This window comes from Vreelandella hamiltonii (genome assembly GCF_014651775.1).
GTDB classification, from domain to species: Bacteria; Pseudomonadota; Gammaproteobacteria; order Pseudomonadales; family Halomonadaceae; genus Vreelandella; species Vreelandella hamiltonii.
The window spans coordinates 1-114,721 of sequence record NZ_BMXN01000002.1 but is presented as its reverse complement, the minus strand read 5'-3'; the positions used below and the strand labels follow the sequence as shown (position 1 = coordinate 114,721).

At 62.1% G+C, this 114,721-nt stretch carries 109 protein-coding genes (1 of these 109 cut by a window edge); 49 read left to right on the top strand and 60 right to left on the bottom strand.

Annotated features, from left to right (window positions below):
- The 6 genes from IE091_RS02370 to IE091_RS02345 all read right to left on the bottom strand — a co-directional run.
- Positions 1-61 carry the 5' portion of an SIR2 family NAD-dependent protein deacylase gene (locus tag IE091_RS02370; protein WP_189462709.1) on the bottom strand. It extends 653 nt beyond the left edge of the window, so the window shows 61 of its 714 coding nt (coding positions 1-61); the start codon lies at positions 59-61; its stop codon lies beyond the left edge, outside the window.
- A 2-nt stretch (positions 62-63) separates the two neighbouring features.
- The gene (aceK, locus tag IE091_RS02365) at positions 64-1,830 is read right to left on the bottom strand and encodes a bifunctional isocitrate dehydrogenase kinase/phosphatase (protein ID WP_189462708.1); all 1,767 of its coding nucleotides are present in this window, start codon (positions 1,828-1,830) and stop codon (positions 64-66) included.
- 127 nt (positions 1,831-1,957) lie between these two features.
- Positions 1,958-2,470: a CIA30 family protein gene (locus IE091_RS02360; RefSeq protein WP_189462707.1), complete on the bottom strand. Its 513-nt coding sequence runs from the start codon at positions 2,468-2,470 to the stop codon at positions 1,958-1,960.
- A 96-nt stretch (positions 2,471-2,566) separates the two neighbouring features.
- Positions 2,567-4,000: an ethanolamine permease gene (gene eat, locus IE091_RS02355; RefSeq protein WP_189462706.1), complete on the bottom strand. Its 1,434-nt coding sequence runs from the start codon at positions 3,998-4,000 to the stop codon at positions 2,567-2,569.
- A gap of 152 nt (positions 4,001-4,152) precedes the next feature.
- Positions 4,153-4,992, bottom strand: coding sequence for an ethanolamine ammonia-lyase subunit EutC (eutC, locus tag IE091_RS02350; protein ID WP_189462705.1), 840 nt, complete (start codon positions 4,990-4,992; stop codon positions 4,153-4,155).
- 1 nt (position 4,993) lies between these two features.
- A complete protein-coding gene (locus tag IE091_RS02345; protein ID WP_189462704.1) occupies positions 4,994-6,397 on the bottom strand; it encodes an ethanolamine ammonia-lyase subunit EutB in 1,404 nt (467 codons plus the stop codon).
- Positions 6,398-6,609: 212 nt separating this feature from the next.
- Between IE091_RS02345 and IE091_RS02340 the strand changes: the two genes are divergently transcribed.
- Positions 6,610-7,557 (top strand): helix-turn-helix domain-containing protein, encoded by a 948-nt coding sequence (locus tag IE091_RS02340; RefSeq protein WP_189462703.1) that lies wholly within the window; start codon positions 6,610-6,612, stop codon positions 7,555-7,557.
- 274 nt (positions 7,558-7,831) lie between these two features.
- Positions 7,832-9,502: a methyl-accepting chemotaxis protein gene (locus IE091_RS02335; RefSeq protein WP_189462702.1), complete on the top strand. Its 1,671-nt coding sequence runs from the start codon at positions 7,832-7,834 to the stop codon at positions 9,500-9,502.
- 77 nt (positions 9,503-9,579) lie between these two features.
- Here IE091_RS02335 and IE091_RS02330 read toward each other — a convergent pair whose 3' ends face one another.
- Positions 9,580-12,393: a putative bifunctional diguanylate cyclase/phosphodiesterase gene (locus IE091_RS02330; RefSeq protein ID WP_229800698.1), complete on the bottom strand. Its 2,814-nt coding sequence runs from the start codon at positions 12,391-12,393 to the stop codon at positions 9,580-9,582.
- A 476-nt stretch (positions 12,394-12,869) separates the two neighbouring features.
- On the opposite strand from IE091_RS02330, the gene IE091_RS02325 reads away from it, so the two are divergent.
- The 4 genes from IE091_RS02325 to zigA all read left to right on the top strand — a co-directional run bounded on the left by IE091_RS02325 (position 12,870) and on the right by zigA (position 15,702).
- Positions 12,870-13,232 carry a helix-turn-helix domain-containing protein gene (locus IE091_RS02325; RefSeq protein ID WP_026001833.1) on the top strand — a complete coding sequence of 121 codons (363 nt, stop codon included), beginning with the start codon at positions 12,870-12,872 and terminating at the stop codon, positions 13,230-13,232.
- A 181-nt stretch (positions 13,233-13,413) separates the two neighbouring features.
- Entirely contained in the window at positions 13,414-14,061 is a 648-nt protein-coding gene (locus tag IE091_RS02320; protein WP_039180414.1) for a class I SAM-dependent methyltransferase, read from the top strand.
- A gap of 41 nt (positions 14,062-14,102) precedes the next feature.
- The gene (locus tag IE091_RS02315) at positions 14,103-14,378 is read left to right on the top strand and encodes a TIGR03643 family protein (RefSeq protein WP_016914964.1); all 276 of its coding nucleotides are present in this window, start codon (positions 14,103-14,105) and stop codon (positions 14,376-14,378) included.
- A 97-nt stretch (positions 14,379-14,475) separates the two neighbouring features.
- On the top strand, positions 14,476-15,702 hold the full coding sequence (zigA, locus tag IE091_RS02310; RefSeq protein WP_189462701.1) for a zinc metallochaperone GTPase ZigA: 1,227 nt from the start codon (positions 14,476-14,478) through the stop codon (positions 15,700-15,702).
- Positions 15,703-16,681: 979 nt separating this feature from the next.
- On the opposite strand, the gene IE091_RS02305 is transcribed toward zigA, so the two are convergent.
- Genes IE091_RS02305 through IE091_RS02295 form a run of 3 tightly spaced genes read right to left on the bottom strand, consistent with a single transcriptional unit; the run spans position 16,682 to position 18,527 of the window.
- Positions 16,682-16,900, bottom strand: a complete 219-nt coding sequence (locus tag IE091_RS02305) for a DUF1653 domain-containing protein (protein ID WP_189462700.1) — start codon at positions 16,898-16,900, stop codon at positions 16,682-16,684.
- On the bottom strand, positions 16,897-17,745 hold the full coding sequence (tcdA, locus tag IE091_RS02300; RefSeq protein ID WP_189462699.1) for a tRNA cyclic N6-threonylcarbamoyladenosine(37) synthase TcdA: 849 nt from the start codon (positions 17,743-17,745) through the stop codon (positions 16,897-16,899). The genes IE091_RS02305 and tcdA overlap by 4 nt, the downstream gene beginning before the upstream one ends.
- Positions 17,746-17,753: 8 nt before the next feature.
- On the bottom strand, positions 17,754-18,527 hold the full coding sequence (locus IE091_RS02295) for a pseudouridine synthase (protein WP_016914986.1): 774 nt from the start codon (positions 18,525-18,527) through the stop codon (positions 17,754-17,756).
- 167 nt (positions 18,528-18,694) lie between these two features.
- Here IE091_RS02295 and IE091_RS02290 point away from each other — a divergent pair, with 167 nt between their 5' ends.
- The 6 genes from IE091_RS02290 to IE091_RS02265 all read left to right on the top strand — a co-directional run bounded on the left by IE091_RS02290 (position 18,695) and on the right by IE091_RS02265 (position 25,678).
- On the top strand, positions 18,695-20,230 hold the full coding sequence (locus tag IE091_RS02290; protein WP_189462698.1) for an ABC transporter substrate-binding protein: 1,536 nt from the start codon (positions 18,695-18,697) through the stop codon (positions 20,228-20,230).
- Between the two features lie 20 nt (positions 20,231-20,250).
- Positions 20,251-21,186: an ABC transporter permease gene (locus IE091_RS02285; protein WP_096922117.1), complete on the top strand. Its 936-nt coding sequence runs from the start codon at positions 20,251-20,253 to the stop codon at positions 21,184-21,186.
- Complete coding sequence (locus IE091_RS02280) at positions 21,183-22,025, top strand: ABC transporter permease (RefSeq protein ID WP_016914990.1); 843 nt, start codon at positions 21,183-21,185, stop codon at positions 22,023-22,025. The genes IE091_RS02285 and IE091_RS02280 overlap by 4 nt, the downstream gene beginning before the upstream one ends.
- Positions 22,022-23,443 carry an ABC transporter ATP-binding protein gene (locus IE091_RS02275; protein ID WP_189462697.1) on the top strand — a complete coding sequence of 474 codons (1,422 nt, stop codon included), beginning with the start codon at positions 22,022-22,024 and terminating at the stop codon, positions 23,441-23,443. Before IE091_RS02280 ends, IE091_RS02275 begins: the two co-directional genes overlap by 4 nt.
- 84 nt (positions 23,444-23,527) lie before the next feature.
- Positions 23,528-24,061, top strand: coding sequence for a superoxide dismutase family protein (gene sodC, locus IE091_RS02270; protein WP_189462696.1), 534 nt, complete (start codon positions 23,528-23,530; stop codon positions 24,059-24,061).
- A gap of 144 nt (positions 24,062-24,205) precedes the next feature.
- The gene (locus IE091_RS02265; RefSeq protein WP_189462695.1) at positions 24,206-25,678 is read left to right on the top strand and encodes a carbon starvation CstA family protein; all 1,473 of its coding nucleotides are present in this window, start codon (positions 24,206-24,208) and stop codon (positions 25,676-25,678) included.
- 97 nt (positions 25,679-25,775) lie between these two features.
- Here IE091_RS02265 and bfr read toward each other — a convergent pair whose 3' ends face one another.
- The 5 genes from bfr to lptF form a co-directional block, all read right to left on the bottom strand.
- Complete coding sequence (gene bfr, locus IE091_RS02260) at positions 25,776-26,261, bottom strand: bacterioferritin (RefSeq protein WP_016914994.1); 486 nt, start codon at positions 26,259-26,261, stop codon at positions 25,776-25,778.
- 170 nt (positions 26,262-26,431) lie between these two features.
- A complete protein-coding gene (locus IE091_RS02255; protein WP_096922113.1) occupies positions 26,432-26,638 on the bottom strand; it encodes a (2Fe-2S)-binding protein in 207 nt (68 codons plus the stop codon).
- A 178-nt stretch (positions 26,639-26,816) separates the two neighbouring features.
- Positions 26,817-27,302, bottom strand: coding sequence for an RDD family protein (locus IE091_RS02250; protein ID WP_039180489.1), 486 nt, complete (start codon positions 27,300-27,302; stop codon positions 26,817-26,819).
- 25 nt (positions 27,303-27,327) lie between these two features.
- A complete protein-coding gene (gene lptG, locus IE091_RS02245; protein WP_373294983.1) occupies positions 27,328-28,407 on the bottom strand; it encodes an LPS export ABC transporter permease LptG in 1,080 nt (359 codons plus the stop codon).
- Positions 28,407-29,486 carry an LPS export ABC transporter permease LptF gene (gene lptF, locus IE091_RS02240; protein ID WP_189462694.1) on the bottom strand — a complete coding sequence of 360 codons (1,080 nt, stop codon included), beginning with the start codon at positions 29,484-29,486 and terminating at the stop codon, positions 28,407-28,409. Before lptF ends, lptG begins: the two co-directional genes overlap by 1 nt.
- A gap of 148 nt (positions 29,487-29,634) precedes the next feature.
- Between lptF and IE091_RS02235 the strand changes: the two genes are divergently transcribed.
- From IE091_RS02235 to IE091_RS02160, 16 genes are all read left to right on the top strand, one after another.
- Positions 29,635-31,155: a leucyl aminopeptidase gene (locus IE091_RS02235; RefSeq protein WP_039175283.1), complete on the top strand. Its 1,521-nt coding sequence runs from the start codon at positions 29,635-29,637 to the stop codon at positions 31,153-31,155.
- A 151-nt stretch (positions 31,156-31,306) separates the two neighbouring features.
- Complete coding sequence (locus tag IE091_RS02230) at positions 31,307-32,428, top strand: branched-chain amino acid aminotransferase (RefSeq protein ID WP_096922110.1); 1,122 nt, start codon at positions 31,307-31,309, stop codon at positions 32,426-32,428.
- 70 nt (positions 32,429-32,498) lie between these two features.
- Entirely contained in the window at positions 32,499-32,930 is a 432-nt protein-coding gene (locus tag IE091_RS02225; protein ID WP_039175280.1) for a DNA polymerase III subunit chi, read from the top strand.
- 82 nt (positions 32,931-33,012) lie between these two features.
- Positions 33,013-34,188, top strand: coding sequence for an MFS transporter (locus tag IE091_RS02220; RefSeq protein WP_039175279.1), 1,176 nt, complete (start codon positions 33,013-33,015; stop codon positions 34,186-34,188).
- A 53-nt stretch (positions 34,189-34,241) separates the two neighbouring features.
- The gene (locus IE091_RS02215) at positions 34,242-35,033 is read left to right on the top strand and encodes a SapC family protein (protein WP_096922109.1); all 792 of its coding nucleotides are present in this window, start codon (positions 34,242-34,244) and stop codon (positions 35,031-35,033) included.
- A 31-nt stretch (positions 35,034-35,064) separates the two neighbouring features.
- Positions 35,065-36,516, top strand: a complete 1,452-nt coding sequence (locus tag IE091_RS02210) for a TolC family protein (protein WP_039175276.1) — start codon at positions 35,065-35,067, stop codon at positions 36,514-36,516.
- The gene (locus tag IE091_RS02205; protein WP_096922108.1) at positions 36,503-38,641 is read left to right on the top strand and encodes a type I secretion system permease/ATPase; all 2,139 of its coding nucleotides are present in this window, start codon (positions 36,503-36,505) and stop codon (positions 38,639-38,641) included. Before IE091_RS02210 ends, IE091_RS02205 begins: the two co-directional genes overlap by 14 nt.
- Positions 38,638-39,954, top strand: a complete 1,317-nt coding sequence (locus tag IE091_RS02200; protein ID WP_189462693.1) for an HlyD family type I secretion periplasmic adaptor subunit — start codon at positions 38,638-38,640, stop codon at positions 39,952-39,954. The genes IE091_RS02205 and IE091_RS02200 overlap by 4 nt, the downstream gene beginning before the upstream one ends.
- Positions 39,955-40,084: 130 nt before the next feature.
- Positions 40,085-42,979, top strand: coding sequence for a valine--tRNA ligase (locus tag IE091_RS02195; RefSeq protein WP_189462692.1), 2,895 nt, complete (start codon positions 40,085-40,087; stop codon positions 42,977-42,979).
- A gap of 200 nt (positions 42,980-43,179) precedes the next feature.
- Positions 43,180-44,229, top strand: coding sequence for a phosphotransferase family protein (locus tag IE091_RS02190; protein WP_189462691.1), 1,050 nt, complete (start codon positions 43,180-43,182; stop codon positions 44,227-44,229).
- Positions 44,230-44,251: 22 nt separating this feature from the next.
- Positions 44,252-45,475 carry an ABC transporter substrate-binding protein gene (locus IE091_RS02185; RefSeq protein WP_189462690.1) on the top strand — a complete coding sequence of 408 codons (1,224 nt, stop codon included), beginning with the start codon at positions 44,252-44,254 and terminating at the stop codon, positions 45,473-45,475.
- 16 nt (positions 45,476-45,491) lie between these two features.
- Positions 45,492-47,180, top strand: a complete 1,689-nt coding sequence (locus IE091_RS02180) for an ABC transporter permease (RefSeq protein WP_189462689.1) — start codon at positions 45,492-45,494, stop codon at positions 47,178-47,180.
- Positions 47,180-47,815 carry an ATP-binding cassette domain-containing protein gene (locus IE091_RS02175; protein WP_189462688.1) on the top strand — a complete coding sequence of 212 codons (636 nt, stop codon included), beginning with the start codon at positions 47,180-47,182 and terminating at the stop codon, positions 47,813-47,815. Before IE091_RS02180 ends, IE091_RS02175 begins: the two co-directional genes overlap by 1 nt.
- A complete protein-coding gene (locus IE091_RS02170; RefSeq protein WP_268246845.1) occupies positions 47,802-48,521 on the top strand; it encodes a TIGR04283 family arsenosugar biosynthesis glycosyltransferase in 720 nt (239 codons plus the stop codon). Before IE091_RS02175 ends, IE091_RS02170 begins: the two co-directional genes overlap by 14 nt.
- Positions 48,511-49,137, top strand: coding sequence for a TIGR04282 family arsenosugar biosynthesis glycosyltransferase (locus tag IE091_RS02165; protein ID WP_189462687.1), 627 nt, complete (start codon positions 48,511-48,513; stop codon positions 49,135-49,137). Before IE091_RS02170 ends, IE091_RS02165 begins: the two co-directional genes overlap by 11 nt.
- A gap of 54 nt (positions 49,138-49,191) precedes the next feature.
- Positions 49,192-51,330 (top strand): FAD-dependent oxidoreductase, encoded by a 2,139-nt coding sequence (locus IE091_RS02160; RefSeq protein ID WP_189462686.1) that lies wholly within the window; start codon positions 49,192-49,194, stop codon positions 51,328-51,330.
- A gap of 33 nt (positions 51,331-51,363) precedes the next feature.
- Here the strand turns inward: IE091_RS02160 and IE091_RS02155 are convergent, their stop codons facing one another.
- On the bottom strand, positions 51,364-51,744 hold the full coding sequence (locus IE091_RS02155; RefSeq protein ID WP_229800689.1) for a transcriptional regulator: 381 nt from the start codon (positions 51,742-51,744) through the stop codon (positions 51,364-51,366).
- A 173-nt stretch (positions 51,745-51,917) separates the two neighbouring features.
- Here IE091_RS02155 and IE091_RS02150 point away from each other — a divergent pair, with 173 nt between their 5' ends.
- On the top strand, positions 51,918-53,309 hold the full coding sequence (locus tag IE091_RS02150) for a GGDEF domain-containing protein (RefSeq protein ID WP_039175259.1): 1,392 nt from the start codon (positions 51,918-51,920) through the stop codon (positions 53,307-53,309).
- 96 nt (positions 53,310-53,405) lie between these two features.
- Positions 53,406-54,566: an FAD-dependent oxidoreductase gene (locus tag IE091_RS02145; protein ID WP_189462685.1), complete on the top strand. Its 1,161-nt coding sequence runs from the start codon at positions 53,406-53,408 to the stop codon at positions 54,564-54,566.
- A 17-nt stretch (positions 54,567-54,583) separates the two neighbouring features.
- Here IE091_RS02145 and IE091_RS02140 read toward each other — a convergent pair whose 3' ends face one another.
- Positions 54,584-55,036 carry an META domain-containing protein gene (locus IE091_RS02140; protein ID WP_039175255.1) on the bottom strand — a complete coding sequence of 151 codons (453 nt, stop codon included), beginning with the start codon at positions 55,034-55,036 and terminating at the stop codon, positions 54,584-54,586.
- A gap of 154 nt (positions 55,037-55,190) precedes the next feature.
- On the opposite strand from IE091_RS02140, the gene IE091_RS02135 reads away from it, so the two are divergent.
- Both IE091_RS02135 and IE091_RS02130 read left to right on the top strand, forming a co-directional pair.
- A complete protein-coding gene (locus IE091_RS02135) occupies positions 55,191-55,904 on the top strand; it encodes a hypothetical protein (RefSeq protein ID WP_039175254.1) in 714 nt (237 codons plus the stop codon).
- Positions 55,905-55,951: 47 nt separating this feature from the next.
- On the top strand, positions 55,952-56,728 hold the full coding sequence (locus IE091_RS02130; RefSeq protein ID WP_096922096.1) for a hypothetical protein: 777 nt from the start codon (positions 55,952-55,954) through the stop codon (positions 56,726-56,728).
- On the opposite strand, the gene IE091_RS02125 is transcribed toward IE091_RS02130, so the two are convergent.
- Genes IE091_RS02125 through IE091_RS02115 form a run of 3 tightly spaced genes read right to left on the bottom strand, consistent with a single transcriptional unit; the run spans position 56,725 to position 59,072 of the window.
- Positions 56,725-58,089 (bottom strand): ATP-binding protein, encoded by a 1,365-nt coding sequence (locus IE091_RS02125; RefSeq protein WP_189462684.1) that lies wholly within the window; start codon positions 58,087-58,089, stop codon positions 56,725-56,727. The genes IE091_RS02130 and IE091_RS02125 overlap by 4 nt on opposite strands.
- Positions 58,074-58,736, bottom strand: coding sequence for a response regulator transcription factor (locus IE091_RS02120; protein WP_189462683.1), 663 nt, complete (start codon positions 58,734-58,736; stop codon positions 58,074-58,076). Before IE091_RS02120 ends, IE091_RS02125 begins: the two co-directional genes overlap by 16 nt.
- Positions 58,737-58,739: 3 nt before the next feature.
- On the bottom strand, positions 58,740-59,072 hold the full coding sequence (locus IE091_RS02115) for a PepSY domain-containing protein (protein WP_052196303.1): 333 nt from the start codon (positions 59,070-59,072) through the stop codon (positions 58,740-58,742).
- Positions 59,073-59,228: 156 nt separating this feature from the next.
- Between IE091_RS02115 and IE091_RS02110 the strand changes: the two genes are divergently transcribed.
- Complete coding sequence (locus IE091_RS02110; protein WP_189462682.1) at positions 59,229-59,852, top strand: hypothetical protein; 624 nt, start codon at positions 59,229-59,231, stop codon at positions 59,850-59,852.
- A 1-nt stretch (position 59,853) separates the two neighbouring features.
- Here the strand turns inward: IE091_RS02110 and gloA are convergent, their stop codons facing one another.
- Positions 59,854-60,294, bottom strand: a complete 441-nt coding sequence (gene gloA / locus IE091_RS02105; protein ID WP_016915020.1) for a lactoylglutathione lyase — start codon at positions 60,292-60,294, stop codon at positions 59,854-59,856.
- A gap of 55 nt (positions 60,295-60,349) precedes the next feature.
- A complete protein-coding gene (locus IE091_RS02100; RefSeq protein WP_026001843.1) occupies positions 60,350-60,805 on the bottom strand; it encodes a DUF411 domain-containing protein in 456 nt (151 codons plus the stop codon).
- 75 nt (positions 60,806-60,880) lie between these two features.
- Here IE091_RS02100 and IE091_RS02095 point away from each other — a divergent pair, with 75 nt between their 5' ends.
- The gene (locus IE091_RS02095) at positions 60,881-61,960 is read left to right on the top strand and encodes a metal-dependent hydrolase (protein ID WP_039175251.1); all 1,080 of its coding nucleotides are present in this window, start codon (positions 60,881-60,883) and stop codon (positions 61,958-61,960) included.
- Positions 61,961-61,990: 30 nt separating this feature from the next.
- On the opposite strand, the gene IE091_RS02090 is transcribed toward IE091_RS02095, so the two are convergent.
- From IE091_RS02090 to rho, 8 genes are all read right to left on the bottom strand, one after another.
- The gene (locus IE091_RS02090; RefSeq protein ID WP_189462681.1) at positions 61,991-62,719 is read right to left on the bottom strand and encodes an MliC family protein; all 729 of its coding nucleotides are present in this window, start codon (positions 62,717-62,719) and stop codon (positions 61,991-61,993) included.
- A gap of 14 nt (positions 62,720-62,733) precedes the next feature.
- Positions 62,734-63,246: a DUF3087 family protein gene (locus IE091_RS02085; RefSeq protein ID WP_189462680.1), complete on the bottom strand. Its 513-nt coding sequence runs from the start codon at positions 63,244-63,246 to the stop codon at positions 62,734-62,736.
- Between the two features lie 63 nt (positions 63,247-63,309).
- Positions 63,310-64,374, bottom strand: coding sequence for a 3-deoxy-7-phosphoheptulonate synthase (locus IE091_RS02080; protein WP_189462679.1), 1,065 nt, complete (start codon positions 64,372-64,374; stop codon positions 63,310-63,312).
- A 340-nt stretch (positions 64,375-64,714) separates the two neighbouring features.
- Positions 64,715-64,867, bottom strand: coding sequence for a hypothetical protein (locus IE091_RS02075; RefSeq protein WP_161792501.1), 153 nt, complete (start codon positions 64,865-64,867; stop codon positions 64,715-64,717).
- Between the two features lie 143 nt (positions 64,868-65,010).
- Entirely contained in the window at positions 65,011-65,139 is a 129-nt protein-coding gene (locus IE091_RS18560) for a hypothetical protein (RefSeq protein WP_016915027.1), read from the bottom strand.
- Between the two features lie 66 nt (positions 65,140-65,205).
- Positions 65,206-65,985, bottom strand: coding sequence for an FAD-binding oxidoreductase (locus tag IE091_RS02070; RefSeq protein ID WP_189462678.1), 780 nt, complete (start codon positions 65,983-65,985; stop codon positions 65,206-65,208).
- 41 nt (positions 65,986-66,026) lie between these two features.
- A complete protein-coding gene (gene ubiD, locus IE091_RS02065; RefSeq protein ID WP_016915029.1) occupies positions 66,027-67,520 on the bottom strand; it encodes a 4-hydroxy-3-polyprenylbenzoate decarboxylase in 1,494 nt (497 codons plus the stop codon).
- 61 nt (positions 67,521-67,581) lie between these two features.
- Positions 67,582-68,841 carry a transcription termination factor Rho gene (rho, locus tag IE091_RS02060; RefSeq protein WP_016915030.1) on the bottom strand — a complete coding sequence of 420 codons (1,260 nt, stop codon included), beginning with the start codon at positions 68,839-68,841 and terminating at the stop codon, positions 67,582-67,584.
- 415 nt (positions 68,842-69,256) lie between these two features.
- Between rho and ppx the strand changes: the two genes are divergently transcribed.
- Positions 69,257-70,801: an exopolyphosphatase gene (gene ppx / locus IE091_RS02055; RefSeq protein WP_189462677.1), complete on the top strand. Its 1,545-nt coding sequence runs from the start codon at positions 69,257-69,259 to the stop codon at positions 70,799-70,801.
- Here ppx and tilS read toward each other — a convergent pair.
- The 18 genes from tilS to rpsB form a co-directional block, all read right to left on the bottom strand.
- Complete coding sequence (gene tilS, locus IE091_RS02050) at positions 70,798-72,093, bottom strand: tRNA lysidine(34) synthetase TilS (protein ID WP_144980464.1); 1,296 nt, start codon at positions 72,091-72,093, stop codon at positions 70,798-70,800. The two genes, ppx and tilS, sit on opposite strands and share 4 nt — an antisense overlap.
- On the bottom strand, positions 72,074-73,030 hold the full coding sequence (gene accA, locus IE091_RS02045; RefSeq protein WP_039175245.1) for an acetyl-CoA carboxylase carboxyl transferase subunit alpha: 957 nt from the start codon (positions 73,028-73,030) through the stop codon (positions 72,074-72,076). Before accA ends, tilS begins: the two co-directional genes overlap by 20 nt.
- Positions 73,031-73,125: 95 nt before the next feature.
- Positions 73,126-76,629 carry a DNA polymerase III subunit alpha gene (gene dnaE, locus IE091_RS02040; RefSeq protein WP_189462676.1) on the bottom strand — a complete coding sequence of 1,168 codons (3,504 nt, stop codon included), beginning with the start codon at positions 76,627-76,629 and terminating at the stop codon, positions 73,126-73,128.
- A 39-nt stretch (positions 76,630-76,668) separates the two neighbouring features.
- On the bottom strand, positions 76,669-77,286 hold the full coding sequence (gene rnhB / locus IE091_RS02035) for a ribonuclease HII (RefSeq protein ID WP_189462675.1): 618 nt from the start codon (positions 77,284-77,286) through the stop codon (positions 76,669-76,671).
- On the bottom strand, positions 77,276-78,451 hold the full coding sequence (gene lpxB / locus IE091_RS02030; RefSeq protein WP_189462674.1) for a lipid-A-disaccharide synthase: 1,176 nt from the start codon (positions 78,449-78,451) through the stop codon (positions 77,276-77,278). Before lpxB ends, rnhB begins: the two co-directional genes overlap by 11 nt.
- 27 nt (positions 78,452-78,478) lie before the next feature.
- A complete protein-coding gene (gene lpxA / locus IE091_RS02025; protein ID WP_096922082.1) occupies positions 78,479-79,246 on the bottom strand; it encodes an acyl-ACP--UDP-N-acetylglucosamine O-acyltransferase in 768 nt (255 codons plus the stop codon).
- A complete protein-coding gene (gene fabZ / locus IE091_RS02020; RefSeq protein WP_026001844.1) occupies positions 79,243-79,686 on the bottom strand; it encodes a 3-hydroxyacyl-ACP dehydratase FabZ in 444 nt (147 codons plus the stop codon). Before fabZ ends, lpxA begins: the two co-directional genes overlap by 4 nt.
- Positions 79,687-79,822: 136 nt before the next feature.
- Positions 79,823-80,860, bottom strand: a complete 1,038-nt coding sequence (lpxD, locus tag IE091_RS02015; protein WP_039175343.1) for a UDP-3-O-(3-hydroxymyristoyl)glucosamine N-acyltransferase — start codon at positions 80,858-80,860, stop codon at positions 79,823-79,825.
- Positions 80,861-80,915: 55 nt separating this feature from the next.
- On the bottom strand, positions 80,916-81,416 hold the full coding sequence (locus tag IE091_RS02010; protein WP_039175240.1) for an OmpH/Skp family outer membrane protein: 501 nt from the start codon (positions 81,414-81,416) through the stop codon (positions 80,916-80,918).
- Between the two features lie 19 nt (positions 81,417-81,435).
- Positions 81,436-83,787 (bottom strand): outer membrane protein assembly factor BamA, encoded by a 2,352-nt coding sequence (gene bamA / locus IE091_RS02005; RefSeq protein ID WP_373294982.1) that lies wholly within the window; start codon positions 83,785-83,787, stop codon positions 81,436-81,438.
- A 98-nt stretch (positions 83,788-83,885) separates the two neighbouring features.
- A complete protein-coding gene (gene rseP / locus IE091_RS02000) occupies positions 83,886-85,244 on the bottom strand; it encodes an RIP metalloprotease RseP (protein ID WP_039175238.1) in 1,359 nt (452 codons plus the stop codon).
- Positions 85,245-85,270: 26 nt separating this feature from the next.
- Entirely contained in the window at positions 85,271-86,482 is a 1,212-nt protein-coding gene (gene ispC, locus IE091_RS01995; protein WP_189462673.1) for a 1-deoxy-D-xylulose-5-phosphate reductoisomerase, read from the bottom strand.
- A complete protein-coding gene (locus tag IE091_RS01990; RefSeq protein ID WP_189462672.1) occupies positions 86,479-87,300 on the bottom strand; it encodes a phosphatidate cytidylyltransferase in 822 nt (273 codons plus the stop codon). The genes ispC and IE091_RS01990 overlap by 4 nt, the downstream gene beginning before the upstream one ends.
- Positions 87,293-88,078: a polyprenyl diphosphate synthase gene (uppS, locus tag IE091_RS01985; RefSeq protein WP_039175235.1), complete on the bottom strand. Its 786-nt coding sequence runs from the start codon at positions 88,076-88,078 to the stop codon at positions 87,293-87,295. The genes IE091_RS01990 and uppS overlap by 8 nt, the downstream gene beginning before the upstream one ends.
- Positions 88,079-88,183: 105 nt before the next feature.
- Positions 88,184-88,741: a ribosome recycling factor gene (frr, locus tag IE091_RS01980; RefSeq protein WP_039175234.1), complete on the bottom strand. Its 558-nt coding sequence runs from the start codon at positions 88,739-88,741 to the stop codon at positions 88,184-88,186.
- A gap of 4 nt (positions 88,742-88,745) precedes the next feature.
- Positions 88,746-89,513, bottom strand: coding sequence for a UMP kinase (pyrH, locus tag IE091_RS01975; RefSeq protein WP_039175233.1), 768 nt, complete (start codon positions 89,511-89,513; stop codon positions 88,746-88,748).
- A gap of 122 nt (positions 89,514-89,635) precedes the next feature.
- Positions 89,636-90,505, bottom strand: coding sequence for a translation elongation factor Ts (gene tsf / locus IE091_RS01970; RefSeq protein WP_189462671.1), 870 nt, complete (start codon positions 90,503-90,505; stop codon positions 89,636-89,638).
- 216 nt (positions 90,506-90,721) lie between these two features.
- On the bottom strand, positions 90,722-91,471 hold the full coding sequence (gene rpsB / locus IE091_RS01965) for a 30S ribosomal protein S2 (RefSeq protein WP_039175231.1): 750 nt from the start codon (positions 91,469-91,471) through the stop codon (positions 90,722-90,724).
- Positions 91,472-91,793: 322 nt separating this feature from the next.
- Here rpsB and map point away from each other — a divergent pair, with 322 nt between their 5' ends.
- The 7 genes from map to IE091_RS01930 all read left to right on the top strand — a co-directional run bounded on the left by map (position 91,794) and on the right by IE091_RS01930 (position 99,547).
- The gene (map, locus tag IE091_RS01960; protein ID WP_039175230.1) at positions 91,794-92,585 is read left to right on the top strand and encodes a type I methionyl aminopeptidase; all 792 of its coding nucleotides are present in this window, start codon (positions 91,794-91,796) and stop codon (positions 92,583-92,585) included.
- The gene (locus tag IE091_RS01955) at positions 92,585-95,260 is read left to right on the top strand and encodes a [protein-PII] uridylyltransferase (protein ID WP_039175229.1); all 2,676 of its coding nucleotides are present in this window, start codon (positions 92,585-92,587) and stop codon (positions 95,258-95,260) included. Before map ends, IE091_RS01955 begins: the two co-directional genes overlap by 1 nt.
- A 96-nt stretch (positions 95,261-95,356) precedes the next feature.
- Positions 95,357-96,553, top strand: a complete 1,197-nt coding sequence (gene dapC, locus IE091_RS01950; RefSeq protein ID WP_189462670.1) for a succinyldiaminopimelate transaminase — start codon at positions 95,357-95,359, stop codon at positions 96,551-96,553.
- A 33-nt stretch (positions 96,554-96,586) separates the two neighbouring features.
- Positions 96,587-96,934 (top strand): Spx/MgsR family RNA polymerase-binding regulatory protein, encoded by a 348-nt coding sequence (locus tag IE091_RS01945; protein WP_189462669.1) that lies wholly within the window; start codon positions 96,587-96,589, stop codon positions 96,932-96,934.
- 42 nt (positions 96,935-96,976) lie between these two features.
- Positions 96,977-98,002, top strand: coding sequence for a 2,3,4,5-tetrahydropyridine-2,6-dicarboxylate N-succinyltransferase (dapD, locus tag IE091_RS01940; protein ID WP_189462668.1), 1,026 nt, complete (start codon positions 96,977-96,979; stop codon positions 98,000-98,002).
- The gene (gene dapE / locus IE091_RS01935) at positions 97,989-99,161 is read left to right on the top strand and encodes a succinyl-diaminopimelate desuccinylase (protein ID WP_096922077.1); all 1,173 of its coding nucleotides are present in this window, start codon (positions 97,989-97,991) and stop codon (positions 99,159-99,161) included. Before dapD ends, dapE begins: the two co-directional genes overlap by 14 nt.
- Complete coding sequence (locus IE091_RS01930) at positions 99,158-99,547, top strand: hypothetical protein (RefSeq protein WP_039175225.1); 390 nt, start codon at positions 99,158-99,160, stop codon at positions 99,545-99,547. Before dapE ends, IE091_RS01930 begins: the two co-directional genes overlap by 4 nt.
- A 57-nt stretch (positions 99,548-99,604) precedes the next feature.
- Here IE091_RS01930 and IE091_RS18600 read toward each other — a convergent pair whose 3' ends face one another.
- The gene (locus IE091_RS18600; RefSeq protein WP_039175224.1) at positions 99,605-100,132 is read right to left on the bottom strand and encodes a cold-shock protein; all 528 of its coding nucleotides are present in this window, start codon (positions 100,130-100,132) and stop codon (positions 99,605-99,607) included.
- A 110-nt stretch (positions 100,133-100,242) separates the two neighbouring features.
- On the opposite strand from IE091_RS18600, the gene IE091_RS01920 reads away from it, so the two are divergent.
- Positions 100,243-100,491 carry a SlyX family protein gene (locus IE091_RS01920; protein WP_039175223.1) on the top strand — a complete coding sequence of 83 codons (249 nt, stop codon included), beginning with the start codon at positions 100,243-100,245 and terminating at the stop codon, positions 100,489-100,491.
- 24 nt (positions 100,492-100,515) lie between these two features.
- On the opposite strand, the gene ald is transcribed toward IE091_RS01920, so the two are convergent.
- The 7 genes from ald to radC all read right to left on the bottom strand — a co-directional run bounded on the left by ald (position 100,516) and on the right by radC (position 105,892).
- Entirely contained in the window at positions 100,516-101,631 is a 1,116-nt protein-coding gene (ald, locus tag IE091_RS01915) for an alanine dehydrogenase (RefSeq protein WP_189462667.1), read from the bottom strand.
- 179 nt (positions 101,632-101,810) lie between these two features.
- Entirely contained in the window at positions 101,811-102,254 is a 444-nt protein-coding gene (locus IE091_RS01910; RefSeq protein ID WP_096922075.1) for an acyl-CoA thioesterase, read from the bottom strand.
- A 48-nt stretch (positions 102,255-102,302) separates the two neighbouring features.
- On the bottom strand, positions 102,303-103,493 hold the full coding sequence (locus tag IE091_RS01905) for a class I SAM-dependent rRNA methyltransferase (protein WP_189462666.1): 1,191 nt from the start codon (positions 103,491-103,493) through the stop codon (positions 102,303-102,305).
- Between the two features lie 45 nt (positions 103,494-103,538).
- Entirely contained in the window at positions 103,539-104,366 is an 828-nt protein-coding gene (gene mutM, locus IE091_RS01900; protein ID WP_189462665.1) for a bifunctional DNA-formamidopyrimidine glycosylase/DNA-(apurinic or apyrimidinic site) lyase, read from the bottom strand.
- Positions 104,367-104,506: 140 nt separating this feature from the next.
- Positions 104,507-104,662 carry a 50S ribosomal protein L33 gene (gene rpmG, locus IE091_RS01895; protein ID WP_009098622.1) on the bottom strand — a complete coding sequence of 52 codons (156 nt, stop codon included), beginning with the start codon at positions 104,660-104,662 and terminating at the stop codon, positions 104,507-104,509.
- Positions 104,663-104,700: 38 nt separating this feature from the next.
- The gene (rpmB, locus tag IE091_RS01890; RefSeq protein WP_016915065.1) at positions 104,701-104,937 is read right to left on the bottom strand and encodes a 50S ribosomal protein L28; all 237 of its coding nucleotides are present in this window, start codon (positions 104,935-104,937) and stop codon (positions 104,701-104,703) included.
- Between the two features lie 280 nt (positions 104,938-105,217).
- Entirely contained in the window at positions 105,218-105,892 is a 675-nt protein-coding gene (gene radC, locus IE091_RS01885) for a RadC family protein (protein WP_189462664.1), read from the bottom strand.
- A 159-nt stretch (positions 105,893-106,051) separates the two neighbouring features.
- Here radC and coaBC point away from each other — a divergent pair, with 159 nt between their 5' ends.
- From coaBC to argB, 4 genes are all read left to right on the top strand, one after another.
- Positions 106,052-107,374 carry a bifunctional phosphopantothenoylcysteine decarboxylase/phosphopantothenate--cysteine ligase CoaBC gene (gene coaBC, locus IE091_RS01880; RefSeq protein ID WP_229800687.1) on the top strand — a complete coding sequence of 441 codons (1,323 nt, stop codon included), beginning with the start codon at positions 106,052-106,054 and terminating at the stop codon, positions 107,372-107,374.
- A complete protein-coding gene (dut, locus tag IE091_RS01875; RefSeq protein WP_081136753.1) occupies positions 107,371-107,826 on the top strand; it encodes a dUTP diphosphatase in 456 nt (151 codons plus the stop codon). The genes coaBC and dut overlap by 4 nt, the downstream gene beginning before the upstream one ends.
- Positions 107,827-107,859: 33 nt before the next feature.
- Positions 107,860-109,248: a phosphomannomutase/phosphoglucomutase gene (locus IE091_RS01870; protein ID WP_081136755.1), complete on the top strand. Its 1,389-nt coding sequence runs from the start codon at positions 107,860-107,862 to the stop codon at positions 109,246-109,248.
- An 82-nt stretch (positions 109,249-109,330) separates the two neighbouring features.
- Positions 109,331-110,230, top strand: a complete 900-nt coding sequence (gene argB, locus IE091_RS01865) for an acetylglutamate kinase (protein ID WP_016915070.1) — start codon at positions 109,331-109,333, stop codon at positions 110,228-110,230.
- A 59-nt stretch (positions 110,231-110,289) separates the two neighbouring features.
- Here the strand turns inward: argB and IE091_RS01860 are convergent, their stop codons facing one another.
- Positions 110,290-111,435 carry an RNA-guided endonuclease InsQ/TnpB family protein gene (locus IE091_RS01860; RefSeq protein ID WP_189462663.1) on the bottom strand — a complete coding sequence of 382 codons (1,146 nt, stop codon included), beginning with the start codon at positions 111,433-111,435 and terminating at the stop codon, positions 110,290-110,292.
- Between the two features lie 133 nt (positions 111,436-111,568).
- Between IE091_RS01860 and slmA the strand changes: the two genes are divergently transcribed.
- Entirely contained in the window at positions 111,569-112,177 is a 609-nt protein-coding gene (gene slmA, locus IE091_RS01855; RefSeq protein WP_189462662.1) for a nucleoid occlusion factor SlmA, read from the top strand.
- A 4-nt stretch (positions 112,178-112,181) separates the two neighbouring features.
- A complete protein-coding gene (locus tag IE091_RS01850; protein WP_308428113.1) occupies positions 112,182-112,862 on the top strand; it encodes an Rpn family recombination-promoting nuclease/putative transposase in 681 nt (226 codons plus the stop codon).
- 128 nt (positions 112,863-112,990) lie between these two features.
- Here the strand turns inward: IE091_RS01850 and IE091_RS01845 are convergent, their stop codons facing one another.
- The 3 genes from IE091_RS01845 to IE091_RS01835 all read right to left on the bottom strand — a co-directional run bounded on the left by IE091_RS01845 (position 112,991) and on the right by IE091_RS01835 (position 114,295).
- On the bottom strand, positions 112,991-113,584 hold the full coding sequence (locus IE091_RS01845) for a hypothetical protein (protein WP_189462661.1): 594 nt from the start codon (positions 113,582-113,584) through the stop codon (positions 112,991-112,993).
- A gap of 105 nt (positions 113,585-113,689) precedes the next feature.
- On the bottom strand, positions 113,690-113,938 hold the full coding sequence (locus IE091_RS01840) for a hypothetical protein (RefSeq protein WP_229800681.1): 249 nt from the start codon (positions 113,936-113,938) through the stop codon (positions 113,690-113,692).
- Between the two features lie 3 nt (positions 113,939-113,941).
- On the bottom strand, positions 113,942-114,295 hold the full coding sequence (locus tag IE091_RS01835) for a hypothetical protein (protein ID WP_189462660.1): 354 nt from the start codon (positions 114,293-114,295) through the stop codon (positions 113,942-113,944).
- Positions 114,296-114,721: the final 426 nt, after the last annotated feature.

Here is a 114,721-nt window from a genome sequence, read left to right as displayed (position 1 = left end):
TGCCGCTTTCGGCGCTAATACCCGATCCGGTCAATACCACCAGGTGAGGGGGTTGAGTCATGACTAATGTACCAGTTGGCCGATGGTTCCGGAGAACCGTTGCTTGTTGCGGTAAGGGTAGACATCGATCACCCGCCCATTGCGAATGGCCTGCTGCAACCCTAACCAATAGTCCGGGTCGAACAGCTCCGGGTGCTGCTCCATGAACAGCGCGCGAAGTTCGGGGTTGGCAAACATGAACGGGCCGAACTCCTCGGGGAAGATATCGTGGGGGCCGATGGAGAGGCTAGCGCCGCCATCCATGTAGCTATCGCCCTGCTGAGCTTTGGGCATGTGGCGAAAGCGACACTCCGTAAGGTAGCTCACTTCGTCGTAGTCGTAAAAAATCACCCGTCCGTGACGGGTAACGCCAAAATTCTTCAGCAACATATCGCCCGGAAAGATATTGGCGGCCGCCATCTGTTTGATGGCATTGCCGTAATCCTTTAGCACCGTCACCCGCTCATCGTCGCTGCACTGCTCCAGATAGAGGTTCAACGGCGTCATCATCCGCTCGGTGTAACAGTGCTTGATGATCACCTTGTCGCCTTTCAGCGATACCGTGGAGGGGGCAACTTCCAGCAAATGGGCCAGACACTCCGGCGCGAAGTGATCCTGGCGCACGATGAAGTTGGAAAACTCCTGGGTATCGGCCATACGTCCTACCCGGTCGTGACGCTTCACCAGCCGATACTTCTCTCGCACGATGGCTGGCGTGACCTCCTTGGCCGGGTCGAACTTGTCCTTGATGATCTTGAACACGGTGCGAAAGCTGGGCAGCACGAACACCGCCATCACCATGCCCCGCACGCCTGGGGCGATGATGAAGCGCTCTTCGCGCTTGGCCACCTGCTGGTTCAGGGCGCGAAAAAACTCGGTTTTGCCGTGTTTGAAAAAGCCGATGGCGGCGTACAGCTCGCCTTCCGGCTTGTGGGGCATGAGCTGTTTCAGGTAGCCCACGAACTCCCCGGGAACCGGCACATCGACCTGAAAGTAAGCACGGGTGAACGAGAAGATGATCGACACTTCATCGGTTTCGGTGAGCACGGTATCCAGATGCAGGCGGGGGTCACCGCCCTGCTGCTCGCCGTACCCTTCGCCATGCAGAATCGGCAGCACCAGCGGCACCTGCTCGCCGCCGCCGAGTATACGGCCCACCAGGTAGGCCCCTTTGTTGCGGTAGAAGACGCTGTTGAGCAGCTCCACCCGCGCATCCGCCGCCTGCCAGAGGCGGGCGGGCAGCTGGGCTTCCAGCAAGCCCGCCCCCAACTGGCTATCGCGTTCCAGATGGGCAAAGGGCGTTTCCAGCGGTGCCTCTTGCAGCGCCCAGGCCAGCGCTCCAGCCCAGTCGCCGTTGACCGCATGACGGCGGCACAGCTCGATGCCCGAACGGTGCGCGGCATCTTCACGGGAGCTGTAGACGAACATCCAGTCGTTGCGGATATGACGATGCTCGAACACCGAACAGAACAGCGAGTTGAAAAAGGTCTCTGCCAGCTCGTAATCCAACCGCTGGCCGATCAGGTTGGCGTAGTGTCGGCGGGCTTCGCGCCAGGTCTCGCAGTGGACCAGCACGTCTTGGGGAAACGTACGCTGCAGGCGCCCCAGCGTGTCCTGGACTTTTTCGCCGTAGAGATTGATCCGCGCCGCCGAGGCTTGCTGCGCCTCGCGCCACGCCGCATCGCGAAAGCGGCGGCTGGCGTCCTGAGTAATCTGCTGGAAGCGTGCACGGTACTCATCGAACCCATGCAGTACCGTCGCCGCCAGGCGGTAGGCCGGAGAGTGTTTCATCAGACTGGCTCACGTCGATAGAAGGCTTCCCAGACTCTTCGAACGGCAAACTACATACGAGACGACCTTAGTCCTGTGAAAAGTCGTCCTGTGAAGATAAGCCCTGTGAAGAGTCGTCCTGTGAAAATTAGTCCTGCGAATACGTCGAGATGAAGGCAATTTCCAGCTGAAACGGTCCGGCGGTGCGGTCGGCAATCAGAAAGCCCAACTGGTGAACGGTGCCGGGCTCGAGCGACGGTGCGTTGGACAACAGCGACCCCCGGCGCACGGCGTCGAACTGCGCCCAGCTGAAATGCAGCGTTTCCCACTGCTGGGCGCTGGGCGTGAACGCCACGCGGTAGGCACTTGCATCGTCCAGCGCGTGACTTTTGAGGCGCAGTTGATAGCGACGGCCATCGCCGCGCACCCGCAGCGTGATGCCCTTGGCCTGGGCCAGGCTTGGCTCAAACGCTCCGGGCTCACGGCGCACCGAGGCAAAGCCGCCGCCATTTTCCAGCGAGACCTCTCCATAGAAGCAGCCATGCCCCTCTTCCACACGAAAGCCGCTGTGGGACACGCCGCCCATCACGCCATCGTCCACGGCGTACCAGCGCGCCTGTTCGGCATCGCCCAGTGCTGGGTCGGTAAAGTCGAGCATCATCACGGTTTCCCTCTGTCGCTTGGCCAATGAGCCCGCCTTGGCACCAGGGCCAGAGGCGGGCTTCCGAGCTTCAGACTAGGTGATTCGCCGCGCTGATTAAAGCTTGGCGGCGGCGACGCCCGCAGCAGGGGGCTCAATCTCTTCTGGCGCCGCAGTGACCAGCGCGAACTCCTCCTCGGCCGTTTTCGCCACCAGATGATTTTTACTGTACAGGAAGTAGTAAGCCGCCCCCGCCACAAACAGCAGGAGGGTGTAGTTGAATGCGCGGGGGTCGAAGGCGTATACACCGGTCATGGCCACCAGCGACAGTACCAGGGCCACCGACGAGGTGACGATACCACCCGGCGTTCTGTAGGGGCGCGGCAGCTCAGGCTGTTTGAGGCGCAGCCAGATATGGCTGAAAGCCATCAGCGCATAGGAAATGGTCGCCCCCACGACGGCCATGCCCAGCATCAGGTCACCCTCCCCGCTCAGCGAGGCCAGGAAGCCAAACACCCCCGGCACGATGAGCGCCAGGTAAGGCACTTTACGTTCGCTGGTCAGAGACAGCCGTTTAGGCAGATAGCCCGCCCGGGAGAGCGCAAACACCAGGCGGCTGTAGCCATAAATGATCGAGAAGAACGAGGCAATCAAGCCCGCCAGGCCCAGCACATTGACCAGGGTCGCCAGCGTCGGGTTGCCTGCCGCATTCAAGGCATCCACCAGCGGCACGCCGCTTTGGCCGATCATCTCGGCGCTGGTGGCTCCCGCCAGCAGCACGACCACCAGCAGTGCCGTGAACAGCAAAAACAGCATGGCACCGATGATGCCCTTGGGCATGTCACGGGCGGGGTCTTTGGCTTCTTCCGCCGCCAACGGCACGCCTTCTACCGCCAGGAACAGCCACATGCCAAAGGGCAGTGCCGCCCAGATACCGTACCAGCCAAAGGGCATGAAGGTACTCGCCCCCGCCGCCTCGGTGGGGGCAATATCGAACAGGTTGGCCGCATCGAAGTCACCGATCAGCGCCACGGCGGTGGCCAGAATCGCAAAGACCGCCAAGCCGCTGATCACCATCATCACCTTCAGCGCTTCGCCCACCCCGGCGAGGTGAATGCCGATGAACACCGCATAAAACAGCAGATACACCAGCGGGCCGTTGACACCCAACAAGGCCTCGACCGCCGCACCGATGAAGATCACGATGGCTGCAGGCGCCAGCGCGTATTCGATCAATACCGCCAGCCCCGTCAAGTAGCCTCCCGCCGGCCCCATGGCTTGGCGGGCAAAGCTGTAGCCCCCGCCTGCCGCCGGGATCGCTGCGGACATTTCGGCCAGGGAGAGCACCAGAGCCAGGTACATCACGGCCATCAGACAGGCGGCGATGGCAAAGCCCCCCCAGCCCGCTTCGGCAATGCCAAAGTTCCAGCCCGCAAAATCCCCCGAAATAACGTAGGAAACCCCAAGTCCCGCCAGCAGCATCCAGCCTGCTGTACCCTTACGCAGCTGGCGCTTCGCCAGATACGTCTGATCAACCGTTGATTGTGTCATGGTCTCGCCCTTTTTCAGTGTGGAACGCAATGGGTGTCAGCGGCGTGCTGCGTTGTTTGCGTTGTGATTGGCGATGTTCTTGTTGTGTGGAAATGGCCGTTCAGAGCGCGAGCGGAGAAGTCATCTTGCGTCTTGAGCCGTCGCCTGTTTTTTCAATCGGCCACGAGGAAATTCCGGGTCGAGTGGCTGCCCTCCAGCACGTTGTCTTCGCTGCGGTCCTTGAGCTTCACGCCAGAGAGCTTGCGCTCCCGCGCTTCGCGCAACAGCAGCAGTAGTCGCCTTGCCGCCTCTGCATAGGCCAGCCCAGCGGGGCGCACGTTGGAGATGCAGTTGCGTCGGTCATCCTTCAAGCCCACTTCAGGGGCCCAGGTCATGTAGAGTCCCAGGCTATCCGGTGAGCTGAGGCCGGGGCGCTCACCAATCATCACCAGCACGGCGTCGGCATTGAGCAGCGCGCCCACTTCATCGCCAATGGCCACGCGCCCCTGCTCGACGAGGGTCAGCGGCGCCAGCTTCCAGTCGTGGTGGTCGCGCTGCAGTGCGTCGTACAGGGCGGCCAGAAACGGCGCGCTGTTCTGCTGCACCGCCAGGGCCGAGAGGCCATCCACGATGACCACCGCCAGGTCATAGCGCTGGCCGCTCTCCGCCGCTTGCTGCAGTGCCTGCCGGGATGGTTCGTCGAGCCGTCGGCCGTAGTCGGGGCGCTGCAGGTACATTGCCCGGTGTTCGGCGCGGCTGTGTACCACCAGCGGCGCGCTGCCCAACGCCAGTTGCCGGGTGAGCTCAGCGGCCAGTGCCTCGCACGCGAGCGGGCAGTGCACTGCGTCCTGGGCTTGGGCATGGGCCAGTTGAAATGCAAGCAGTTGATGGGTGGGCAGGCTCACCCCGGCACGCCCCAGCCCGATGCGCGCATCGGTAAAAGCGCGCAGGCGCTCCCAGGGGTTTTCGATGACGATGGGCGCCTTGGTGTCCTGCGGGAGTTGCTTCGGCATCTTAGTCGTTCCCTTTCGGCAAGTGACGCAGGCTGTTGGCAAAGGCAGCGGGAAGCTGGTCGTTCAGGCGATGGGTGCTCACATCCTGGAAGATCTGCATTCTGGCCAGCCACTGTTCGAACTCCGGCGCGGCTTTCAGCCCCAGCACCCGGCGGGCATAGAGCGCGTCGTGAAACGAGGTGGTTTGATAGTTGAGCATGATGTCGTCGGAGCCGGGGATACCCATCACGAAATTGCAGCCCGCCACGCCCAGCAGCGTCAGCAGGTTATCCATATCGTTCTGATCGGCGTTGGCGTGGTTGGTGTAGCACACGTCACACCCCATCGGCACGCCCAACAGCTTGCCGCAGAAGTGATCCTCGAGTCCCGCGCGGGTGATCTCCTTTCCGTCGTACAGATATTCAGGGCCGATGAACCCGACCACCGTATTGACCAGCAGCGGGTTGAACTTGCGCGCCACGGCGTAGGCGCGGGCTTCGCAGGTTTGCTGGTCCAGCCCGTGGTGGGCGTCGGCCGAGAGCGAGCTTCCCTGGCCGGTTTCGAAATACATCACGTTGCGACCTACGCTACCTCTGTTCAGCGTTTGTGCGGCGGCTTCGGCTTCCGCCAGGGTGCTCAAATCGAACCCGAAGCTGCGGTTGGTGGCTTCGGTGCCACCGATGGATTGAAACACCAGGTCCACCGGCGCGCCCTGCTCGATGGCTTCCAGGGTATTGGTGACGTGAGTGAGCACGCAGGATTGGGTGGGAATCTCGTATTTCTGAATCACCTCATCCATCAGGCGCATCAGCTTGATGCTTTGGGCGACGTTATCGGTGGCGGGGTTGATGCCGATCACCGCATCGCCACTGCCATACAGCAGGCCATCGAGAATGCTGGCCGCGATACCGGTCACGTCATCGGTGGGGTGATTGGGCTGCAGGCGAGTGGAAAGCCGTCCCGGCAGGCCGATGGTGTTGCGAAACGCCGTGGTCACCTGACACTTCTTCGCCACCAGCATCAGGTCCTGGTTGCGCATCAGCTTGCTCACTGCTGCGGCCATTTCCGGCGTGATGCCGGGGCGGGCAGCGGCCAGGGCCTCGCTGGTGGCGTGATCAGAGAGCAGCCAGTTGCGGAAGTCGCCCACGGTGAGATGCTGCAGCGGTGCAAAGGCCTGGGCATCGTGGTCATCGATGATCAGGCGAGTGATTTCATCCTGCTCGTAGGGAATCAGCGCTTCGTTCAAGAAGGTCGTGAGCGGCAGCTCCGCCAGTACCATCTGGGCTACCACCCGCTCTTCGGCAGTCTCTGCCATGACGCCGGCCAGTCGATCTCCCGAACGCGGCGGCGTAGCTTTGGCCATCAGTTCGGTCAGCCCCTTGAATCGATAATGGCGGCTGCCCACCGTCGAGTGATAGTGCGCCATAGGCCTCTCCTGCCCTGCCTCGTATTGGGCTGTGCTGTTTCGTGCTTGTAAACGGAACAAAACTTGCTTGTTGTCACAATAGCGCTATCACTTAACGGGGAGTATCGAGTTTTGGCAAACCACCTGACAGGCTCGAAAAACAAACGAAAACAAAGCTTTGCCCGAAATCCCATCGCAGGGCAGCCACATGGCGACACCTTCAGGAGCAGGTCATGGCGATGACGTTGTCGAATAACGCACCACAAAAGTGCACATGGGAAGCCTGCGATGCCGATGAGCACGCCCAGAACCTGACCCGCTGGCAGCAGCAGTACGACCAGCTCAGCCCAGGCCGCTTTTACGGGCGGCTGGATGAAATCGCGCTGCCCGCCGTCCAGCTCTTCAAGGAGCACACCGAACAGGCGCTGCGCCAGGATTGCCAGGTGTGGGAGGATTCGCTGTGGCTGGGGATTCCCGTTCGCCCCCACGGCTCACGCATCAATGGGCAACCCTTGGCAAGCAACCAGATCATGTGCCGCCCGGGTGGCCAGGCTTTCGAGCTGGTGACCCCAGGCCACTTCGATATCTACGGGCTGGTCGTGCGACTGCCTGCACTCTACGCTGCCGCTCAGCAGCAGGGTATTGCTTTGGATGAACGCTGGAGGCGGGAACCAAGACGCATGGTTCACCCATCGACACGGCACGCCTTGATGTTCGTTCTGGAGCGGCTATTGGGAGAACAAGGAGCCCCCGTTGCCGAACGGCTGCACCAGGACATCGTCATGATGGGCCTTCTGGAGCTGTTGGGGACCTGGCAACCCAATGAGGAGCTGCCCCCCAGCCATGCACACCGCAAGGCAGTGGTGGACAGCGTCAAACGCTACGTCGAAGAGCATCACGAAGGGCCCATGACCATGGAAGCGCTATGCGATCTGACCCATGTCAGCCGACGCACGCTGCAATACAGCTTTACCTCCATTCTGGGGATCAGCCCACTTCAGTTTTTACGCCTATCGCGGCTGAACCATGTGCGACGCGCCCTGCGCGCCGCCGTGCCGCCCCAGACGGTCACCGAGATTGCCACGTACTGGGGGTTTTGCCATTTGGGGCAGTTTGCCCACGACTATCGGCGTCAATTTGGCGAGTGCCCATCACATACGCTGCATATAAAAAGCAAATGATTATCATTATTAAAATTAAAATGTTAAGAATCTTCCCCAATTGTAAAACCTTGTATAAGAAACAGCATTTTAAATTTCGTCCTTTGGTAGGCAGCAAAAAGCAGTACAAGGCCCATACAGCTTAAGCATAACCGTACAAAAAAAATTGCGGGCATTTATAAGGCGCACTAAATTCCACATGACGAACAAAATGCCGAAGGCGGTTTGCCTCCCTCATTTATGCCGTTGACAACTTACTCCCACTTGCTTGACTCACTCCTCGACGGTACACCCCATGAAGAACATTAGAATTCAGCATAGCCTGACCGCCTCTATGGTGCTTCTCACCATACTCATACTGCTGGTAGGTGCATTTGCCATTACCGCAGCACGCAAAAATGTCAGGAACATGAGTGAACTGAATGAATTGACGGCGAAACAGGTCAATGCGTCGAACCGTATGGACGTCAATTTGATGGAACTGCGACTGCGCATGGCGCGCTACACGGACCTGGCCCGAGACAATCATCCCGACATGAGCCAGGCACAGTCGCTGATGCGTGAAAGCCTGGAGCGTACCACCCAACGCTTCGAAGAGCTCAACGGCTATAACGTCACAGAGCAGCAACAGCGCTACCCCTATTACATGGAGGTCATTCAGCGTTACAACGAGATGATCACTCCAACGCTTCGTCAAGCAGTAGCTGCTGGCAATGTCTCCCTCATCGAGAGTGAATCGAGACGGATGGACAGCGCAGCGACTGCCTTTACGCTAGCCACCCGTGAGTTTTCACGCTTTGCCAACACGATTGCCGACGAGATGCAGAGCGAGGCCAAAGCAACGAACCAGCACATCGTGTGGATCGTGGCGGGGGTCTTGTTCGCCTCCTTGATACTGTTGGTGACGCTGCAGGTCGTTCTGAGAAGGTACATCGTGTCACCTCTTGGACAAGCCGTGGAAATTTGCGACCACATTGCCCAAGGTGATTTGACCCGCCCTATCAACGATCAGGGAAGCAATGAAATCGGCAAGCTCTACCAGGCGATGGCGGCGATGCAAACCCGGCTTACGGAGATGATGCTGACACTCTCTCAGACCAGCCAGATGGTGGCGCAAAATGCTCGTGATATTGCCAGCGGCAGCGAAGACCTGGCGTCGCGCACCGAAGAGCAGGCCAGCGCCTTGCAAGAAACCGCCGCCAGCATGGAGCAGATGTCATCGACAGTGAGCCAAAATAATCAGACCTCCAGTACGGCCAGTGAATTGACGGTCACTGCCTCTGCCAAAGCCAGCGCTGCTCGGCAAGAAGTCGAACAAACCACAGCGTTGATGAAAGATATGGAGCGTCATTCGCAGCGAGTGCAAGACATCATTCAAGTGATCGAAGGAATCGCGTTTCAAACCAGTATTCTGGCGCTCAATGCATCGGTAGAAGCCGCACGGGCAGGCGCTCACGGACGGGGCTTCGCCGTCGTGGCAGGCGAGGTTCGCAAGCTGGCGACCAAGACCTCCGAATCTTCTGGACAGATTCGCACGATCATCGATGATATTGCTGCGCGCATCAAGGAAGGGGCCCGTCAATCCGAGCGCAGTGCCGAAGGGATGGCCAGTACGGTCACGGCAGTCAAGCAGGTCAATGAACTGATGCAGGAGATTGCGCTGGCAGTCAATGAGCAGGAGAGTGGCATCAGCCAAGTGAGCACGGCCATTACTCAGATGGACTCGGCCACTCAGCAAAACGTCTCGCTCGTCTCTGAAACCAGCACCGCCGCCGCTTCTTTGCAGGACGAAGCGAACCGGCTGGCCGAGCTGATTGCGACCTTCAAGATCAATGGCCAGCAGAAAAGCGCCAGCTTCACTGCCAAGCCCGCCACCGTCTTGAACACTCTGCCTGCCAAGCTTCAAGCGGGCCTTCGCAACGCCACCGCTCGGCAACCTCTGGAACCTGAGTGGAGCGAGTTCTAGACGTTACCGATGATCAACGCGCCAAGATGATCGTTGGTCAATGCATGGCGGCACATCGTTGCCGCCATGCCTTCGTCTCAGCCAGGTAGCAGCCAGCGTTGGGCAAACTGCTGCGGGTCGAGCGGTGCGTCGTAAAAATAGCCCTGCGCCTGATAACAGCCCATTTCCAGCAGCGCTTCTGCCTGGGCCTGACACTCGATGCCCTCGGCGATGGTTTGCAGCCCCAATGTGTCGGCCATGGCGATGATCGTGGCCACGATGGTGCGGTCGCTATCACTGACCAGCATGTCACGGATGAACGAAATATCGATCTTGATCCGGTCGGCGGCAAAACGCTTCAGGTAGGCCAACGACGAATAGCCCGTGCCGAAATCGTCGATGGATAAGCCCAGGCCATGACCCTTCAAGATCTCGGTGGTTGCAATGGCGTCCTCAGGGTGAGTCATGATGCCACTTTCCGTGATCTCGACGCTCAGCTGGTCGGGGTCGATACTATGCTGTCGGCAGCTATTCAGTAAGGTGGCCACCAGTTCGCTATCTTCAAACTGGTCTGCGGCAATATTGATGGAGAGCTGGCCGCTCAATTGACACCCTTGACGCTGCCAGGCAGCCAACTGCTGGCACGCCTGTTCGATGACACAATTGCCCAGTGCCACGATCATCCCTCGATCTTCCGCAATAGGCACGAACTGACTGGGCGGGACTTCGCCAAGCTCATCGTCCCGCCAGCGACACAGCGCCTCGGCACCGATCAGTTCGCCGGTACGCATGTCGACCTGAGGTTGAAAGTGGAGATAAAGGGAGTGGTTGGACAGCGCCACTGCCAGGCGCTTGGCAATGCGTAGTTGATCGGCCACGGCGCGGCCCATCCAGTGTTCGAACGTACGAGCAGACAGCTTGTGACGTTTCGCTTGGTACATGGCGATATCCGCATGCTTTAATAACGCCTGCGCTGTTTGCCCGTGTACCGGATAGAGCGAAATGCCCACGCTGACCGATAATTCGCAAGAGTGCTGCTCTATAACAATAGGATTCTCTAAACTGTTGCATAGCCGCTCGGCGGTTATCAAGGCACGGCCTTTATCGTTGGCGTTGTCACACACCACGACAAATTCATCTCCTCCCAGCCTTGCCAGGTACTCCCCGGCAGGCAATGCATGACGAAAGCGCTGGGCGACTTTTTTCAACACCAGATCGCCAATGTCATGTCCCGCGGTATCATTGATCTCCTTGAAGTGATTGAGATCCAGGAGCAGCAATGCAAAGCGCGAACTCGTCTTGCGAATCACTCGCTCTTCGAGGTGTTGAATGAAATCTGCCCGATTGGGGAGTTGGGTATCGGCATCGCAGAATGCCAGCTGTCGAATGCGCGCTTCATCTTTTTGACGTCCCAACTCCGAGGCAGCCCGCGCCGCGAAGATTTGCAGCACGGTGCAGACGATATGGGCATCCTCCAAAGGTGCCTTGAACATGACCCCGATGATGCCCACGGGCCGTCCTTCGACATCGTCCAGCCGACGCCCCACATAAGCATTGACCCATTCCAATGCGCCGTTGGCTTCCTTGGGCAAGCGGATACCTGCTCCTTCAAGAACGACGCACTCCTGCTCGATGAGCACATCCTGACACGGCACCCCGGCCAGATGGTAGCTGAAAGGTGCCTGTGGCTGACCGTTCACGAACAGCGACAAGACGTTGGCGAGATTGGGGTCACGCTCATCTAGTGTGGCAATGAAGCCTACTTCGGCCGCCAACGCATTGGCCATGTGATCCGTCAGTTGGGTCAGAAAGGCCTGCCCATGCTGAGCCGAAACGGCTGTCGCCACCTGCGCCACTGCGTGCTGGATACGCGCTTCGGATCGCCGATGCAAGAGGTTGTCGACCCCGAAGGCAACATCGTCAGCCAGCTCACTCAATAGCCGCAGCTCTCTTGTGGTTATCGTCGCGTCTTCTGCCTGGTAAAGGCACATGACACCCTGCCGTTGCCCTCGGTAGATCAGCGGCAGTGCAACGAAGGCATTGACACCAAGCTCTCGTAGCATGAAGGCCTGTTCAGAATATTCACCCGCCAGCGACGGGGCCCAGACCACGGCTTCTTGGGTTTCCAGCGCCGTCAGCGCCAGAGCACGGCTGCCCCCTTCGATCAACAACTGCCTGGGGCTCAACCACGCCAGGTCGCCACTTTCTTCATCAACGCTGGCCGTGACCGGCCCCAGCTCACATTGGGCAAACGACGGCGGGCGCTCGTGCACCCAGGCAGCACTGTAGCCACCGACTTCGACCATGGCTCGGCAGGCTGCCTGGAGCAACCCCTGCTCGTCCGTGGCGTGAAAACGTGCTTCGTTGACGCGATTCAACAGCCTCAGGGCACGCTGCTTGCTGGCGATTTGTTCATCGGCTCTCGCGCCAACCTGACGTCGAGACAACTCGAACCCTGCCAGGGAAGCCACGATACGCAGCACTTCAGTGGCATAGTCGGGCAATTCGAGAGGGGCCGAGTGCATCATGGCAATGATGCCCTGACACTGCCCAGATGCGTCCGACATGGGCACACCAAGATATCCTTCGGCATCATACACCGCCAGCTTGGGGTCATGAGGAAAGCGAGCAGCTACCTGGGATGGCATGTGGAAACAGGTGTCTGACGACACTTGGGCACACGGGGTATGCTTCAAATCGTAACTCGGCGCATCGACAAAGCCGCTGCACGACCATGTGGCCAGTGGCAGCGCTCTTTTCTTGCGAGGCTCGATACGCGCAATCATGACATGGTCGATATCGAGCAGAGCAGCAAGGGACTCAGCAACGTGACAAAAAAAATCACCCTGGCTGACACGCGTCAAGCTGGCGGCGAGTTGCTGAAAAATTTCTGGAGCCGTCGTGGAAGCCATGATATTTAGCGCCTTCGGGTTCTATAGGTCAGCCACGATGGCAAGCCAAATGCTTTTTAATAAGCCTTATTGACCGCTGTGTGATCATCCCTGAGCCATACAGTGATGGTATGAGTAGTCAACCCTTTAGCGGGCTCACTGACTTGATTCGAGTTTAGGTACTGCTCACCTGTACTCGCTCTCTTGCTGTTTTAACGCACTCAACAAGACTCTTTTTTCGTCATCTTAAAAACGATTCATGACTGGGTTTCAAAACCTAATGAAACTCACTTCACTTTCTCCCCACCAGCATCAACATTTAATCAAATGACTAATTTAAAAAAAGTTAATCCGTTTAACGCTGCGCGTGCGCGCTGGCGTGAAAAAAAAGCTTGGGACCTCATCACCACTCAACCCATCAGGATGATATTCAACCTAAACAGTCCTTCATGTCAATAGGCCGTTCCCCAACCATTCAGGGCTATATGGAGGAAAGTGTGAACAAAATTGAACAGAAACGGCTAGCTGGAAATATCGGACGAGCCATTGCCAAGCAGCGAATACGCTGCCAACTCACTCAAGAAGAGGTTGCCGAGCGGTTGGGGGTAGGCAACGAAGCGGTATCACGTATTGAGAGAGGGCGGGTCATACCCAATATTGTGCGCTTACTTGAATTAGCCGAGATTTTCAATTGTGAGGCCGCGGAATTACTCGGAGAAGCCAGTGTACATATCGATGACCAGACGCAAAGAATCAAACTCTTATTAGCGCCATTAAAGCAACAAGATCGACAACTGATACTGGACATTACCGAAAGTCTTGCCCACCGCTTACAGCAACAGGCCTCTTTGGGTGAGTAATCTCCCCCTCCGCACCACGTCAAACCACCACAAAATGTATCCATAAGTAACAAAATGGATTCAAAGTGTATCCAAGGATAAATCGTACGGCTTGGTAGCCTTTCGATATTCATGCTATAGATGTTCATGCCTTCCGCGCCAACACGCCCGACTGCCCAATGCGCATCACAAGGTAACGCTCATGCTGAATACCACCGCCTGGAATCGTCTGCGCTATAGCCTGTATGCACCTGTTTATGACGTTCTGATCTCACGAGCACTGCGTAAACCGCGCCAGGTGGCGCTGAGCCACGTGGATTGGGAGCCAGGCATGCGCGTATTGGTGGTAGGAGCCGGTACGGGGCTGGACCTTCACTTTCTCCCCCGCGAGCTGGAAGTGCACTTGACCGATGTGACGCCCGCCATGTTGAAGCGCGCCGATGCCCGGGCCAACCGCCACCAGCGCGACGTGCTGTGCAAGATCATGGATGCTGCAGCACTGGATTATGCCGATGGGCATTTCGATGTGGTGGTCATGCATCTGATCCTGGCGGTCATGCCCCAACCCGAAAAAGGGCTGGCAGAAGCGTTTCGCGTCTTGAAGCCCGGCGGGCAGCTGTGCGTCCTGGACAAGTTTCAGCCTGACACCCACGCAGCGGGAAGGGGGCGACGGGCGTTGAATCTGCTGACCTCTTTTATCGCTACCGACATCACTCGCCAAGCAACCCCGCTGCTGACGCAGGCAGGTTTTCGGATTCGTCATGATCGGCCAGTGCTGATGAACGGGCTTTTTCGAGCCCTGCTGGCAGCCAAAGACAAACCAGACAGTACCAATACAAGTTGCTCATAGCGTACAATGAACGTACCACTCTTTGCGCCATTGACCCCGCCATGCCCCATGCTGCTGTAAAACGCTTTCATCGTTTGCCACTCGACGAGCAGTCTCGCATCATCGAGATGGCTTGGGAGGATCGTACTCCTTTCGAGGCAATTGCATCACTGTTCGGGCTAGGCGAGCCTGAGGTGATCGCCATCATGCGTCACCAGCTCAAACCGACCTCTTTTCGCCTATGGCGCCAACGGGTATCAGGTAGAACCACCAAGCATGCTGCACTGCGCTCCCCAGAGGTTCTGCGCGGTTACTGCCCAACCCAATACAAGCGGTAAGCTCACGTCCTGATCAGCCAGTATTCAAGGTATCGTTTTCATCGGCAAATAAATGTTATATTATCACATAACATAAACCCGTTTAGAGGTACTGGCAATGTCTGCGTTCGCTCCTTTACCCGTGACCGTGCTTTCCGGCTTTCTGGGCGCGGGGAAAACCACCGTGCTCAATCATATTCTCGCCAATCGCGAGGGTCGTCGCGTGGCGGTGATCGTCAACGACATGAGCGAGGTCAATATCGATGGTGCACTGGTACGCGGCGGCCCCGGCGAGCCGATGCTGGACAGTGACGTCGCACTGAATCGTTCGGAAGAGCGGCTGGTCGAAATGAGCAACGGCTGCATCTGCTGCACGCTACGCGAAGATCTGCTGGTAGAGGTGAGCCAACTGGCTCGCGAGGGCAAATTCGATTACCTGGTCATCGAGTCCACCGGCATCTCCGAGCCGCTGCCCGTGGCAGAAACCTTTACCTTCGAAGACGAAAGCGGCCAGAGCCTTTCCCAGGTCGCAAGACTGGACACGCTGGTCACCGTGGTCGATGGCGCCAACTTCCTGGCTCAGTACCAAGAAGCGCAGAGCCTGGCCGAGGCGGGAGAAAGCCTGGGCGAGGACGATGAGCGCAACGTCGCCGACCTGCTGGTGGACCAGATCGAGTTTTGCGATGTGCTGCTGATCAGCAAGACGGACTTGATCAGTGAGACCGAACTGGCGTCACTGAAAGCGATCCTGCGCTCGCTCAACCCGGAGGCCGAGCTGGTGCCCATCACCCAAGGCGGCGTCCCGCTGGACAAGGTGCTGGATACCGGCAAGTTCGATTTCGAGCGCGCCCAGCAGGCGCCCGGCTGGCTCAAGGAGATGCGCGGAGAGCACGTGCCGGAAACCGAAGAGTACGGCATTGGCAGCTTCGCCTACCACGCCCGCCGCCCCTTTCACCCGCAAAAATTTCACGACCTGCTGAATGCCGAGTGGTTCGGCAAGGGCCTGCTGCGCTCCAAAGGCTTTTTCTGGCTGGCCACTCGCCCCCGCTACGCGGGCCAGTGGAGCCAGGCAGGCGGCATAGCCCATCATGGCCCCGCCGGGGTGTTCTGGAAAGCCATTCCGGAAGCCAACTGGCCGGAAGACCCGGAATACCGCCAGTTCATCCTGGAGAAATGGCAAGAGCCGTTTGGCGATATGCGCCAGGAGCTGGTGTTCATTGGCCAGAACATGGATCAATCCCGCATGCGTGCTGCGCTGGATGAGTGCCTGCTGAGCGAAGCAGAGTTGCTCGAAGGCATGGAAGCGTGGAAGCAGCTCCCGGACCCCTTCCCTGCCTGGGAGTAACGCCCCTAAACACAAGGTTCATCGCATTCTGGCGTGAATCAATTGGCCACCCACAGGTGGGCTGGGCAATGACCTGGTGGGAGGGGGCTTCAGCCCGCGATGATGGCGGCACCTGTGCTTGCTCAGGCAGTCGCCCAATGAATTGGCCTCCCACAGGTGAGCTGGGCAATGACCTGGTGGGAGGGGGCTTTAGCCCGCGATGATGGCGACACCTGTGCTTGCCCAGGTAGTCGCCCAATGCATTGGCTTCCCACAGGTGAGCTGGGACATGACCTGGTGGGAGGGGGCTTTAGCCCGCGATGATGGCGACACCTGTGCTTGCCCAGGTAGTCGCCCAATGCATTGGCTTCCCACAGGTGAGCTGGGACATGACCTGGTGGGAGGGGGCTTTAGCCCGCGATGATGGCAGCACCTGTGCTTGCTCAGGCAGTCGCCCAATGAATTGGCCTCCCACAGGTGAGCTGGGCAATGACCTGGTGGGAGGGGGCTTCAGCCCGCGATGATGGCGGCACCTGTGCTTGCCCAGGTAGTCGCCCAATGCATTGGCTTCCCACAGGTGAGCTGGGACATGACCTGGTGGGAGGGGGCTTTAGCCCGCGATGATGGCAGCACCTGTGCCTGCCCAAGCAATCGCCCAATGAATTGGCCTCCCACAGGTGAGCTGGGCAATGACCTCGTGAGAGGGGGCTTTAGCCCGCGATGATGGCAGCACCTGTGCCTGCCCAAGCAATCGCCCAATGAATTGGCCTCCCACAAGCAGGCTGGGGTGGCTACTCAGGCAGTCGCCCAATGAATTGGCCTCCCACAGGTGAGCTGGGCAATGACCTGGTGGGAGGGGGCTTCAGCCCGCGATGATGGCGGCACCTGTGCTTGCCCAGGTAGTCGCCCAATGCATTGGCTTCCCACAGATTAGCGCAAACACACTTTTATGTCGCAATGACCGGATGCGTCAGCGCTTGCGACACCAGCATCAGTAGGGCTAGAACGCCTTCTCCAATGCAAAGCGCGGCTGGGTGTTGCCCTCTTTCGTCACGCTCTCCGTGAACATCGCCAGCGGGCGCACCCAAAGGCCGTAGTCGCCGTAGAGGGCGCGGTAGACCACCAGCGGTTCTTCGCTTTCGCTGTGCTGGGCGGTGCCCATCACTTCGTAAAGGTTGCCTTTGTAGTGGCGGTAAATGCCAGGGGTGGGGGTGGTCATTCGCTTTCCTCTTCGGTTGTGTGTGTGGCGGCGGGCTGCTGCGCTTTTTTGGCCAGCCGCTCCAGCACTTTGGAGGCCGCCACGAAGCCAAAGGTGCCGGTGAGAAAGGTCGCCGCGCCAAAGCCGGAAGCGCAGTCCAGCCGTGTGGCATCGCCGCTGCCGGGCTTTTGCAGGCACACTTCGCCGTCGGCGCCGGGGTAGATCAGCTGCTCGTCGGAGTAGACGCACTCCACCGAGAAACGCCGCTTGGGGTTACGGGAGAAGCCGTAGTCGCGGCGCAGCCGCGAGCGCACTTTGGAAAGCAGCGGGTCGTGCTCGGTGCGGGTCAAATCCGCCACTTGAATGCGCGTGGGGTCGGTTTGCCCGCCTGCCGCACCGGTGACGGTAATCGGGATCTTGCGCCGCTTGCACCAGGCAATCAGCGCGGCCTTGGCGATGACGCTGTCGATGGCATCCACCACGTGGTCGGCATCGTCGGGAATGCGTTCGGCCAGATTGGTGGGCGTGACGAAGGCGGTATCCGCAATGATTTCGATCTCGGGGGCAATCAGGCGGCAGCGCTGGGCCAGCACGTCTACTTTGGGCTGGCCAATCGTGCCATCCAGCGCGTGGAGCTGGCGGTTGACGTTGGAGACGCACACGTCGTCCAGATCGATCAGCGTGAGCTTGCCGATGCCTGAGCGGGCTAGCGCCTCGACCGTCCAGCTACCTACACCACCGACACCGACCACCACCACGTGGGCACGGCGAAATGCCTGCGCCGCACGCTGGCCGTAAAGGCGCCGAATACCGCCAAAGCGGAAGTCATAATCGCTGGAAGAGGTCGTGGATTCATTCAATGACATGGGCTGACTCACAGGGCTTGGAGGACAGAAGGCTTGGCAATGGGCGGCGTTCGCACGCTATCCAGGGGTAAATGCCCCTGCCAGCCAAACTGCTCGAACAGGTGCTTCATGGTGTCGTCCACGGCACAGCCAAGCTGAATGCGCTTATCCAGCAGCGGGTGATCGAAGGCCAGGTAAGTCGCTGCCAGCAGCAGGCGTGGCGCTGCCAGCTGTTCGGCAAAAAAGCGGTTGTGGACACTCTTGCCGTGCTTGGCGTCGCCGATGATCGGGTAGCCGCGCCGGGACAAGTGGCGGCGTATCTGGTGGCGTCGCCCGGTCAGGGGGCGCGCCTCCACCAGCGAGTAACGCGCCACCGGGTAGCGGTCTACCTGCACGGGTAGCTCGACGCTGTCCAGACGGCGAATGTCGGTCATCGCGGGCATGGCGGGCATTTCCGCCTTGGGTCGGGTGCCGTCCTCCTCCCTGAGCGGGTAGTCCAGCCGCTCCTGCTCAGGCGCCTTGCCGCGCACCACGGCCAGGTAACGCTTCTCCACCTGGCGTTCGCTGAACGCTTCGGCCAGCAGCGCCGCCGCTTCCGACGAGAGCCCCAGCACCATGACCCCGGAGGTGGGCCGGTCCAGCCGATGCACGGGATATACCCGCTTGCCCAGCTGGTCGCGCAGACGCTGGAGCAGAAATTCGGTTTCCCCCCGTGCCAGGGCGGAGCGGTGCACCAGCAGCCCGGAAGGCTTATGCACGGCAACGAGGTGCTCATCCTGATAGAGGATGTTGAGTGGCGGCATGGAACTCCCTACTAGCGGCATGAAACGACGACCCGGATGGCGATATGCCCGACGGGCTATTGTCGCGGCTACAGAGGTGAATGTCATCCGTTGCACAGACGAGAATGACTTTCATATCCAGCCTGATATGTTATAAGATAACTCTTTTAATCTATCAGGAGTTTCTTATGAAGCGCGCCTTTGCTGCGGGAGTCACCCTCCTACTGGCTTTACCCGTAACGCCTGCTGCATGGGCGAACGAACAGCGCCTGGATATCGTCGCCCCGTGGGAAATCAAGGGGCCAGACCCGGCCATCTCGGGCTATGTATTTGGCCGCATGCGCGTGGCCGAAACCCTGGTGGACACCGACTCGAACGGACAGCTTGCCCCAGGACTCGCCAGCGCCTGGGAGGTCTCCGAAGACGGCCTGACATGGCGTTTCACGCTGCGGGAGGGGGCCACCTTTCATGACGGCAGCGCCGTGACCGCCGAGGCAGCGCTCCACAGCCTGGAAGTCGCCCGCGCCAAACCGGGCATACTCGACAGCGCCCCGATTCAGCAGATGCGGGCCGACCAGGGTGCCGTGATCATCGAGCTGGAAAGCCCCTTCTCGCCCCTGCCGGCCCTGTTGGCACACTCCACCACGCTGATTCTTGCCGATGCGGCGTTTGCCGATAATGGCGACGTCGTGGCGATGATCGGTAGCGGCCCTTATCAGGTGGAGGCGCTCTCGCCCCCGCAGCGCATGACCGTTACGCGGTTCGAGAATTACTGGGGAGAGCCCGCCAACATTGCCAGCGCCAGCTACCTGGCCGTTAGCCGAGGCGAAACCCGCGCCCTGATGGCCGAAAGCGGTGACGCCGATATCGTGTATACCCTGGACCCCGCCAGCCAGGCACGCCTGGCGCGTCACGCACGGCTAGCGCTGCACGCCGAGCCGCTGCCACGCACCATCATGCTGAAACTGAATGCAGGCCATGCGCTGCTGGAAGATGCGCGCGCTCGTCAGGCGCTGAGCATGGCCATCGACCGGCAGGGCATTGCGGCGGGCCTGCTGCGCACCCCGGAAGCCGCGGCCGCAGAACTCTTCCCGGATAGCCTTGGCCCCTGGCACCTGGGGCTTGACCCTGCGGATGCCCAGGATATCGAAGCCGCCAAAGCGCTGCTGGCCGAACTGGGCTGGGAAGCAGGGCGTGATGGCATGCTGGAGCGCGATGGCCAGCCGTTTGCCTTGACCCTGCGCACCTATTCGGATCGCCCCGAGCTTCCGGTCGTGGCCACTGCCTTGCAGGATCAGTGGCGCGATATTGGTGTCGCGCTGGAAGTCGCCGTGGGTAACGCCAGCGAGATCCCTTCCGGCCACCACGACAACAGCCTGGAAGTCGGCCTGGTTGGCCGCAACTACGGTCTGGTGCCCAACCCGCTGGGCTCGCTGATGGACGATATCGGCAGTGACGCCAACTCGATGGGCGGCGACTGGGGCACCATGAACTGGCGTGACGAAGAGGTGGCTCAGTGGCTGGACGCGCTGCGTCAAGCCACCGACGAGCAGACCCTCGATGACCTGGCACCGCTGGTCGCAGAGCGCCTTCACCAGCAGATGCCGCTGATTCCCGTGGCCTGGTATCAGCAAACCGCAGCGGTCAACAGCGCCCTGGAAGGGTTCTCCATCGATCCGCTGGAGCGCAGTTACCGCATCGACCAAATGGGGTGGGCAGAGTGATATCACGCTGGAACCATGGATTGGGCCGACTACTGTGGTCGCGGCTGTTGCAGGCAGGGCTGGTGGCCTGGCTGGTGGGCACGCTGACGTTCATCATTACCCGCACCCTGCCAGGCGATATGGCCTACCGCATTGCCGCCGGTCGCTATGGGCATGACATGGTGGATGGCGCCGCCGCCGAGGCCGTGCGGGCCGAGCTGGCGCTGGACCAGTCGGGCCTGGGCGCCTACCTGGGCTGGCTATGGGATCTCGTCCAGTTCGACCTGGGCCGCTCGCTGGTGAGCGGGCGGCCCGTGCTGGAAGAGCTTTCCCACCAGTTGGGCCACTCCTTGAGCCTGGCCGTGGTGGCGGTGTTGCTCTCGCTGCTGATTGGGCCCCCGCTGGGGCTGGCGGCCGGGCGCCGCCCCGGCGGCCTGCTGGATCGCACCAGCGAAGTCGCCGCCAGCGTGTTGCGCGCGCTGCCCGCCTTTGCCGTCGGGCTACTGCTGATCATGCTGTTTGCCGTCACCCTGGGCTGGCTGCCGGTGGCAGGCCACGGTGGGCCGATGCATACCGTGCTACCGGCCCTGACGCTGGCGCTGGGCCTGGCGGCGGTCTCCAGCCGCGTGGCTCGCAACGCCATGGCCGAGGTTTCCCAGTCGGCCTACTACGCCTTTTCTCATACCAAGGGCCTTGGGCCACGGCGCAGCTTCCTGCGCCACGGTCTGCGCAACGCATCGGTGCCCGTGGTGGCCTATCTGGGCGTCCAGTTCGTCTACCTGATCGAAGGTGTCGTGGTGGTCGAAACCCTGTTCGCCTGGCCCGGCATCGGCCACGCCCTGGTGCACGCCATCGTGGCCCGAGACGTGCCGATGATTCAGGGCACGGCGCTGGTCATGGGCCTGCTGTTCGTGCTGCTGAATACGGCGGTGGATATCGCCTGCCACCTACTCGACCCAAGGAGACGCCAAGCATGATGGGCACTACCTCGTCACGGCTACCTGCCTCCCGCCCCCTGCATGGCCATACGACACTGCTATCGGCGCGCCAATGGTGGGGCGCGGGCCTGCTGGCCCTGCTGCTCGCGTTTGCCTGGCTGGTGCCCTGGCTGGTCGACGCCGACCCCGCCCGCCAGCAGCTCAGCCGCATCCTGCAGGCACCCTCGCTGGCCGAGCCCTTCGGTACCGACCACCTTGGCCGCAGCATGCTGGCGCGTATGGCGGCCGCCATTCGGCTCTCATTGGGCATGGCACTGCTCAGCGTAGCCACCGCCGCCATTCCCGGCGTACTGCTGGGCGTCGTGGCGGGCTGGCGGGGCGGCTGGACCGACCGCCTGCTGGGTAGCGTTGCCGATGCCTGCCTGGCGCTGCCGGGCCTGTTGCTGGTGCTGCTGCTGGCCGCCATCGCCCCCGGCAACTTCTGGACCCTCTACGTGGGGATCTCGCTGGTGCTGTGGATCGAGTATTTCCGGGTAGTACGAGCGCGCACCCAAGCGCTGGTCACTTCGCCACAGATCGAAGCCAGCCGACTGCTGGGCTTTGGCCCGGTGATGCTGTTTCGTCGCCACTTATGGCCGGAGCTGGCGCCCCAGGTGTTCACGCTGGCCGCCTTCGGTGCCGCCAGCGCGATTCTCGCCATGGCCGCGCTGGGCTTTGTCAGCGTTGGCCTGCGGCCGCCCACGGCGGAACTGGGCTTGATGATGATCGAGCTGTTGCCCTACTACCACGAAGCTCCCTGGGCCATGGCGCAGCCGATTTTCGTGCTGTTCGTGGTGGTCTTGAGCTTGAACCTGCTGGCAGGGAAGGACCCACGATGACCTCCATGACGCTCACCACTCAACTGCTGGATGTCAGTGATCTGGAGATCACTGGCGACGGCGTCACCATCGCCCCGATCAGCTTTCGTCTGGCCGCTGGCCAGCGTCTGACCCTGCTGGGGGAAACCGGTTCGGGCAAGAGCCTGATTGCCCAGGCCATCATGGGCACGCTGCCGCCGGGGCTGGCGGCGCAAGGTTCGCTGGAAATTGCCGGTGTGACTTACCCTGCCAACGCCCCGCAAAGCCGGCAGGCGCTGTGGGGCCGCACTCTGGCGCTGCTGCCCCAGGAGCCCTGGAACGCGCTGGACCCCACCATGCGCGCCCTGCCACAAGTGGCAGAAACCCATCGTTTCGTCGCTGGCAAGACAGCAGCAGACGCCCAAGCCGCCGCCAAGGCCGAGCTGAGCCGCCTGGGCCTTGCCCATGCGCTGCATAAACTGCCGGGGGAGCTTTCCGGCGGCATGGCCCAGCGGGTGGCCTTCGCGGCCGCCAGCGCTGCGGGGGCTGCCATGGTGATTGCCGATGAGCCCACCAAAGGGCTGGATGCCCCGCGCCGGGATGAAGTGGTCGAATTACTGGCCAGCACCCCCGAGCGTGGCGGCGCCCTGCTAACCATCACGCACGATATCGAAGTCGCCCGGCGACTGGGGGGCGAAGTGATCATTCTGCGCAAGGGGCAGGTGGTCGAACGCGGCCCTGCCGAGGTGCTGCTGAACCACCCGAATACCGAGTATGCCCAACGCCTGCTGGCCGCCGAACCCAGCCGCTGGCCCGATCCCCCCGTGTTTCGTGGCCACGCCGAGGCCCCCGTGGTCAGCGCCCAGGGGCTTGCCATGACGCGCGGCGGTCGAGCGCTGTTCTCCCAGCTGGAGGTCAGCCTGCGCCCCGGCGAGATCATCGGCGTGGTGGGCCCTTCCGGCTGCGGAAAGAGCACGCTGGGCGATATTCTGCTGGGCGTCACGCGGCCCAATCAGGGGCGCGTCGACTACCATCAAAGTATTCCCGTACTGGGCCGCCAGAAGCTCTACCAAGACCCTCCGGCCGCCTTTTCGCCCCACTGGACACTGGCGCAGCTGCTGGCCGACCTGCAGCGCCGTCACCGCTTCGACCCGGCACGGGTAGCACCGCTGCTGCAGCGCCTGGGGCTCGACGACCACCTGCTGGCCCGCCGGCCGGGGGAGATTTCCGGCGGTGAACTGCAGCGCTTCGCGATGCTGCGCGTGCTGCTGCTCGAGCCACGCTTCCTGTTCGCCGACGAACCCACGTCCAGGCTCGACCCCGTCACTCAGCAGCACACCCTCAGCCTGCTCATCGAGCTGGCCCGGGAGCAGGGCTGCGCGGTGATGCTGGTCAGCCATGACCCGGCCTTGATCGAGAAAGTGTGTGACCGGCAGATGGCCCTGACGTTGGCGGGTTAGCCCTTCGCCAACTACCTTGATAAGGTACCCCTTGGCACGCCACGCTGTGCCAGGGCTTCCATGGACAAGGAAAGGAGCCATCACATGCGCTATTCATTACCGCTGACCGGTATCGCTGCGGCCCTGCTGTTGGCAGGCGCGGCACAGGCCAATGAAGCATTGGACGTCGAGATACACAAGGTGAGCGCTGAAGGTATCGAAGAGTCGATTGGTACCATCGCCATCGAGCATACCGATCACGGCGTGCTCTTCACGCCCTCCTTGAGTGATCTGGAGCCAGGCGTGTACGGCTTTCACATGCATGAAAATGCCAGCTGCGACCCGGCTGAAAACGAAGATGGCGAGATGACCGCAGCGCAAGCGGCTGGTGGCCACTACGACCCCGAAGAGACCGACACCCACCAGGGCCCCTATGGCGATGGCCACCTGGGTGATTTGCCGGTGCTGACCGTCAATGAGGACGGAGAAGCCACCCTGCCGGTGCTGGCACCGCGCCTGAGCATGGAAGACGTGCTGGGCCGCAGCCTGATCATTCATGAAGGCGGCGACACCTACGATGACGAACCTCACCTGGGCGGCGGCGGTGCTCGCATGGCGTGTGGCGTGATCAGCTCGTAATTCCACTAAAGTCGTAAGCCACTAAAGTCGTCAACCACTAAAGTTGTAAGGCATGACCTGACAGGTCTCTGTACATTCCTTCCGGCTAAATAAGCGTGGCCCATCAAGGGCCACGCACTCCCCCAGACCTGTTGAGTGCTTTACATGATTACCTTCATTCTCTCGATACTGCTGCTGATCGTGGGTTACTTTACCTACGGAAAGTTCGTCGAGCGCGTGTTTGTCGCTGATCGTAAGCGCCAGACTCCCGCTTTCAGCATGCGCGACGACATCGACTACGTGCCGATGAATACGACGCGCAACTCCTTGATCCAGCTGCTTAACATTGCAGGCGTAGGCCCTATTTTCGGCCCGATCCTGGGGGCGCTGTACGGCCCGGTGGCGTTCGTCTGGATCGTCATTGGCTGTATTTTCGCCGGTGCCGTTCACGACTACCTGACCGGCATGATCTCGATTCGCAATCACGGCGCGCACTTGCCCCAACTGGCTGGCAAGTTTCTGGGCAAAGCCATGAAGCACGTGGTCAACGGCTTTGCCATTTTGCTGCTGTTGCTGGTGGGTACGGTGTTCGTGACGTCGCCCGCTGCCCTGCTGGCCAACATGACCTCTTTCTCGGTCACGCTGATCATCCTGGCCATCTTTGCCTATTACCTGGTGGCCACGCTGCTGCCCATCGACAAGGTGATTGGCCGTATCTACCCCTACTTTGGAGCGCTGCTGCTGTTCAGTGCCGCCGGTATCGGCATCGGCCTCGTGGTCACTGGGGCGCCCATTCCCGAACTCTCTTTCCAGAACATGCACCCGGACAATGCGCCCATTTTCCCGCTGCTGTTTCTGACCATTTCCTGTGGTGCGCTTTCCGGCTTTCATGCCACCCAGACACCGATCATCTCGCGAACCACTGAAAACGAAACCAACGGCCGCAAGATCTTCTACGGCATGATGATTGCCGAAGGCGTGATTGCCATGATCTGGGCCGCCGCCGCCATGAGCCTGTTCTACGGCGACCAGACCCTGTCCGACGTGCTGGCGTCCGGTGGCCCGGCCGCCGTGGTCAGCGAAGTCTCTACCACCATGCTGGGCGCCGTCGGTGGCACGCTGGCGGTACTGGGTGTCATCGTGCTGCCCATCACGTCCGGTGACACCGCTTTCCGCAGTGCGCGCATGATCATTGCCGACTATCTGAAAGTGGGCCAGAAACCGATCGCCAAGCGCATCATGATCGCGCTGCCGCTGTTCGTGGCCTCTTATGCGCTCACCCACATGGACTTCACGCTGCTGTGGCGCTACTTCTCCTGGGCCAACCAGACCACCGCCGTCATCGCCCTGTGGACCGCGACGATGTACCTGGTACTCTCCCGCAAGCCCTACTTGATCACCTCCATCCCGGCGGTCTTCATGACCATGGCAACGTTCACCTACCTCGCCTACGCCCCCATTGGCTTCAACCTGCCGCTGCAGGTCAGCTACGTGGTTGCCGCGTGCGGTACGCTGGTGTGCATCGCGCTGTTCATGAAGCGGGTACGTCGCCTGAGCCGGACGACCTTCAGCGTCGATGAACCCGTTCTCGAGGCCCCAGCGAATCCGGCGGGCCAACTGGCGCCTCAGGGCCACTGACACGCCATCCATCCCGAAGCGCATAAAAAACGGGCAGCCCCAAGGGGCTGCCCGTTTTGGTTGGCGGGGCGATGCAGTGCACGCCCGGCTTGACGCGTTACTCTTCGTCGGTCGCCAGCGCCATGTGCTTTTGCAGGTAGTTCTGAATACCGACCTGCTCGATCAGCTTCAGCTGCGTTTCGATGTGGTCGATATGACCCTCTTCATCGGCCAGCAGATCGCGCAGCAGGTCGCGGGTCACGTAATCCTTGACGCTTTCGCAGTAGGTGATGGCTTCGATGTAGTCGTTGCGGCCGTCGTGCTCGATCTTGAGATCGGCTTCCAGCATTTCCTTGACGTTCTCGCCGATGTGCAGCTTGCCGAGGTCTTGCAGGTTGGGGATGCCTTCCAGGAACAGAATGCGCTCGATCAGCTTGTCAGCGTGCTGCATCTCTTCGATGGACTCGTCGTACTCCCACTTGGCCAGGGTTTTCAGACCCCAATCCTTGTACATCTTGGCGTGCAGGAAGTACTGGTTGATGGCGACCAGTTCGTTGCCGAGTGCGATGTTGAGATGCTGAATGACCTTCGGATCACCTTTCATGCCGTCACCTTCTTTTAGCGTACAGTGCTGTTGATTACAGCTGCGTCAAACAAGGAGTATAGGCCATAAAAAGGCTTACTCCCAACGTTGTCGGGAGTATAGGCGGGTACACAAAAAATTCAAGCAAATCAGCTATTTGCTAAATATAAAACCAACAAGAGTGATTCGCGTCATACGGCGTAAGCGAGACTCATGTCGGCTTCGGCGCGGGCCGCCTGAACCGCTTCTCGGGTCAGCGACTTGGCATAGCAGGCGCATTTGCCACATTGCGTGCCGCAGCCGGTGGCTTCACGCACTTCTCGCCAGCTGCGCGCTCCGTCGCTCACTTGCTGGCGAATCTGATGGTCGGTTACTCCTTTGCACACGCATACGTACATGGCGGCACCTCATAAAGGACATGAGGTGAATGTAAATGATTCGCATACATCTTTTCAAGTAGAAAACACTACTCTTTAGTAGCGATTCTTCTTGAGGCTCTGCTAATGGATAGCTAACCGATTGACGAAAAGCTATTTTTCATCCTTTTCGTCGCTCGAATTTTTTCATTATTTTTTATCACTTCTTGGGCAACACCACGGTTTCCGTGCGCGATACGATGTCGGGCCAGCTTCTGCGCTGCCGGTCGAACAGCACCCACCAATAGCCCAGCCCCAAGGCTGCCAGCGACACCCAGGCCACCGCACAGCGAATCAGGCCCTGCTGCAAGGAGATGGCGTGCCCGTCCAGCGTTTGCACGCGAAGCCGCCAGGCCTGCATCCCCAGCGTCATGCCGCCACGTCGCCAGGCATAGACGAAAAACAGCGTCACGAAGAACACCAGCATCAGCCGTAAGCTCCAGATGTCCAGCGCCGTCGTGCCGATTTCATCCGCCGTCTGGCCCAGCACGAAACGAAAGAACGCCAGATGGGCAACGGTGGCCGCAATCCAGATGGCCAGCACCAGAAAACCGTCGTAAATCATGGCGCCCAGACGGCGTCCTAGCCCCGCAGGCCATACGCTGTCTAACTGGGTGAAGCGTCTTGTGTGGGTCACTCTTTCCATCCTCTTTTCAATGCGTATGCCCCGCTCAACCGTTGCGGCGCAGGAAGTAGATGCCCACCGCCGCACAGGCCAGGGTGGGCACCAGAACAGCCCAGACCGGCGAAAACCCGAACAGCGTGGAGGCCGGGGCCAGCAGGTCCTGTACGTACTTGAACAGCAGGCCGGTGACCACGCCATAGAAGACCCGCGTCCCTGCCGCCACGGTACGCAGCGGGCCAAACACGAAGGACGCCGCAATCAGTACCAGCGAGCCCATGGTGAGCGGCAGCAGCACCTTCTGCCAGAAGTAGAGCAGCGGCTGGTCGGCCTGAAGCCCCTGGCTCTTGAGGAATTGGGCATAGGCCCAGAGTTCGCTGGGTGCCTGGCTCTGGATATCGCGCAGCAAGCGTTCCAGCTGCGTCGGCGTCAGGTTCGTGTCCCAGGCAGTCGTTGGCTGGTAATCCGATTCGGTCCGCGCATCGTATATCCGGGTCGTGGTGACCTCTTCCAGCACCCAAGCGCCCTCTTCCCAGTGCGCGCGCTGCGCATGGGTCGCCTCCACCAGCCGCCGCTCGTCGAAGCGGTAACGGGTCAAATCCAGCACCACGTTGTCGGCACGGATGGCGCCAAAACGGTAGACGCTGTCACCTTCGAACTGCCAGCCGCTGCGACTGGTCAGCATCGCGCCTTCGCCCTGGCGTTGCTCCAGCCGCCAGGCTTCGGCGTACTGTTCGGTGCGCGGGGTCACGAACTCGGCCACCAGCAGCACCACGACGACGACCAGCAGCACCGGCTTCATGACGCCCCATACGATACGCGCCAGCGAGCGGCCCGCCGCCCGCATCACGGTCAGCTCGTTACTGGAGGCCATACTCCCCAGGCCAATCAGCGCGCCAATCAGCACCGCTACCGGCGCATACTGATAGAGCCGCCAAGGCAGGCGCATGATCAGGTATAACAGCACATCCAGAGCAGTGTAGTCGCCCTGGGTGTCGCTCAAGTCACCGATGTAGGCAATCGTGATATCCAGCCCCAGCAAAACACACTGCACGACGATAATGGCCGCCAGCACGTTGCGGGCGATATAGCGATCCAGTCGGTCAGCCCCCATCAACCCATTCAGCATTAGCGCATTCCTTTCCGTTGCGAGTGCCACAGCAGCAAACAGCCCAAGGCCAGGAACAGGCCATGCACCGGCCACACGCCGATAGCCGCAGGCAGCGAGCCGCCGCCAATGGCATCCACCGCTGCCAGCAACAGGCTAAGATACGCGACATACAGAAACACTGCAGGCAGCAGCTTGGCAAAGCGCCCCTGGCGCGGGTTCACCCGAGAAAGCGGCTGTGCCAGCAGGGCCAGCACGAAGACCATCAGCGGCAGGCCTACCCGCCACTGAAACTGCGCCTGGGCGCGGGGGCTTGCGTCGTTCCACAGCTCAAGGGTACTGGCATACTCCAGAGAGTCCAGCTCCTGACGGCCTCGGCTCAACCCCAGCCGCAGGGTATAGCGCTCGAAGGTCAGACGTTCGGCATTCAGAAGACCTGGGGTGACGCCGTAGCGTTCACCGTTTTCCAGCACCAGGAAGCGACTGCCGGTCTCGACGCTGGTTTCCTGGTAGCCCGACCCGGCCCGGGTCACGTAGCTGTGCGGCTGTTCGGCCCCCTGCCGCGCCTGTTCGTGCACCAGCACTTCCTGCATCTGTCGGCCATCGCTGCTGAAATCGGTGATGTACGCGGTACGCCCGCCGCCAAAATCCTGAAAACGTCCGGGGGCCAGTACCGAGACGTCCAGGCGGCTGCGCTGCTCTTCCAGCGTGGTTGCGGTTTGCAAAGCCCCGGTAGGCGTCAGCCACAGGCTACACAGCCCCACCAGCACGGCCACCACGGAGGCGGGCAGCAGCGTCACCCGCAGCAGCCGGGTCGGGCTCATGCCACAGGCCACCATGACGGTGATTTCACTGTTCATATAGAGCTGGCCATACGCCAGCAGAATGCCGAGGAAAAACGACAGCGGCAGAATCAGCTCCATAAACCCGGGCAAATGGAACACCATCAGGCTGCCCAGAATCGTCACGGGAAAATCGCCCTCGGCCGCATCCGAGAAATAGCGGATGAACCGGCTACCCATGATCACCAGCAGCAGAATGCCTGCCACCGCCGACATGGTCAGTAATACTTCACGAGTTAAGTACCGAAATAATATCAACGTACTCTCCGGCTAGCGGTACAGGTTGCCATGCAATGCGCCCGTGGCTTGGGTACACTATTCATCGAATTGGATACACTGATCACACTGGTCGTAAATGACGGGGCATTATCCCGAATCACTCGTTGCTTGTCTTGTTGGAGACGTCATGGAATTTTCCGTTCAGACCGCAAACCCAGCCAAAGCCGAAACGGCTTGTCTCGTTCTGCCTGTCTACAAGGATAGCGACTTACTCCCCGCTGTCGCCAAACTCGACGATGCCAGCGAGCGGCTGATCGGCCAACTGCTGAGCCGCGGTGACTTCGACGCCGCCCTGGGCAATGTGCAGATGATTCCCTTTGCACCAGGGCTGGGCGCCGAGCGCCTGCTGCTGGTTGGGCTGGGAGAGCGCGGCAAATGCCAGGAAGCCGCTTTCCTCAAGGCACTGGACGCGGCCATGACAGCGCTGGTCAAGCTACCCATCGATGAAGCCAGCGCCACGTTCACCGACGTGCCGCTGGAAGGCCGCGATGCCAGCTGGAAAGCGCGCAAGACCCTCGAAGCTGCCGAGCGTGCCCTCTACCGCTTCGATCACTTCAAGTTCGCGCCCGCCAAACCGCCCACCCTGGCCAAGCTTCACCTGATCGTGACGGACGCCGCCGAAGGCCTGCTGGCCAAACAAGGCGCCGCGCTGGGCTGCGCGATTGGGCAAGGCATCAACTTCACTCGCACCTTGGGCAACCTGCCCGGCAACGTCTGCACGCCCCGCTACCTGGCCGAACAGGCCGAAGCGCTGGGGCGCGATTCACAAGGTGCGCTGGCCGTCGACATCCTGGATGAGGAAGCGCTGGAAGCGCTGGGCGCTCACTCGCTACTTTCCGTGGGTCGCGGCAGCCGCGAACCCTCGCGCCTGATCGTGATGAAGTATCAAGGTGCCGAGGATGCCGACGAAGCGCCCCACGTGCTGATCGGCAAAGGCATTACCTTCGATACCGGCGGCATCTCGCTCAAGCCCGGCGAAGGCATGGACGAGATGAAGTTCGACATGGGCGGCGCCGCCAGCGTGTTCGGCACCGTCAAAGCCGTGCTGGCCATCAAGCCCAAGCTCAATGCGGTGTTCATCGTCGCTGCGGCCGAAAACATGCCCGACGGCGCTGCCACCAAGCCGGGCGATATCATCAAGACCCTGAAGGGCTTGAGCGTCGAAGTGCTCAACACCGACGCCGAGGGCCGGCTGGTGCTGTGCGATGCACTCACCTACGCAGAGCGTTTCACGCCGGCCAGCGTCGTGGATATCGCCACGCTGACCGGTGCCTGCATCGTTGCCCTGGGCCATCACGCCACCGGCCTGCTGGCCAATGACGACGACCTGGCCCTCGACCTGCTGGACGCCGGTGAAACCGCTTGGGACCGCGCCTGGCACCTGCCGCTGTGGGACGAGTACCAAGAGCAGTTGGACTCCAACTTTGCCGACCTGGCCAACATTGGTGGCCGCCCAGCGGGCACCATCACGGCGGCCTGCTTCCTGTCGCGCTTCGCCGACCACTTCCCTTGGGCGCACCTGGACATCGCGGGCACAGCCTGGCACTCCGGCAAGCAGAAAGGCGCCACGGGTCGCCCGGTGGGTCTGCTGACCCAATACCTGCTGGACCGTGAAGCCGACGCCCAAGTGGAAAACAGCGGCGACTGACGCCAAAACAGGCCAACAATGGTTGCCTTTCCGTAGCGCAACCGTTAAACCTGACAGCATAAGCGTGTGCCGGGGCTACCTCGGCACACGCGATACCCCATACAAGACTTTTACGCCCTTCGGGGCCTGGCTCTAGCGGAGAGAACACGCCGTGCCCACAGCTTCAGATGCTCAGTTCGACTCACGTTTTGAAACGCTGCCCTCCAACCAGCCGGTGGCCGATGCGATTCGTGACAATATTCTGCAAAACCCAGGATTCGGTAAGCACTTCACCGACCACATGGCCCACGTGCGCTGGACCATCGATGCCGACTGGCACGGCCATCAGGTGCGCCCCTACGGCCCGCTGACCCTGGACCCTGCCGCCTCGGTGCTGCACTACGGCCAGGAAATCTTCGAAGGCATCAAGGCGTACCGTCACGCGGATGGCTCGGTGTGGACCTTCCGTCCCGAGAAGAACGCCGAGCGTTTCCGCCGCAGTGCTCGCCGCCTGGCCCTGCCGGAACTCTCCGATGAAGACTTCCTCGGCTCGCTGAAAGCGCTGCTGGCCCAGGATCACGTCTGGGTACCCACCCCCGCCAACGACGCCGACGAGTGCAGCCTCTACCTGCGTCCGTTCATGATCGCTTCGGAAGCGTTTCTGGGCGTGCGTCCGGCCCACGAAGTCGATTACTACGTGATTGCGTCGCCCGCGGCGGCCTACTTCAAAGGCGGCATCGAGCCGGTCTCCATCTGGCTCTCTTCCCACTACAAGCGCGCGGCTCCCGGCGGCACCGGCTTTGCCAAGTGTGGCGGCAACTACGCGGCCTCCCTGGCAGCTCAAAAAGAAGCGGCTGCCAATGGCTGTAGCCAGGTGGCGTTTCTGGATGCGGCCGAGAACAAGTGGATCGAAGAGCTGGGCGGCATGAACCTGTTCTTCGTTTACAAGGATGGCCGCATCGTCACACCGCGCCTGACCGACACCATTCTCGAAGGCGTAACCCGCAACTCTATCCTGACCCTGGCCAAGGATGCGGGCCTGACGCCCGAAGAGCGCGCCATCAGCATCGACGAATGGCGCGAAGGCGCGGCCTCCGGCGAGATCACCGAAGTCTTTGCCTGTGGCACCGCCGCCGTGATCACGCCAGTGGGGGAACTGGTGACCGAAAACGAGCGTATCCGCCTGCAGGGTGACGGCAACAACGAAATAGCCAAGCGCATCCGCAAGACGCTGCTCGACCTTCAGTATGGCCGCAGCGAAGACAAGTACGGCTGGCTGACCCGCCTGGTCTAATCACACCGGGCTTTGCCCCCCGGCCGCTGCTCGGCCGGGGGGAGCACCGCCAGACTGCTGGAGCCATCCGATGGCGCGTATCGATTTCTATATTCTTCCCGACACCACCCTCGACGCCCGCCTGCAGTTCGCCTGTAAACTGGCAGAGACCATCCATCGCAAAGGCTACCGCCTGCACCTGCACTGCGAAGACAAGGCGCTGGCCGAGCAGGCCGACGACGCCCTGTGGCACTTTCGCGACGATGCCTACCTGCCCCATGCGCTGGAAGACAGCGAGCTGGCGGCCAGCGTGCCCATCACTCTGGGCTGGCAGCGGTTGCCGGTGCCCACGGAAGCGACCGCGCTACTTAATCTGCACCCTGAGATCCCCGAGGGTTTCGAGCATTACGCCCGAGTCGCGGAAATCATCAACCAGCACCAGCAGGTGCTGCTGGCCAAGCGCGCCTGCTGGCAGCGCTACAAGGAGCTGGGGCACGAGGTGGTGCCGCACAAATTAGGCTGAGGGCCAGGCGCTCCGAGCAACTCACCCCCTGCCGTCCTCCAAGCATCATTCAATAACAACAACTCCAAGGATGGGACACCCCATGCCGTCAACTGTCCTGGCCCGCTGGCCGCTTGCCGTCATTGTCATTGCTCAGCTCTTTGGTACCTCGCTCTGGTTCAGCATCAACGGCGTTGGCCTGGCGCTGCAGGAAGCGGCGGGGCTCAGCGAGCGCGACCTGGGTCTGCTGACCATGGCCGTTCAAGCGGGCTTCATTACCGGCACGCTGGCCATCGCCACCACGGGCCTGGCGGACCGCGTACGGGCCAGCCAGCTGTTTGCCGTCTCGGCCGTGCTGGGCGCCGTGCTCAATGCCGCCTTCATTGGCGTGGTGGAGAGCCTCTCGCTGGCAGCCATGGCACGTTTCATGGTGGGGCTTTGCCTGGCAGGCATCTACCCGCTGGGCATGAAGCTGGTGGTCAGCTGGACACCCCGCCATGCAGGATCGGCACTGGGTTGGCTGGTCGGCATGCTGACCCTCGGCATTGCCTCGCCGCACCTGCTGCGGGGCGTCACGCTGCACCTGCCCTGGCAGTGGCCGCTGCTGCTCTCCTCGGTGCTGGCGCTGCTGGCCGCCCTGCTGATTCTGCGGCTGGGCACAGGGCCTCACCTGCCTGCCAAGGCCTCGGCAGGCCGCCCTTGGGCAGGGCTTGCCGCCTTCAAACAGAAAGCTTTCCGCGCCGCGTCGCTGGGCTATTTTGGCCACTGCTGGGAACTCTACGCCCTGTGGGCGCTGGTCCCCTTGCTGGTGGCCAGAGAGCTGGAACGGCTCAGCGCCGCCGCCAGCCTTCAGCCGTGGCTCAGCTTTGCCGTGATCGCGCTGGGCCTGCCCGGGTGTGTGCTGGCAGGTCGCTGGAGCCGTCGCATAGGCAGCGCAAAGGTGGCCTTCGTAGCGCTGGCAGTATCCGGCACCCTCTGCCTTCTATACCCGCTGCTGGCGGGCCTTTCCCCAGGGTTCCTGCTGGCCCTGCTGGCGCTTTGGGGCATCAGCGTGATTGCAGACTCGGCGCAGTTTTCGGCCCTGGCGTCGGCCAGCGCGCCCCCCGAGCGGCTGGGTGCCGCCCTGGCCATGATGAATGCCATCGGCTTTGCGCTGACCATCCCGTCCATCGCGCTGGTAACGTCGCTATGGGAAAGCCAGGGGCCCTGGGTGACCTGGTGGCTGCTGCCAGGCCCCGTGGTTGGCCTGTTGACCATGCGCAGGCTGATCTTGCGCTGACGCACCGAGCTGGATTTGGTAAGGTGCGCGCTTGACGATATAAGGTGTGCCCCATGACCCTTGCAGCCCACTGGGAACCGCTGGACCCAAAACGCCACGGCGCGTTGATGTGGCGACGTTTTACCCGTTACCACTTTGCCCGCCACACCCTCATGACGCCCCTGGCCGATGCGGAGCTGCGGCATGCGGCTGCCTGTTTTCCAATGGCCTTCGTGAACGGTGATGAAGGGTGGCAAGCGGTGGCGCTGCTGGGCCTGGATGATACCCACAACCTGTTGGTCGATGCCGACGGCCGCTGGCAAGCCGCTTACGTTCCTTCGGCCCTGCGCAGCCACCCCTTTGGCTTGCATCCCGACGCGCCGGGGCAACTCTGCATCGACACCCACTCCCCCTGTGTGGTCGAGGCCCTCGATGGCGAGCCGTTGTTTCAGCAACAGGGTGGCCTGGCCCACTTTCCACAACAGGTGCTGCGCTTTTTGACCCAGCGAGCGCAAGGCTGCCAGCGTGTTGCAAAGGCGCTCTCCGCCCTCGACCAGGCCAGGCTGCTCACCCCTTGGGCGCCAAAGGCCTACCAGGGGAGCGTGACGCTGCATCAGGTGAACGAAAGCGCCTGGCAATCACTTACCGACACACAACTGGGGCTTTTCTGGCAATTGGGAGCCGTGCCTTTGGTGTACGCTCAGTTGCAATCGCAGCACCAGATGGGGCGACTGCTGGCCTATCGACAGCGCCGCACTCCCCCCGCGCCGGCCGCCTCGCCTGCCGACACGTCTTCCACCCTGGCACAGTGGCAGGAAGCGCTGAACGATGAAGAGCAATACCACTGGCAAGACCCCCGTAAGTGAGTGCTCGGCACCACCTAGATCAGGAAAGTGTATGAACGTAAATGTGATGGCGCTGCCTCGCCGAGTACGCCTGGGTTGTTGCCTGGGGGCCATGCTGTTGCTGACCTGCCCGCCGCTGGTGGCACAGCCTGTATCTGAAGCTCAGGAGGAACTGCTCCCCCTGCCCGCCTCGTCACTGGAAGGCCCGGTGTTTACGCCCGAACTGCGCCAGCAGCTGGACGCGTTCCGCTGGCAGGAAGGTCGCTCTGCTCAACGGCACCAAGGCCTCGATGACTTGCGCTACCGCCTCCAGAGCGCGCTGGAACAGCAGCCGAGAATTCTTGCTCAGCGCTCCCGGGAGCGTGAGTCGGTGCTGCAGATCGATGAAGTACGCGCCGTACGTCGCCCGCAAGTCAACGCAGGCCTCGAGTATCGCAATGATCTCCAGCGCACCGAGGCGCTGCCCGACCGCGGTTCGCGAATGGACGCCGTGGTCACCCTCAGCCAACTGCTGCTGGACTTTGGTGCCAGCGGTGAGCGCTTGCGCGCCGCCGACCTCAGCGCGGAAGCGGCATTCTGGCAATCCCAGGTCAGCATCGAAGAGGAAGTCCTCTACGCCATCAATGCCTACCTGGAGGTAGCGCGCTTGACCACGCAGCGCCAGTTGGCAGAGCACAATCTCCAGCAGCACCAGCGCATTTTCACGGATGTCAGCCTGCGGCGCGATGCCGGGGCGGGCTCGCGAGCGGACGTTCTGCGCGCACAAAGCCGCTTGAGCGATGCCGAGTCTCGACTGATCTCCCTGGAAGGCGAGCTGGCCCGTGCCATCAATGTCTATCAGGAAGCCTTCTTCACGACACCGGACACCCTGGCGCTGCCTGAAAGCGCCGCCATGCTGCGCGATGTCAACGCAGACCAGCTGCTGGACAGCGCCCTCAGCCGCAATGCCGCGTTACGCAGCCGCACCCTGGCCAGCGAAGCCAGCGGCGCCGAAGCGCAGGCCACCCGCAATGCGCGTCTACCCAGCGTCAGTGTCGCCGTCGAGGGTCGCCAGTTCGATGTCAACGACTTCAATGAGTCCGATAACGACGTGGCCCTGCTGTTCAATGTGGATTACACCCCCTACAGCGGCGGCGCCACTTCAGCGCGCGTGGCCCAGGCCGTCGAGCGCCAGCAGCAAAGCCAGTACGAGCAGCAGGCGCTGCGCCGCGAGCTGGAGCGCGAAGTCCGCTCTGCGCTGACCGATACCGATACCCGGCGTGCCGAACTGGCAGCCCAGACCGCCACCCTGGCCGCCGAAGAGGAGGCCTTGCTGGCATACCGTGATCAATTTGCCGTCGGCCGCAGCAGCATCAACGACCTGCTGGATGCCCAACGAGACCTGTTCCAAGCCGCCGTCGAGCTGGTCAATCGCCGAGTACGCTGGGAACAGGCCAGCTTTCAACAGCTGGCGGTGACCGGCGAACTGCTGGACGCCCTGGAGATACATATTGAACGCCGCTGATTCGCGCTCCGACGCCCTTGAACAATGCCTGACGTTTGTCGCTTCGCATCTGGAGCTGCCGGTGTCGGCAGCAGCCGTACGGGCGCATCGCGTTGGCAACGAGACCGCCATGACCCCCGATGGCTTCATCGACGCCGCCGAGCGCCATGGCATGGTGGCGGCGCTGGGCGAGCACGGCCTGGAAACGCTGGGTAACTCGCTGCTGCCAGCCGTTGCCCTGCTCCAGCATGGCCGCGCCGTGGTGATCATCGGGCGTATCGATCAGCAGCGGTTTGCGCTTTACGACCCGGCCCTGGGTGACCAGCCGGTGGAGACCACCCTGGCAGCGCTGCAGGCCGAATATATCGGCCATGTGATCGCCGTGCGCGCCCGCTATCGTCCCGTCGCGCTCAATCAGGCCCCCGAGATACAGGGCGGCCACTGGTTCTGGAGCGCCCTCACGAACAACCGCTGGGTGTATACCCAAGTGGTGATCGCCGCCGCCCTGACCAACTTTCTCGGCCTGGCGACCTCGCTGTTCATCATGGTGGTGTACGACCGCGTGCTGCCCAACGAGGCCATCGAATCGCTGGTCGCGCTCACCATAGGGGTGAGCATTGCGCTGGTCTTCGACTTTGCCGTCAAGACCTTGCGCCAGCTGTTCATCGAGCGGGCAGGCCAGGAAGCGGACCTGCGCATGGGGCGACGTATCTTCGATCACGTCCTCAACCTGCAGATGAGCGCCAAGCGGGGCTCCACCGGCGGCTTTGCCAATACGTTGCGGGAGTTCGAAACCCTGCGCGATTTCTTCGCCTCTGCCTCCCTCGTGGCCGTGGTGGACCTGCCGTTCATACTGCTCTTCGTCGGCGTCATCTACTTGATTGGCGGCCCCTTGGCCATCGTGCCACTGGTGGCGGTCCCGCTGGTGCTGCTGATTGGCGTGGCCGTGCAGCCCTTCCTCAAGCGGCTGTCCGGGCAGGCCTTCGAAGAGAGCCGCTCCAAGCAGGGGGTATTGATCGAAGCCGTGGCGGGTCTTGAAACCATCAAGGCCAGCGGTGCGGCCCCGATGATTCGCCAGCGCTGGGAAGAGAGCGTTCAGCAGCAATCGAAGGTGGGCCGTCAAGGTCGCGCCATTCAGCAGTTTGCGCTCAACGCCACGGCCCTGGCGCAGCAGGCCGCCCAGGTAAGCATCGTCGTCTATGGCGTGTTCCTGGTCGGGGATGGGGTGATTTCCATGGGTGCCATGATTGCCTGTGTCATTCTCACTGGCCGTGCCCTCGCGCCGCTGGCCCAGCTGGCCCAGACCATGACGCGCATCAATCAGGCTCGCACCTCGTACCGAGCCCTCGACCAGCTCATGAGCATGCCATCCGAGCGCCCCGCCGGGCGCCACTATTTGAGCCGCCCCTCGCTTGACGGCAAGCTGTGCCTGCAGGATGTCAGCTTTCGCTACCCCGAGCAGACCACCGCCGCGCTGGTCAATATCAACCTGACCATCCATCCCGGCGAAAAGGTCGCCTTGCTGGGTCGTGTCGGTTCTGGAAAAAGCACCCTGGCGCGACTGCTGCTGGGGATTTATCCGCCTGAGCAGGGCGCCGTTCTGGTGGACGACACGGACCTGAGGCAAATCGACCCTGCGGATCTGCGTCACAACATCGGCAGTGTCCTGCAGGAAGCCTGGCTCTTTTCCGGCACGGTACGTCAGAACATCGCCATCGGTGCACACCACCCGACCGACGAACAGATCCTGAACGCTGCCAGGCTGGCGGGAGCCCACGACTTCATTGCCCGTCACCCGAAGGGCTATGACATGCCCATTGGCGAACGCGGAGAGGGGTTATCCGGCGGCCAGCGGCAGCTGATCTGCCTGGCGCGCGCGCTGCTGGGGGCGCCACCTATCCTGCTGATGGACGAGCCTACCAGCGCCATGGATATCCAGACCGAAAAAGAGGTCATCGCACGGCTCAAGGCCGCCAGCACGCATCAGACGCTGGTGGTGGTGACCCACCGGACAAGCTTGCTGGAGCTGGTCGACCGCGTGGTGATTCTCGACCAGGGCCGCATCATCGCCGACGGCCCCAAGGCCAGCGTGATGCGCCCGGTAGAAGCCTCCCCCACTCGTACGCGTGAAGGAACAGCCCCGTGAGCCAGTCGCACTCTCCGTTGGATTTCGAACATTTCGTGCGTCACGGCCGCGTCAGGCGGTCCATGGGTAGCAGCCTGTTGCTGATGACCATCATCGGCTTTTTGGTGGTGGGCTTCATCTGGGCCTACCTCACGGAGGTCGACGAGGTCACGCGTGGTCAAGGCAAGGTCGTGCCCTCGCGCAGCCTGCAGGTCGTCGAAAGCCTGGAAGGCGGCGTCGTCACGGAAATCAACGTGCGCCGTGGCGATGTGGTGGCCCAAGGAGATACGCTCATGACCCTGAGCGGCGGCACGCTGGAAGGGGACTACGAAGAGAGCCTGCAGCGCCTGCGGTCACTGCAACTGCGCCTACAGCGGCTCGAAGCCGAAATCAATCAGGTGCCGCTGGCACTGGATGAGGCATTGAGCCAAGGCGCGCCCAGCGTCGCGGCCAGCGAAACGCGCCTGTTCCACGGTCGCCAGCTCGAGCTGGGGGCCGAGCTGCAGGTACTGGAACAACAAGGCTATCAGCGCCGCCAGGAGAAAGCCGAGCTGGAAGCGGCCCTCAGCACGGCCCGAGCCGGTGTCCAGCTCGCCGAGCAGGAGCTGGCGATCATTCAGCCACTGGCCCAGCGCGGCATCGAGCCTGAGACCTCCCTGTTGCGGGTAAGACAAACCCTCAACGAGCTGCGCGGTGACGTGGCTCGCCAGCAGAGCGCCGTGGCCAGGGCCGAAGCCTCCATCGCCGAAATCGAGGACCGCAAGGTAGCGGCGCGCAACGCGTTCGAAGCCGATGCGCTGGCGCAACTGGCCGAAGCCACCTCGCAGGTCGCCGAGCTGGAAAAAACGCTGCCCGGCCGTGCCGACCAGGTGGCACGCACCACGATACGCTCGCCGGTGGCCGGTGTGGTCAATCAGGTGCACATCAGCACGGTTGGCGGCGTGGCCCGCCCCGGCGAGCCGCTCATCGAAGTCGTCCCTGCCGACGATGCGCTGTTGGTGGAGGCACACATCAGGCCTTCCGATATCGCCTTTCTCTACCCCGGGCAGCCGGTCAAGGTGAAGCTCACTGCCTATGACTTCGCCCGCTACGGCGGTCTCGACGGCGAGCTGGTGACCATTGCTGCCGATGCCGTGCAAATGCCGGAAACGGGGGAGCTGATGTACCCGGTCGAAGTGCGCACCGAAGGCTATCTGTACGATGCCGACAACCAGCCGCTGTCGATCATTCCGGGCATGGTGGCCGAAATCGACATTCTCAGCGGCAAGCGCAGCGTGCTGGACTACCTGATGGAGCCCGTCGTCAAGGTCCGTGATCGTGCGCTGAGGGATTAAACCAGCGGGAGGAGACGACCCTCCCCCTGACGCCCCCAGGCGAGTCGCGCTATACTTGTCGCCATTTTGCATCCTTGACCTATGAATTCGATACCTCGCCAGGCGGGGCGTCTCTGCTGTGAGTGACTCCATGGATAAGACCTACCAACCCGAACAGATCGAAACCCGCTGGTACGAGCGCTGGGAAGCCGACAATCGCTTCGCGCCATCGGGTCATGGCCAACCATTCTCGATCATGATTCCGCCGCCCAACGTCACCGGCAGCCTGCACATGGGCCACGCGTTCCAGGACACCATCATGGATACCCTGACGCGCTGGAAACGAATGCAGGGCAACAACACCCTGTGGCAGGTAGGCACCGATCACGCGGGTATCGCCACGCAGATGCTGGTGGAGCGCAAGATTGCCGTAGAAGAAGGCAAGACCCGCCATGACCTGGGCCGGGATGCCTTCATCGACAAGGTGTGGGAATGGAAGGAGGAGTCTGGCGGCCACATCACCCGCCAGCTGCGCCGCATGGGCGCCAGCGTCGACTGGAGCCGTGAGCGCTTCACCATGGACGACGGCTTCTACAAGGCGGTTCAGGAAGTGTTCGTGCGCCTGCACGAAGAGGGCCTGATCTATCGCGGCAAGCGGCTGGTGAACTGGGACCCCACCCTGCACACCGCCATTTCCGACCTGGAAGTCGAAAACAAGGAGCAGCAGGGCAGCTTCTGGCACTTCCGCTACCCGCTGGCCGATGGCGTCAAAACCGACGACGGCAAGGATTACGTGGTGGTCGCCACTACCCGCCCGGAAACCCTGCTGGGCGACACCGGCGTGGCCGTGAACCCGGAAGACCCGCGCTATGCATCGCTGGTCGGCAAGTTCATCGAACTGCCGCTGGTGGGCCGCCGCATTCCCATCGTGGCCGACGAGCACGCCGACATGGAGAAAGGCTCTGGCTGCGTGAAGATCACCCCGGCCCACGACTTCAACGACTACGAAGTCGGCAAGCGCCAGAACCACCTGCTGATCAACGTCTTCACCAAGGATGCCACCATCCTGGAGCAGGCGGAAATCTTCGACCTGAAAGGTCAACCGCAGCCCGATGAAGATGCCAGCCTGCCGGCCAAATACGCGGGCCTGGACCGTTTCGAGGCACGCAAGCAGATCGTTGCGGACATGGACGCGCTCGGCCTGCTGGAGCAAGTGGAAAGCGTCAACAACACGCTGCCCTACGGCGACCGCTCCGGCGATGTCATCGAGCCGCTGCTCACCGACCAGTGGTTCGTGGCGGTGGACAGCCTGGCCAAGCCCGCCATCGCGGCGGTAGAGAATGGCGACATCCAGTTCGTACCCAAAAACTACGAAAACATGTATTTCGCCTGGATGCGCGACCTGCAGGACTGGTGTATCTCCCGCCAGCTGTGGTGGGGCCACCGCATTCCTGCCTGGTACGACGCCGACGGCAATGTGTACGTGGCTCGAACTGAAGAGGAAGCCCGCGAGAAGCATGGTCTGAGCGCTGACGTCGTACTGACCCAGGACGAAGACGTGCTGGACACCTGGTTCAGCTCGGGCCTGTGGACTTTCGGCACCCTGGGCTGGCCGGAAAAAACCCCGGAGCTGGAAACCTTCCACCCCTCCAGCGTGCTGGTCACCGGTTTCGACATCATCTTCTTCTGGGTCGCCCGGATGATCATGATGACGCTGAAATTCACCGGCGAAGTCCCCTTCAAGACCGTCTACGTTCATGGCCTGGTGCGCGACGGCCAAGGCCAGAAGATGTCCAAGTCCAAGGGCAACGTGCTCGACCCCATCGACCTGATCGACGGCATCACCCTGGATGCGCTGCTGGAAAAACGCACCGGCAACATGATGCAGCCTCAGAAAGCCAAGGCGATTGCCAAAGCCACCAAAGAGGAATTTAAAGATGGCATCGAGCCCCACGGCACCGATGCGCTGCGCTTTACCTTCCTTTCACAGGCCACCACCGGGCGCGATATCAAGTTCGACATGAACCGCCTGGATGGCTACCGCAACTTCTGCAACAAGCTGTGGAACGCCTCGCGCTACGTGCTGATGAACGCCGAAGGCGAAGACTGCGGCACCCTGGGCGAGGAAGTGGAGCTCTCGCTGGCCGACCGCTGGATCATTTCCCAGCTGCAGAAAACCGAAGCACAGGTCACCAAGGCGATGGACGAGTACCGCTTCGACCACGCCTCTCAGGCGCTTTACGAGTTCGTCTGGAACGAGTATTGCGATTGGTATCTCGAGCTTTCCAAGCCGGTGCTGTGGGAGGATGACGTACAGGGAAGTACCAATGCCGCGGGAGACAGGACGTCGGAAGCGGAAGCGCTAGTGAAGCGGAAGCGCGGCACGCGCCGCACCCTGGTGCGGGTACTCGAAACCATCCTGCGCCTGGCCCATCCGATGATGCCTTACATCTCGGAAGAGATCTGGCAGCGGGTCGCCCCTCTGGCGGGCACCTACATGGGCGAGGGCGCGTCCATCATGCACCAGGCATGGCCAGAAGCCGACGAGAGCAAGATCGACGAGCAGGCCACCCGGGATATCGAGTGGCTGAAGGGCGTGATCATCGCGGTGCGCAACATCCGCGCCGAAATGAACATTGCCCCCGGCAAGCCACTGGACGTGCTGCTGACCAAGGGCCAGCCGGAAGACGCCGAACGCCTGGATCAGAACCGTCGTTTCCTGGCCAAGCTGGCCAAACTGGAAAGCGTCACGTGGCTGGCCAACCCGGATGAAGCGCCGCTCTCGGCTACCCAGCTCGTCGGTGATATGGAAGTGCTGGTGCCCATGGCCGACCTGATCGACAAGGACGCCGAGCTTGCCCGCCTTGCCAAGGAGATCGACAAGCAGGACAAGCTGATTGGCGGCATCGAGAAGAAGCTGGGCAACGATGGCTTCATTGCCAAGGCCCCCGTGGCGGTAGTGGAAAAGGAGCGGGCAAAACTCGCCGAGTTCCAGGCCACTCGGCAGCTGCTGGAAGAGCAGCAGGCCAAGATTGCGGCCATGTAACGCTGCACCGCTGATGCACGACACGACGGCACCCCCTGGGGTGCCGTTTTGGTCAGCGCCCCTGAAAATTCATCATCACGGTCGTCATCTTTTTTCAGGATGAACAGTGTAAGGTATTCACCATGACAAACACCAAGCGTCATCGGTGACCACTTCATCCATCGGCTTCACCATGGCCTCAACCAGGCAGAATGACGACTATGTCCACTCTTTCAGAGCCACGCCTGCAAGCGTTGGCAGCGACCTTGCAGCGCGAAGGGATCGACTATCGGTCGCTCTCCCCCATGGCCGACACCGGCCTGGCCCATGACCATGTCTGGATTCACCGCGCGGGGGGCGACTGGGTCGCCAGGCTGCCCAAGCAGAGCCAGATGAACTTGCCGCCCAAGGAAAACCTGGACTACCAGGCCGCCTGCTATGAGCGTGCCAGCCAGGGTGGCCATACACCTCGCCTGCACCATGTGCTGCCACCAACCCAGGCACTGCCCCGAGGCGCCTTACTGGTGGATGCCATTGCAGGGAAGCTGGCGACGTTACCTCACGACTTGCCCGCCATTGCCGATGCGCTGGCCAGCCTGCACTGCCAGCCGCAGCCTCAGCAGCACGCGCCTCTGCTTGCCCCGGCATCGCCCTGGCAAGCCATGATCGATGAAGTTCACCAGCAGGCAGCCTGGCTGGACGAGGCACAGCTCTCCCGTAGTGTTCATCTGCGTATTCAGCAGGAGCTGGATTTGCTGCCCAAAGCCCTGGAGGACGCCACCCCCACGTTGATCAGTTTCGATACCCACCCTGGCAATTTCATCGTGACGGAGACGGGCAAGGCAGTCCTGGTCGACCTGGAAAAGTGCCGCTACGGACTGCCCGGCATCGACCTGGCCCACACTTCGCTGTATACCTCCACCACGTGGGACATTCACAGCCATGCGGTACTGGAACTGGATGACGTGGTCGCCTTTTATCGACGCTGGCGCCAGCAGATGCACCATACCCATGGCCAGACAGGGCTCAGCGCCACCCATTTGATCGCCTGCCGTCGAGCGACCTGGCTCTGGTCACTGACCTGGTGTGCCAAGTGGCGTGCGCAGCACCTGAAGCGTCAGGATGGCTCCCGTCAGGGAGAGGACTGGTCGGCAGAGTTGACCAATCCCGCGGTCATCGAGCATGTCCGCGAACGCGTGAACCATTATCTTTCGTTGCCGATCATCGATCATGTCCATGGCGAGCTACAACGCCTGCAAACAGCTTTGTAAAACATTGATTAAGAGGTGAATAATGTCATTACGCGTATCTCACGGCGCACTGTTCGCCACCACGCTCGCCATCGCCTCGCTGGCTCTGCCCTTGAACGCTCAGCCGCATGCTCAGGACTGGGAAAGCGTCCTGGCCGATGCCGAAGGCCAGACCGTGTACTGGAACGCCTGGGGTGGCGATGACCGCACCAATCGCTACATCGACTGGGTCGCCGGGCAGATGCGTACCACCTACGGCGTGCGCATCGAGCACGTCAAGCTCGATGACACCAGCAGCGCCGTGGCTCGGGTACTGGGGGAAAAGCAGGCGGGGAATCACGACGATGGCAGTATCGACCTGATCTGGATCAACGGCGAAAACTTTGCCGCCATGCGCGCCCAGGACCTGCTGTTCGGCCCCTTTGCCGACTCGCTGCCCCATTTCGCCCTCACCCACCCCGACGACAACCCCGAGGTAGTGACGGACTTCACGCTGCCCACCGAAGGCTATGAGTCCCCCTGGGGCAAGGCACAAATCACCTTCTTCTACGACAGCGCCCACATCGACACGCCTCCCCAGAGCATCGAGGCTTTGCTGGATTGGGCGCAGCAGAACCCCGGCCAGTTCAGCTATCCGCGCATCCCCGATTTCACCGGCAGTACCTTCCTGAAGCAGGCGCTGATCGAACTGACGGAACAAGACGAGGCGCTCTACCAGCCTGTCGAAAACGCGGATTTCGAGGCCATCACGGCTCCGCTGTGGGCCTACCTGGATGCGCTGCACCCCCACCTGTGGCGCAGCGGCCGCAGCTTCCCTGCATCCGGCCCCAACCTGCGCACGCTGATGAGCGATGGCGAGATCAGCCTGGCCTTCTCCTTCTACCCCACCGATGCCGCCGTGGCCGTGATGGAGTACGAGTTGCCGGACAGCGTGCGCAGCTATGTGCTGGAAGGGGGCACCCTGGGCAACGTCCACTTTGTGGCGATTCCCTATAACTCGCCCCACAAGGCGGGCGCCATGGCGCTGGCCAACTTCCTGCTCTCGCCGGAAGCGCAAGCGCAGAAGCAGTCGCTGAGCATGTGGGGCGACCGTAGCGTGCTGGCCATCGACCAGCTCAGCGACGCGCAACAGGCACTGTTCCAAGAGGGCGACCACCATCCTTCGGCTCTGCCTGCCGACGCCCTCTCCAATACCCTCGCCGAGCCCCACCCCAGCTGGATGACCGCCCTGCAAGCCGCCTGGCTCGAGCGCTACGGCGTCAACTGAGCATGGCCTTTCGTTCATGATGCTGCGGCTGGCGCCCATCACCCTCGTGGCGCTGCTGGTCCTGCCGGTGACGGCAGGGCTGGCCATGGTGCTGCTGCCCGCCTTTGGCTATCTGCCGGTCATTGGTCACGAGCAGCTGAGCCTCGCCCCCTGGCAGCAGCTGCTGGCCCAGCCGGGGCTGGGCCGCTCGGTGCTGGTCAGCCTGTTCAGCGGCCTGGCCAGCACTGCCCTGGCGCTGCTGGTGGTGGTGCTGTTTCTGGCCGCCAGCCAGGGCACCTGGCTGGACCGCAGCCTGCGGCGATGGGTGTCGCCGCTGCTGTCGATTCCCCATGCGGCGGTGGCCTTTGGCTTTGCCTTCCTGATCGCCCCGTCCGGCCTGACGGCGCGGCTCTTCTCGCCCTGGCTGACCGGCTGGGAGAGCCCGCCAGATGCGCTGGTGGTCAATGACCCCTGGGGGGTGGCCTTGACCCTTGGCCTGGTGCTCAAGGAAGCGCCCTTCCTCCTGCTGATGAGCCTGGCAGCGCTGCCCCAGCTGCAGCCCGAAAAGCGGCTTCGGCTTGCCCGGTCGCTGGGCTATACCCCGGTAATCGGCTGGTTGAAGGTGGTGCTGCCCTCGCTCTACCCGCTGATTCGGCTGCCGGTCTACGCGGTGATCGCCTACGCCACCTCGGTGGTGGATATGGCGCTGATTCTGGGCCCGCGCCTGCCGCCGACCCTCAGCGTGTCGATTCTGGGCTGGTTCAACGACCCGGACATCACCCGCCGCCTGATGGCCTCTGCCGCGGCCGTGCTGCAACTGGGGGTCACGGTGCTGGCCCTGCTGCTCTGGTGGCTCATGGAGCAGGGTGTACGCCGATCAAGCCGGAGCTGGCTCGTCAACGGCAGCCGCCAGCGCGGCGCCACGGCAGTGAAGATTGCTGGCCGAGGCGGCCTGACCCTGGTAACCGTCGCCGCCCTGGCAGCCCTGGCGGGGCTTGCGCTGTTTTCGGTGGCCGGTTTCTGGCGCTTTCCTGAGCTGTTTCCGCAAGCGTTGACCCTGGACCACTGGCAGCGCAGCGCCCCTCAACTCGCAGGCCCCCTGCGGACGACCCTGGCCATTGCGGTGGTCTCCACGGGGGTGGCGGCGCTACTGGTGGTCGCGGCGCTGGAGCATGAGCAGCGCCAGCAGATTCGTCCTTCCCGTGCCCTGTGGCTGCTGTACCTGCCGTTACTGGTGCCGCAGATTGCATTTCTGTTTGGCTTGATCGTGACGGCGGAAAGCCTCGGGATTCGCCCGCAGCTGGCATTGGTGATGGCGGGCCATTTGCTGTTCGTGCTGCCCTATCTTTACCTGTCGTTGGCGGAAGCCTATCGCCAGCTCGACCCGCGCTGGATTCACATGGCACAGTCGCTGGGTGTCACGCCCAACCGCGCGTTTTGGCGGGTGCGGCTGCCGCTGCTGCTTGCCCCGCTGCTGACGTCGCTGGCCGTCGGGTTGGCCGTGAGCATCAGCCAGTATCTGCCCACGCAGCTGCTGGGGGCGGGCAGGGTTTCCACCGTGACCACCGAGGCGGTCGCCCTCGCCTCCGGCGGCAATCGACGCTTGATTGGCGTCTGGGCGCTGGTGCAGGCCGTTCTGCCGCTGGCGGGTTTCATGCTGGCGCTGGCGATCCCCCGCTGGCTGGGAGTGCCCCGCAGCGTCTCGTCCAATGAAGGAGCCCGGTAATGAACACCGCTCGACATGCCCTGACCCTGGAACAGGTGCGCATTTTCCTGGCCGAGCGCGAACTGCTCCACGTCGAAGCCACCATCGCCCCCGGCGACGTGCTGACCGTCATGGGGCCTTCCGGCTCGGGCAAATCGACCCTGCTGGCCTTGCTGGCCGGTTTTCTCGCCGCCCCCTTTCGTGCCGAAGGCCGACTATGGCTGGGCGAGCGCGAGCTCTCCCCCCTGCCAGCAGAGCGGCGTGGTATCGGCCTGCTGTTTCAGGACCCGCTGCTGTTCCCCCACCTTAGCGTGGCGGGCAACCTGCGCTTTGGCCTGCCCAGGCGCAGCCCGCAACCCCAGGTTCAGGTGGCCCATGCGCTGGCTCAGGTCGGGCTGGCCGGTTACGAAGCACGTGACCCGACCACCCTTTCCGGCGGGCAGCAAGCCCGGGTCGCACTGATGCGCTTGCTGCTCTCCCAGCCCCGGGCCGTATTGCTGGACGAGCCGTTTTCCAAACTGGACACGGCGCTGCGCCAGGAAATGCGTGCGCTGGTGTTCGGGCAGCTCCGCGACGCCGGGCTACCGACCCTGCTGGTCACCCACGACGAGGCCGACGCCTCGGCAGCGGGAGGCGACGTGCTTGTCCTCGACTGACCACGGCCCCGGGCTTCCCAGGGTGACGCTCATCATCCCGATGCTCAACGAAGCGGCGAGCATTCACGCCACGCTGATGCGCCTGCAACCGCTACGCTCGCAAGGCGTCGAAGTGCTGGTGGTGGATGGCGGCAGTCGCGACGCCAGCGTGGCACTCGCCACCCCGCTGGCCGACGCGGTGCTCGAAAGCCCGCCGGGCAGAGCGCGGCAAATGAACCTGGGCGCCCGGCAGGCGCGAGCGCCCCTGCTACTGTTCCTGCACGCCGATACCCACCTGCCCCAGGGCAATGAACCCCGGGCCATCGATGCGCTTTGCCAGGCGCTGCTGCACCGCCACTGGGGGCGCTTTGACATTCGTCTGGCAGGGCAAAGCCGCTGGCTGCCGCTCGTCGCCGCGCTGATGAACCGACGCTCTCGGCTCAGCGGCATCGCCACCGGCGACCAGGGGCTGTTCGTGCGTCGTGAGACGTTTTTTGCGCTGGGCGGCTTTCCCGACCAGCCGCTGATGGAAGATATCGAACTCAGCAAGCGCCTGAAGGCGTACTCACCGCCCGCCTGTCTGCCCCATAAAGTGGTAAGCTCGGGCAGGCGCTGGGACCAGCAGGGCGCCTGGACAACCATCTGCCTGATGTGGCGGCTGCGCTACCGCTACTGGCGTGGCGTCAGTGCCACGCAACTGGCCAAGGAGTACCGTGATGCCCGTTGACTCGCTGCCTGCCCACTTGCACCTGTTGGCCAAGGCCCCACTGCCTGGCCACGCCAAGACCCGGTTGATCCCCGCTTTGGGCCCTCAGGGGGCCGCCGATACCCATGCCACCATGGTGCGCCACTGCGTGGCCACGGCCTGCGAAGCCCTTGGGGCGAGCCAGGTCACGCTCTGGACCTCGCTGGAGCATAATCACCCGCTGTTTCTGGAGCTGCAGGCGCAGCATGGCATTGCCCTGGCTGCCCAGCAGCCTGGCGACGTGGGCATGCGCGTTCGTCGGGCACTGAATCACACGTCAGGCTACCCGGCCATGGTCATGGGCACCGACTGCCCCAGCATCAGCGTGGCCATGCTGCGACGCTGCCGAGCAGCCCTGGCCACCTTCGATGTGGTCATTCTGCCCGCCGAAGATGGCGGCTACGGGCTGATTGGCAGCCAACAGGACTACCCCGAGCTGTTCATGGCGATTCCCTGGGGCACCGAGCAGGTGCTGAGCGTGACCCGCGAACGCCTTGCCGCGCTGGGCCTGGAGGCCGCCTACCCCGACACCATGTGGGACATCGACCGCCCCGAAGACTGGTTTCGCTGGCAACAACTTCATCAAGCGAGTGTGTAAGGCACTCTCGCGTATCGTCACTGACCATCACCTCTTCCTCTGCCGGAGCCTGCCATGAATCGTCAGCGTCTGCTGCTCATCATCCTGCTGCTGTTGGCCATACTGGGCTTTTACGTCAGTGGCGCCCACACCTTCTTTACCCTGGAGACCTTGCAGGCCTACCGCAGCCAGTTTCAGGCAGCGTTCCAGCAGTCTCCCTGGCAAGTGGCGGGTCTCTTCTTCGCGGTGTATGTGGTGATGACGGCGCTCTCCTTGCCCGGCGCAGCCTTGTTGACGCTACTGGGCGGGGCACTGTTTGGCCTGGGCTGGGGGCTGCTGATCATCTCCTTTGCCAGCACTCTGGGGGCCACCCTGGCGTTCCTGCTCTCGCGCTTCTTGTTTCGTGGGCCGATTGAAAAGCGCTTTCCCCGCCAGTTCGAGACGGTCAACCGGGGCGTGGAGAAGGACGGCGCGTTCTATCTTTTCACGCTGCGCCTGGTGCCGATCTTCCCGTTTTTCATGATCAATCTGGTCATGGGACTCACGCGGATCAAGCTCACCACGTTTTACTGGGTGAGCCAGCTGGGCATGCTGCCGGGCACGGCCGTCTATGTGAACGCGGGCGGCCAGCTGGGTGAGCTGGAGAACCTGGGGGGAATCGTCTCGCCGGGGCTGCTGGCTTCGTTTGCACTGCTGGCGGTGTTTCCCTGGCTGGCCAGGCGTATTGCCGCTGCCGTGCAAACGCGAAAGGCTTATAAGGGCTTTACCCGGCCTGAGCGCTTCGACTACGACATTGTGGTGATCGGCGGTGGCTCGGCGGGGCTGGTCACCAGCTACATCGCCAGCGCCGTCAACGCCAAGGTAGCCCTCGTTGAAAAGCACAAGATGGGCGGCGACTGCCTGAATACCGGCTGCGTGCCTTCCAAAGCGCTGATACGGGCGGCACGGGCGGCCCACGAGATTCGCACCGCCCATCGGTTTGGCGTCAGCGCCAGTGCCCCCGAGGTGGACTTCGCCAAAGTGATGGGCCATGTCCATCAAGCCATTGCCGACATCGAGCCCCACGACAGCGTCGAGCGCTATACCGGGCTGGGGGTCACGGTGTATCAGGACCACGCCCGGCTCGTCACGCCCTGGCAAGTACGCGTGGGGGACACCACGCTCACCGCGCGCCATATCGTGCTGGCCACGGGGGCTCGCCCACGGGTGCCGCCGCTGCCCGGCATCGAGCACGCGCCGCTGCTCACCTCGGAAAACCTGTGGGCGCTCACCGAGCTGCCCAAGCGCCTGGTGGTGCTGGGCGGCGGCGCCATTGGCTGCGAACTCAGCCAAAGCTTTGCTCGGCTGGGCAGTCAGGTCACCCTGGTTGAAGGTGCGCCCCAGCTGTTGGGCCGGGAAGATAGCGAGGTAGGCGAGCATGTGGCAGGCACGCTCTCCGGGGAAGGCGTGACGGTGATGACGGGCGCCACTGCGCTGGAAGTCAGCCAGGCAGACGGTGCGCACCAGCTCGTCATCGAACACCAGGGGGAGCGTTTGACGCTGGCGTTCGATTATCTGTTGGTCAGCGCGGGGCGTCAGGCCAACGTGGAAGGCCTGGGGCTGGAAACACTGGGCATCAGTACGACCCAGGCCGGCACCCTGGCCCTCAACGAGCGGCTGCAAACCCGGGTGCCCAACATCTGGGCCTGCGGTGATCTGGCAGGCCCCTATCAGCTGACCCATGCGGCGGCGCATCAGGCCTGGCACGCCGCCGTCAACGCCCTGTTTGGCGAGCTGAAAAGCTTCGCCGTGGATTACCGTTTCATGCCCGCCGTGACCTACGTACAGCCGGAAGTGGCGCGGGTGGGGCTGAATGAAAAAGAGGCCACCGCCAAAGGCATTGCCTACGAAGTGACCCGCTACGCCATGCGCGACAGCGACCGCGCCATTGCCGAAGGTGCTACCGAAGGCTTTATCAAGGTGTTGACCGTGCCCGGCAAGGACAAGATTCTGGGCGCCACCATCGTGGCGGAAAACGCTGGCGAGTGGCTGGGCGAGTTCACACTGGCCATGAAACACGGGTTGGGGCTGAACAAGCTGCTCGGCACCATTCACCCCTACCCTACCCTGGGCGAAGCGGCCAAGGCCACCGCAGGCCTATGGAAGAACGCGCACAAACCCGAGCGTGTGCTGGCCTGGTTGAACCGCTACTTTCACTGGCGCCGTGGCGAATGACCAACGTGGGCAGGGGCGCCTGGGTGCGATGGGTCAGGGGCGTTGAGGGTCGTTTACGAAGTTTTCCATGATGTCGCGCACCAGTTTCCGCTGTGCCTGTGGTAACTGGCGATACAGGTCCAATAGCCTCAGCTCATCGGCATCGGGGGATACCTGCCAGGCGGCGGCGGGCTCCTTGACACCCGCCACCTCAGCCGCGCCGTAACGCAAGTAGTGCGGAGAGACGGACAACCACTGGGCCAGGACCAGCAGCTTTTCCTGGCTTGGAAACGAGTCTCCCCGCAACCAGCGCCTGACCGCCTGGAAGGTGATGGGTTTTCCCCAATAGCGCAGATTGAATTCACGCTCCAGAACGGAGGGTCGGGCTTCGTACCCTGCCGCTTGCATGGCGGCTATCAAACGCTCGGCAAACATGCTTTTTTCATTCATGCCGCCAATGTGAAGTGATTCTTCAATAAGAGTTGAATAACGGTTAACCTTCTGATTGAATCATTACTTCAATTCCGAATTAAACTACACCGTGCATGCACCCCCACGCACCCCACAGATACGCAAGACGGCCACTAGCGCGCCAGGAGTCTGCCAGGATGAGCCAGACGCCTTATCTTCCTGAACCGAGTTATCTGCACCGTGCGTTATCGACCCTTGGTTCGGCCCCCGACCCGGATACGCTGCTGAAGGGGCTGGCCAGCACGCTTTACCATATCAACCGTCAGCAGCCCATCGCCCTGTACCGTCTTCACGACGCCAAAGCACTGCACCTGACCTACTATCTTTCGCCTGCTGGCCAACAGGCAGCCCCCCATGCGCTGCGGCTCATCACCTCGCTTGCCTCTTTGTCCACGCTCGGGCTGGACTATCGCGATATCCAAGGTGAGTTCGACACCTGGGGCTATGTGGCTTATCCAACGCCGGATACTCATGAGCAAACCCAGTGGATCACGCTCTTCATCGACCTTGCCAGCCAGCGCCTGCGTCTTTTGAAGGCTGCCAATGCAACGCAGCGGCGTATACGCCTGAGGCGGCGAAGACGCTCCATTCTCAAAGACATGCAGCACACATGCAGTATCGACCATCTCGTTCAACGTCACGGACAAAGCTGGTGTCGCATCTTTCAAGCGGTCGGCATAGCGCTCTATTATCAGGAAGAGCTGGCCTGCTTTGGCCAGTGCCCCCCTGAGCGCCAGCTTCTAGCGGCCATCGCGTCCCTGGCAGCACCACTGGATGACACGGAGACCATCGAGCTCGATGGCGAGTGCGCGGGCGGGATTGCCGTCAGTGTTCATGTTGCCGACGCACAGCCAGCGTGGCTGATGCTGTTTCGTCGTCGTCACGCCGTGCCACTGCTGCCCGAACTGAGCTGCCCGCATACTCCTGTCGGCTACTGGCTCGCGTCCGAGATCAACAGCCTTGCCGAGCTGGCCGATGACTTGACCTCGGTCATCACGGCCATCGAAATCGCCAATCTCAACCAGCAGCTCGTCGCCACGAATCAATGGCTGGAAACTCTGGCGCACAAGGACGCCCTGACCCAGTGCTGGAACCGTTACTATACCGAACTGGTGCTCGACAGTATCGACCCTACCCACACCACCATGGCGCTCATTCTGTTCGACATCGACGATTTCAAGTGCATCAATGACACTCATGGACATGCGGTAGGCGATGATGTGTTGCGCGATCTGGTCGCAGTGGTGCAGGGTACCTTGCGTCAGGGAGACCACCTTGGCCGCTGGGGCGGCGAAGAGTTCATGATTCTGGCCAGGGAGCTCGACCATGAGGGCACCTTGCAGTTTGCCAACCGCGTACGGCTAGCCGTCGCAAGCGCCCGCTTCGCCGTGGCGGCGCCGGTCTCGATCAGTATGGGAGCCACGCTGGTACACGCCCATGAATCGCCTCGGCAATGGCTTGAACGCGCCGACCAGGGCCTCTATCTTGCCAAGCAGGCTGGCAAGAACCGGTGCGTTCTTTGCCCTTGATGCTGCCCTGCAGCCCTTGATGCTGCCCTGCAGCCCTTGATGCTGCCCTGCAGCCCTTGATGCTGCCCTGCAGCCCTCGACAAGAGAGCACTCCCGATGCCCCCACCCAAGCGGCTGCTACTCATCGGCGCAGGCCACGCCCACGCCTTCGTGCTGGAAGCGTTTGCCCAGCGCCCGGACCCGACGATATCGCTCACGGTGGTCAGCGATAGTCCACTTGCCGCCTATTCCGGTGGCGTGCCTGCCTGGCTTGCGGGGGAGTGCACGCTGCGCGACACCCAGCTGGATATCGCCGCGCTCTGCCAGCGGGCGGGGGCTCGACTCATCGCCTCACCGGCCGTGGCCCTGTGCCCCACGAAACGCCAGGTCACCTTGGCAGATGGCCATGTGGTGGCCTTCGACGTGGCCTCGCTCAACGTGGGCGCAACTCTCCAGCAGCCTCAGCACCCCGAAAACGCTGAGCGCACGCTGCCCGCCCTGCTGGCCATGCGGCCACTCGGTTCTCTGCACCATCGCTGGCAGGCGCTGCTGGAGGATATCGACCAGTTGCCTCCCGGCACACGGCAGAACGTGGTGAGCGTGGGGGGCGGTGCGGCGGGCTGTGAAACCCTGATGAGCGTACTGGCACAGCTGCGCCAGCGGCGTCCCGACGTGGCATGGAAAGGCGCCATCATCAGCGCGTCCCCCTCGCTGCTGCCTGGCGCTGGCAGGCTACCGCGCAGACTGGTGCTGCGCGCACTTCAACGGGCCGATATTGCCGTACACGCGGAATTACGGGGCAGCGCCCTGGTGGCGGGCGGCGTGCATACGCAAGCAGGCCAACGTATCGACGCCGATATCGTGCTCTGGGCCACCGGCGCCGTGGGCCAGCCCTGGCTCGAGAAAACCGCGCTGCCCCGCAACGAACGGGGGTTCATCAGCGTGGACACGACCCTCGAAGTCACAGGCCACTCGGGGATATTTGCGGCGGGAGACTGTGCAGCGCTGGCCCAGCACACGCCGCCACTGCCCAAGGCTGGCGTATACGCAGTGCGCATGGGGCCCGTGCTGGCCGACAACCTGAGAGCCGCTTGCCACGGCGCCCCGTTGGCCACCTGGAAGCCCCCCAGGCGTGTGCTGGCGCTGATTGGCACGGGGGACGGTCGCGCTATTGCCAGTCGAGGCGCCATCGGTTTTTCAGGCCGCTGGGTGTGGAAATGGAAAAAGCGGATCGATGCGCGCTTCATTGCCCGCTTCAATCCGCCCTTCACGCATTAACACCGCTCCTGCCGCTGCTAGCCGTTGGCTTTGCGCCAGCCGCCCAGCACCCGGCTATCCGGGCCGAAGAATACCAGCCGATCATGGTCGATCAGGTAGCGGTAGGCGTTATCCAGCATGTCCGTGACCCGCTTGGCATCTTCCATGTTCGGGCAGGCCATGCGGGTCGACGCCAGCCCACCGAACTCGATGCGCTGACTCTCTCCCAGGCTGACCGTACCGGTAAACTGGTTGCAGCCATCCGAACCACTCACCTTGCCGTCACGCCCAATGCGGAAAAATGGCGTACTGGGCATCGACAAACGCTCATCGGTCCCCACCAGCAGCAGGTTCCAGCGCTGCTCGACGACCGGCCCCGACAGCGTGGATTGCGGCGCTTCGATTCGTTCCTGCTCAGGCGCGCTGCTGCACCCTACCAACACGGCTGCCCCCAAGGCAGCCAGTACCCACTTCACGCCATCGTATTTCATATCTGCTGTCTCTCCATGGGATATGCCTAACCTGAATCAAACTTGAACCAGCGATTTAGTCAGGGTTCAGCCCCTATTGCTTAAAGTTCACATTGTTACCTGAGGGGCTAGCGCACCACAAGCATGCCTCACTTCACCATCAGAGGATATCGACATGCCACAACTGCCTTTAAAAACCCTATTGACCGCCGTCTGCACCCTGGCGCTCGCCACCCCCTTGGCCGCGCAGGAGAACGTGGAACTCAACGCCGAAATCGTCGAGCGCTTCGATGATCTGTTCATCATTGACGAGGGCGACCGCCGTTTGCTGGTTCGCCCTGCCGAAGCGCTTGAACAGACCTTTCAGGTAGGTGACGAAATCCGCATCGAAGGCCGCCTGGAAGGCGACACCATCACCGAGGCCGTGGTGGGCTCGCCACAGCAGCGTGACCAGGACGCCGAACCTCAGCGCCCATCGGTGCGTGCGCCAGACGTGGCTGCCATCCAGCAACTGCTGGCAGAGCGAGCGTTCGGCGACATGGTGGAGCTGAAGCGCCGCGACGCCACATTCCGTATCACCAGCATCAACAGCGATGGCTTCGAGGTGCGCAGCGACATCGATGAACAGGGCGAACTGTTGAGCTGGCATATCAAGCGCCCAGGCCATGACCGCCCCCACCGTGACGAAACGCTGGACAGCCTGGCGCAAGAGAGCGTGATCGATTCACTGGCAGAGCAGGGCTACCTCGATGCCACGCTGCTGGAGTTCAAAGGCCGACACATGGAGTGGGTCGCCAGCAATGCCGATGAGCAGACGGTATTGCTGCACGTGGACTACCGCGGCGATGTTTACCGGGAAAAACGTCTTCCCGAGTGGCCCGCCCAATAACCCGGCACATGCCAACCAGACTTGCTGACCAATAGAGAGGACATCTCATGAACACAGCACTCAAAACACGTCTTACGCGTCGCGTCATCACCCCCACGCTTGCACTGTTACTCAGCGCCACGGCCTTGAGCAGCGTGGCCCAAACCCCGGGGTTCAGCACCCTGGAGGGCGAAGTACAGGAGCACTTCGGCCATGACTTCGTCATCGAAGCCAACGGCGAGCGGGTTCTGGTTCGCCAATCTCCGCATGCCAGCGCCAACGTGACCCAGGGAGACACCGTCACGGTTACCGGACAGCGCTTCGAGGGCACCCTGCAGGCACAGGAAGTGCTCAACAGTGATGGCACTTCCCTCAGCAGCGCATCTGCGTTCTCTCCCGCGCCCCACATGGCACAGGGAGCGCGAGGCCAGTGGCATGCGCCACAAGCCAATATCGCCGCCTTGCAGGCTCAGTTGCAGGAGCGTGGCTTTGGTGACATCTATCGGGTAGAGCCCAAGAGTAGCCATGTTCGTGTACAGACCACCGCCAATGGCATGCCGGTAGAAGTACGCTTCGAACATGACGGCAGCTTCCGTGAGTGGCGCATCCATCGCCCAGGCAAGTCGCGGCCGCGTGCCGGTGAGTGGGGCACGGTGCCCATGGCGCAAGTCAGCCAGCTGGTCGCACAGCAGGGTTACACCAGCCCCAGAATCGTCGACAGCAAGGGCCGCCACCTGGAAGTACTGGCCCAAAACAGTCGCGGTGAAGCCGTGGAACTGCACGTCGATTATGCGGGCCAGGTCTACCGTGAAAAACGCCACTACACCATGGGCTTCTTCAACTAACGCTTCGCCCCATCAGGGCCGCCTTCGGGCGGCCTTTCCGCAGCCGGGAGCACCAGTTGAACACTCAGCCCCCCCGCCGAGCCCTCAGCCAGGGTCAGTTGACCGCCATAGAGCTGAGCCAGGTCCTGCACGATGGCCAACCCCAGACCATCGCCAGGCGTCGACTCATCGAAACGCTCACCTCGCTCTACGGCCTTCACACGCTGTTGCTCCGACATGCCAGGGCCGTCATCCGAGATGACCAGATGCAGGGTGTTGGGGGTTTCCAGATGGGCCTCCACCGTTACCTGGCGCTGCGCCCATTTACAGGCGTTGTCCAACAGATTGCCCAGCAGTTCGTCCAGGTCCTGGGACTCCCCGCGAAAGGCAAGCTCAGGATCGCAGCGAACGTCGATCGCCACCTGCGGATAGACATGGCGCATTACCACCACCAGGCCCTCCAGGGTATCGGCCACAGGGGTACGCTCGCCCAGATGATAACCGGCGCCTACCGCACGAGCGCGACGCAGATGGTGGTCTACCAGCCGCTGAAGACGGGTCAGCGCTTCACTGACCACAGGGTCGTTGACCTGCGCTTTGGTCAGGGTATTGACCAGCATTGCCAGGGGCGTCTTGAGCCCATGGGCCAAGTTGCCTACGTGCTGTCGGCTGCGGGCAATCACCTCGCGGTTGTGCTGTACCAGGGCATTGATCTCCTCCACCAGCGGCTTGAGTTCCTCTACCGTGGCAAGGGCGAGTCGATCGCGACGCCCCTGTCGCACCGCCAACAGATCGCGCCGCAGCCGCGTCAGCGGCGTCAATCCCCAGCGCACTTGCCACCATACCGCCAGGCCAAGCCCGATGCCCAGCGCCGCCAGCGACGCCCCCAAAGGCAGAATGATCTGGGAGAGTGCATGGTCGATATCCTGTTGAGGGCCTGCCACGGTAATGGTGAGCCCAGGCCCACTGCCGGGCGCCGAAAACTGGCGTGCCCTGGCGCGCAAAGGCTCCTTATCGGGCCCAGCCAGGCTAAAGGCACCTGCCGAGACGGGCGGCACGGCCAGGCTGGCATCCAGCAAGGAGCGCGAGGCAATCAGCACCTCCCCCTCGTGGGCAATCTGCCAGTACCAGCCCGAATAGATACGGTCGAACTGCGGCCCACCAACATCGCGCGTCTTGACCAGTTGCCCCTGCTCGTTGAACTCCACCGACGCCATCAGCCCCAGCAAGTTGGCTTCCAGGCGTGCATCGAAGGTGCGTTCGGCATGCGCCTTGAACAGCCAATAGATGAAGATGCCTACCGCTATCAGCGCCAGGGCGCTCCATAGCCCCGCAGACCCCAGCAGACGAGCCCGCAAGGAGAGATTCATGGCTGACGACACAGCCGATACCCCTGGCCGCGCAGGGTTTCGATACGCCCGGCCCCGACCTTGCGGCGCAGCCGACTGATGATCACTTCCAGCGAGTTGTAATCTCGGTCACTGTCATAGGAGTACAAATGCTCGGAGAGCTCGGTTCGACTCACCACCTTCTCGGCGTGATGAATCAGGTATACCAGCAGTTGCGTTTCGAAGGCCGTCAGTTTCAGAGGCAGACCCGACAAGCTGAAGACCCCCAGCTGGGAGTCATACTCCAGCTCACCACAGCGCAGCACCACATCGGCATGACCTGACGCCCGGCGGATCAGCGCACGCAGCCGCATGATGATCTCTTCCATGCGAAAGGGCTTGGTGACATAGTCATCCGCGCCTGCGCGAAACCCCTGGACCTTTTCACTCCAGCCATCCCGTGCAGTCAGAATCACGACGGGCAGGGTGCGGCCGTGGTGCCGCCAATCGTGCAGTACGCTGAGCCCATCACGCCCCGGCAGGCCAAGGTCGAGCACTGCCGCATCGTAGCTTTCCTGATTGCCCATGTAGACCGCTTCGTTGCCGTCGCCGACCACATCCACCACGAAACCACTGCCTTCAAGGGCCGCACGCATTTGCTCGGCCAGATGCGTCTCGTCTTCCACCACCAGGATACGCATGGGTCAGGTTCCCTCCGAGGCGGAGGCAGGCAGCAGACGAGCCTCTATTTGACCCCGGCCATCGATTTCCAGAAAACGGCCATTCTCACGGGCGATGCGAATCTTCAGCACGTTGCCCTGCTCGGTCAACAAGCGCAGCTCGTATACCTGGTCGCTGTTCTCCCACCCTCGGCCACTTTTGACCTCGATATCCAGCAGCTCGCCCTGATAACGCTGCTGAACGATGTCGATGGCCTCGTTGGCGGTCAATTGGGCCATGGCCATGGCAGGCAACCCGAGCAACAGCCAGCTGGCGCCCAGCATGAGGGCTCGTATGTGATTGAAGCGTTTAATCATCGTCGCGACTCCTTGCAAGACCACTCTGAAATGGGGCTTGCTACTATAGCCAGCATCGCCTTAACCCTGACTGAACAGCGCTGCCGTTCAGGTTACCGTCAGCTTGCAGGGCCTATAATGGCCGAACGTATTGCGTTAATAACATGGGTAACCACTATGCTGCTATACCATTGGCAAGCGAAGGCGACGGCCATCATCGCCCCGCTCATGCGCCTGGGGGCGCTGTGTCTGGCTCTCCTGGCCCTGCCGGCACAGGCTCAACCGGACCTGGACACCCCCGCAACGCCCATTGCCACGGCACAAAGTGCGGGGCTGTACGTCGAAGGCGTGGTCAGCGAGCGTTTCGGCACCAGTTTCGTGCTGGAAGATGCCAGCGGGCGACTGTTGATCGACACCTGGCCCGAAGGCAGTGCCAACACCGAGGTGCAACCGGGTGACGAGGTCGGGGTTTTCGGCCTGCCGGACGGCCAGCGCATGCAGGCACGCTGGCTGGTGATCGGTAACGCGCTGATAGAAGTAGACGAGCCAATGACATCGCCCCCCCTGGCAGGAAACCGGCTGGACCGCTCGGCGCCCGTAGCGCGCGCCTCGCTGGCCGAACCACGCAACGATGATGATTTTTTCCGAGAGCAGGCAAGCCAGGCGGGGTATCAGCCGCTGGGCGGTGTGGAGTACAAGTCACGCCACGTGGAGCTACGCGCCATCAACCCCTTCGGTGAAACCGTAGAGCTCCACATGGAATTCAGCGGTGACATCTACAAGGAGCGCCACCGCGACTGAATCACCAGCTGCCGCTGTTCTCCATGGACGCCCAGGGCTCTTGCGGTGCCAGGGCATCGCCTTTTTGCAGCAGTTCGATGGAGATGCCATCCGGCGACTTCACGAACGCCATATGGCCATCCCGAGGCGGACGATTGATGGTGACGCCATTGTCCTGGAGCTTCTGGCACAGGTCGTAGATGTTCTCGACACGGTAAGCCAGGTGACCGAAATTGCGCCCGCCGGTGTACTCCTCGGGGTCCCAGTTGTAGGTCAGTTCCAGCTCGGGCGCCGTCAGGCGCGCTGAGCGCTCTTCATCGTCCGGCGCAGCCAGGAATATCAGCGTAAAACGCCCTTTCTCGTTCTCTTTACGGCGTACTTCCTTGAGACCTAGCAGGTCGCAATAGAAGTGAAGCGAAGCGTCCAGGTCATGGACGCGAACCATGGTATGTAGAAATTGCATTGAGTCGTCTCTCTCTGGTCAAGTGCAGCGCCAGTAGGTCAGCGCTAACCCTTTGCTATGGTTGAAGATACTCGCTAAAGATAGCAGGCGGACGCGCATCGCGGGTGAATCCTAGCACCGCGTAGTCGTCTACCCTGCCGGTTTCCATGCCCGGTGAACCATGCGGCATACCGGGTACGGCCAGGCCAGCAATAGCCGGGCGCTCCTCCAGCAAGCGCTGAATGTCACCCGCTGGCACGTGGCCCTCGATGACATAGCCCTCTACCAGCGCCGTATGACAGGACGCCAGCTCAGGGGTAACGCCATGCTCTATCTTGATGGCGCGCACCCCATCATGGCGGTGGTGGTCGACCTCGAAGCCAGCCTCTTCCAGATGGCTGACCCAGTCGCTGCAACAGCCGCAGTGTGGGTCACTGTGTACCTCGATCACGGGAGCGGCCTGTGCAGACGACAACGATACGGCCAGCCCTGCTATCATCAACAGCGGCATTATTAGACGTTTTTTTGACATTTCATCACCATCACTAAAGATCTGTATAATACTAACACCATCACGCGATAGACGGGACGACCCCGGGAGGCATCAGTGGATTCGATTACACAGGCGGCATTGGGCGCCGCTGTGGGCGGCGCGATATTGGGGCGCCGCTGGGGCCGCAAGGCCATCGTGGTGGGCGCGCTTTTGGGCACACTGCCCGACCTGGACGTGGTGCTGGACTACGGCGATGCGGTGGCCAATGTGACCGAGCACCGTGGCTTCAGCCATTCGCTGTTCGTGCTGACGGGGCTGGGTACGCTGCTGGCCCTCCTGACCGCCTACCGCTGGCCCGCCACGCGGCAGCGCCCCGTTCACCTGCGCCACTGGTGGTGGTTTTACGTCCTCTGCCTCACCACCCACCCGCTGCTGGACGCCCTGACCACCTACGGCACTCAGCTGTTCTGGCCGCTGGACGTGCCCCCGGCTGCCTGGCCGATCGTGTTCATCATCGACCCGCTTTATACGCTGCCGCTATTGCTGGCCCTGCTGATTGGCGCCTCGACCCACAAGGTGCAAAAAGCGTGTCGCGTGGGTCTGGCGGTGTCCAGCGCCTACCTGCTGCTGGCCGCGGGCGCCAAGTGGCACGTCGAGCAGCGCCTGGCCCCCGCCCTGGCCGAGGCCAACCTGCAGCAGGCGCCGGTAATGGTGCAGCCCACCCCCTTCAATATTGCCCTATGGCGCGCCACGATCATTGACGACGATCACTACTACGAGAGTCTGATCAGCGTGTTCGACCGCCAGCGCACACCTACGCTTGAGCCCTTGCGGCGTAACGTGGCACTGGAAAGCGCGGCCCTTGGCAACCCCAAAGGGGAGCGCCTGGCCTGGTTCACGGGGCCATTCCTGCGCTACGAGATCCGCCAGATCGATGGCGTCGATACGCTGGTCGCCACCGACATTCGTCTTGGGTTCCCCGGCTTTCACCCCTTCAACTTCACCCTGGCCACCCGGGAAGATGAGCGCTGGGTACCGCTGGAGAGCAGCGAACAGGTCAGCACCCCTCGCGGGCTGGAGCTGGAAACGCTGGCGCGCCTGGCGTCACGGGCAGGCGGCGATATTTCGGCACTCTGCGCCACTGACTTCGTCGATCCTCAATGGCGAGCAGAGCCCTTCCTCTATCGCTGCTGACCCCGCATGAAGGGAAGCTCAGAATTGTGGTCAGGGCGCAATGCCCTGGCCACACCCCTTGTACTGCTCGCCGCCGATACTGACCGTGACACGGGCAGGGTACGGCTGGCCTTTCATGTCGTCAAAACAGGCCCCTGATTCGATCCTTACCCGGAAAAACGACTCGGCATCGGCGTTTTCGATCACCACACGACCCGCGGCGTTATCCATGACGCTGACCATATAAGGCAGCGTGGTCGTTTCACTGCCGTACTGCGTGGTCCAGGTCATGACCGGTGCGTCATGGGCCAGCTCGATACTCCAGCCGGGCTCGTTGCCTCGCGCCAGGAACATGACGCCCGGATGTGCCGAACGGGTGGCCGCAGCGCGTGCCAACCCCTGCTGGCACTGCAACTGGCCACGCGGCGTCTCTACCTGGGCCTGCTCGCCACGGTTCCAGAAGCTGATCTCGCCATCCTGATAACGCGCACCACTGGCCACCACGGCCTGCGGCAAACGCCAGGCACCGTGCAGCGACCACAAGCGTAATTCGTCGCCATTCAAGGCGGTGACCAGGTCCTGATGAGCAGGCTGGCAATGCCAGGCCTGGAACTGCTCCGCACTGCCGGGAAACAGTGCAGAAGGCAACAAGGGCGCGGTGCTATGCACCGTGGTGCGGGTGGGGGTTTCTGCCGCAGGTGGGGCACTGGCACAGCCTGCCAGCAGGGCCACCGAGGCCATGGCCAACAGCGGACGAAAGGTAATGGGCTTGGCGATCATGAGGCAGGTTCCCGTTATGACGGTTTGAAGGCGCTGAGATCGTGCGGATCGAAAGACGTTACCTCTGCGGGCAAGCCGAGCGCTTCGCGCCGGACCTTGACCTGCATCTTTTCGGCCAGCCGTTCGGCATCGTCATCGGTGGTGCGGCCGTTCAGTTCGGCCAGTTGCGACATGCCCTGGTGATAAAAGGTCAGGATATCCAGCGCCAGACGATTGTCCTCTTCTACCCCACGACGCAGCGGCTGCAGATAGCTGCTGATGCGCGACAGGTGGTGCTTGAGCTGCCAGACATAGCGCATCTCCACCATCCAGGGCCGCTCACGCAGGGCGGCAAACATGGCGCTGGTCGCCAACAGGCCCAGCAGCACCCCGAGGGCATTCAGCCAGAAGCTGCTGCCGAAAGTCGCGGTCAGCAGCATGGAGAACAGCAGGCCGAACACCACCAGCTGCCCTGCCATGATGATGCTGATGATGCGCGCCTTGCGCCGATAGGTATCTGGATCGTGTTGCTCAAGGGTAAAGGCCATGGCCAACCTCGTTATCGAAAGGAACCTCTTATGATACGGGGCTGACCAGGTCAGTCAACGCGCTCAGGCCAGCTGTTCGGCGGCGCTCTTCAGCAGCCGCTCGGTGGTCTCCCAACCCACGCAGGCATCGGTGACCGAGACGCCATAGCGCAGTTGGCCCGGGCTCAGCGGCTGCTTGCCTTCGAACAGATGGCTCTCCAGCATCAGCGCGACCAGGCGGGCCTCGCCTGCCTGGCGCTGCGCCAGCACCTCCCGCATGACCTCGCTTTGCCGACGATGATCCTTGCGAGCGTTGGCATGGCTGCAGTCCACCATCAGGCGCGGGTTCTGCCCCGCACGCTGCAGCGTGTCGATGGCCGCCTGCACGTGGTGGGCCTGGTAATTGGGCTCGCCGTGCCCGCCGCGCAACACCACATGGGTGTGCGGGTTACCGGCGGTTTCCTGCATGATGGGGCGCCCCTGGCGGTCCATGGCAAACCGCTGATGGGCGTGCGCCGCGGCCTGCATGGCGTCGATGGCCACCTGCACATCGCCACTGGTGGCATTCTTGAAACCCACTGCGGCGGTCAGGTCACTGGCCAGCTCCCGGTGCAGCTGGGACTCCGTGGTCCGCGCGCCAATCGCCACCCAGCTCAGCAGGTCATCCAGGTAAGGCGCCAGCATGGGCTGCAGCAGCTCGGTCGCTACCGGCAAGCCGCGCGAGGCTACCGCATGCATCAACTCCCGCGACAGGGCAACTCCATGAGGCATGTCGCCACTGCCATCCAGGTGCGGGTCGTAGGCCAGCCCCTTCCAGCCCACCGTGGTACGCGGCTTCTCCACGTAGACACGCATGACCGGCAGGATATGCTGGCCAATGTCGTCGCTGAGCGCCGCCAGGCGGTCGGCATACTCCAGTGCGGCATCCGGGTCGTGAATGGAGCAAGGCCCGACCACCACCAGCAGGCGGTCATCCTGGCCATTCAAAATACGCTGCACTGCACGCTGCTGCTCGGCAATCTGTACGGCCAAGGGGGCACTGATGGCAATGCGCTGGCGCAGCTCAGCGGGCAACGGCAAGGGCGTGGAGGACAAGGAGACGTGGTCGTCTGCCAGGGGCGTGCATTGGGGGGCAATAGGGGCATTCATGGGTCAACTCTCCGAGATCGTGGGACACAGCGCTAAACATCGCAATCCTTCCTTGCCACCCAGGCAAGCACGGTCGGAGGTGGCAGCTTGCACCGACCGCGCGTCACTAAATCGCCAGCCATAGCCATAGCCGATATGACGGAAGGCCTGGGGGCTAACGATTGCGCGGTTGCGGTAAGACATGGTGCAGCTCCTGTGTTGCATTGAATGAAAACCCGTGGCCCGTTCAGGCCAGCCTGGCTGACCGCAGCGTAAAACGAAAAAAGCCTCGGTGGGGTAACCCACCGAGGCTTTTTTGCATGCGGCAGGTCACCTGTGCGGTGTGCCTGCCGGCCCGACATCAGGCGTCGGCCAGCGGCACACCCTGGCTAAACCAATACGCTGCATAATAAACGGACTGGGAAGACGCGACGCTCAGCGACGTATTCGCCCACGCGCTCGCCACCGTTTCCGGTTGGCGCTGGCGGCGGTCTGAACACGCAGCATGATGCATGGCGGCTTCCTCATGAAAAGTCATAATGACGATACTGCTTAATCCTGCCTGCCAAAATGCCAAATGGCAACCCGCCATTCGAGGTTCTTCATGCAAGATTTTCCGTTCAAGGGGCTGGCCTGCCCGCCAGGCCAGCGACAGCCTCAGTTACTGAAGGCCTGAATCCAGCCGATGGTGGCGGGCAGCGCACTCATGCTGACCAGCACGACGATGCCCAGCACGATAGGCAGCAGTCCGGATTCATCTTTGAAGTCTTCATCATGATGGGCCATATAGCCTCCTCGTCAAGGGTCTACAGGCGGCTCTTGCCGCTCTATTGCTTACGTCGGTGGATCATTCTAGTGAGGGCGTGGAGCGTAGGCAAACACATCCGAGAACATACGCTCACTGCTCGCGCCCAGCCGCTCCAGCACATCGACACAGGCGTACACCATGCCCGGCGAACCAGAGAGGTAAATATCACAGCCTTCCGGCGTGCCCAGCGTTTTTTCCAGCGCCTTCACCAACTGGCTTTCCAGCACCAGGTCTACCCGCCCCTGGTGGTGGTGAATACGCTCGCCAGCAGCGAGAGGTTCGGTCAGCGGAAACTCGGTCACTGCATGAAACGACAGCTGCTCGGCCTGCTGAGCCCACTGGCATGCCAGGTCTTCGGCATACAGGTCGCGGTGCTCGCGGTTTGCCCACCACAGCGATATCGGCCGCTGTGGCTGGTCACGCAGGGCCGCCTCGACGATGGCTTTCATCTGCGCGAACCCGGTTCCTGCGGCGATCAGCAGCAAGGGGCGCTCACTCTGCCCATCCAGCACACAGACACCGCTGGGCAGGCGTACGGTCAACTGGTTGGCTACCTGTAGCAACTGGCGTAACCGACGGGAGTTCTCGCGCTCGGGCCAGTGCTGGATCTGCAGTTCCAAGGTGCCGTCGCCGCGGTCGGCGCTGGCAATCGAGAAAGGCACCCAGGTATCGTCGTCCAGCTTGAGTTCCAGGTACTGGCCGGGCGCATGCTGCATTGCCTCTGCGCGTCCGGCAAGCGCCACCCTGAAGACATCGGGAGTGAGATCTTCAACGGCGGTCACCTGGCAGGTCAGCGTTTTACACGTTGACGTATTAACGCTCATGAAAGCCTCTTTTTGGCAAATCGTTCAGTCCCACGGCAGCACTAGCCGTGTCGCGGTGCGGGCAGGGGAATATCGATACCCAGCTCTTCCCAACGCTGGTCGACGCGGGTCTTGATGGCATCGTCCATCACGATGGGCGTTCCCCACTCTCGGTCGGTTTCCCCGGGCCACTTGTTGGTGGCGTCCAGGCCCATCTTGGAGCCCAGCCCGGAAACCGGCGAGGCAAAGTCCAGGTAATCGATGGGGGTGTTCTCGACCATCACCGTGTCCCGGGCCGGGTCCATGCGGGTGGTGATTGCCCACATGACGTCTTCCCAGTTACGGGCATCGACGTCGTCGTCCAGCACGATCACGAATTTGGTGTACATGAACTGACGCAAAAAGCTCCACACCCCCATCATCACCCGCTTGGCATGGCCCGGATACTGCTTCTTCATGGTGACCACCGCCATGCGGTAGGAGCAGCCTTCCGGCGGCAGGTAGAAATCGACGATTTCGGGGAACTGCTTGCACAGGATCGGCACGAACACCTCGTTGAGCGCCACGCCTAGAATGGCGGGCTCATCGGGAGGACGCCCCGTGTACGTAGAGTGGTAGATCGCGTCGCGGCGCATGGTCATGCGCGTCACGGTAAACACCGGGAACCGGTCTACTTCGTTGTAGTAGCCGGTGTGGTCGCCGAAGGGGCCTTCCGGGGCCATGTCGTCGGGGTAGATGAACCCTTCCAGCATGATTTCGGCGGAGGCAGGCACGTCCAGCTCGGCATGGCCGCACTTGACCAGCTCGGTGCGCGACCCGCGCAGCAGCCCGGCAAACGCGTACTCCGAGAGCGAATCGGGCACCGGGGTGACCGCTCCCAGTATCGTGGCGGGGTCTGCCCCCAGGGCCACGGCCACGGGGAAGGGCTCGCCAGGATGCGCCTTCTGGAATTCCAGAAAGTCCAGCGCGCCCCCACGATGAGACAACCAACGCATGATCAGCCGGTTCTTGCCGATCTTTTGCTGGCGGTAGATCCCCAGGTTCTGACGTTTCTTGTGCGGCCCTTTGGTGATCACCAGCGGCCAGGTCACCAGCGGCGCTGCATCACCCGGCCAGCAGTGCTGAATGGGCAGACGGTCCAGGTCTACGTCGTCACCTTCGTAGACCACTTCCTGGACCGGGGCGCGTTTGACGTTCTTCGGCCCCATGCTGAGCACCTGCTTGAAGATCGGCAGCTTCTCCCAGGCATCTTTCAGCCCTTTGGGCGGGTCAGGCTCCTTCAGAAACGCCAGCAGTTTGCCGACTTCCCGCAGGGCTTCTACCGACTCCTGCCCCATGCCCAGCGCAACACGCTTGGGCGTACCAAACAGGTTGCCCAACAGGGGCATGTCGTGACCTTTGACATTTTCGAACAGCAGTGCCGGGCCACCGGCACGCAGCGTACGGTCACAGATTTCGGTAATTTCAAGGTAGGGGTCAACTTCGGCGGTAATGCGCTTGAGCTCACCTTGAGCTTCCAGCGCTGCTATGAAATCGCGCAAGTCGTTGTACTTCAAGGTCCTCTCCTCAACCCGGATATCAGTCGCCGCGTAGCGGGTGGCGCCACAATGCAGCGCCTTAACGGCGCTTCATTGCCTCGAAGAATTCCAGATTCGTCTTGGTATCTTTCAGACGGTCGATCAGGAACTCGGTCGCGGCCGTATCTTCCATCGGGTTGAGCAGCTTGCGCAGAATCCACATGCGCTGCATTTCGTCTTCCGACGCCAGCAGGTCCTCGCGACGCGTGCCGCTGCGACGAATGTTGATGGCCGGGAAGACGCGCTTTTCGGCCAGCTTGCGGTCCAGGTGGGCTTCCATGTTGCCGGTGCCCTTGAACTCTTCGAAGATGACTTCGTCCATCTTGGAGCCGGTGTCGACCAGCGCCGTGGCGATGATCGTCAGGCTGCCGCCCTCTTCGATGTTACGCGCCGCACCAAAGAACCGCTTGGGCTTCTCCAGCGCGTGGGCATCGACACCACCGGTCAGTACCTTGCCAGAGCTGGGCACCACGGTGTTGTAGGCCCGCGCCAGACGGGTGATGGAGTCGAGCAGAATCACCACGTCCTTCTTGTGCTCGACCAGCCGCTTGGCCTTCTCGATGACCATTTCGGCGACCTGAACGTGACGCGCCGGCGGCTCATCGAACGTCGAGGCCACGACTTCGCCACGCACGGTGCGCGACATCTCGGTGACTTCCTCCGGGCGCTCATCGATCAGCAGTACGATCAGATGACACTCGGGGTTGTTACGCGTGATGGAAGTGGCGATGTTCTGCAGCATCAGTGTCTTACCCGCCTTGGGGGGCGACACCAGCAAACCACGCTGCCCTTTGCCGATGGGGGCGGTCAGGTCGATGATACGTGCGGTGAGATCTTCGGTGGAGCCGTTGCCGATCTCCATGCGCAGACGCTCGGTGGGAAACAGCGGCGTCAGGTTCTCGAAGAGAATCTTGTGCTTGGCGTTTTCCGGGCGGTCAAAGTTGATCTGACTCACCTTCAACAGGGCAAAGTAACGCTCACCCTCTTTCGGCGGACGGATCTTGCCAGAAATGGAGTCGCCCTTGCGCAGATTGAAACGACGAATCTGTGAAGGCGAGACGTAGATGTCGTCCGGTCCGGCGAGGTACGAGCTATCCGCGCTACGCAGGAAGCCAAAGCCGTCCTGAAGAATTTCCAGTACACCGTCGCCATAAATGTCCTCGCCACTTTTGGCGTGTTTCTTGAGGATGGCGAAAATGATGTCCTGCTTGCGCGAACGGGCGAGGTTGTCGATACCCATCTCGCGGGCAATATCGAGCAGCTCGGGAACGGTTTTTTGCTTGAGTTCAGTGAGATTCATCGGTGTGTTAGAAAATTGCTCATGAAAGCTGGGCGACGAGCGCCGGGAATAAGACAGGAGGCGAGGCCTAAGTCATTAGGGCAAAGCGCCGAGTGATGCGTTCAGACTCCATCCAGGCACACGCTCGATTGATAAGTATGGGCAGTCGCGTCGGCCATGATGTAGCCATTAGCCGTAATTGGTGACCGCTGGGCGTGAGGGTAGGTTATCTGACGACTTGGACATCTGGCTGATGCCATCGGAATACGTCTTGCTCGGGGTGCCGAGTCAACACGCTTGTCTGGACGTACAAGCCAACTCGGATCAGGCCAGTTACCCGATGGTAGTCAAGCCCCGCGACAAACGCAAGCCTTTGGCAATTGACAATAGCCAGAGGGCGCCGCAACCTTGGCATAGCCAACTTGAAGGATAGCTCATGCCCAAGGACATTTCGCTCCCCACCGATGCGCCTAACAGCGAAGTAGACAGCGCTGCCCCTCAGCGCCTGGCCGCCATTGACCTGGGCTCCAACAGCTTTCACTTGCTGGTTGCCAACTACCAGAACGAGCGGCTGCAAGTCGTTGCCCGGCAGGGTGAGAAGGTGCAGCTTGCTGCAGGCCTGGATGCTAATGGCTACCTCAGCGAAGCCGCCATGCAGCGGGCGCTGGATTGCCTGAGCCGCTTTGCGCCCTTTCTGACCGACATAGAGAGCGCCAACCTGCGGGTGGTGGGCACCAACGCGCTGCGCGACGCCCACAATAGCCAGGACTTCATCGAACGCGCCGAAGCCCAGCTTGGCCACGCCATTGAAATCATTGCGGGGCGTGAAGAGGCCCGACTGATCTATCTGGGCGCCGCCCATGCCCTGGCCGAGAACGGCCGCCGCCTGATCGTCGACATTGGCGGGGGCTCCACGGAATTCATCATTGGTGAAGCCTTCGAGCCCAAGGCGCTGGAGAGCCTGCGCATGGGCTGCGTGACGTTCAGCCAGCGCTTTTTTGCCGATGGCGAGATTACCGAAAAGCGCATGCGCCGCGCCGAGCTGGCGGCACTCTCGGAACTGGCCAATATCCAGCGGCCTTACCAGCGCCTGGGCTGGGATGACCCGGTGGGCTCCAGCGGCACGATCAAGGCTGCCGCCAGCGTTCTGTTCGCCTACGGCGATGCGCCCCAGGAAGGGGTGATTACCCGCAGCGGCCTGCAAAAGCTCAGAGAGCGGCTGGTAAAGTGCAAGCACCTGGACAAGGTCGAGCTGGATGGCCTGAAGGCAGACCGCGCCCGGGTATTCCCGGCGGGCATCGCCATTCTCAATGCCGTTTTCGAAGCCTTCGACCTGCACCAGATGCGTTTTGCCGATGGCGCGCTGCGGGAAGGCGTGCTGTATGACATGGCCGGGCGCAACAGTGCCGAAGACACTCGCTCGCGTACCCTGGAGTTGCTCAAGCGCACCTACGATGTGGATACCCGGCAAGCCGAGAACGTGGCCGACACCGCTGGGCGGCTGTTCAAACGACTCCAGCCCTCCTGGGGGTTGAGCAACGAACAGGGACATTTCCTGAACTGGGCCAGCCATGTCCACGAGATCGGGCTCGCCATTTCCCATAGCCAGTTCCACCGTCACGGCGCTTACTTACTGGAGCATTCGGATCTGGCCGGGTTTTCACGCCCGGAACAGCGCCTGCTGGCCTTTCTGGTGCGCGCCCATCGACGCAAGTTTCCGCTCAAGGAGTGGCAGGCACTGCCCGCATCCCAACAGCCCACGGCGGGCAAGCTGGCTCGCCTGCTGCGTCTGGCGGTGCTGCTCAATCACTCTCGGCCCGAAAGCCCCCCGGCGCTGCCACACATCGTGGTCGATGACAGCGGCGAAGGTTTGGTGATCACGCTCCCCCAGAGCGATGAGCCTACCCTGCTGAGCACCGACCTGGAGCAAGAGCAGGGGCATATTGCGGGGGCGGGTTTCGTGCTGACGCTCGTCAGCTAGTCAGGATACCGCACCGTCACCCCCGCCGCCTGCCAGAGCACTCTGGCAGGCGGCTGCAATATGGCCAGGCAGCATTCTCCTTCCATCACCAGCAGCAGCCGCTGACGCTCCCAAGGGGGGATCGACTGCTCCTGCAACCAGCGTTTCAGGTCACGACGGCCACGCCCCGGCAGCACCAGCGCTTCTCCGCCCTGACGCCCGCGCAGCACGAATGAGGCGCTAGCCGCATCCTGTGCTTCCGTTGCTACCTCGAGCGCCAGCGTGCCCAGCGGCGTCGTCAGACCTGCTCGGCCATCCCACACCGCCTGCCAGCCATCCAGCGGTGCCTGCGGAGCCATCACGTAAAGCCCGCCCCGCCATACCCGCGCTTCTGCCCCGGGCCATGTGATGTGCACGCACGCCTGAGCGGCAGCACGCAACTGGTCCAGCAGGCTGGCCAACCGCGCCTGTGGCGGCGTCGGTAACCCGTGTTGCTGGCACAGCGTCCGCACCAGCAGCCGTTGGCGAGGGAGTGGCAGCGCGGCCAGGGCATGGGCGTCGATACACCCGGGCGACAGCGCCAAACCGGCCAGCTCATCGGCAGCGTAGCTGGCCAGTAGCCCATCGGCCTCTCCCGCCCAGGCGGCACTGCGGGCCAACGCCCGGGCGGCCCCGGGCCAACGCTGGCCGAGCACGGGCAGCACGGCGTGGCGCAGGTAGTTGCGATCGTAATAGGTATCCTGATTGGTAGGGTCTTCGCACCACGCCAGCCCCTCGTGCCGGGCAGCCTCGCGCAGCTGGTCTCGCCGAACGCGCAGCCACGGGCGCAGCAGTACACGCCCCTGCCACTCACGGCGCCAAGGCATGCCAGCCAACCCACGAATACCGCTTCCGCGCAGCGCTGCCAGCAGCCAGGTCTCTGCCTGATCATCCTGATGCTGGCCCAGCCATAGCGTGTCGCCGGGGGCGAGGTACTCGAAAAAGGCCTGATAGCGCGCCCGCCGGGCAGCGCCTTCGATACCCTCCCCCTGCGGTTCGACGCTGACCCGCGCCACGCTGAGCGGGACGCCGAGCCGCTGGCAAAGCGCTGTACAGTGGGCTTCGAAGTCGGCGGCGGCAGGCTGCAAACCATGGTGAACGTGCAGCGCACGCAGGCTGCGGCCACGCAGCTGGCAGGCCCTTGCAGCCAGAGTCAGCAGCAGCGAGGAGTCCAGTCCGCCCGAGAGCGCCACCCAAACGCAACGCCCCGGCGGGGTCTCCGCCAGGGCGTCGTCGAGCAGCGCAAGCAGTGCGTCAGGCGGCAGGGGCGCCATAGCTCATCAAGCGTGCGTAGCGGCGCTCCAGCAGCGCCTCATGGTCCAGCGCCTGGAGCCGATCGAGGCTTGCCGTCAGCGCTTCCTTGACCCGCTCTGCGGTGGTGACGGGATGACGGTGGGCGCCGCCCAGCGGCTCCTTGATCAACGAGTCCACGAACCCCAGCTCCTTGAGGCGCTCGGCCGTGATACCCATGGCCTGAGCCGCGTCGGAGGCCTTCTCGGCACTCTTCCACAAAATGGAGGCGCAGCCTTCCGGCGAGATGACCGAGTAGGTGGAGTACTGCAGCATGTGCAGCTCGTCACACACGCCAATCGCCAGGGCACCACCGGAGCCACCCTCCCCGACCACCGTAGAGATGATCGGCGTTTTCAGCCGCGACATGACGGCCAGGTTATAGGCGATGGCTTCCGACTGGCCACGCTCTTCGGCATCGATGCCGGGGTAGGCGCCAGGAGTGTCGATGAAGGTGAGAATGGGCATCTTGAAGCGCTCGGCCATCTCCATCAACCGGCACGCTTTGCGGTAGCCTTCCGGACGCGGCATGCCGAAGTTGCGGCGCACTTTCTCTTTGACGTCGCGGCCCTTCTGATGGCCAATGACCATGACCGGCGCATCGTTCAGACGAGCAACGCCACCGACCAGCGCCGCGTCGTCGGCGAAGTTGCGATCACCGTGCAACTCGTCGAAGTCGGTAAAGATGTACTCCAGGTAATCCAGCGTATAGGGGCGCTGCGGGTGCCGCGATAGCTGGGAAACCTGCCAGGGGGTCAAGTCCTTGAAGATCGACTCCGTCAGCTTGCGGCTTTTCTCTTCCAGTCGAGCAATCTCGTCAGAGAGGTTCACCTGGCTGTCGGAGCTGACCAGACGCAGCTCTTCGATCTTTGCCTGGAGCTCGGCAACGGGCTGTTCAAAATCAAGATAATTTGGATTCATCGGCTCTGCCTGTAAGCTGCCTGTCATAAAAAGGCATTGTCAAAACGCATCTCGGTTGGGGCCATTATCGCACCCTGACCCCACCACGCAAGGGCTCAGCGATAGCGTAGCTGAACCCCCACCTGGCCCTGAACGTCACGCAGGGCCAGCAGCAGGTCGTCGCTGGGGGCCACTTTCCACTCATCGGCCAGCTCCAGCCACCCTACGGCGTCCGGATGGCGATACTGCAACCTCACCGGCAGGCCTTCGCTATCCCGGTAAGGCGCAAGGCTGTCGCGCAGGCTATCCACCAGGCGGCCATTGATCTGCCCGGCATCCAGCGCCAGTTCCACGGCCTGGCCATAGCGCACCCGGGCGGTGACCATCGGGGTGACGTCCTTGCCGCGCAGGCGCAGCCCGCCCGAGAAGTCATCGCTGGAGACTTCTCCCTCGACGATGATGACCTGATCCGACTCGATCTGACCGCGCAACTGGTCGAACAGCTCACCGAACAGCGACGCTTCGATACGCCCGGTGCGGTCGTCCAGCGTGATGAAGGCCATGGTGTCGCCACGCTTGGACTTCATGGTGCGCATGGCCACCACCAGCCCTGCCACCCGCTGGGGCTCGCGGGACGGCTTGAGGTCGCTGATGCGCGTAGAGACGAAGCGCTTGAGCTCGCGCTCGTACTCATCGATGGGGTGACCGGTGAGGTAAAGCCCCAAAGTGTCTTTTTCCCCCGAAAGACGCTCGCGGTCGGTCCACTCCCGGGCATGGCGGTACTCGGCGTACACATCCCCAGCCTCTTCTTCGGCAGCAAACGCGTCCCCGAACATGTCCAGCATGCCCAGATTCTGGTTGGCATGGTTCTGGGCGGCGGCCTTGAGGGCGTCTTCCATGGCGGCAGCCAGCACGGCACGGTTGGGGCCCAGGGTGTCCAGCGCCCCGGAGCGAATCAGCGCTTCGAGGGTGCGCTTGTTCATGCGCTTGGGGTCGATACGGCGGCAGAAATCGAACAGGTCCTTGAAGGGGCCATCGGCATTGCGCGCCTCGACGATGGCACCAATCGGGCCTTCGCCCACACCCCGGATAGCCCCCAGGCCGTAAACTACGCGGCCTTCCGTATCCACGGTGAACTTGTAGCCACCCACGTTGACATCCGGGGGTGTCACGGTGAGCTTCAGGTGGCGGCACTCTTCGATCAGCGGTACCACCTTGTCCAGGTTGTCCATCTCGGTGGACATGACCGCCGCCATGAACGGGCCTGGGTAGTGGGCCTTCAGCCATGCGGTTTGGTAAGAAACCAGCGCGTAGGCCGCCGAGTGCGACTTGTTGAAGCCATAACCGGCGAATTTCTCCACCAGGTCGAAGATGTTGCCCGCCAGGTCCTTGTCGATACCGTTGGCGGCACAGCCTTCCATGAAACCGGAGCGCTGCTTGGCCATCTCTTCGGGCTTTTTCTTGCCCATGGCTCGGCGCAGCATGTCCGCCTGGCCCAGGGTGTAGCCCGCCATCACCTGGGCAATCTGCATGACCTGTTCCTGGTACAGGATGATGCCGTAGGTCGGCGTCAGTACCGGTTTCAACAGCTCATGCTGGTAATCCGGGTGTGGATAAGATACTTCCGCCCGGCCATGCTTACGGTTGATGAAGTCATCCACCATGCCCGACTGCAGCGGGCCCGGACGGAACAGGGCTACCAGGGCGATCATGTCGTCCAGGGAGTCGGGCAGCAGCCGCTTGATCAGCTCCTTCATGCCGCGGGATTCGAGCTGGAACACCGCCGTGGTCTCTGCCCGCTTGAGCATTTCGAAGGTCTTTCCGTCGTCCAGCGGGATGGCATCGATATTGAGCGGGCCCTGGCCTGCTGCATCGCGCACCTTGTCCACCATCTCCAGCGCCCAGTCGATGATGGTGAGGGTCCGCAGCCCCAGGAAGTCGAACTTCACCAGCCCAGCGTCTTCGATGTCGTTCTTGTCGAACTGAACCACCAGCCCGGCGCCATCCTCGTCACACAGCAGCGGCGAAAAATCGGTCAGCTTGGTGGGCGCGATGACCACGCCCCCCGCGTGCTTGCCGGTGCCCCGGGTGGTGCCCTCCAGCTTCAGGGCCATTTCCCAGATCTCTTCCGCCTCTTCATCGTTGTCGATGAACTCCTTGAGGGCGGGCTCCTGCTCGATGGCCTTGGCCAGCGTCATGCCCACTTCGAACGGGATCAGCTTGGAGAGCTTGTCCCCCAGCGAGTACGGCTTGCCCTGGGCACGGGCCACGTCACGCACCACGGCCTTGGCGGCCATGGTGCCGAAAGTGACGATCTGGGAGACCGCGTTGCGGCCATAGCGGTCGGCAACATAGTCGATGACCCGGTCGCGCTTCTCCATGCAGAAGTCGACGTCGAAGTCGGGCATCGAGACACGCTCGGGGTTGAGGAAGCGCTCGAACAGCAGGTCGTAGCCAATCGGGTCCAGGTCGGTGATCTTCTGGGCGTAGGCCACCAGCGAGCCCGCGCCGGAACCCCGCCCAGGGCCAACGGGCACGCCGTTGTCCTTGGCCCACTGGATGAAGTCCATGACGATCAGGAAGTAGCCTGGAAACCCCATCTGGATGATGACGTTGAGCTCGAACTCCAGGCGGTCACGGTAGCGCTGCTCGATCTCACGGAAGGCGTCGCCGTCGCGGGGGTACTCCTCGGCGGGAAACAGAAAGTCGAGCCGCTCGGTCAGGCCGTCATGGGAGACCTTGCGGAAGAACTCATCCTGGGTCATGCCCTCGGGGATGCCGAATTCCGGCAGGAATATCTCGCCCAGGCGCACATCCACGCTGCAGCGCTCGGCAATCATCACGCTGTTTTCCAGCGCTTCCGGAATGTCGGCAAACAGGGCCGCCATCTCTTCCGGGCTTTTCAGGTACTGCTCTTCGGTATAGCGGCGCTCGCGGCGCGGATCGTCCAGGGCCTTGCCTTCCCCGATGGCGACACGGGTTTCATGGGCCCAGTAATCGTCGCGGGCCAGAAAGCGTACGTCGTTGGTGGCCACCACCGGCGTGTTGGTCTCGATGGCCAGCTTGACGCTGGCATGCACGCAGGCTTCCTCCAGCGGCCGCCCTGTGCGCACCAGCTCCAGGTAGAAACGGTCGGGGAAGGCCTGTTGCCACTCCTCCAGCAGTTGGCGCGCTTCACGCTCGTGTTCCGACAGCAAATGACGGCCAATGTCGCCATCGCGGCCGCCGGACAGCGCAATCAGTCCGTCGCTCTGAGCCAGTACCCACTGCTTGTCGAGAATCGCCCGCCCCTGGCGCTGCCCGTGGGTCCACCCCTTGGAGATCAGCTCGGTGAGGTTGCGATAGCCGTCCTGGTTCATGGCCAGCAGCGTAATGCGATACGGGTGCGCTTCATCGTGGGGATTGGCCAGCCACAGGTCGCTGCCGATGATGGGCTTGAGCCCCGCCCCTTGCGCCGCCTTGTAGAACTTCACCAGGCCAAACAGGTTGGTCTCGTCCGTCAGCGCCAGCGCGGGCATCCCCCGTTCAGCGGTGGTGCTGACCAGCGGCTTGAGCTTGACCAGACCATCGACCAGGGAGTATTCACTGTGCAAACGAAGATGAACGAACGGAACCGTCATGAGACTCTCAGCATAAAGCGCAAATGAAAAAAGGCAGCGCTACAGCAGCGCTAACTGACGCTGTACCGGCGCAAAGCTTTTGCGGTGTTCGGCCAGCGGGCCATGGGCTTCCAGAGCCGCCAGGTGCTCTTTGGTCGGATAGCCCTTGTGGCGCGCAAAACCATACTCAGGATAGCGTAAATCCAGCGCGGCCATCTGTGCGTCCCTGGCCACCTTGGCCAGAATCGAGGCGGCGGCAATCGCAGGGTGGCGCGCATCGCCTTTGACGACGGCCTGGCCCGGCAAGGCGTGCCCCGGCAGCCGGTTGCCATCCACCAGCAGGTATTCGGCGGCGGGCATCAGGGCATCGATGGCGCGCCGCATGGCCAAGTGCGTGGCATGATAGATGTTGAGCGTGTCGATTTCGGCGGCGCTGGCCTCGGCCAACGCAAAGGCCAATGCCCGCTCCCGTATCTGCACGTCCAGCTGCTCCCGCTTGCGGGCCGTCAGCTTTTTCGAATCGGTCAACCCTTCGATGGGCGCCTGGGGGTCGAGTATCACCGCCGCCGCCACCACGCTGCCGATCAGCGGGCCACGCCCCACTTCATCCACACCGGCCAAGTAGGGGCCGGTATAGGCCACTACCAGCGGGGGATAATCACCCGCATCAATGGCCATCCGTGACGGCCTCCAGCGGCTGCCCCGCCGCCAGCGCCGCCACGGCCTGGGCAGCACGCTGGCTGGCATTGCGCTGTAGCGCGGCGTGCATGGCGGCAAAGCGCTCTTCCAGCGCCTGACGGGTGGAAGCATCCTCCAGCAGCTCGCCCACCTGCAGGGCAATGGCCTCCGGCGAGGCGGCGTGCTGAATCAGCTCGGGAACCACACTCTCCTGGGCGATCAAGTTGGGCAACGAGATCCAGGCCGTCTTGACCAGCCGCTGGGCAAGCCAATGAGTTGCGGGTGCCATCTTGTAGGCCACCACCATGGCCCGGTGGCACAGCATCGCTTCGAGAGCGGCCGTACCTGAGGTGAGGAGCACGGCATCACTGGCCACCATGGCCTCTCTTGCCTGGCCGTCCAGCAGCGTTACCGACGGATGCAACGCGGGGTAGCCGGACAGCAGCTCGGCAAGCTCCCGATGCCGCTGGGCTGTCGCCGCAGGGATCACGACCTGCAGGCCAGGATGGCGCTGGCAAAGCAGCGTGACCGCCGCCAGGAAGGTCGCTCCCATGAAGCGGATTTCATTGCCACGGGAGCCCGGCAGCAGCGCCAATACCGGCCCGTCGAGCTTTAAGCCCAATGCTTCACGGGCCGCCTGACGGTCGTTGACCAAGGGCAGCTCATCCGCCAGGGGGTGGCCCACGAACGCCACCGGCACGCGATGCTGACGGTAGAAGTCGGCCTCGAAGGGCAGCAGCGTCAGCATGCCATCCACGGCCTTGGCAATGTTCTTGACCCGCCCCTGGCGCCAGGCCCATACCGAAGGGCTGACGTAATGGGCCGTGGTCACGCCCGCTTTCCGCAGCTGTTTCTCCAGCCCCGTGTTGAAATCGGGCGCATCGATGCCAATCATGATGTCCGGCTGCCAGGCCAGCGCGTCTTCACGCAGGGTACGGCGTACGCGGATCAGCTCGGGAAGGTGCTTGAGCACCTCGACCAGCCCCATCACCGATAGCGTTTCCAGTGGAAAGCGGCTTTGCAGGCCCTGCGCTTCCATGCGTGGCCCGCCCATCCCGCGAAACTCCACGTCAGGAAACCGGGCGCGTAGCTCACGCATGAGCCCCGCGCCCAGAATATCGCCAGAGAGTTCGCCTGCCACAAGGTATACGCGTTGCAGTGTCATGGAGACAAGACAGCCAGTTGAGGTGTATTAGCGCACGATACCGCGCGTGGAGCGCTCGATGGAGTCGGCAAACTGCACGACTTCCGGCAGGTCGAAGCGGCTGCGCATATCGCTGACAGCTTGTTCGACGGTCAGCCCTTGGCGGTAGACCAGCTTGTAAGCAGTGGTCAGGGCGGCAATCGCCTCGCGGCTGAAGCCACGGCGCTTGAGGCCGACCAGATTCAGGCCACGCGCTTCGGCAGGGTTGCCGTTGATCATGACGAACGCCGGGGTATCCTTGGTGATGATCGAGCCACCGCCCGCCATGGCATGGTCCCCAAAGTGGCAGAACTGATGCACCGCCGAGAGCCCGCCCAGAATAGCATGGTTGCCCAGCGTCACGTGCCCTGCCAGGGTGACCTGGTTGGCCAGGATGCAGTCGTTGCCGATCACGCAGTCATGGCCAACGTGCACGTATGCCATGAACAGGTTGCGCGACCCGATGGTGGTTTCGCTGCGATCCTGCACCGTACCACGGTGCAGCGTCACCCCTTCACGGATCACGTTATCGTCGCCCATGACCAGCCGCGTCGGCTCACCGGCGTACTTCTTGTCCTGGCAATCTTCACCCACCGAGGCAAACTGGAAAATACGCGTGCGCTCGCCGAGCACGGTAGGCCCCTTGATCACCACGTGGGGGCCGATGACGGAACCGGCGCCGATGGTGACATCGGGCCCGATCACGCTAAAAGGGCCGACCTCGACGTCATCGGCCAGTCGTGCCGTGGGGTCGACCAGTGCAGTAGGATGTATCAAGCCACCTTCCTCTCGGCACAAATGATTTCTGCTTCACACGCCAGCTCGCCGTCCACCGTGGCGCGACAGGCAAACTTCCAGATGCCGCGCTTGCCACGAATGACGTTGGCTTCCAGCGTCAGCTTGTCACCCGGCATGACCGGGCGCTTGAAACGTACGTTATCGCTACCGACCAGATAGTAGACGTAGCCATCTGCCGGGAGCTTGTTGACCGTCTTGAAGCCCAGAATGCCACACACTTGCGCCAGTGCTTCGACGACCAGCACGCCCGGCATGATGGGGTGATGCGGAAAATGACCATTGAAGAATGGCTCATTGATGCTTACGTTCTTGTACGCCACGATGGCTTCGCCCACGGTCAGTTCCGTGACTCGATCCACCAGCAGGAAGGGATAGCGGTGGGGCAAGTATTCGCGAATTTCGTTGATATCCATAACCATCGTAACGACCTCTAAATAGACATAGCGCCTGAACCCTGTCAGGCAGGTACCAGCACTCCTGCTGGCCAAAAGGCAAGGGATTATAACTTGCTGTTATCAAGCCTCAAGCCACTCGTCCTTGAATTCCTTGTTTGCTTCACGATTCTCGCTGGCTTTTTTCCAATCGCGCCAATCGTTTGGCAATATCATCCAGCTGTTTGAAGCGCACTGCGTTCTTGCGCCATTGAGTGTTGCTCATGGCGCCCGTGCCGGAGGAGTAGACACCTGGCTCATGAATCGAGTTGGTGACCAGACTCATGCCCGTTACCTGCACCCCGTCGCACAGGGTCAGGTGACCCGACAGGCCAACGCCGCCACCCAGCATGCAGTGCTTGCCCACTTTGGTGGAGCCCGCAATGCCTACACAGCCCGCCAGGGCGCTGTGGTCGCCAATCGTGACGTTATGGGCGATCTGCACCTGACTGTCGATCTTGACGTCATTGCCAATGACCGTATCACCCAACGCACCACGGTCGATACTCGAACAGCTGCCGACCTCGACATCATCGCCAAGGATCACGCCGCCCAACTGAGCGATCTTGTGCCAACCGGCACCATCATGAGCGAAGCCGAAACCATCGCCACCGATCACACAGCCGCTTTGCAAAATGGCGCGCTTCCCGACGATGACACCGTGGCACACCGTCACGTTGGCGTGCAGCCGAGTATCGTCGCCCAACCGGCTGTCGGCACCCACCACGCTGCCTGCGCCAATCACCACGCGATCCCCCAGCACCACGCCAGACTCGATCACCGCATTGGCCTGAATCGAGATACCCTCGCCCAGGGTGGCATCTTCCGCCACGATGGCACTCGGGTGGATACCCGGGACATCACGCGCAGGCAACGGGTCAAACAGCTGCGACAGTTTGGCATAGCCAAGATAGGGGTTGCTCATTTCCAGCCGCGGCACGGGGCAATTCTTGCCGTGCTCTGGATGCAGCAGAACGGCGGCTGCACGCGTGGTGGCCAGGTCTTTGAGATACGCACGATTGGCAAGAAACGCCACCTGATCGGGCGTTGCTTCCTTGAGGGTGGCCAGGCCACGAATTGGCTGGTCGGCGTCGCCCTCGAAATCAACGTCCAAGTGACGTGCGATATCGGCTAGGGTGAGGTGTTGAGAAGCGTGCGTCATGGGAGCCCAGGAAAGCAGCGGTGCGGCCAACGAGCGCCGCACCCACGGTCATGAATTAGTTCAGCGAATCAAAAATCTGCGTGACCTCGTTGGTCACGTTGGGAAGATCCGTCGAAGAGTGCAGCACTCCCTGCGGCTCTACCAGCACGTCGATGTTGTGACGCTCCAGCACCTGCTCCACGGCACGCTCGAGCTTCGACTCGGCGCTTTCGAGGAACTGCTGCTCGGAGGTTTGCTGCGCCTGCATCACTTCACGACGAAGCTGCTCGAAACGGCTGCCCTTCTGCTGCAGCTCGGCAATCAGCGCATCGCGCTCGGATTGCGACATGGTCTCGCCCTGCTGCTGCAGGCGAGTTTGCAGCTGCTGCAGCTCGTTACCCAGCGACTGAGCTTCGCGCTGCTGGCCACCAATCTGGCTTTCCAACTGGCTCAGCGAGGATTGTGCCGACTGAGTGTTCATCAGCGCTGCGCGCCAATCCAGTACAGCGACTTCAGCCGCGTAGGCGGGTAGCGTCATGGCCCCGAACAGGCACACAGCGGCGGTCAGTTTACGCATTATCATGACACTCCTTGAATTAGAACGTTTGGCCAAGCGAGAACTGGAAGAACTGCGTATCATCGCCACTTTCATCGTTTAACGGCTCTGCGATGCTGAAGGTCAAGGGACCCACGGGCGTCAGCCAGGAAAGGCCAATACCCACACTGTAGCGTAAATCGCCCAGATCCACGCCGGAACTGCAACGCTGGCGGCCCGCGTCTTCTTCCAGCACGTCATAGCAGGAGCTCAGGAAGGTATTACCGGCATCCAGGAACAGCGAAGGCTGTACCGAGCGCTGGTTCTCGACGAACGGCATCGGGAAGAGGACTTCTGCGCTGCCTTGAACCAGCACGTTACCCCCGAGGGTACGGTCACGTGCACCCTCGCGGGCGGGCGTGGTGCGCTGCCCCAGAGTATTGGACGTGAAGCCACGCACCGAGCCCAGGCCCCCTGCATAGAAGTTCTCGTAGAAGGGGTAAGGGTCATTGCTGGCCAGAGTATCGGCATAGCCCAGGTTACCGCTGAACTTGAATGCCCAGGTCTCATCGTCGTTGATCGGGAAGAGCTGCTGCGCGCGGGCCTGAACCTTGTAGTACTCTGCATCGCTGCCCGGCACACCGGTTTCCAGCGAGAGACGCTGGTAATTACCTGCCGTCGGCATGATACCGCGGTTCAGGTTGTTGCGGGTCCAGCTGGCGGTCAGCTTCAGGCTCTGAGCGTTGTCACCTTCGTCTTCTACGTAACGGCGAATTTCAGAGGCCGTATCGAAGTAGGTCTTGACGGTGATGTCTTCGATGCTCGCCCCGAAGTTGAGCCGCGACAGCTCACTGATGGGGTAACCGAAGTTGATGCCCGCGCCGTAGGCGTCGGTGGAGAACGTGGAAATATCGGAGTCGGCGTAGTCCGTCTCGCGATAGAAAACGTTATAGCCCCGTGAAATACCGTCCAGGGTCCAGTACGGGTCGGTAAAGGCAAAGTTCACGCTGGTGAACGTGTCACTGCGCTGAGCACCGATGTTGACGCGGTTACCGGTACCCAGGAAGTTGTTCTGGGCCAGACCGACGCCGTAGATCACCCCGGCGCTCTGCGAGAAACCGACGCTGGCCGAGACCGAACCAGACGGCTGCTCTTCGACGTTGTAGGTCACGTCCAGCAGATCAGGCTGCCCTGGCACGGGCTGAGTGTCGACTTCCACCTGGCTGAAGAAGCCAAGACGCTCCAGACGCTGGCGCGACTGGGTGATGGATTCCGTGGAGGCAGGCGCGCCCTCCAACTGAATCATTTCACGGCGCAACACTTCATCCTGCGTGGTGGTGTTACCAAAGAATTCAATACGACGCACGTAAGTACGCTGGCCTGGGTCGACGGCGATCACCAGATCGACCGTTTCACCGTCACCGGCCATTTCAGGGATACCGCGCACCTCGGCAAAGGCAAAGCCTTCGGCCCCCAGGCGCTGACGCAGGGCTTCCGTAGAGGCGTTGACGTCGCCACGGGAGAAAATCTCGCCACTGCTGACCTGTAGCAGGTTGCGCGCTTCGCTTTCGCTGATTTGCAGGTCTCCGGCAAACCGAATGTTGCCGACCCGATACTGGGTGCCTTCGTCGATGTTCAGCGTCACGAAGATCTCGGACTTTTCAGGCCCAATCGAGACTTGCGTGGAGGTCACGTCGAAGTTGACATAGCCACGGTCGAGGTAGAAAGAGCGCAGGCGCTCGATGTCCCCCGAGAGCGCTTCTCGGGAGTACTCGTCCCGCGAGAACCAGCCAAAGAAACGTCCTGGGCGGTCGTTCAGCTCGAAGACGCTACGCAGCGTGTCGTCATCGAAGTCACGGTTGCCCACGATATTGATCTGGCGAATCTTGGCCACTTCACCTTCGTTGATATCGATGTTGACCTGAACTCGGCCTTCATCGATTTCATCCACGGCGACATTGATGCTGGCACTGTAGCGGCCCTGCGCCTGGTACACCCCTTCCAGTTCACGCTCGATGTCGTCCAGGGTAGAGAGCTGCAGCACTTGCCCTTCGGAAAGGCCGGACTGGCGCAGGCCATTACGCAGGTCGTCATCGGAAATCTGACGGTTGCCGGTAATGTTCAGGCGAGCAATGGTGGGACGCTCGACGACCTGGATGACCAGAACATCGCCTTCGCGGGCCAGCGAGACGTCCTCGAACAGGCCGGTGGCGAAAAGGTCACGCGCGGCGGCGGCCAGCTGCTGCTCATCGACGCGATCATTGGCACTGACAGGAAACGCATTAAAGACCGAGGCGGCGGATACCCGCTGTAGTCCTTCCACACGAATGTCCGAAACATCAAAGGATTGTGCCTGGGCGCCGCTGGCGCCCGCCAGCAAGAGTGCCGCCATTCCAAGGGTCTTGATTTTCATGCAGTCAGTTCGCTCGCGTTGGTCTGCCTGTCGTTGAGACAGGCACCATATACATTTGTGCAGGCAGATGACAAGCCATCCACGCGCTACACGCGTTATTACCACAGGCGCATCAAGTCAAAATAGAGCGCCATCAGCATCAGGGTGCCTACCATGGCCAGCCCTATGCGAAGACCTATTGCTTGTGTCTGCTCGGATACCGGTCGCCCGCGCAGCACCTCGACAAAATAGTAAAGCAAATGACCACCGTCGAGCACGGGGATAGGCAGCAAATTTAGCACACCCAGGCTGATCGACAGATACGCCAGAAAGCTGACGAAGGCTTCGGTGCCCGCACGCGCCGAATCTCCGGAGATTTGCGCGATGGTGATGGGCCCCGACAGGTTGGAGGGCGAAATCAGCCCCACCAGCATTTTACGAATGGCATCTACCGTGAGCACGACCATGTCACCGGTACGTGACAACGCTTGGCCCAATGCCTCGATGGGTCCATAGCGAATGTCGCGCAGCAGCTCGTCAGGCCAGTTGACCGGCTCGGCACCTGCCCCAATGTACCCAACCTCGACGCCACTCTCCAGCGTATTGCGACCTGGGGTCATGGTGAGCGTGCCGGATTCACCGTTGCGCTGGTAATCCACGCGAAGGGCTTCGCCTGCGCTGTCACGGATGATCTCGACGAACTGCATCCAGTCGCGAACCGGCTCACCGTTCAACGACGTAATACGATCTCCCGGCTGGAGGCCAGCCTCGGCCGCTGCCTGCCCCTCAAGCACCTGCCCAAGCACGGCAGGGACATCAGGCCGCCACGGCACGAAGCCCAGCGTTTCCAGCGGTTGCGGCGGGTCTTGGCGAACCATGTAGCGGCTGATCGGCAGTTGATACGCACGCGAGGCACTGCTGCCTTCCGGACGCGCTTCGATCTCCAGCTCGCCATTGAAGCCGATCATCGACACCAGCTTCAAATTGATCTCTTCCCAGGAGCGCATGGCATCGCCCTGGATGGCGGTGATTTCACTGCCCTGAGGCAAGCCGGCCTCGGCCGCTGGCGAGTTGGGCGTGACCGGCCCGACAATCGGCGCCACCGTGGTGGTACCGGCCACGAACAGCGCCCAATAAGCCACGATGGCCAGCAGGAAATTGGCGATGGGGCCCGCCGCCACGATGGCGATACGCTGCCAGACGGTCTTGCGATTGAACGCCTGGTCCAGCTGATCTTCAGGGACCGGCGCTTCGCGCTCGTCGAGCATTTTCACGTAGCCACCCAAAGGAATGGCGGCCACCGCAAATTCGGTCCCGTGGCGGTCCACCGTCGACCACAGCGGCTTGCCGAAACCGACCGAGAACCTCAGCACCTTCACACCGCACCGGCGCGCCACCCAAAAGTGGCCAAACTCGTGAAACGTGACCAGCAGGCCCAATACCACGATAACCGCTAGAATATTCTGTATCAGGCCCACGCCGTGCTCCTTTACATGACCCGCCGTTAAAGTGGAGAGTGCTCAGCCATTCGCTGGCGCACGATGATTTCCGCCTGCTCACGCGCCCAGCGATCCGCATTCAATACTTGCTCGAGAGACGCGGCATCGCCCTGATAAGGCTGTGCCATGACCGCTGCCACCACCTCGGCAATCTCGCTGAAGCCGATGGTTTCGGTCAGAAAGGCATCCACCGCCACTTCGTTGGCCGCATTGAGAATGGCTGGCGCCGCGCCACCCTTTTGAATCGCTTCTCGCGCCAGCCGCAAACAGGGAAACAGTGCCTCGTCGGGCGCCTCGAAATCCAGTCGTGCCACCTGGAACAGATCCAGTGCTTCGACGCCAGCATCGATGCGCTCCGGCCACGCCAGGCCGTAAGCAATCGGGGTACGCATATCGGGGTTGCCCAGTTGGGCAATGACCGAGCCATCGTCATAGGCTGCCATCGAGTGGATGACGCTTTGCGGGTGTACGACCACCTGTACCTGCTCAGGCGCGGCGTCGAACAGCCAGCAGGCCTCGATCAGCTCCAGCCCTTTGTTCATCAGCGTGGCGCTGTCGACGGAGATCTTGCGTCCCATGGACCAGTTCGGGTGTGCACACGCCTGTTCGGGCGTCACCTTGGCGATGTCGGCCGCCGCCCAGCCCCGGAAGGGACCGCCAGACGCGGTCAACAGCAGTTGACGCACGCCATGCTTGGCCAGCCCACCACGATGCTCGCTGGGTAGACACTGATAGATGGCATTGTGTTCAGAATCGATCGGCAGCAGGATGGCACCAGAGCGCTCGACCGCCTCCATGAACAGCGCGCCACTCATGACCAGCGCCTCTTTATTGGCCAGCAGCACGCGTTTGCCTGCCTCTGCCGCCGCCAGCGCTGGCAGAAGGCCAGCGGCCCCCACGATGGCGGCCATGACGGTATCGACCTCTGGCGCACTGGCGACATCGCATAGCGCCTCGGGGCCAGAGAGCACCTTGGTATCGATGCCCGTTGGTGCGAGTGCCTGCTGAAGCCACTCGGCATCGTTCGCATCATCCAGCACCGCAAACCGGGGCCGATGTTCCCGACACTGCGCCAGCAGGGCTTCTTTTGAGGTATGGGCCGTCAGCGCATAAACGCGATAGCGGTCAGGGTGGCGGGCGATCACATCCAGAGTACTGGTGCCTATCGAGCCCGTGGCCCCGAGCACCGTCACTTGCTGAACAGGCACGGTACTCATAGCGCACTCACCTGGGCCTGTAGTACCAGCAGGTAGAACAAGGCAAAGATCGGTATGGCGGCGGTCAGGCTATCGATACGGTCCAGCACGCCCCCATGGCCGGGCAGCAGCTGGCTGGAATCCTTGATGTCACGGTAACGCTTGAGCATGCTTTCCAGCAGGTCACCCAGCACCGAGATCAGCGTGACGACGGCCGTGACCAACAGCAGCGCGATACCACCAGCGACGCCCAAGGGCTGCCACAGGGCGAACAGCAGCGCCAGCAAGCTCGTAGCGGCAAGCCCGCCCAGCACGCCTTCCCAGGACTTGCCGGGGCTGACCCGCGGGGCCAGCTTGCGCTTGCCCCAACGGCGGCCAGCAAAGTACGCGCCGATGTCCGCGCTCCACACCAACAGCAGCACAAACAGCAGCCACACGGCGCCGCTATCACGCAGGACGTTGAACCCCACCCAGCAAGGCAGCAGCACCCAGGCGCCCATCGACAGCCGCCGGGTGGTGCTCTGCCACTGCTGGCCCGCCGCCGGGTACTGGGTCACCCAGTACAGGTTCAGCAGCCAACCGGCGGCAGCCAGCCATAGCGGCCAGACGGCATAAGCCGCCCCACTGAACCACAGCAGCGCCATGAGCATTGCCATTCCGACGACGCAACCGAGCCGCTGGCTCGGTTGCGTCACGCCTGCGAGATTGGTCCACTCCCAGGCACCCAGAAGCACCACGACGGCGGTAAACAGCGCAAACGCGCCGCCCTGTAATCCAAACAGCCCGGCCAGCACCAGGGGTGCCAGCCAGGCAGCGGTGATGATTCGCTGTTTAAGCACCTTGCGCCTCTATTTGTTCGTCGGTCATGCCAAAACGGCGACGTCTCAAGCAGAAATCGTCGACCGCCTTGTCGAAAGCCGCCCCGTTGAAGTCGGGCCACAGCAAGGGTGAAAAATGCAGTTCTGCATAGGCCAGCTGCCAAAGCAGGAAATTGGACAGGCGCTGCTCGCCACTGGTGCGGATACACAGATCCACCGGCGGCACCTGCTCGACCCCCATGGCAGCATCCATCCGCGCTTCGTCAATGGCGTCGGGGCTCAACTCGCCTGCGGCGACCTGCTCGGCCAACTGGCGTGCGGCGCGAGTGATATCCCACTGGCCGCCGTAGTTGGCGGCAATCACCAGGTGCATGCCCGTATTGTCGGCAGTCAGAGCCTGAGCACGCTGAATGTGTTTCTGGATGGCGTGGGAAAAGCCACGCTGCTCGCCAATGATGGAAAGCCGTATATTGCGCTCGTGAAGCTTCTTGACCTCGCGTTTCAAGGCCATCAGAAAAAGCTCCATCAGCGCGTTGACCTCGGCCGCTGGACGCTTCCAGTTTTCACTGGAGAATGCAAACAGGCTGAGGGTTCCAACGCCCCGCTCGGCGGCACGCTCGATGACGGCACGCACGGCTTCGACGCCCGCTCGGTGGCCCCGCGCACCTGACAGCCCACGCGCCCGAGCCCAGCGATTGTTACCATCCATGATGATCGCAACATGGGACGGCATCACCCCCTCGGATCGAGAAGGCTCCGTGCCGCCCGGCTGCTGTGGGGGAAGCTGGGGGGAGGTCATGGGGTCTCGCACCAAAGATCAATCATATTAAAGCCAAGCGATGGCCCACGGGCAGCCAGGCTGCCCGTGGTGAAGTGAACGCAGTCTGCGATGTCGACGACATCGTTATACCTGCATGAGATCCTGCTCTTTTGCTGCCAACGCCTTGTCGATCTCGGCGATGTACTTGTCGGTCAGCTTCTGGATCTCGTCTTCGCCCTGGCGCTGATCATCTTCAGTGATCTCTTTCTCTTTCAGCAGCGACTTGAAGTCACCGTTGGCGTCACGACGCACGTTACGCACCGCCACACGGGCCGTCTCGGCCTCGCCACGCGCCTGCTTGATATAGCCCTTGCGCGTTTCTTCGGTGAGCATCGGCATGGGCACGCGAATCACGTTACCCGCACTGGAGGGGTTGAGCCCCAGGTCAGAGGTCATGATCGCTTTTTCGATCTTCGGCACCATACCCTGCTCCCAAGGAGCAACGGCCAAGGTGCGCGCGTCTTCGACGCTGACCGAGGCCACCTGATTCAACGGCACTTGGCCACCGTAGTACTCAACGGTCACGGCATCCAGGATGCTGGGATGCGCACGCCCGGTACGAATCTTGTTAAAGTTGACGTGCAGCGCCTCGACGCTCTTCTTCATGCGAGATTCTGCATCTTTCTTGATGTCGTTGATCACGTTGTTACCCTCTGTCTATCAGCGTGCCTTCCTTGCCCCCTACTACCAGATTCAGCAGGGCACCAGGCTTGTTCATATCGAATACCCGCACCGGCATATCATGGTCACGTACCAGGCAGATTGCGGTCAAATCCATCACGCCCAGCTTCTGCTCCAGAGCATCGTCGTAGGAGAGCTGGTCGTATTTTACGGCGTCGGGGTACTTCACCGGGTCCTTATTGTACACGCCGTCCACCTTGGTGGCTTTGATGACGACGTCCACGTCCACTTCGATACCGCGCAAGCAGGCGGCCGAGTCCGTGGTAAAGAAAGGGTTGCCGGTGCCTGCAGAAAACAGCACCACGTCACCGGAAGTCAGGTAGCGAATGGCAGTACGGCGGTCATAGTGTTCCACCACACCGCTCATGGGAATCGCCGACATCACCCGTGAACGAATATTCGAGCGCTCCAGCGCATCGCGCATGGCCAGGGCATTCATCACGGTGGCCAGCATTCCCATGTGGTCACCCGTCACTCGGTCCATGCCCGCTTCGTTCAACGCAGCGCCACGGAACAAGTTACCACCTCCAATCACGATACCCACCTGCACACCGATCCCGACCAGCTGGCCGATTTCCAGTGCCATTCGGTCCAGCACTTTGGGGTCGATACCAAAATCGTGCTCTCCCATCAGTGCTTCGCCCGACAGCTTCAGCAAAATACGCTTGTATTTCGATTTCGACTTGTCGAGTTTCGTGGCAGCGGGGGCAGACTCTTGAATCTCACGTGACATGGCATCTCTCCTGAGGCAGACCTGGACACAGGTGGGCGAGACAGCACCTGTATTTCACAGGGGCCGGATACACGAAGGCGTGCGCTCGCGCGCACGCCATCATCTTACAGAAACATTCGACCTTAGCGACGGCCAGCCTGTTCCATAACTTCTTTGGCAAAGTCGACTTCTTCTTTCTCGATGCCTTCGCCCACTTCGAAACGAGTGAAGCTGACCACTTCACCGCCAGCTGCCTTGACGAATTCGGCAACGGTCTGGTTCGGGTCTTTGACGAAGGGCTGCTCGGTCAGGCTGTTCTCGGCCAGATACTTCTTCAGACGGCCTTCGACCATCTTCTCGGCGATCTGCTCGGGCTTGCCTGCCATGTCCGGCTGCGCCAGGATGATGGCTTTTTCTTTGTCCAGCTCTTCCTGGGGCATGTCGGCCGGATGAGCCACGGCCGGGTTGATGGCAGCCACGTGCATGGCAACGTCCTTGGCAACCTCGGCATTGCCGCCTTTCAGCACGGTCAATACGCCAATACGGCCACCGTGAACGTACTCGCCAACCAGGCCAGCGTCCACTGCGTCTACCACGACGGCACGACGCACGCCGATGTTCTCGCCGATTTTCTGAACCAGCTGCTCACGCGCAGACTCCAGGTCGCCCGCCATCACGGTAGCCACGTCTTCGCTCTTGGCAGCGAAGAACGCATCAGCGATCTTGTTGGAGAAAGCGATGAAGTTGTCGTCGCGGGCAACGAAATCGGTTTCAGAGTTGATTTCGACCATGACGCCGTAGCTGCCGTCTTCAGCAACACGCGTTACCACGGCGCCTTCTGCAGCGGTACGACCCGCTTTCTTAGCGGCTTTTAGGCCAGAGCTTTTACGCAGGTTTTCGATCGCCACGTCAATGTCGCCGCCGGCTTCGGTGAGTGCTTTTTTGCACTCCATCATGCCAAGACCGGTACGTTCGCGCAGTTCCTTAACCTGAGAGGCGCTGATAGCTGCCATGAGATTTCACCTCGGAAATGGTTCTAACTGAGAGTTAAACGCGCTACAGAGTATACGCACGATAGATGACCGTTGCGTATCACGCTGCAGAGCGCTTGCCGGCACCTGGTGCTCGGCGTGATCGGCCCGCCTGGGCGTGCCCAAAGCGGGAAAAAGGGGGCATAAGGCCCCCTCTTGACGATGCGGCTCAACTGCCCGCCGCACCCACTGCCAGTGTTACTCGGCAGCAGCGTCAGCGTCGGCAGAAGCGGCTTCTTCCGTCACTTCGACAAACTCTTCGGGACGACCTTCTTTCGCACGGGTGCACGCGTCGGCAATCGCCTTCACGTAGATCTGGATCGCGCGGATGGAGTCATCGTTACCCGGGATCACGTAATCAACGCCATCCGGGTTAGAGTTGGTATCTACCACGCCAATGACCGGGATACCCAGCTTGTTGGCTTCGTTGATCGCGATGCGCTCGTGGTCAACGTCGATAACGAACAGTGCGTCCGGCAGGCCGCCCATGTTCTTGATACCACCGATAGAACGCTCGAGCTTCTCTTGCTCACGCGTGGCCATCAAGACTTCTTTCTTGGTCAGCTTGTCGAACGTGCCGTCTTCGCGCATGACTTCCAGGTCACGCAGACGCTTGATGGACTGACGAATGGTCTTGAAGTTGGTCAGCATGCCGCCCAACCAGCGATGGTTGACGAACGGCTGGCCAACACGGTTGGCTTCTTCCTTGATGATCTTGCTCGCGCTGCGCTTGGTACCAACAAACAGGATCTTGTTGTTGGAAGACGCCATCTTCTCGATCACGTCGATCGCTTCGTTCAGCGCCGGCAGAGTGTGCTCAAGGTTGATGATGTGGATCTTGTTGCGCGCGCCGAAGATGTATTTGCCCATCTTCGGATTCCAGTACTTGGTCTGGTGACCGAAGTGAGCGCCTGCCTTCAGCAGGTCACGCATATTGACGTGAGACATGGTAAAACTCCTGAAACTCGGGTTAGGCCTCCACGCACCCCATGGATCCGACCAGTAGCACCGCCAGGCGTTGCTAAAGGCACCCGGGACCATGTGCCGGTGCATGTGTGTTTTCAAGGCTTGCTATCTTGCAACCCAGCCATGCTGAGTTGCGCTCTTGTTGCCCTTGCCTGCCGCCTGCGCCAGCAAAAGAAGCTGCGGATGGCGATTGCAGGAAAGCGCGCGGCTTTATACCATAGATCATTGCCAAGATGAAGTCGCCGCTGCGCTTACCCGCCGAAAATGCTACTCATCACCTACTCTGAAGCCACATCGAGAATTCATGAACGTTCCTATCAAGACGCCTTCTGAAATCGAGAAAATGCGCGAAGCCGGACGCCAGGCCGCCAGCGTCATCGAAATGATCACGCCGCACATCCAGGCAGGCATCAGCACCGGCGAGATCGACCGCCTGTGCCACGAGTACATCGTCAACGAACTGGGCTCGGTCCCGGCACCGCTGAACTATCACGGTTTCCCCAAGGCCACCTGCACCTCGATCAACCACGTGGTATGCCACGGCATCCCGGATGACGCCAAAAAGCTGAAAAGCGGCGACATCATGAACCTGGACATTACCGTGCGCACCCCCGACGGGTACCACGGCGACTCCAGCGTGATGTTCGTGATCGGCGAGACCATCCAGGGCGAGCGGCTGTGCCGCATCACCCAGGAGTGCCTGTACAAGAGCATCGCCCTGGTCAAACCCGGCGTACGTCTTTCCGAGCTGGCCCGCGTGATTCAGCAGCATGCCGAAGCCCATGGCTACTCGGTGGTGCGTGACTTCTGCGGCCACGGCATCGGTGCCGACTTCCACGAAGACCCTCAGTTCCTGCACTACGATGGCTACGCCCCGGATGCCGACATTCGCCTCGACGCGGGCATGTGCTTCACCATCGAGCCGATGATCAACGTGGGCGGCTACAAGACCAAAGTGTTGCGCGACGGCTGGACCGCGGTGACCAAGGACCGCAGCCTGTCGGCACAGTGGGAGCACACGCTACTGGTCACCGAGACCGGCGTGGAAGTGCTCACCGCGCGCAGCGACGAAGACTTCGGCTTCCTGAACGCCTGATGCTACTACACCACTACCGGTTCGAGCCGGATACGTCGCTGTTCGATCTGGCGCTGTTTCGCACCGAGCTGGCCGGGGCACGCTCTCCCATCGCCCCGTTCAAGGCAGCGCTCAAGGAGATTCAGGCGCGCCTCGACGAGCAGTTTCGCGCGGGTGCAGACATTCGTGACCTGGTACGTGGCCGCGCATGGTATCTCGACCAGCTGCTGGCGATTGCCTGGCAGCGCCATGCCTGGCCCGACACCGGCATCGCCCTGGTGGCGGTGGGCGGCTACGGGCGCGGAGAGCTGCACCCCCACTCGGACATCGACCTGCTGCTGCTGCTCGAACACGATGACGACACCCCCTACCGGGAGCCGCTGAGCGCCTTCGTGACGTTCCTGTGGGACATCGGTCTGGAGATCGGCCATAGCGTGCGCTCGCTCAACGACTGCGAGCGGGAAGCCGAAGCCGACGTGACGGTCATCACCAACCTGCTGGAGTCGCGCTTGATCGCAGGTCCCGAGCGCCTGCGTGAACAGATGCGTGAGCGCCTGAGCGCGCCCCACGTATGGCCCGCCGACCGCTTTTTCGAGGCCAAGTGGCAAGAGCAGATCTCCCGCCACTATCGCTACAACAACTCCGAGTACCACCTGGAGCCCAACCTGAAAAGCTCGCCCGGTGGCCTGCGAGACATTCAGATGATCGGCTGGGTCGCCAAGCGGCACTTCGGCACCGAGCAGTACACCGACATCGTCGCCAACGGGTTCATGAACGACGCCGAGCTGCGCATCCTCAGCCAGGGGCAGTCGTTTCTCTGGCAGGTTCGTTACGCCCTGCACATGCTCACCGGGCGCGCCGAAGACCGCTTGCTGTTCGATCACCAGCGCACCATCGCCGACATGTTCGGTTTCAAGGACACACCCGAGCGGCTGGCCGTCGAACAGTTCATGAAGCGCTACTACCGCCATGTGACGGCGCTGGCAGGCCTCAACGACATGCTCTTGCAGCACTTCGACGAAGTGATCCTGCGCGGCAAGGAGTCGTTGGCCACCATCAAGCTCAACGACCGCTTCGAGATCAAGGGGGGCTATATCCAGGCCCGCTCGCGCAGCCTGTTTCGCGAACGCCCGGCGGCCATGCTGGAGCTGTTCCTGCTGATGGCCAAGCACCCTGAAATCGAAGGCGTGCGCGCCGACACTATTCGCCTGATCCGTGACCATCGCCATCAGATCGACGACCACTACCGGGAAGACCCCCGCCACCAGCGGCTCTTCATGGCGCTCATGCGGGCGCCGGGCAACGTGCCTCGCCAGCTCCGGCGCATGAACCGTTACGGCATTCTGGGCAAGTACCTGCCGGAGTTCGGCCGAGCGGTCGGGCTGATGCAGCACGATCTGTTTCATATCTATACCGTGGACGCCCACACCCTGCGCCTGCTGAAATTTCTGCACGGCTTCCGCAAGCCCGAGGCAAAGGACGACTTCCCGGTGGCCGCCAACCTGATCCACCAGCTACCCAAGCTGGACCTGCTGTGGATCGCCGGGCTGTTCCACGACATCGGCAAAGGGCGCGGCGGAGACCACTCTGAAATCGGCGCCCGTGACGTCGAGCAGTTCTGCCGTCGTCATCACGTCTCGCAGCACGATACGAACCTGGTCAGCTGGCTGGTCGAGCATCACCTGCTGATGTCGATGACCGCCCAGAAGCGCGACATCAGCGACCCGGACGTGATCCGCGACTTTGCGCTGATCGTGCGCGACGAAACTCGCCTGGACTACCTCTACGTGCTCACCGTGGCCGACATCAATGCCACCAACCCCACGCTGTGGAACGGCTGGCGGGCCTCTCTGTTGCGCCAGCTTCATGCGGAGACCAAGCGCGCTCTGCGCCGAGGGCTGAAAAACCCGCCGGACAGAGACGACTGGGTCAGAGAAACCCGCACCGAGGCGCGTTCGCTGCTGCAAGCCGTCGGGGTGGACAGCAGCCAGATCGACCCGCTATGGGACTCCCTTGGGGAAGACTACTTCCTGCAGTACGCCCCCAGCGAGATCGTCTGGCAGACCCAAGGCATTCTGGCCCACCAGCCGTCCCCCCTGCCGCTGGTGCTGATCAGCGCCCCCACCGCCGACATGGCCGAAGGTGGCACCAAGGTGTTCATCCACACCCGCTCTGCGGATGACCTGTTTGCCGCCACGGCCGCCGCCATGGAGCAGTTGGGGCTGTCCATCCACGATGCGCGGATTGCCACGTCCCACAACGACTGGACGCTGAACACCTTCATCGTGCTGGATAGCCACAGCCAGCCGATCCGTGATCCGCTGCGCATCGAAGAGATGCGTAGCCACCTGGTGGAAGAGCTGGACGACCCGGACGACTACCCCGAAATCGTCACCCGGCACACGCCGCGCCAATTGAAGCACTTCAAGGTGCCCACGGAGGTCGTCATCGAACAGGACCCAGCCAATGAGCGCACGCTGCTGGAGCTGACCGCCCCCGACCGTCCTGGCCTGCTGGCCCGGGTGGGGCGTATCTTCATGGAGCAGGATATCGCCCTGTCGGCGGCCAAGATCGCCACCCTGGGCGAGCGCGTCGAGGACGTTTTTTTCATCACCACCAAGGCCGGTGAGCCGCTCACCGACCCCGCCCGTCAACAGCAGCTTCGTGAGCGGCTGATCGACGTATTGAGCGTCTAGCCCAGATGCCTGGCCGAACACCCCCTGGTCGTTGGGTTTGAGCCTGCACCAGGGGTTGCCTATAATCGGCGGTTCGATAAACGGTACGGACTCGCCATGAACTCAGACCTGAATGCCCTGCACCCCTATCCGTTTGAAAAGCTGGCTGCCCTCAAGGCAACGCTCACGCCTCCGGCGGGGCTTGCGCATATTCCGCTGACCATTGGCGAGCCCCAGCATGCCCCTTACCAGGGCGCACTGGACGCACTCATTGCCCACCAGCTGGAGATGGCGCGCTACCCAGCCACCAACGGCCTGCCCGCCCTGCGCGAGACCATTGCCGCCTGGGCCACCCAGCGCTTTGGCCTGTCGGGGCTGGACGCCGAACGTCAGGTGTTGCCGGTGAACGGCACCCGTGAAGCCATCTTCGCCTTCGTGCAGGCGGCGCTGGACCGCACCCGCCCCGCCAAGGTAGCGGTACCCAACCCGTTTTATCAGATCTACGAAGGCGCCACGCTACTGGCAGGCGGCGAGCCGCTCTACCTGGACTGTACCGCCGACAACGGCTTTCGCCCGGACTTTTCAGCCGTCAGCGCCGACACCTGGCGCGACGTGCAGATCGTCTTTCTCTGCTCACCGGGCAACCCCACCGGCGTAGTCACTCCGCTGGCCGAGTTCAAGCAGCTCATTGCCCTGGCCGACGAACACGACTTCATCATTGCCTCCGACGAGTGCTACTCCGAGCTCTACCTGGACGAAGCCACTCCGCCGCCCGGGCTGCTGCAGGCTTGCGCCGAGCTGGGCCGCGATGACTACCGCCGCTGCGTGGTGTTTCATTCGCTCTCCAAACGCTCCAACCTGCCGGGGCTGCGCTCGGGTTTCGTGGCGGGCGACGCCGACCTCCTCGCCCCGTTCAAGCGCTACCGCACCTACCACGGCTGCGCGATGTCACTGCCGCTGCAGCACGCCTCCATCGCTGCCTGGCAGGACGAAGCCCACGTGCGCGCCAACCGTGACGCCTACCGCGAGAAATTCAGCGCCGTCACCGAGGTTCTTGCGCCGGTCATGTCGTTCCCGACGCCCGAAGCCAGCTTCTACCTGTGGCCCGCCGTGCCGGGGGGCGACGATATCGCCTTTACCCAGCGGCTGTTCAGCGAACAGCATGTCAGCGTGTTGCCCGGCAGCCTGATGGGCCGCCCTGGCAAGGATGGCCATAACCCGGGCGCAGGTCGACTACGCTTAGCCTTGGTGGCAGAGCTCGAACCGACCCTGGAAGCAGCCAAGCGACTGCGCCAGCTGATCGAGCGCAGCTAACGCCGCGACACCCCACGACAAGGAGGCTTTTCCATGCTGACGCTATATATCATCAACACCTGCGACACCTGCCGCAAAGCCCGCAAGGCGCTGGAGGAGAGCGGCATTCCCTTCAAGACCCATGACCTGCGCAAGGATGGCCTGTCGGCCAGCCTGCTGGAGCATATTCTCGAGCGGGTGCCGCTGCTGGAAGCCATCAATAAGCGCAGCACCACCTGGCGCAACCTGCCCCAGGAGGAAAAGGATCAGCTGGACGCCACGTCGGCCCGTCGGCTGCTGCTGAAACAACCCACACTGCTCAAGCGTCCGCTACTCGAAGTCGACAACAGCACCATCCTGGTCGGCTACCGCGACGGCGATTACGACAAACTGAGCGGCTGAACGCCCCCCTCTTAGACACACAACCTTGAAGGAAGCCCCGTTATGCTGAGCTTTGCGCTTGGAATTGGTACCCAAAACACCCAGGGTGACTGGCTGGAAATCTACTACCCGGCCCCGCTGCTGAACCCCGACGAGAGCCTGGTGACCGCCGCCAAGGAAGCACTGGGCGCCGCTGCCGAGAACAGCCCTGTCAGCTTCCTGCCGGAAGACTGCACCCGCCTGGCCAAAGCACTGGAAGCCGCGGGTCATTCCGAGCAGGCAGCGCTGGCCGAGTCTTTCGCCACTAGCCAGCGCCCGCTGGTAGCGATGTTCCTGGACACCGACCAGGCGCCGCAAACCGTGCCGGAGGTCTACCTCAAGCTGCACCTGCTGTCCCACCGTCTGGTGAAGCCCCACGGCCTGGACCTGACCGGCATGTTCGGCCTGCTGCGCAACATCGCCTGGACCAACGAAGGCGCCATCGACATCGAAGAGCTGCCGGCTCGCCGCCTCAAGGCACGCCTGGCAGGCCGCGCGCTGTCCGTCGACTGCGTCGACAAGTTCCCCAAGATGACCGACTACGTCGTGCCCACCGGCATCCGCATTGGCGACACCGCCCGCGTACGCCTGGGCGCCTACCTGGGCGAAGGCACCACGGTCATGCACGAAGGCTTCGTCAACTTCAACGCGGGCACCGAAGGCCCGGGCATGATCGAAGGCCGCATTTCAGCGGGCGTCATGGTCGGCAAAGGCTCCGACCTGGGCGGCGGCTGCTCCACCATGGGCACCCTCTCCGGTGGTGGCAACATCATCATCAAGGTGGGTGAAGGCTGCCTGATCGGCGCCAACGCCGGTATCGGCATTCCGCTGGGCGACCGCTGCACTGTGGAAGCAGGCCTGTACATCACCGCTGGCTCCAAGGTGACCGTCCTCGACGACCAGGGTCAGGAAGTCAACACCGTGGCCGCCCGTGAGCTGGCTGGCCAGGACGACCTGCTGCTGCGCCGCAACTCGCAAAATGGCCGCATCGAGTGCCTCACCAACAAGAGTGCCATTGCGCTGAACGAGGCGCTGCATGCCCACAACTGAGTCTGCTGCCCTGTCACCGACGCTCACCCTGGCCTTTGACCTGCTGGGTCGCGCGTCGGTGACCCCGGACGACGAGGGCTGCCAGGACCTGATGATCGAGCGCCTCACGGCGCTCGGTTTCCATGTCGAGCAGCTGCCGTTCGGCGATGTGAAAAACTTCTGGGCCGTGCGCGGCCATCATGGCCCGGTGCTGGCCTTCGCCGGGCATACCGACGTGGTGCCCAGCGGGCCGCATACCAGCTGGGAGTTTCCACCCTTCGAGCCATGCATCGACGAGCAGGGCATGCTCTGCGGGCGCGGTGCGGCCGACATGAAAGGCAGCCTGGCCGCCATGCTGACCGCCGTGGAGCGCTTCGTGGCCCGTTACCCCGACCACGACGGCCGTATCGCCTTCCTGATCACTTCCGATGAGGAAGGCCCCGCCGTGGACGGCACCCGGGCCGTGGTGGAGCACCTGCGCGAACGCAACGAACGGCTGGACTACTGCATCGTGGGCGAGCCCTCTTCCACGGCGCGGCTGGGGGATGTGATCAAGAACGGCCGACGCGGCTCGCTGGGCGGCGTACTGCATGTCAAAGGGGTGCAGGGGCACGTGGCTTACCCCCACCTGGCACGCAACCCCATTCACCAGGCACTGCCTGCGCTCGATGCCCTGGCACGCGAGCATTGGGATGCCGGCAACGACTTCTTTCCCGCCACCAGCTTCCAGATTTCCAACGTGCGCGCGGGCACCGGGGCGACCAACGTGATCCCTGGCGACATCGAAGTGGTGTTCAACTTCCGCTACTCCACGGAAGTGACCCACGAAGCACTGAAAGCCCGCACCGAAGCGATTCTGGATCGCCATGGCCTCGAGTACCATGTGGACTGGACCTTGAACGGCGAGCCCTTCCTGACCGCCGAAGGCGAACTGGTCGATGCAGCCATTCGCGGTGTGGAAGCCGTCACCGGTGAGCGCCCGCAACTGTCGACCAGCGGCGGCACCTCCGATGGCCGCTTCATTGCCACCCTGGGGGCACAGGTGGTGGAGCTGGGTCCGCTCAACGACACCATTCACAAGGTGAACGAGCGCGTGCTGGCCAGCGACCTCGATGCGCTCAGCCGCATCTACGAAGCCACCCTGCAGGCGCTGCTCACCACTGATGAGGTATGCGTATGATGGAGCGGTTTCCGGATATCGAAGTGTACCTGGCCCGCGTGTCGCTGGACGATCTCAACGCCTGGCTCAGCGAGACCCTCGATGCCCCACCCTTGGGCCCGGCGGGCAAGGGCAAGTGGAAAACCCGTGGCCAGCATCAGGGGGAAAGCGTCCCGGTGCTGCTGGTGGACAACGCCGCCGACGGCTTTGCCAGCCTGTGGTTCGACAGCGCCCACACCCCCTGGCACACCGACCAGGAGTGCGCGCAGCACGCGGCCGAAGCGCTCAACGTGGAAGTCCGCTGTTCGCTGGGCGGCTGGCACCCTGGCGATGACCCGGACCGCTTCTGGCAAGTGCTGCCCGGTGGCCAGGAAAAAGCCATCGAATGGCCAGATTCCGGGCGCTAAACGTAAAAACCCCCGCACAAGGCGGGGGTTTTCCTGTCAGCAACCGCGCCGGAGCGCTTATTCGATAATGCTGACATCATCGGCCTGAAGGCCACGGTCGTTCTTGATCACGTGGTAACGCACGATCTGACCTTCGGCCAGCATGCGTGGGCCACGACCGCGTATCGCCCGAAAATGCACGAAGACATCTTCGCCATTGTCCCGGGTGATGAAGCCGTAGCCCTTGTTGGTGTTGAACCACTTGACCTCGCCCTCTTCACGGCCATCGTTGGGGTCGATGATATCCTCTTCTTCATCGTCCACCACGGGTGCTGCCTGGGGCTGACGCGGGGCAGGTTTGACCCTGGCCACATCGGCCTTTACCACCATCGGTGGTGCCAGGGCCGCAGCCGCCAGCGTACCGACGAACAACATTGCAAAACAGCCAAGTGCCACAGCGGCATACACACTGAAAGCAGCCTCGGCCAACCACTGTTCAGCCAGAGGTGCATTGGTTAAATGAACAATCCCCGCCAGAAGAAGCGGCGTGGGGGCGGCCAGTAAGATACTGATAAAGAAACAGCGAAAAACAACTTTTGGGTTCATGGATGATAAAAGCTCTCTTGTTGTATGGGTAACAGAAGCAAGACAATACTCGGCCTACCAGGCCCTTTCCTAACAGTACCGAGCATACTACATACGGTGACGATGTTATCATGACAAACGAATTAACGCCTGCCGAGCTCACTCAACGTATTGAATCGTTGGAAAGTCGGCTGGCTTATCAGGAACATTGGCTGGACACCCTGGACCAGGCCGTCGCCCAGCAGGAGCGCCGCCTCGAAAAGCTGGAACAGCTGAGCGCCCTGATGCGTGAACGGCTCCGCGAACAGCATCAGGCGCTGCAAGCCAGCGACTCACAGGGCGGCTTTCGCCCCGAAGACGACATCCCGCCCCACTACTAATGGACCCACCGCCTGGCGCGCGGGTCACTTCACCACGCTGGCCGGTTCGACGCTTTCCAGGCCAAACGCCTGGGCGACGGCCCGGTAGGTAATCTGGCCATCGTGGACGTTCAGCCCGGGCAGAAAATGGGTATCGTCTGCCAGCGCCTGGCGCCACCCCTTGTCGGCAAGCGCCAGCACGAACGGCAGCGTCGCGTTGGTGAGCCCCAGGGTAGACGTACGTGCCACGGCGCCGGGCATGTTGGCCACACAGTAGTGCACGATGCCATCCACCAGATAGGTGGGCTCGGCGTGGGTCGTGGGCTTGCTGGTTTCGAAACAGCCGCCCTGGTCGATGGCCACGTCCACCAGCACACTGCCGGGTTTCATCTCGGCCAGCATGGCACGGGTGATCAATTTGGGAGCTGCCGCGCCGGGGATCAGCACCGCGCCCACGATCATGTCGGCAGTGCGTGCCGCGTGATCTAGAGCATCGGCGGTGGAGTAGACGGTTTTGATACGCCCCTGGTAGCGCGCATCCAACGCTTCCAGCCGGGCCACCGAGGTATCGAGAATCGTCACCTCTGCCCCTAGTCCCAGCGCCATCCGCGCTGCGTTTTCTCCCACCACGCCCCCCCCAATGACCGTTACCTGCCCCGGTGCCACACCGGGCACGCCGGGCAGCAGCACCCCCGAGCCCCCTTGGGCCTTCTCCAACCCATGGGCACCGGCCTGTATGGCCATGCGCCCCGCCACGGTGCTCATGGGGGCCAGCAGCGGCAACCCGCCGCGAGCATCGGTGATGGTTTCATAGGCGATGCAGGTGGCTCCGCTTTTCATCAGCCCTTCGGTCAGTGCCCGCTCGGCGGCCAGGTGCAGATAGGTAAACAGCGTGTGCGCTGGCGTCAGGCGCGCCACCTCTTCCGGCTGGGGCTCCTTGACCTTCAGAATCAGCTCGGCGCGCTGCCACAGCGCCTCGACGTCGGCCTCCAATGTCGCGCCCGCGCTTTGGTAGGCGTCATCCTGAAAGCCAGCGCCTTCGCCCGCGCCTACCTGGACACTGACGGAGTGACCACGCCCGACCAGTTCACGTACCCCCGTGGGCGTAAGCGCAACGCGATACTCGTGGTTCTTGATCTCTTTGGGAACGGCAATGTGCATGGCGGACTCTCCTTGGGTCATCAACATCACTGGGTGCTCAATGCATTACAGCACAGCAGGCGTGAACCACCAGCCCAAGGGAGCAAAACGAAAAAAACGCCGGTAAAGGCGTTTTTCAACAGCAAAATTCAGCGTTTGACGGGCCGCGACGAAAAAATCCACGCCGCACCGTCGATTCATCACTCGGCGGGCTCGGGCACCACCGCAGCGCCATAAATGCGCTGGTACTCTTCCGGCAAGCGCTTGGGGCGACCGCTGGAAAGCGCGACACAGGCAAACCGCGTGCGCGCCTTCAGCAGCGTCTTGCCGTCTGCTGGCCGTATCAGTTGAAAGCGGCGCGTCAGGCTGAAGCGGCCGTCGCAGTCGACGATCCAGGTGGCCAGGCAGAGCGTGTCGTCTTGAAAAGCAGGGGCGAGGTAGTCCAGCTCGTGGCGGTGGACCACCATCGCCCGGTCCAGCGCCCGATAGCGTTCCAGCGACAGCCCCAACGCCTCGGAGTGGGCCCAGCTGATCTGCTCTACCCAGCGCAGGTACTCGCTGTTATTGACGTGCCGGTAAGCGTCGATGGCTTCCGGCGCGACCTGCAGCGTGAGTACGAACGGCTCTGGCAACGCCCACTCCATGTGGCCACCTCCTTTCCTATGACGACGGCGCTCGACAGCGGGCGATGCTCAGTCGCGGAAGACCCGCACGCCCAGCGCTTTCAAATAAGCAGTTTCGGGAATCGCCGGGTGCACGGGGTGATCCGGCCCCTGATGGCCCTGGAAAATCACCTGGCCATGGCGGTCCTGATGGCGCACGGCACCGCGCACCACATCCACCAGCCGCTCGTGGGCCAGATGCATGGAGCAGGACGCAGACAGCAGCAGGCCATCGCGACCCAGCAGGCGCATTGCCTCGCGATTGAGTCGTGCATAGGCGCGCTCACCGTTGGGGATGTCCTTGCGCTTCTTGATGAACGCAGGCGGGTCGAGAATCACCACGTCGAACTGCTCGCCGTCGGCTTTCAATGCGGCCAGCGCTTCGAAGGCGTCGCCTTCACCCACGGCCACCTGCTCCTGCACGCCGTTCAGCTCGGCATTGCGCGCCACTTGCTCCAGTGCAACGCCGGAGGCATCCACACACAGCACTTCGGAGGCGCCGCTGGCGGCAGCCTGAACGCCCCAGCCACCCACATAGCTGAATACGTCCAGCACGCGCTTTCCAGCAACCTGACCGTTCAACCAGGCCCGGTTGACGCGGTGGTCGAAGAACCAGCCGGTCTTCTGGCCGTTGAGTACCGGCACCGCAAAGGTCACGCCGTTTTCAACCAGCAGCACTTCGTCGGGCAGGGTGCCCTTGACCACTTCGACGTGGGCTTCCAGACCTTCCTGACGGCGGCCCCCGGTGTCGTTACGGAATACGATGACCTCAGGCTTGATGACCTTTTCCAGCGCATCGACGATCTCATCGGCCAGGGCCTGCATGCCGGCGGTATTGAGCTGCACGACCAGCACATCGCCAAAGCGGTCGATGATCAGTCCTGGCAGCAGGTCGCCCTCGCCATGGATCAGACGGTAAAAGGGCTGATCGAACAGACGCTGGCGCAGCGCCAGCGCCTGGTTGAAACGGTGCACGAACAGCGAGCGGTCCAGGCGCATTTCCGGGTCGCGGGACATGATACGCGCACAGATCAACGAGTGCGGGTTCACGTAGGCCACGCCCAGGGTCTTGCCGTTGGAGGCCTCTACCAAGGCAGGCTCGCCCGCCTCGAAGGTCTTCAGCGGCGTTTCCTTGATATCGACTTCGTTGGAGTAGATCCACAGATGGCCAGCCTTCAAGCGGCGATCGGCATTTTTATTCAGGCGCAGGCGTTGAGTCACAACATTCTCCAGATAAACAAAACAGTTAGCCGCCCAAGGCGGCGCTCAGCGCTGGCAACCGGGGCAGAATACGCTGGCCCGCTGCCCCAGGGTAATGCGCTTGAGTTCGCTGCCACAGCGCAGGCAAGGCTGGCCATGGCGACCGTAGACATTCAATTGCTGGGCAAAGTAGCCCGGCTCCCCCTGGCCGCTGACGAAATCGCGCAGCGTGGTGCCGCCCTGGGTAATGGCCGCCGCCAAGACTTCCTTGACCGCCTGGGCCAGCGCTTCGTAGCGCGCCAGTGAAATGCGTCCGGCAGCCCGGCGCGGGTCGATGCCCGCCATGAACAGCGCCTCGGCGGCATAGATGTTGCCCGCACCCACGACCACGCGGTTATCCATCAGAAAAGGCTTCACGGCGACGCGCTTGCCGCGCGACAGTGCGTGGAGCCATTGGCCCGTGAAGGCATCGTCGAGGGGTTCCGGGCCCAGGTGTGCCAGCCGCGTATCGAACTGTGCATCGGCGTGCTGCCAATCGACGAAGCCAAAGCGGCGCGGGTCGTGATAGCGCAATATATGACCGCTGGCGGTGACGATATCCACATGGTCATGCTTTTTGGGCAGATCGCCCAGGCGGGCAATCCGCAGGCTACCTGACATGCCCAGGTGCCACAGCAGCGTGGCGTGGCCGGTAGGCGTGGCCAGCGGGATCTGCAGGTATTTGGCGCGCCGGGCAAGCTCACCCACGCGAGCCCCGACCAGCCGCTCGGCCAGATCATCCGGCACGGGAACGCGCAGGCGCGGCTGGCGTACCAGCACTTCGGTAATCTCCTGCCCTTCCAGGTAGGGCGCGATACCACGCCGCGTGGTTTCCACTTCAGGCAATTCGGGCATGATGAAAGCCTATGATGACAGCACAGTGACAGCGATGCTAACACGCGAAACGCGAACGTTAGACATGCAAAAACCCGGCTTGGGGCCGGGTTTTTCAACAGGCGCTCGCCTGCGGTGAAAGCCGATCATCGTAACCGAGGTTACTTGATCTTGGCTTCCTTGTAGATGACGTGCTTACGGACGACCGGGTCGTATTTCTTGAATTCGAACTTATCCGGGGTGTTCCGCTTGTTCTTGTCAGTGGTGTAGAAGTGGCCAGTACCGGCACTAGACACCAGCTTGATCTTATCGCGCATGGTTTAACTCTCCCAAAAATGCTGAGCCAGAAACTGGCTTAGATAGCGTCGCCGCGTTTGCGGATGTCGGCCAGAACCGAGTCGATACCTTTCTTGTCGATGATGCGCATGCCTTTAGAGGAAACGCGCAGCTTGACGAAGCGGTTTTCAGACTCCACCCAGAAGCGATGGGTGTGCAGGTTCGGCAAGAAACGACGACGCGTCTTGCGCTGGGAGTGAGAAACGTTATTACCAGTTACCGGACGCTTGCCGGTAACCTGACATACTTTGGACATGAGAGCCTCCAACCGCTTGGCGAGTTGTTCAAAACTGTCGGGCAAACCGGAGCAGGGAGGGAGTCGACGCAGTTAACCGCCTAGCTGTACCCAAATCCGTTATTCAACCCAAGTTCAAAGGTGGCACTTTATACCAGAGCACCCGGCCACCAGCAAGCGAAACCGCCCAAAAAGGCCAAAAAAGCACGTTTTTGGACAATTTTCGTCACGACAGCCGCAGCATCGAGCGGGCCAGCCTGCCTTTTCGATACTACTGGAGTGCGTGCGCATGACCTGCCCGCTAGAGCCAGCCGCGCTCGGCAAAGGACACCACGTCTCCGTCTCCCACCACAAAATGATCCAGCACTCGCACGTCAAAGAGAGCAAGGGCATCTTTCAAGCGTTCGGTGATACGTCGATCAGCGTCGCTGGGCTCAGCCACACCCGAAGGGTGATTGTGGGCCAGGATGACAGCGCCAGCGTGGAGTTCCAACGCACGCTTGGCAACTTCGCGGGGGTAAACGGATGCGCTGTCTAGGGTACCGCGAAACAGGGATTCATAGCGAATGATTCGGTGCTGAGTATCCAAAAAAAGTACCGCAAACTCCTCATGCCCCAGGTGGCGCAGCTGCGAACTCAGGTAGTGGCGCACCAGGGCAGGCGAGGTCAACGCATTGCCGCGTGCCAGCTGGCTGGCCAAATGCCGTCGTGACAGCTCCAGCGTGGCCTGCAGCTGGGCAAACTTGGCATCGCCCAACCCACGAGCGGCACAAAACTGCTCTCTGTCTGCCTCCAGCAGCTGCCGCAACCCGCCAAAGCTCGCCAGCAGGTCACGCGCCAGGTCCACTGCCGAACGCCCCTGAACCCCCACCCGCAGAAAGATCGCCAGCAGTTCGGCATCCGATAACGACTGCGCCCCCATGGTCAGCAGTTTTTCACGGGGTCGCTCACCCTCTGGCCAATGATTGATACCCATCCATGCCCCCCAACTTATGCCCCAGGCGTGTGGCTCACGCCCTCGCCTTCACCATTCCTCACTATACCTGGCGTTATAACACGTCCACCGAGCATGCCAAAATAAACCGCCAAATGGTATGGTAAGTCTCCTTACGACCGTCATACGGAATCGCCGACCATGGCATCACTCTCGCAAGCGTCCGAGTCCCCACGACCACTCTCAGAACCATCGCCGACCGCCCTGCTCGCAGGTAAACGCGTGCTGCTGGGCGTCAGCGCCGGTATTGCCGCGTATAAAAGCGCGCTGATCGTGAGACTGCTGAAGCAGGCAGGCTGTGAGGTGCGCGTGGTGATGACCGAGGGTGCTCAAGCCTTCATCACCCCCCTGACGCTGCAGGCTCTCTCTGGCGAGCCCGTGCGCACCTCGCTGCTGGACCCCGAGGCAGAAGCCGGGATGGGGCACATCGAACTGGCCCGCTGGGCCGATGCCCTGCTGGTGGCCCCGGCCACGGCCGATGTGATGGCGCGCCTGGCACACGGCATGGCCGACGACCTGCTGACCACCCTGTGCCTTGCTTCGGAAGCGCCACGGCTGATGGCCCCCGCCATGAACCAGGCCATGTGGCGCCATCCCGCCACGCAGCGTAACCAGGCACAGCTGGCCGCCGACGGCTGGCAGTTGATCGGCCCTGCCGCTGGCGAGCAGGCCTGTGGCGACGTTGGCCCAGGGCGAATGAGCGAACCCGAGGATATCTTCGCAGCCCTTCAGCAGCACTTCGCCAAAGCAGCCAAGGTTGCGTCGCCCGCCCAGGGCGCAGCGCGCCCTCACGTGGTGATCACCGCGGGCCCCACCCGTGAAGCTCTGGACCCGGTGCGTTACCTGTCCAACCACAGCTCGGGCAAGATGGGCTTCGCCCTGGCCGCCGCCGCCGTGGCGCAAGGGGCTCGCGTTACCCTGATCAGCGGCCCGGTCAATTTGCCCACCCCAGCCGGGGTCGAGCGCCAAAACGTGGAAACCGCCCGGGAGATGCACCAGGCCGCGCTGCAGCTGGCCCCCCAGGCTGCGCTGTTCATTGGCTGTGCCGCCGTGGCCGACTACCGCGCCGCCAGCGCCGCCGAGCACAAGCTCAAGAAAACCGACGATCGGGACACGCTGACCCTGACGCTGGTGAAAAACCCGGACATCATTGCCGACGTGGCGGCCTTGCCCAACAGGCAACGCCCCTTCGTGGTCGGCTTTGCCGCCGAAACCCAGGAGGTCGAGCGCTACGCCCGCCACAAGCTCGACCGCAAGGGCCTGGACATGGTCGTGGCCAACGACGTGGCCCAGCAAGGGCTGGGCTTTGGCAGCGACGACAACGCCGCCCTGCTGCTCTGGCGTACGCCTGACGGCACGCAGCAACACAGCGCGCCGCCCCAACCCAAGACCGCGCTGGCCACCCTGATCGTGCAGCAGGCGCTCTCCCTGCTGCCTCACACTTCTCACGGAGCTTCCTCATGAACCGCCCTCGCCTACAGTGCAAGGTATTGGACGAGCGCTTGCGCGACTATCTGCCCTCTTACGCCACCGCTGGCTCGGCGGGCATGGACCTGCGCGCCCTGCTGGACGAACCGCTGACGCTGGCGCCAGGCGAATGCCAACTGGTGCGCACCGGCCTGGCCATCTACATCGAAGACCCCAACCTTGCCGGCATGATCCTGCCGCGTTCGGGGCTGGGGCATAAGCACGGCATCGTGCTGGGCAACCTGGTGGGGCTGATCGACTCCGACTACCAAGGCGAATTGATGGTCTCGGTATGGAACCGCGGGCAGGCCAGCTTCACGGTCACGCCGTTCGAGCGCCTGGCACAGTACGTGCTGGTGCCGGTGGTGCAGGCCGAACTGACCCTCGTCGACAGCTTCACCGATTCCACCCGTGGCAGTGGCGGCTTTGGCAGCACTGGCCGCCAGTAAGCACTCACTAGCGCGCTCTTTCAGGGATTGACCATGACCGTACCCGCTTCGATTTTTCGCGCCTACGATATTCGCGGCATCGTGGATGACACTCTCAGCGAAGCCACCGCCGAGCTGATTGGCCGGGCAGTGGGCTCGGAAGCCGCCGCCCGCGGTGAACACACCATGATCGTCGCACGGGACGGCAGAGTCTCGGGGCCACGCCTGCAGGCGGCGCTCATCAAAGGGCTCCAGGCCGCCGGGCGCGATGTGATCGACCTTGGCATGGTGCCTACGCCAGTGCTCTACTTTGCCACACACACCCTGCCCGAGAGCTGCTCGGGGGTAATGCTGACCGGCAGCCACAACCCGCCCGACTACAACGGCTTCAAAATCGTGCTGGCAGGAGAAACCCTGGCCAGCGACGCGATTACCGCCCTGTACGAGCGCATTCAGTCAGGCGACTTCACCGAGGGCCATGGCCGTGTGCGCGCCCACGACCTGCGGGCCACGTATCTGGCGCGTATTCTCGAGGATGTGCAGCTCGCAAGGCCGCTCAGTGCGGTGGTGGATTGCGGCAACGGCGTGGCGGGCGAGCTTGGCCCTCAGCTGGTCGAACGGTTGGGGGTGGCCACCACAGCGCTGTTCGCCGAGATCGATGGCCGCTTCCCCAACCACCACCCCGACCCCGGCAAACCGGAGAACCTGCAGGATCTGATGCGCAAGGTGCAGCAGGTAGGCGCAGACATCGGCCTGGCCTTCGACGGCGACGGCGACCGCCTGGGCGTGGTCACGCCGCGCGGGCGAATGATCTTTCCCGACCACCTGATGATGCTGTTCGCCACCGACATGCTCTCCCGCAACCCTGGTGCCAAAGTGGTGTTCGACATCAAGTGTACCGGGCACCTGGCACGGGTGGTGAGCGAGGCAGGCGGCGAGCCGGAGATGTGGCGCACCGGCCACTCGCTCATCAAGGCGCGCATGAAGGAAACCGGCGCCTTGCTGGGGGGCGAGATGAGCGGTCACATCTTCTTCAAGGAACGCTGGTACGGTTTCGATGACGGCCTGTATGCCGCCGCCCGGCTACTGGAAATACTGGCCCGCTACCCAGGCGATGCGGATGCCTTCTTCGACCAATTTCCCCAGGCAGTGAGCACGCCCGAAATCAACATCACCGTGGCGGATGCCGACAAATTTGCCATGGTCGAGACGCTTGCCAGAGAGGGCGACTTCGGCGAAGGTATCAAAACCACGCTGGATGGTATTCGCGTTGACTACCCCGATGGCTGGGGGTTGTGCCGAGCGTCCAACACGACGCCCGCGCTGGTGCTGCGCTTCGAGGGGGAAGACAGCGCGGCCCTGGAACGGATACGCGAGCGCTTCGCACGCGCCCTGCAAGGTGTTTCACCTACGTTGACGATCCCGGATACCCCCATCACATGATCATGCCACGGAGCGCCCACCACCCGCGCGACGATGAAGCAGACATTAAAAGCAGATATTACTAGAGCAAAGGGACAATCTCATGAGTTCAGCTAGCCGCGACCCCCAGGTCGTTGTGGAGGTGCTATCCGAAGCCCTTCCCTACATTCAGCAGTTTTCCGGCAAGACCGTGGTCGTGAAATACGGCGGCAACGCCATGACCGAAGATACGCTGATCGACTCCTTTGCTCGTAACATCGTGCTGATGAAAGAAGTCGGCATCAACCCCGTGGTGGTGCACGGCGGCGGCCCGCAAATTGGCAGCCTGCTGGAAAAGCTCAATATCGAATCGCGCTTCGTCAACGGCATGCGGGTCACCGACTCGCAAACCATGGACGTGGTGGAAATGGTGCTGGGCGGCCTGGTCAACAAGAGCATCGTCAACCTGATCAACCAGAGCGGCGGCAAGGCAATTGGCCTGACCGGCAAGGATGGCGCCCAGATTCGCGCCCGCCAGCTGAAGGTGGAGCATCAAAGCCCGGAAATGACCGCCCCGGAGATCATCGACATCGGCCACGTGGGGGAAGTGGAAGCGATCTCCACCGACCTGATCGAGATGCTCGCAGCCCGCGACTTCATTCCGGTCATCGCCCCTATCGGCGTGGACGCCCAAGGCAACAGCTACAACATCAACGCCGACCTGGTGGCCGGTAAGCTGGCGGAAGCGCTGAACGCCGAAAAGCTGATGCTGCTGACCAACGTGGCGGGCCTGATGAACAGCGAAGGCCAGGTCATGACCGGCCTGACCACGGCCCAGGTAGATGCCCTGATTGCCGATGGCACCATCTACGGCGGCATGCTGCCGAAGATTCGCTGCGCCCTGGACGCCGTCAAGGGGGGCGTTAACAGCGCCCACATCATCGATGGCCGGGTGCCGCATGCCGTGCTGCTGGAAATCTTCACCAACGCTGGGGTAGGCACCCTGATCACCAACGCAGGCTAACTGCGACGGAGGGCAAGAGTCTTGACTGCTCCTCGCCCTGAAGGACGAGGATTCCCAATTCAACGAGAATCGGACACGGAGACTGGCTCCATGCCGCTTACATTCTCTCCAAGGGCTAACACCGCCAGCCCGGCGGCTTTAATGTTAACCGCGGCATTGATGTCGCGGTCGTTATCGGCGGCGCACTCGGGGCACGTCCAGGTCCGAACCTGCAACGGCATCTCGGGCATCACATGCCCGCAGCCGGAACAGCGTTTGCTGGAGGGGTACCACTGGTCGATGGCCGACAGTTGCCGGCCCGCCCAGTCGGCCTTATACGCCAGCTGCCGGACGAATTCGCCCCAGCCCGCATCGCTGATCGACTTGGCCAGCGAGCGATTGCGCAGCATGTTCTTCACCTTGAGGGACTCGACGCAGATCACTTGGTTCTCGTTGACGATCTGGCGGGATAACTTGTGCAAGTTGTCCATCCGGCAATCGGAGATCCTGGCGTGAAGGCGGGCGACTTTCTGCCTGGCCTTGGCACGGTTCTTCGAGCCGCGCTGCTTCTTACTCAGCCGACGCTGTGCCCTGGCCAGCCGGGTCGCGTATTTCGCCGTATGGCGGGGATTGCCGATTCGATGCCCGTCGCTGGTGACGAACAGGTCTTTCAGGCCGAGGTCGATGCCCACCATTTTCGGGGTCACGGGCAGCGTCTCGGGCGAGAACTCGCAGAGGCAGCTGACGAAGTAGCGCCCTGCGGCGTCCTTGGACACGGTGACGATGGTCGGTTCGCTGGGCAGTTCACGGCTCCAACGGATCGCCAGCGGTTCCTTGCACTTGGCAAGAAACAACTTGCCGTCGCGGTACTTGAAGGCCGAGCGAGTGAACTCCGCCGACTGGCGGTGCCGCTTGCTCTTAAAGCTCGGGTACCTGGCCCGGCCCTCGAAGAAGTTCTTGAAGGCCGTCTGCTGGTGGCGAAGGCACTGTTGAAGCGGGACCGAGCTGACCTCGTTGAGAAACGCGGTATCGTCAGCCTTCTTCATGCGCGACAACTCGGCGTTCGCCGCTACGTAGCCGACCTTTTCCTTGCGCTCGTAGAACGCATCGGTGCGATAGCGAAGCACTGCGTTGTAGACGAAGCGCACACACCCAAACGTCCGAGCCAGGAGCTGTTCCTGCTCGGGCGTCGGGTAGAAGCGGTATTTGTAGGCGCGTTTCGTCATGCCTCACAAAATATTCCATTAGCTGTAAGATAGCAACCACCAGAGAGGGAGGCAGCGAGAACAGGGTCGTCCTGACGGACGACGCGCTATCCCTCCCCGCACTAGAAGTGCGGGGTTTCTCGCGCAAAGACTGATGAGTGACGACCGCAAGCCTCGCCGTCGCGAGCAAATCCTGCAGGCCTTGGCCATCATGCTGGAAGAGGACAGCGGCAAGCGGATCACCACCGCCGCCCTGGCCCGCCAGGTGGGGGTTTCCGAAGCGGCGCTGTACCGCCACTTCCCCAGTAAGGCGCGCATGTTCGAAGGCTTGATCGACTTCATCGAAGAGAGCATTTTCGCGCGCATCACCCGGATACTGGAAGACATCCCCGACGCCACCACCCGCTGCAGCACGATACTCTCACTGCTGCTGGGCTTTGCCGAAAAAAACCCCGGCCTGGCCCGAGTACTGGGCGGCGACGCACTCACCGGCGAAACGGCACGCCTGCGCCTGCGCGTTCACCAGCTGTTCGAACGCCTGGAAACCCAGCTGAAACAAATCCTCCGCGAAGCCGAGCTGCGTGAAGGGCTGCGCCCCAGCATTCCCGCCTCCGCCGCTGCCAACCTGCTGATCGCGCAAGCCGAAGGGCGCATCGCCCAGTACGTGCGCAGCGACTTCAAACGGCTGCCCACCGAATACTGGGAAGACCAGTGGGCGCTACTTTCCAGCCAACTGCTACAACCCAGCCCACAGCTCGCCTGACTACGTGCGCGCTTCATACACGTACAGCCTACGCATACAACGCACACGCCCCACCAGTGGTCGCCATCAGCGACCACTGGGGGCGTTTGTTGATGATGGCTGCCAGGCCATACCCCTAGTGCTTTACAATGGGGCCGAACGTTGGACAGCACGCCAGGACATCTACGACATGGTGTACCCGGAACCACCCTCGTTTCTGCAGGTCTATCAGCCACACCTTCGCTACTACCTCATCGATGAAGGGCGCTACACTGATGAAGAGCTTGCCCTGCGCCCAACACCGCTAAGTGGGGTATTCGGCATCGAAAAAGCCTCAACCGACATGAAAGGTTTACAGCAAGCGGTGGACCGAATTGTCACGATCATACAAGCCGCCCCGGACAAAGAGCGGATCGACAAGATCGTTACCCGCTGGCTAAAGCGCTATTTGCAAAGGTTAGGCGCCAATGCAAACCTGGACCAGCTCAATAGTTTAGTGGAGGACAAAACCATGCTAGCAGAAAATCTTGCAAACTGGGCCCAGGAAGAACGCCAGGCCGGGCGTTTAGAGGGACGCCAGGAAGGCATCGTCACCACAGCCCGCAATTTGTTAACGCTTGGTGCGCTGAGTGACGACCAAATTGCTGTCGCTACTGGGCTAACGGTGGAGGAGATCGCCAAGCTGCGTAACGAAAGCACGCACTGAGCTTACAACTCCCCACACGCCTGAGCAGGACAGCCACATCGGCCCCTAATCTATGTGGCATTTAAAGTATGCCCAGCATTAGCTGATGGCTGCCAAGCCCAATCCAGAGCGCCACACGATGCGGTGTATTACACCCTCGCTTGCCCTTGAATCACCGCCTCGAACCCAGCGGGGGTAATCGGTTGCTTCTCGGCATCCAGCGCCGTGCCCCCCAACTTGGCCAGCTTTTTGGAAAGCGACACCAGTTTGGCCAACTGCAGCTTGCTGGGAGCCAGCATGCGCTGGGTCTTGGCAATCTTGATGCTGACGCCCTTCACCGGCGGATGACTGGCCTGGGATTCGGTCAAGGGTGGCAACTGGCCCGACCCCAGCGCATTTTCGATCAGAATCGGCGTGCGAGAAGAATCCCCCGCCACGGCAAAGGTCTTGGTGCGCTGTTCATACACCGCACCTGCCGAACTCAATACCGCACTCAAGCGGTCGTTCAGCGCAGGCGACGGCTCCTCGAACAGCACCTTTACCTCCCAGGCCGCACTTTCTGCACTCAGCAAGGCCGGGCCTTCTGGCACCACGACGGGCGGTGCCCCACCCAGCGCCCCTACTGCCACCGGCACCTCGCTTGCCCGCCGCACCAGCAACATGTACCCTGCCACACACCCGCAAGTCACGCTCAACCAAAGCGCACCAATCGCCACTACCAACACCAACGTTTGGGTATCCATCGCCCTGTTCTCGTTTTGTTAGCCAAGCACCAAACTGCTTACCAGAAAAGACCATAGTTCATGGCAGGCGGTTTGCAAGCTAACATTTAGTCTAGGGAGAGGCGTTTATTTCAAGGAAAGAGCAGCACCAGAACGCGGTGGCTCATTGAGGCCTTCTTCTACCTTCAACATGGCCAGCGTATGGGCACGCTGCTGCTTGACGGCGGTATCCAGAATATCCAGCAGCGCCTGGTAATCTTTCGGCTGTGCTTCCTCCAGGCCGTGCTTTTCGACGTTTGCCAGCGTTTGGCGAGTATCATGTATCAGTGCTTCCAGGGCCAGAATCACTCGCTCGCGCTCGTCCGCCGTCATCACGTATTAATCCCCTTTCTGCAGCTGCTGCACCCGCTCATATAACTGCTTGGCGCTGGCCATGGCCGTGGCTTCGTAAGCATCCAGGGTCAATAGCTGGTCGTTGGCTGGGTCCTGCATTGCAGCCTCCAGCACTGCCTGATAGCGTTTCAGCAAATGTGCCAGATTCAAGCGAATCATGGTGAGCTCAAGCTGAAACTCCGCTTGTAGACGAGTCATTCGCTCAATGCCCATAGGCACGCCCTCGCGAGCGGTAGCGGACCCGATGGTCAGCTCGACGCGTTTTTCAACGGCGTTCAATTTGGGGATCAGTTCATTGACCACGTACAGCGCAGAAATGGTAGTGGAATTTGATTTCACAAGGCTCCCAAAGCGGTGCTCGAATAAAAATAGAGCACCATTTTATCACGCACTTAGCTTGGTCTAAGGCTGAATCAACCCCCGGTAGAGCGGGTATATTCCCAGCGTACTTTTGGTGTTAGCGCGCTACTTGCAAGGAAGCGCCCCCAGCTTGCCCCACTCCGGCGCGCACATGGTCACAGATGACAGAGCTGGGGCAGCGGGGATGACGGTTCTATGGCGGCCGCTGGGAAATGGCCTGGTGGGAGGCGGCTTTAGCCCGCGATGACGGCGGCACCGGTGCTTGCTCAGGCAGTCGCCCAATGAATTGGCCTCCCACAGGGGGGCTGGGTTGAGAAAGCGGGTGTTGTGGTAAAGTATTAATTCAGCGACAGGAGCCCGCATGGTCAGCAAAGTGCATAACCGCCACGATCACAGCTATAAACT

Excerpts from the sequence above, each read along its gene's own strand:
- aceK (WP_189462708.1), bottom strand. The coding sequence starts at position 1,830 with ATGAAACACTCTCCGGCCTACCGCCTGGCGGCGACGGTACTGCATGGG.
- IE091_RS02360 (WP_189462707.1), bottom strand. The coding sequence starts at position 2,470 with ATGATGCTCGACTTTACCGACCCAGCACTGGGCGATGCCGAACAGGCG.
- eat (WP_189462706.1), bottom strand. The coding sequence starts at position 4,000 with ATGACACAATCAACGGTTGATCAGACGTATCTGGCGAAGCGCCAGCTG.
- eutC (WP_189462705.1), bottom strand. The coding sequence starts at position 4,992 with ATGCCGAAGCAACTCCCGCAGGACACCAAGGCGCCCATCGTCATCGAA.
- IE091_RS02345 (WP_189462704.1), bottom strand. The coding sequence starts at position 6,397 with ATGGCGCACTATCACTCGACGGTGGGCAGCCGCCATTATCGATTCAAG.
- IE091_RS02340 (WP_189462703.1), top strand. The coding sequence starts at position 6,610 with ATGGCGATGACGTTGTCGAATAACGCACCACAAAAGTGCACATGGGAA.
- IE091_RS02335 (WP_189462702.1), top strand. The coding sequence starts at position 7,832 with ATGAAGAACATTAGAATTCAGCATAGCCTGACCGCCTCTATGGTGCTT.
- IE091_RS02330 (WP_229800698.1), bottom strand. The coding sequence starts at position 12,393 with ATGGCTTCCACGACGGCTCCAGAAATTTTTCAGCAACTCGCCGCCAGC.
- IE091_RS02320 (WP_039180414.1), top strand. The coding sequence starts at position 13,414 with ATGCTGAATACCACCGCCTGGAATCGTCTGCGCTATAGCCTGTATGCA.
- IE091_RS02315 (WP_016914964.1), top strand. The coding sequence starts at position 14,103 with ATGCCCCATGCTGCTGTAAAACGCTTTCATCGTTTGCCACTCGACGAG.
- zigA (WP_189462701.1), top strand. The coding sequence starts at position 14,476 with ATGTCTGCGTTCGCTCCTTTACCCGTGACCGTGCTTTCCGGCTTTCTG.
- IE091_RS02305 (WP_189462700.1), bottom strand. The coding sequence starts at position 16,900 with ATGACCACCCCCACCCCTGGCATTTACCGCCACTACAAAGGCAACCTT.
- tcdA (WP_189462699.1), bottom strand. The coding sequence starts at position 17,745 with ATGTCATTGAATGAATCCACGACCTCTTCCAGCGATTATGACTTCCGC.
- IE091_RS02295 (WP_016914986.1), bottom strand. The coding sequence starts at position 18,527 with ATGCCGCCACTCAACATCCTCTATCAGGATGAGCACCTCGTTGCCGTG.
- IE091_RS02290 (WP_189462698.1), top strand. The coding sequence starts at position 18,695 with ATGAAGCGCGCCTTTGCTGCGGGAGTCACCCTCCTACTGGCTTTACCC.
- IE091_RS02280 (WP_016914990.1), top strand. The coding sequence starts at position 21,183 with ATGATGGGCACTACCTCGTCACGGCTACCTGCCTCCCGCCCCCTGCAT.
- IE091_RS02275 (WP_189462697.1), top strand. The coding sequence starts at position 22,022 with ATGACCTCCATGACGCTCACCACTCAACTGCTGGATGTCAGTGATCTG.
- sodC (WP_189462696.1), top strand. The coding sequence starts at position 23,528 with ATGCGCTATTCATTACCGCTGACCGGTATCGCTGCGGCCCTGCTGTTG.
- IE091_RS02265 (WP_189462695.1), top strand. The coding sequence starts at position 24,206 with ATGATTACCTTCATTCTCTCGATACTGCTGCTGATCGTGGGTTACTTT.
- bfr (WP_016914994.1), bottom strand. The coding sequence starts at position 26,261 with ATGAAAGGTGATCCGAAGGTCATTCAGCATCTCAACATCGCACTCGGC.
- IE091_RS02255 (WP_096922113.1), bottom strand. The coding sequence starts at position 26,638 with ATGTACGTATGCGTGTGCAAAGGAGTAACCGACCATCAGATTCGCCAG.
- IE091_RS02250 (WP_039180489.1), bottom strand. The coding sequence starts at position 27,302 with ATGGAAAGAGTGACCCACACAAGACGCTTCACCCAGTTAGACAGCGTA.
- lptG (WP_373294983.1), bottom strand. The coding sequence starts at position 28,407 with ATGCTGAATGGGTTGATGGGGGCTGACCGACTGGATCGCTATATCGCC.
- IE091_RS02235 (WP_039175283.1), top strand. The coding sequence starts at position 29,635 with ATGGAATTTTCCGTTCAGACCGCAAACCCAGCCAAAGCCGAAACGGCT.
- IE091_RS02225 (WP_039175280.1), top strand. The coding sequence starts at position 32,499 with ATGGCGCGTATCGATTTCTATATTCTTCCCGACACCACCCTCGACGCC.
- IE091_RS02220 (WP_039175279.1), top strand. The coding sequence starts at position 33,013 with ATGCCGTCAACTGTCCTGGCCCGCTGGCCGCTTGCCGTCATTGTCATT.
- IE091_RS02215 (WP_096922109.1), top strand. The coding sequence starts at position 34,242 with ATGACCCTTGCAGCCCACTGGGAACCGCTGGACCCAAAACGCCACGGC.
- IE091_RS02210 (WP_039175276.1), top strand. The coding sequence starts at position 35,065 with ATGAACGTAAATGTGATGGCGCTGCCTCGCCGAGTACGCCTGGGTTGT.
- IE091_RS02195 (WP_189462692.1), top strand. The coding sequence starts at position 40,085 with ATGGATAAGACCTACCAACCCGAACAGATCGAAACCCGCTGGTACGAG.
- IE091_RS02190 (WP_189462691.1), top strand. The coding sequence starts at position 43,180 with ATGTCCACTCTTTCAGAGCCACGCCTGCAAGCGTTGGCAGCGACCTTG.
- IE091_RS02185 (WP_189462690.1), top strand. The coding sequence starts at position 44,252 with ATGTCATTACGCGTATCTCACGGCGCACTGTTCGCCACCACGCTCGCC.
- IE091_RS02180 (WP_189462689.1), top strand. The coding sequence starts at position 45,492 with ATGATGCTGCGGCTGGCGCCCATCACCCTCGTGGCGCTGCTGGTCCTG.
- IE091_RS02175 (WP_189462688.1), top strand. The coding sequence starts at position 47,180 with ATGAACACCGCTCGACATGCCCTGACCCTGGAACAGGTGCGCATTTTC.
- IE091_RS02165 (WP_189462687.1), top strand. The coding sequence starts at position 48,511 with ATGCCCGTTGACTCGCTGCCTGCCCACTTGCACCTGTTGGCCAAGGCC.
- IE091_RS02160 (WP_189462686.1), top strand. The coding sequence starts at position 49,192 with ATGAATCGTCAGCGTCTGCTGCTCATCATCCTGCTGCTGTTGGCCATA.
- IE091_RS02155 (WP_229800689.1), bottom strand. The coding sequence starts at position 51,744 with ATGTTTGCCGAGCGTTTGATAGCCGCCATGCAAGCGGCAGGGTACGAA.
- IE091_RS02150 (WP_039175259.1), top strand. The coding sequence starts at position 51,918 with ATGAGCCAGACGCCTTATCTTCCTGAACCGAGTTATCTGCACCGTGCG.
- IE091_RS02145 (WP_189462685.1), top strand. The coding sequence starts at position 53,406 with ATGCCCCCACCCAAGCGGCTGCTACTCATCGGCGCAGGCCACGCCCAC.
- IE091_RS02140 (WP_039175255.1), bottom strand. The coding sequence starts at position 55,036 with ATGAAATACGATGGCGTGAAGTGGGTACTGGCTGCCTTGGGGGCAGCC.
- IE091_RS02135 (WP_039175254.1), top strand. The coding sequence starts at position 55,191 with ATGCCACAACTGCCTTTAAAAACCCTATTGACCGCCGTCTGCACCCTG.
- IE091_RS02130 (WP_096922096.1), top strand. The coding sequence starts at position 55,952 with ATGAACACAGCACTCAAAACACGTCTTACGCGTCGCGTCATCACCCCC.
- IE091_RS02120 (WP_189462683.1), bottom strand. The coding sequence starts at position 58,736 with ATGCGTATCCTGGTGGTGGAAGACGAGACGCATCTGGCCGAGCAAATG.
- IE091_RS02115 (WP_052196303.1), bottom strand. The coding sequence starts at position 59,072 with ATGATTAAACGCTTCAATCACATACGAGCCCTCATGCTGGGCGCCAGC.
- IE091_RS02110 (WP_189462682.1), top strand. The coding sequence starts at position 59,229 with ATGCTGCTATACCATTGGCAAGCGAAGGCGACGGCCATCATCGCCCCG.
- gloA (WP_016915020.1), bottom strand. The coding sequence starts at position 60,294 with ATGCAATTTCTACATACCATGGTTCGCGTCCATGACCTGGACGCTTCG.
- IE091_RS02100 (WP_026001843.1), bottom strand. The coding sequence starts at position 60,805 with ATGTCAAAAAAACGTCTAATAATGCCGCTGTTGATGATAGCAGGGCTG.
- IE091_RS02090 (WP_189462681.1), bottom strand. The coding sequence starts at position 62,719 with ATGATCGCCAAGCCCATTACCTTTCGTCCGCTGTTGGCCATGGCCTCG.
- IE091_RS02085 (WP_189462680.1), bottom strand. The coding sequence starts at position 63,246 with ATGGCCTTTACCCTTGAGCAACACGATCCAGATACCTATCGGCGCAAG.
- IE091_RS02080 (WP_189462679.1), bottom strand. The coding sequence starts at position 64,374 with ATGAATGCCCCTATTGCCCCCCAATGCACGCCCCTGGCAGACGACCAC.
- IE091_RS02075 (WP_161792501.1), bottom strand. The coding sequence starts at position 64,867 with ATGCATCATGCTGCGTGTTCAGACCGCCGCCAGCGCCAACCGGAAACG.
- IE091_RS18560 (WP_016915027.1), bottom strand. The coding sequence starts at position 65,139 with ATGGCCCATCATGATGAAGACTTCAAAGATGAATCCGGACTGCTGCCT.
- IE091_RS02070 (WP_189462678.1), bottom strand. The coding sequence starts at position 65,985 with ATGAGCGTTAATACGTCAACGTGTAAAACGCTGACCTGCCAGGTGACC.
- rho (WP_016915030.1), bottom strand. The coding sequence starts at position 68,841 with ATGAATCTCACTGAACTCAAGCAAAAAACCGTTCCCGAGCTGCTCGAT.
- ppx (WP_189462677.1), top strand. The coding sequence starts at position 69,257 with ATGCCCAAGGACATTTCGCTCCCCACCGATGCGCCTAACAGCGAAGTA.
- tilS (WP_144980464.1), bottom strand. The coding sequence starts at position 72,093 with ATGGCGCCCCTGCCGCCTGACGCACTGCTTGCGCTGCTCGACGACGCC.
- accA (WP_039175245.1), bottom strand. The coding sequence starts at position 73,030 with ATGAATCCAAATTATCTTGATTTTGAACAGCCCGTTGCCGAGCTCCAG.
- dnaE (WP_189462676.1), bottom strand. The coding sequence starts at position 76,629 with ATGACGGTTCCGTTCGTTCATCTTCGTTTGCACAGTGAATACTCCCTG.
- rnhB (WP_189462675.1), bottom strand. The coding sequence starts at position 77,286 with ATGGCCATTGATGCGGGTGATTATCCCCCGCTGGTAGTGGCCTATACC.
- lpxB (WP_189462674.1), bottom strand. The coding sequence starts at position 78,451 with ATGACACTGCAACGCGTATACCTTGTGGCAGGCGAACTCTCTGGCGAT.
- fabZ (WP_026001844.1), bottom strand. The coding sequence starts at position 79,686 with ATGGTTATGGATATCAACGAAATTCGCGAATACTTGCCCCACCGCTAT.
- lpxD (WP_039175343.1), bottom strand. The coding sequence starts at position 80,860 with ATGACGCACGCTTCTCAACACCTCACCCTAGCCGATATCGCACGTCAC.
- IE091_RS02010 (WP_039175240.1), bottom strand. The coding sequence starts at position 81,416 with ATGCGTAAACTGACCGCCGCTGTGTGCCTGTTCGGGGCCATGACGCTA.
- bamA (WP_373294982.1), bottom strand. The coding sequence starts at position 83,787 with ATGAAAATCAAGACCCTTGGAATGGCGGCACTCTTGCTGGCGGGCGCC.
- ispC (WP_189462673.1), bottom strand. The coding sequence starts at position 86,482 with ATGAGTACCGTGCCTGTTCAGCAAGTGACGGTGCTCGGGGCCACGGGC.
- uppS (WP_039175235.1), bottom strand. The coding sequence starts at position 88,078 with ATGACCTCCCCCCAGCTTCCCCCACAGCAGCCGGGCGGCACGGAGCCT.
- pyrH (WP_039175233.1), bottom strand. The coding sequence starts at position 89,513 with ATGTCACGTGAGATTCAAGAGTCTGCCCCCGCTGCCACGAAACTCGAC.
- tsf (WP_189462671.1), bottom strand. The coding sequence starts at position 90,505 with ATGGCAGCTATCAGCGCCTCTCAGGTTAAGGAACTGCGCGAACGTACC.
- rpsB (WP_039175231.1), bottom strand. The coding sequence starts at position 91,471 with ATGTCTCACGTCAATATGCGTGACCTGCTGAAGGCAGGCGCTCACTTC.
- map (WP_039175230.1), top strand. The coding sequence starts at position 91,794 with ATGAACGTTCCTATCAAGACGCCTTCTGAAATCGAGAAAATGCGCGAA.
- IE091_RS01955 (WP_039175229.1), top strand. The coding sequence starts at position 92,585 with ATGCTACTACACCACTACCGGTTCGAGCCGGATACGTCGCTGTTCGAT.
- dapC (WP_189462670.1), top strand. The coding sequence starts at position 95,357 with ATGAACTCAGACCTGAATGCCCTGCACCCCTATCCGTTTGAAAAGCTG.
- IE091_RS01945 (WP_189462669.1), top strand. The coding sequence starts at position 96,587 with ATGCTGACGCTATATATCATCAACACCTGCGACACCTGCCGCAAAGCC.
- dapD (WP_189462668.1), top strand. The coding sequence starts at position 96,977 with ATGCTGAGCTTTGCGCTTGGAATTGGTACCCAAAACACCCAGGGTGAC.
- dapE (WP_096922077.1), top strand. The coding sequence starts at position 97,989 with ATGCCCACAACTGAGTCTGCTGCCCTGTCACCGACGCTCACCCTGGCC.
- IE091_RS01930 (WP_039175225.1), top strand. The coding sequence starts at position 99,158 with ATGATGGAGCGGTTTCCGGATATCGAAGTGTACCTGGCCCGCGTGTCG.
- IE091_RS18600 (WP_039175224.1), bottom strand. The coding sequence starts at position 100,132 with ATGAACCCAAAAGTTGTTTTTCGCTGTTTCTTTATCAGTATCTTACTG.
- IE091_RS01920 (WP_039175223.1), top strand. The coding sequence starts at position 100,243 with ATGACAAACGAATTAACGCCTGCCGAGCTCACTCAACGTATTGAATCG.
- ald (WP_189462667.1), bottom strand. The coding sequence starts at position 101,631 with ATGCACATTGCCGTTCCCAAAGAGATCAAGAACCACGAGTATCGCGTT.
- IE091_RS01910 (WP_096922075.1), bottom strand. The coding sequence starts at position 102,254 with ATGGAGTGGGCGTTGCCAGAGCCGTTCGTACTCACGCTGCAGGTCGCG.
- mutM (WP_189462665.1), bottom strand. The coding sequence starts at position 104,366 with ATGCCCGAATTGCCTGAAGTGGAAACCACGCGGCGTGGTATCGCGCCC.
- rpmG (WP_009098622.1), bottom strand. The coding sequence starts at position 104,662 with ATGCGCGATAAGATCAAGCTGGTGTCTAGTGCCGGTACTGGCCACTTC.
- rpmB (WP_016915065.1), bottom strand. The coding sequence starts at position 104,937 with ATGTCCAAAGTATGTCAGGTTACCGGCAAGCGTCCGGTAACTGGTAAT.
- radC (WP_189462664.1), bottom strand. The coding sequence starts at position 105,892 with ATGGGTATCAATCATTGGCCAGAGGGTGAGCGACCCCGTGAAAAACTG.
- coaBC (WP_229800687.1), top strand. The coding sequence starts at position 106,052 with ATGGCATCACTCTCGCAAGCGTCCGAGTCCCCACGACCACTCTCAGAA.
- dut (WP_081136753.1), top strand. The coding sequence starts at position 107,371 with ATGAACCGCCCTCGCCTACAGTGCAAGGTATTGGACGAGCGCTTGCGC.
- IE091_RS01870 (WP_081136755.1), top strand. The coding sequence starts at position 107,860 with ATGACCGTACCCGCTTCGATTTTTCGCGCCTACGATATTCGCGGCATC.
- argB (WP_016915070.1), top strand. The coding sequence starts at position 109,331 with ATGAGTTCAGCTAGCCGCGACCCCCAGGTCGTTGTGGAGGTGCTATCC.
- IE091_RS01860 (WP_189462663.1), bottom strand. The coding sequence starts at position 111,435 with ATGACGAAACGCGCCTACAAATACCGCTTCTACCCGACGCCCGAGCAG.
- slmA (WP_189462662.1), top strand. The coding sequence starts at position 111,569 with ATGAGTGACGACCGCAAGCCTCGCCGTCGCGAGCAAATCCTGCAGGCC.
- IE091_RS01845 (WP_189462661.1), bottom strand. The coding sequence starts at position 113,584 with ATGGATACCCAAACGTTGGTGTTGGTAGTGGCGATTGGTGCGCTTTGG.